At 47.1% G+C, this 88,998-nt stretch carries 87 protein-coding genes, 1 pseudogene and 1 riboswitch (1 of these 89 cut by a window edge); of the genes and pseudogenes, 21 read left to right on the top strand and 67 right to left on the bottom strand.

The window, feature by feature from the left end:
* The first annotated feature begins 132 nt into the window (after positions 1–132).
* Entirely contained in the window at positions 133–393 is a 261-nt protein-coding gene (locus tag AR337_RS11900) for a hypothetical protein (protein WP_059172209.1), read from the top strand.
* A 208-nt stretch (positions 394–601) separates the two neighbouring features.
* Here the strand turns inward: AR337_RS11900 and AR337_RS11895 are convergent, their stop codons facing one another.
* The 12 genes from AR337_RS11895 to AR337_RS11830 all read right to left on the bottom strand — a co-directional run bounded on the left by AR337_RS11895 (position 602) and on the right by AR337_RS11830 (position 11,719).
* Positions 602–1,066, bottom strand: coding sequence for a hypothetical protein (locus AR337_RS11895; protein WP_059172208.1), 465 nt, complete (start codon positions 1,064–1,066; stop codon positions 602–604).
* Positions 1,067–1,180: 114 nt separating this feature from the next.
* Entirely contained in the window at positions 1,181–2,038 is an 858-nt protein-coding gene (locus tag AR337_RS11890) for a hypothetical protein (RefSeq protein WP_059172207.1), read from the bottom strand.
* Between the two features lie 745 nt (positions 2,039–2,783).
* Positions 2,784–3,434, bottom strand: a complete 651-nt coding sequence (locus tag AR337_RS11880) for a YdcF family protein (RefSeq protein WP_059172205.1) — start codon at positions 3,432–3,434, stop codon at positions 2,784–2,786.
* 165 nt (positions 3,435–3,599) lie between these two features.
* Positions 3,600–4,163, bottom strand: coding sequence for an NUDIX hydrolase (locus tag AR337_RS11875; protein ID WP_059172204.1), 564 nt, complete (start codon positions 4,161–4,163; stop codon positions 3,600–3,602).
* 32 nt (positions 4,164–4,195) lie between these two features.
* Positions 4,196–4,729 (bottom strand): hypothetical protein, encoded by a 534-nt coding sequence (locus AR337_RS11870; RefSeq protein WP_059172203.1) that lies wholly within the window; start codon positions 4,727–4,729, stop codon positions 4,196–4,198.
* Between the two features lie 15 nt (positions 4,730–4,744).
* Positions 4,745–5,275, bottom strand: a complete 531-nt coding sequence (locus AR337_RS11865) for an AAA family ATPase (RefSeq protein WP_059172202.1) — start codon at positions 5,273–5,275, stop codon at positions 4,745–4,747.
* A gap of 115 nt (positions 5,276–5,390) precedes the next feature.
* Entirely contained in the window at positions 5,391–7,328 is a 1,938-nt protein-coding gene (gene thrS / locus AR337_RS11860) for a threonine--tRNA ligase (RefSeq protein ID WP_059172201.1), read from the bottom strand.
* Between the two features lie 724 nt (positions 7,329–8,052).
* Positions 8,053–8,373 carry a hypothetical protein gene (locus AR337_RS11850; protein ID WP_059172199.1) on the bottom strand — a complete coding sequence of 107 codons (321 nt, stop codon included), beginning with the start codon at positions 8,371–8,373 and terminating at the stop codon, positions 8,053–8,055.
* A gap of 131 nt (positions 8,374–8,504) precedes the next feature.
* Entirely contained in the window at positions 8,505–8,882 is a 378-nt protein-coding gene (locus AR337_RS11845; protein ID WP_059172198.1) for a VOC family protein, read from the bottom strand.
* Between the two features lie 256 nt (positions 8,883–9,138).
* Positions 9,139–10,461 (bottom strand): NapC/NirT family cytochrome c, encoded by a 1,323-nt coding sequence (locus tag AR337_RS11840; RefSeq protein WP_059172197.1) that lies wholly within the window; start codon positions 10,459–10,461, stop codon positions 9,139–9,141.
* 347 nt (positions 10,462–10,808) lie between these two features.
* Entirely contained in the window at positions 10,809–11,210 is a 402-nt protein-coding gene (locus AR337_RS11835; protein ID WP_059172250.1) for a VOC family protein, read from the bottom strand.
* Positions 11,211–11,263: 53 nt separating this feature from the next.
* Positions 11,264–11,719 (bottom strand): GNAT family N-acetyltransferase, encoded by a 456-nt coding sequence (locus AR337_RS11830; RefSeq protein WP_059172196.1) that lies wholly within the window; start codon positions 11,717–11,719, stop codon positions 11,264–11,266.
* A 702-nt stretch (positions 11,720–12,421) separates the two neighbouring features.
* Here AR337_RS11830 and AR337_RS22735 point away from each other — a divergent pair.
* The 4 genes from AR337_RS22735 (at position 12,422) to AR337_RS11815 (ending at position 13,814) form a co-directional block, all read left to right on the top strand.
* On the top strand, positions 12,422–12,556 hold the full coding sequence (locus AR337_RS22735; protein ID WP_082686943.1) for a YuzL family protein: 135 nt from the start codon (positions 12,422–12,424) through the stop codon (positions 12,554–12,556).
* Between the two features lie 98 nt (positions 12,557–12,654).
* Positions 12,655–12,849 carry a cysteine-rich CWC family protein gene (locus AR337_RS11825; RefSeq protein ID WP_059172195.1) on the top strand — a complete coding sequence of 65 codons (195 nt, stop codon included), beginning with the start codon at positions 12,655–12,657 and terminating at the stop codon, positions 12,847–12,849.
* A gap of 338 nt (positions 12,850–13,187) precedes the next feature.
* Complete coding sequence (locus AR337_RS11820) at positions 13,188–13,469, top strand: hypothetical protein (protein WP_059172194.1); 282 nt, start codon at positions 13,188–13,190, stop codon at positions 13,467–13,469.
* Between the two features lie 12 nt (positions 13,470–13,481).
* Entirely contained in the window at positions 13,482–13,814 is a 333-nt protein-coding gene (locus AR337_RS11815; protein WP_059172193.1) for a spore coat protein, read from the top strand.
* Between the two features lie 99 nt (positions 13,815–13,913).
* Here AR337_RS11815 and AR337_RS11810 read toward each other — a convergent pair whose 3' ends face one another.
* From AR337_RS11810 to AR337_RS11780, 7 genes are all read right to left on the bottom strand, one after another.
* The gene (locus AR337_RS11810) at positions 13,914–14,147 is read right to left on the bottom strand and encodes a hypothetical protein (RefSeq protein ID WP_059172192.1); all 234 of its coding nucleotides are present in this window, start codon (positions 14,145–14,147) and stop codon (positions 13,914–13,916) included.
* Positions 14,144–14,785 carry an alpha/beta family hydrolase gene (locus tag AR337_RS11805; RefSeq protein ID WP_059172191.1) on the bottom strand — a complete coding sequence of 214 codons (642 nt, stop codon included), beginning with the start codon at positions 14,783–14,785 and terminating at the stop codon, positions 14,144–14,146. The genes AR337_RS11810 and AR337_RS11805 overlap by 4 nt, the downstream gene beginning before the upstream one ends.
* 113 nt (positions 14,786–14,898) lie before the next feature.
* Entirely contained in the window at positions 14,899–15,156 is a 258-nt protein-coding gene (locus tag AR337_RS11800; protein WP_059172190.1) for a DUF2573 family protein, read from the bottom strand.
* Positions 15,113–15,925: an IucA/IucC family C-terminal-domain containing protein gene (locus tag AR337_RS11795; protein WP_059172189.1), complete on the bottom strand. Its 813-nt coding sequence runs from the start codon at positions 15,923–15,925 to the stop codon at positions 15,113–15,115. Before AR337_RS11795 ends, AR337_RS11800 begins: the two co-directional genes overlap by 44 nt.
* 118 nt (positions 15,926–16,043) lie before the next feature.
* Entirely contained in the window at positions 16,044–16,871 is an 828-nt protein-coding gene (locus tag AR337_RS11790) for an ABC transporter ATP-binding protein (protein ID WP_059172188.1), read from the bottom strand.
* A 278-nt stretch (positions 16,872–17,149) separates the two neighbouring features.
* The gene (locus AR337_RS11785) at positions 17,150–18,205 is read right to left on the bottom strand and encodes an iron ABC transporter permease (RefSeq protein WP_059172187.1); all 1,056 of its coding nucleotides are present in this window, start codon (positions 18,203–18,205) and stop codon (positions 17,150–17,152) included.
* Entirely contained in the window at positions 18,202–19,209 is a 1,008-nt protein-coding gene (locus AR337_RS11780; protein WP_059172186.1) for an iron ABC transporter permease, read from the bottom strand. The genes AR337_RS11785 and AR337_RS11780 overlap by 4 nt, the downstream gene beginning before the upstream one ends.
* Positions 19,210–19,455: 246 nt before the next feature.
* Between AR337_RS11780 and AR337_RS11775 the strand changes: the two genes are divergently transcribed.
* From AR337_RS11775 to AR337_RS11760, 4 genes are all read left to right on the top strand, one after another.
* Positions 19,456–20,421, top strand: a complete 966-nt coding sequence (locus tag AR337_RS11775; RefSeq protein ID WP_059172185.1) for an ABC transporter substrate-binding protein — start codon at positions 19,456–19,458, stop codon at positions 20,419–20,421.
* A 244-nt stretch (positions 20,422–20,665) separates the two neighbouring features.
* Positions 20,666–22,144 carry a spore germination protein gene (locus AR337_RS11770; protein WP_059172184.1) on the top strand — a complete coding sequence of 493 codons (1,479 nt, stop codon included), beginning with the start codon at positions 20,666–20,668 and terminating at the stop codon, positions 22,142–22,144.
* Between the two features lie 14 nt (positions 22,145–22,158).
* Complete coding sequence (locus tag AR337_RS11765) at positions 22,159–23,256, top strand: GerAB/ArcD/ProY family transporter (protein ID WP_059172183.1); 1,098 nt, start codon at positions 22,159–22,161, stop codon at positions 23,254–23,256.
* Positions 23,243–24,322: a Ger(x)C family spore germination protein gene (locus AR337_RS11760; RefSeq protein ID WP_059172182.1), complete on the top strand. Its 1,080-nt coding sequence runs from the start codon at positions 23,243–23,245 to the stop codon at positions 24,320–24,322. Before AR337_RS11765 ends, AR337_RS11760 begins: the two co-directional genes overlap by 14 nt.
* 78 nt (positions 24,323–24,400) lie before the next feature.
* On the opposite strand, the gene AR337_RS11755 is transcribed toward AR337_RS11760, so the two are convergent.
* Positions 24,401–25,561: an FtsW/RodA/SpoVE family cell cycle protein gene (locus AR337_RS11755; protein ID WP_059172181.1), complete on the bottom strand. Its 1,161-nt coding sequence runs from the start codon at positions 25,559–25,561 to the stop codon at positions 24,401–24,403.
* A 601-nt stretch (positions 25,562–26,162) separates the two neighbouring features.
* On the opposite strand from AR337_RS11755, the gene AR337_RS11745 reads away from it, so the two are divergent.
* Positions 26,163–26,945 (top strand): undecaprenyl-diphosphate phosphatase, encoded by a 783-nt coding sequence (locus AR337_RS11745; protein ID WP_059172179.1) that lies wholly within the window; start codon positions 26,163–26,165, stop codon positions 26,943–26,945.
* Positions 26,946–27,319: 374 nt separating this feature from the next.
* Here AR337_RS11745 and AR337_RS11740 read toward each other — a convergent pair whose 3' ends face one another.
* Positions 27,320–27,985: an FMN-dependent NADH-azoreductase gene (locus AR337_RS11740; protein WP_059172178.1), complete on the bottom strand. Its 666-nt coding sequence runs from the start codon at positions 27,983–27,985 to the stop codon at positions 27,320–27,322.
* Positions 27,986–28,302: 317 nt separating this feature from the next.
* Between AR337_RS11740 and AR337_RS11735 the strand changes: the two genes are divergently transcribed.
* The 4 genes from AR337_RS11735 to AR337_RS11720 all read left to right on the top strand — a co-directional run bounded on the left by AR337_RS11735 (position 28,303) and on the right by AR337_RS11720 (position 31,853).
* Entirely contained in the window at positions 28,303–29,250 is a 948-nt protein-coding gene (locus AR337_RS11735; RefSeq protein ID WP_059172177.1) for a helix-turn-helix transcriptional regulator, read from the top strand.
* Positions 29,243–30,109, top strand: coding sequence for a substrate-binding domain-containing protein (locus tag AR337_RS11730; RefSeq protein ID WP_059172176.1), 867 nt, complete (start codon positions 29,243–29,245; stop codon positions 30,107–30,109). Before AR337_RS11735 ends, AR337_RS11730 begins: the two co-directional genes overlap by 8 nt.
* A 314-nt stretch (positions 30,110–30,423) precedes the next feature.
* On the top strand, positions 30,424–31,122 hold the full coding sequence (locus AR337_RS11725) for an ABC transporter permease (protein WP_059172249.1): 699 nt from the start codon (positions 30,424–30,426) through the stop codon (positions 31,120–31,122).
* Positions 31,119–31,853: an ABC transporter ATP-binding protein gene (locus AR337_RS11720; RefSeq protein ID WP_059172175.1), complete on the top strand. Its 735-nt coding sequence runs from the start codon at positions 31,119–31,121 to the stop codon at positions 31,851–31,853. The genes AR337_RS11725 and AR337_RS11720 overlap by 4 nt, the downstream gene beginning before the upstream one ends.
* A gap of 388 nt (positions 31,854–32,241) precedes the next feature.
* On the opposite strand, the gene AR337_RS11715 is transcribed toward AR337_RS11720, so the two are convergent.
* The 9 genes from AR337_RS11715 to AR337_RS11675 form a co-directional block, all read right to left on the bottom strand.
* Positions 32,242–33,309 carry a diguanylate cyclase gene (locus tag AR337_RS11715; RefSeq protein WP_059172174.1) on the bottom strand — a complete coding sequence of 356 codons (1,068 nt, stop codon included), beginning with the start codon at positions 33,307–33,309 and terminating at the stop codon, positions 32,242–32,244.
* A 198-nt stretch (positions 33,310–33,507) separates the two neighbouring features.
* Entirely contained in the window at positions 33,508–34,881 is a 1,374-nt protein-coding gene (locus tag AR337_RS11710; RefSeq protein WP_059172173.1) for an ATP-binding protein, read from the bottom strand.
* On the bottom strand, positions 34,874–35,572 hold the full coding sequence (locus tag AR337_RS11705; protein ID WP_059172172.1) for a response regulator transcription factor: 699 nt from the start codon (positions 35,570–35,572) through the stop codon (positions 34,874–34,876). Before AR337_RS11705 ends, AR337_RS11710 begins: the two co-directional genes overlap by 8 nt.
* Before the next feature lie 488 nt (positions 35,573–36,060).
* Positions 36,061–36,768: a Crp/Fnr family transcriptional regulator gene (locus AR337_RS11700; RefSeq protein WP_059172171.1), complete on the bottom strand. Its 708-nt coding sequence runs from the start codon at positions 36,766–36,768 to the stop codon at positions 36,061–36,063.
* Between the two features lie 87 nt (positions 36,769–36,855).
* Positions 36,856–38,769: a cation-translocating P-type ATPase gene (locus AR337_RS11695; RefSeq protein WP_059172170.1), complete on the bottom strand. Its 1,914-nt coding sequence runs from the start codon at positions 38,767–38,769 to the stop codon at positions 36,856–36,858.
* A 49-nt stretch (positions 38,770–38,818) separates the two neighbouring features.
* Positions 38,819–39,040 carry a heavy-metal-associated domain-containing protein gene (locus AR337_RS11690; RefSeq protein WP_059172169.1) on the bottom strand — a complete coding sequence of 74 codons (222 nt, stop codon included), beginning with the start codon at positions 39,038–39,040 and terminating at the stop codon, positions 38,819–38,821.
* A gap of 107 nt (positions 39,041–39,147) precedes the next feature.
* Positions 39,148–39,594, bottom strand: a complete 447-nt coding sequence (locus tag AR337_RS11685) for a flavodoxin (protein ID WP_059172168.1) — start codon at positions 39,592–39,594, stop codon at positions 39,148–39,150.
* A 397-nt stretch (positions 39,595–39,991) separates the two neighbouring features.
* Positions 39,992–41,506: a flotillin family protein gene (locus AR337_RS11680; protein WP_156424387.1), complete on the bottom strand. Its 1,515-nt coding sequence runs from the start codon at positions 41,504–41,506 to the stop codon at positions 39,992–39,994.
* Positions 41,507–41,529: 23 nt separating this feature from the next.
* Positions 41,530–42,072, bottom strand: a complete 543-nt coding sequence (locus tag AR337_RS11675; protein WP_059172166.1) for a hypothetical protein — start codon at positions 42,070–42,072, stop codon at positions 41,530–41,532.
* A gap of 197 nt (positions 42,073–42,269) precedes the next feature.
* On the opposite strand from AR337_RS11675, the gene AR337_RS23925 reads away from it, so the two are divergent.
* On the top strand, positions 42,270–42,404 hold the full coding sequence (locus AR337_RS23925; protein ID WP_301335719.1) for a hypothetical protein: 135 nt from the start codon (positions 42,270–42,272) through the stop codon (positions 42,402–42,404).
* A 42-nt stretch (positions 42,405–42,446) separates the two neighbouring features.
* Here the strand turns inward: AR337_RS23925 and AR337_RS23175 are convergent, their stop codons facing one another.
* The 10 genes from AR337_RS23175 to AR337_RS11630 form a co-directional block, all read right to left on the bottom strand.
* Positions 42,447–42,611 carry a hypothetical protein gene (locus tag AR337_RS23175; RefSeq protein ID WP_156424377.1) on the bottom strand — a complete coding sequence of 55 codons (165 nt, stop codon included), beginning with the start codon at positions 42,609–42,611 and terminating at the stop codon, positions 42,447–42,449.
* Positions 42,612–42,872: 261 nt separating this feature from the next.
* Entirely contained in the window at positions 42,873–43,613 is a 741-nt protein-coding gene (locus AR337_RS11670) for an amino acid ABC transporter ATP-binding protein (protein WP_059172248.1), read from the bottom strand.
* Positions 43,614–43,700: 87 nt separating this feature from the next.
* Positions 43,701–44,399: an amino acid ABC transporter permease gene (locus AR337_RS11665; RefSeq protein ID WP_059172165.1), complete on the bottom strand. Its 699-nt coding sequence runs from the start codon at positions 44,397–44,399 to the stop codon at positions 43,701–43,703.
* On the bottom strand, positions 44,386–45,207 hold the full coding sequence (locus tag AR337_RS11660) for an amino acid ABC transporter substrate-binding protein (protein WP_172797539.1): 822 nt from the start codon (positions 45,205–45,207) through the stop codon (positions 44,386–44,388). Before AR337_RS11660 ends, AR337_RS11665 begins: the two co-directional genes overlap by 14 nt.
* Before the next feature lie 352 nt (positions 45,208–45,559).
* Positions 45,560–46,987: an amino acid permease gene (locus tag AR337_RS11655; protein WP_059172164.1), complete on the bottom strand. Its 1,428-nt coding sequence runs from the start codon at positions 46,985–46,987 to the stop codon at positions 45,560–45,562.
* A gap of 179 nt (positions 46,988–47,166) precedes the next feature.
* Positions 47,167–47,342, bottom strand: a riboswitch (Lysine riboswitch).
* Between the two features lie 188 nt (positions 47,343–47,530).
* The gene (locus tag AR337_RS11650; RefSeq protein WP_059172163.1) at positions 47,531–48,733 is read right to left on the bottom strand and encodes an MASE3 domain-containing protein; all 1,203 of its coding nucleotides are present in this window, start codon (positions 48,731–48,733) and stop codon (positions 47,531–47,533) included.
* Between the two features lie 414 nt (positions 48,734–49,147).
* Positions 49,148–49,666: a hypothetical protein gene (locus AR337_RS11645; protein WP_059172162.1), complete on the bottom strand. Its 519-nt coding sequence runs from the start codon at positions 49,664–49,666 to the stop codon at positions 49,148–49,150.
* A gap of 203 nt (positions 49,667–49,869) precedes the next feature.
* Positions 49,870–50,694: an ammonia-dependent NAD(+) synthetase gene (nadE, locus tag AR337_RS11640; protein ID WP_059172161.1), complete on the bottom strand. Its 825-nt coding sequence runs from the start codon at positions 50,692–50,694 to the stop codon at positions 49,870–49,872.
* Between the two features lie 138 nt (positions 50,695–50,832).
* A complete protein-coding gene (cls, locus tag AR337_RS11635) occupies positions 50,833–52,344 on the bottom strand; it encodes a cardiolipin synthase (protein WP_059172160.1) in 1,512 nt (503 codons plus the stop codon).
* Between the two features lie 426 nt (positions 52,345–52,770).
* Positions 52,771–53,793, bottom strand: coding sequence for a ThiF family adenylyltransferase (locus AR337_RS11630; RefSeq protein WP_059172159.1), 1,023 nt, complete (start codon positions 53,791–53,793; stop codon positions 52,771–52,773).
* A 175-nt stretch (positions 53,794–53,968) separates the two neighbouring features.
* On the opposite strand from AR337_RS11630, the gene AR337_RS11625 reads away from it, so the two are divergent.
* A complete protein-coding gene (locus AR337_RS11625) occupies positions 53,969–55,810 on the top strand; it encodes an aldehyde ferredoxin oxidoreductase family protein (protein ID WP_059172158.1) in 1,842 nt (613 codons plus the stop codon).
* 142 nt (positions 55,811–55,952) lie between these two features.
* A complete protein-coding gene (locus AR337_RS11620) occupies positions 55,953–56,666 on the top strand; it encodes a class I SAM-dependent methyltransferase (RefSeq protein ID WP_059172157.1) in 714 nt (237 codons plus the stop codon).
* Between the two features lie 239 nt (positions 56,667–56,905).
* On the opposite strand, the gene AR337_RS11615 is transcribed toward AR337_RS11620, so the two are convergent.
* The 5 genes from AR337_RS11615 to AR337_RS11595 all read right to left on the bottom strand — a co-directional run bounded on the left by AR337_RS11615 (position 56,906) and on the right by AR337_RS11595 (position 60,834).
* Positions 56,906–57,787 (bottom strand): DMT family transporter, encoded by an 882-nt coding sequence (locus tag AR337_RS11615; protein ID WP_253701649.1) that lies wholly within the window; start codon positions 57,785–57,787, stop codon positions 56,906–56,908.
* Positions 57,788–57,979: 192 nt separating this feature from the next.
* A complete protein-coding gene (locus AR337_RS11610; protein ID WP_059172155.1) occupies positions 57,980–58,912 on the bottom strand; it encodes a nucleoside hydrolase in 933 nt (310 codons plus the stop codon).
* Positions 58,909–59,871 carry a nucleoside hydrolase gene (locus tag AR337_RS11605; protein WP_059172154.1) on the bottom strand — a complete coding sequence of 321 codons (963 nt, stop codon included), beginning with the start codon at positions 59,869–59,871 and terminating at the stop codon, positions 58,909–58,911. The genes AR337_RS11610 and AR337_RS11605 overlap by 4 nt, the downstream gene beginning before the upstream one ends.
* Positions 59,872–60,284: 413 nt before the next feature.
* On the bottom strand, positions 60,285–60,560 hold the full coding sequence (locus tag AR337_RS11600; protein WP_059172153.1) for a hypothetical protein: 276 nt from the start codon (positions 60,558–60,560) through the stop codon (positions 60,285–60,287).
* A 1-nt stretch (position 60,561) separates the two neighbouring features.
* On the bottom strand, positions 60,562–60,834 hold the full coding sequence (locus AR337_RS11595; protein WP_059172152.1) for a ubiquitin-like small modifier protein 1: 273 nt from the start codon (positions 60,832–60,834) through the stop codon (positions 60,562–60,564).
* Between the two features lie 285 nt (positions 60,835–61,119).
* Here AR337_RS11595 and AR337_RS24065 point away from each other — a divergent pair, with 285 nt between their 5' ends.
* Positions 61,120–61,443, top strand: a complete 324-nt coding sequence (locus tag AR337_RS24065; protein ID WP_082686941.1) for a GNAT family N-acetyltransferase — start codon at positions 61,120–61,122, stop codon at positions 61,441–61,443.
* A 615-nt stretch (positions 61,444–62,058) separates the two neighbouring features.
* Here AR337_RS24065 and AR337_RS11585 read toward each other — a convergent pair.
* The 6 genes from AR337_RS11585 to AR337_RS11560 all read right to left on the bottom strand — a co-directional run bounded on the left by AR337_RS11585 (position 62,059) and on the right by AR337_RS11560 (position 67,995).
* Positions 62,059–62,802 carry a glycerophosphodiester phosphodiesterase gene (locus AR337_RS11585; protein WP_059172150.1) on the bottom strand — a complete coding sequence of 248 codons (744 nt, stop codon included), beginning with the start codon at positions 62,800–62,802 and terminating at the stop codon, positions 62,059–62,061.
* Positions 62,803–62,904: 102 nt separating this feature from the next.
* Positions 62,905–64,266: an ABC transporter substrate-binding protein gene (locus AR337_RS11580; RefSeq protein ID WP_253701635.1), complete on the bottom strand. Its 1,362-nt coding sequence runs from the start codon at positions 64,264–64,266 to the stop codon at positions 62,905–62,907.
* Positions 64,267–64,355: 89 nt separating this feature from the next.
* Complete coding sequence (locus AR337_RS11575) at positions 64,356–65,168, bottom strand: carbohydrate ABC transporter permease (RefSeq protein WP_059172246.1); 813 nt, start codon at positions 65,166–65,168, stop codon at positions 64,356–64,358.
* Positions 65,169–65,170: 2 nt separating this feature from the next.
* Positions 65,171–66,100, bottom strand: a complete 930-nt coding sequence (locus tag AR337_RS11570; RefSeq protein ID WP_059172148.1) for a carbohydrate ABC transporter permease — start codon at positions 66,098–66,100, stop codon at positions 65,171–65,173.
* Positions 66,097–67,230 (bottom strand): ABC transporter ATP-binding protein, encoded by a 1,134-nt coding sequence (locus tag AR337_RS11565; protein WP_059172147.1) that lies wholly within the window; start codon positions 67,228–67,230, stop codon positions 66,097–66,099. The genes AR337_RS11570 and AR337_RS11565 overlap by 4 nt, the downstream gene beginning before the upstream one ends.
* 39 nt (positions 67,231–67,269) lie before the next feature.
* A complete protein-coding gene (locus tag AR337_RS11560; protein WP_059172146.1) occupies positions 67,270–67,995 on the bottom strand; it encodes an MgtC/SapB family protein in 726 nt (241 codons plus the stop codon).
* Positions 67,996–68,260: 265 nt separating this feature from the next.
* Between AR337_RS11560 and AR337_RS11555 the strand changes: the two genes are divergently transcribed.
* A complete protein-coding gene (locus AR337_RS11555; RefSeq protein WP_059172145.1) occupies positions 68,261–69,139 on the top strand; it encodes a glycerophosphodiester phosphodiesterase in 879 nt (292 codons plus the stop codon).
* Between the two features lie 219 nt (positions 69,140–69,358).
* On the opposite strand, the gene AR337_RS11550 is transcribed toward AR337_RS11555, so the two are convergent.
* From AR337_RS11550 to AR337_RS11500, 12 genes and pseudogenes are all read right to left on the bottom strand, one after another.
* Positions 69,359–71,014, bottom strand: coding sequence for a glycerol-3-phosphate dehydrogenase/oxidase (locus tag AR337_RS11550; RefSeq protein WP_059172144.1), 1,656 nt, complete (start codon positions 71,012–71,014; stop codon positions 69,359–69,361).
* A 162-nt stretch (positions 71,015–71,176) separates the two neighbouring features.
* The gene (gene glpK / locus AR337_RS11545; RefSeq protein ID WP_059172143.1) at positions 71,177–72,667 is read right to left on the bottom strand and encodes a glycerol kinase GlpK; all 1,491 of its coding nucleotides are present in this window, start codon (positions 72,665–72,667) and stop codon (positions 71,177–71,179) included.
* Positions 72,668–72,787: 120 nt separating this feature from the next.
* Positions 72,788–73,354 carry a glycerol-3-phosphate responsive antiterminator gene (locus AR337_RS11540; RefSeq protein WP_059172142.1) on the bottom strand — a complete coding sequence of 189 codons (567 nt, stop codon included), beginning with the start codon at positions 73,352–73,354 and terminating at the stop codon, positions 72,788–72,790.
* 168 nt (positions 73,355–73,522) lie between these two features.
* Entirely contained in the window at positions 73,523–73,972 is a 450-nt protein-coding gene (msrB, locus tag AR337_RS23765) for a peptide-methionine (R)-S-oxide reductase MsrB (RefSeq protein WP_301335722.1), read from the bottom strand.
* A pseudogene (msrA, locus tag AR337_RS23760) lies at positions 73,949–74,479 on the bottom strand (peptide-methionine (S)-S-oxide reductase MsrA); the annotation flags it as partial. The pseudogene msrA and the gene msrB, both read right to left, overlap by 24 nt.
* A 27-nt stretch (positions 74,480–74,506) precedes the next feature.
* On the bottom strand, positions 74,507–75,052 hold the full coding sequence (locus tag AR337_RS11530) for a TVP38/TMEM64 family protein (RefSeq protein WP_059172140.1): 546 nt from the start codon (positions 75,050–75,052) through the stop codon (positions 74,507–74,509).
* Between the two features lie 112 nt (positions 75,053–75,164).
* Positions 75,165–76,145 (bottom strand): nuclease-related domain-containing protein, encoded by a 981-nt coding sequence (locus AR337_RS11525; protein ID WP_059172139.1) that lies wholly within the window; start codon positions 76,143–76,145, stop codon positions 75,165–75,167.
* Between the two features lie 567 nt (positions 76,146–76,712).
* Positions 76,713–78,023 carry an alkaline phosphatase gene (locus AR337_RS11515; protein ID WP_059172137.1) on the bottom strand — a complete coding sequence of 437 codons (1,311 nt, stop codon included), beginning with the start codon at positions 78,021–78,023 and terminating at the stop codon, positions 76,713–76,715.
* Between the two features lie 269 nt (positions 78,024–78,292).
* Entirely contained in the window at positions 78,293–78,439 is a 147-nt protein-coding gene (locus tag AR337_RS23170) for a hypothetical protein (protein WP_156424376.1), read from the bottom strand.
* A gap of 82 nt (positions 78,440–78,521) precedes the next feature.
* Positions 78,522–79,313: an IS200/IS605 family accessory protein TnpB-related protein gene (locus AR337_RS11510; RefSeq protein WP_253701632.1), complete on the bottom strand. Its 792-nt coding sequence runs from the start codon at positions 79,311–79,313 to the stop codon at positions 78,522–78,524.
* The gene (locus AR337_RS23755; protein ID WP_253701630.1) at positions 79,258–79,815 is read right to left on the bottom strand and encodes a hypothetical protein; all 558 of its coding nucleotides are present in this window, start codon (positions 79,813–79,815) and stop codon (positions 79,258–79,260) included. Before AR337_RS23755 ends, AR337_RS11510 begins: the two co-directional genes overlap by 56 nt.
* 166 nt (positions 79,816–79,981) lie before the next feature.
* Positions 79,982–80,215: a hypothetical protein gene (locus AR337_RS11500; protein ID WP_156424375.1), complete on the bottom strand. Its 234-nt coding sequence runs from the start codon at positions 80,213–80,215 to the stop codon at positions 79,982–79,984.
* Between the two features lie 450 nt (positions 80,216–80,665).
* Here AR337_RS11500 and AR337_RS11495 point away from each other — a divergent pair, with 450 nt between their 5' ends.
* Together AR337_RS11495 and AR337_RS11490 are read left to right on the top strand one after the other, a co-directional pair.
* Positions 80,666–82,138 (top strand): GGDEF domain-containing protein, encoded by a 1,473-nt coding sequence (locus tag AR337_RS11495; protein ID WP_059172133.1) that lies wholly within the window; start codon positions 80,666–80,668, stop codon positions 82,136–82,138.
* A 178-nt stretch (positions 82,139–82,316) separates the two neighbouring features.
* Positions 82,317–82,526 (top strand): TM2 domain-containing protein, encoded by a 210-nt coding sequence (locus tag AR337_RS11490; RefSeq protein WP_059172132.1) that lies wholly within the window; start codon positions 82,317–82,319, stop codon positions 82,524–82,526.
* Positions 82,527–82,713: 187 nt separating this feature from the next.
* Here AR337_RS11490 and AR337_RS11485 read toward each other — a convergent pair whose 3' ends face one another.
* From AR337_RS11485 to AR337_RS11470, 4 genes are all read right to left on the bottom strand, one after another.
* The gene (locus AR337_RS11485) at positions 82,714–83,871 is read right to left on the bottom strand and encodes a cation:proton antiporter (RefSeq protein WP_059172131.1); all 1,158 of its coding nucleotides are present in this window, start codon (positions 83,869–83,871) and stop codon (positions 82,714–82,716) included.
* A 206-nt stretch (positions 83,872–84,077) separates the two neighbouring features.
* Complete coding sequence (locus AR337_RS11480) at positions 84,078–87,155, bottom strand: efflux RND transporter permease subunit (protein WP_059172130.1); 3,078 nt, start codon at positions 87,153–87,155, stop codon at positions 84,078–84,080.
* 297 nt (positions 87,156–87,452) lie between these two features.
* Positions 87,453–88,118, bottom strand: coding sequence for a response regulator transcription factor (locus AR337_RS11475; protein WP_059172129.1), 666 nt, complete (start codon positions 88,116–88,118; stop codon positions 87,453–87,455).
* Positions 88,115–88,998 carry the final stretch of a sensor histidine kinase gene (locus tag AR337_RS11470; protein ID WP_059172128.1) on the bottom strand. Its footprint extends 1,453 nt past the window's final position, so the window shows 884 of its 2,337 coding nt (coding positions 1,454–2,337); its start codon lies off the right edge, out of view; it ends in the stop codon at positions 88,115–88,117. Before AR337_RS11470 ends, AR337_RS11475 begins: the two co-directional genes overlap by 4 nt.

The raw sequence follows: 88,998 nt of genomic DNA, 5'->3' as shown, positions 1-88,998 counted from the left end.
TAATACCACGCTGAAAGCTTTTTGGAACCCCGGGCCTAGCCCGGGGTTTTCGATTTACAAACAATAAAGCAACTTGGCCTAGACGTTCGGCCTGGGATTTTTCTTCGGAACCTGGGAGCCAAAGGCGATTCCATGACGGGGGAAGTAGGGTTTATTTTAACAGAGCCTTCCTACGTGTTTGCTGGTGAGGAAATGTATATTGAAAAACTGAAGCCAATGCTCTACGCAACGTTGGAATGCAACGTGTATGATCCGTTCATCTGTTTCCAGTTCTTAAGGCTGGTGCACCGGTTCGGATTTAAGGTCAATGGAGTTAAGTTGGAAAAATTCGAATCTCCAAATACGGATACATTTCAGTACATGATTCCACTTTTGGTGGAGGAGAATCCCTAATCTCCATGCTGTCATTCAACCCGGGGCTTTTTCTGACAACCCAACCGGACTTTCGCCCTTGGTTGTCACTCAAACGGGAGATATGTGACAACTGGACCGGAAATTGCCCAGTCATTGTCACTCAACTGAATCTCAGCGACGCTGGCTAACGATAAAAGCGCGCTAACCTTGTTGGATAGCGCGCCATTCTTATTTTAAACAAGCAATCTCACTTCATGCTTAACGCGGTTTTTATAAATTCCTCTTTTCCCAAGTCCTTGGTTCCTTTATAGTCGATTGTGTATTCAACTTTGCCTCTTTTCCAGCTGAACATTTGGGTGTCATTAGCGCCAAGTGTGTAATAGGCACGGGTACCATCCGGCATGGAGAGCGTTTCATCCCAATCCGATACGTTATTCCACCCGAGTTTGCTTGTTGCCCAAACAACAATTGACTCGTTTTGATTTTCATAAATTAGCTGCACCCTGTTCATACCGATGACCCTGGCATACTTTTGGTCCGCCTCGATTGGCAGATAGGCTGGCGGGTCCACCTTGAAAAATAAGCCCGCGACAGACATAGGAAACTTCATAACCGAAAGAATTAGCCAAAAAACGATATAACCAACAAAGAGAACCGTGAGGAAATTCCTGATTTTATTTGAAATAATGAATCTTCTTTCGATTGCATTCATTTTTCCGCCCCCTTTAATGAGGTTTAACATCAATTAAGAAGTACATTCCAATTAGGACTATCATTATTAATACGACTAAGGTTAGTAAACGATTCATAACTATCCCCCTATTTTTTAGATAGTTTTCACACGTATAAAGGTACGGATTTCCTCCATTTTGTTATGAATTATTTTACGGCTCGTTTCTTCATCTTCCTTATACTGTCCGGCCTTCTTCCGCAGCATTTTCAAGTAAGATGCATGGTCCCGACTGGCACAATCATTTATGGACACATTTATTAAAGGGGAAAAAGTGTTATTTTCTATATCATAAAGAAGGATATCTTGTGGTGGTATTTTCCGTGTAGGGGTAATCCAAATCTTTGATGAAGAATATACACTAGTGGACGCTTCTATTTCTAAATATCTTGGACTGACCTCAAAAGATACAATAAATGTCTTTTCAAAGTAAGCATCGTTGCAGCCTAGATTCTGATACAGGTCATCCAAAGACAGATAGACTCCGGAAAAATCGGAGAAACGGGCATGATTCACACCATAATTTTGGAGAATTTCAAAGTTGTACATCCTCGTTTCATACGGCGTTCCAAAAAAGAATGTCTGTGGTCTATATAAATCGGAAAATCGATAAACTTTTATCTTCTCCACATTTCTCAATTTCTCTTTTATCATAAGAGCCTGATTGTCCATAATTAATGCTATCGCTATCATCTCTAACTCTTTTTCGGTGACACTCTCCACTGCCAGCAGCTCTACTTTATTGTTGAAACTAATGTGGATATACATCTTAAAAGTTCGATAACACTTTTTGCAAATATAAAAATCACTGCCTTCCGAAACGCCATTATCGTCTGCAAAATACTTAATCAGGTGAAAATGATTTAGTTGTTCCCACTCGTTCCTAGGCAGAAAAACACTCTTATTATTGAGCAATGACACAATGGATGAGCAATCCTTACATAAAGAAACCAAATTATTCCCCCCTACTCGCTCAATATCCTAATTTTACCATAAAATATTGTGGCTTGGTTACCAACGCAAAAAAACCGTTTCAAATTCAGAAACGGCTTACATTCGCATAGTATTTTACCCAACAAAAAATCCCTTACAGGGATTAACTATAATTCTTTATTACAGTTCCTAAGAACAAAATGTATTCTTGTATCAGCTCTTGGTATTGGGGATCAGAGCACCTTTCAAGGTCCTGTGACAGCCTGCTGATTTCTCTTTTAAGTAATTGTTGTTCGTGTTCGTGCATGGCGCTCGCCTCACTGAAGTTACTTGCCTTCAGTTTTATGTACCCACTCTGCATTTAACCAAAACCTGTTTTCGGCATTATCAAACAAATTTTTATTAAAAAATGGTTGGGTCTTATTATTATGGGGTTTTAAACAATTTTTGCGAGATAAAATAGGCTAGTGTGGCAATAAGCAAGGTGCCGAAAAAATAGAAAGTGGATGGAGTTGCAAACATTACTTCCTGACTATGACTTTTGCCCATCAGATGTAATTTAGGTGTGTAAAATGCCGTATTGACAAAGCCCGAAACCACCTCGAAAATCATAAATAAAAGAACAAAGCTAATGATAAACGCAAGATATCTTTTAATCCTTCTCCCCTCCTGTCTATTTATCTACGTAACTAATTTGGAAAGGTTTCGTTTCACAGTCTTTTCTGCCAACTTCGAAAGATTCAAACTAAACACAAATCATGCCTCATTAATTGTTTACACTCTCTGAGATGCAATTCTCACTCCCGTCAGCTTGAATCTCAACCTCTTCATCCACCAGAACTCCAAGTTTTACATAGTGGATAAGTTTCTGTGCTTCTTTTTCAACACGTTCTCTGCCAATATCACTAAGGAACCAATTATCCTCCTTTGTATTGTTATCATTTACAGGGCACAGTGTATAGCGGATCCACGGTGGCATATAAGTTTTCAACGTAAGATGCAGCCGCCTCATGTGATAATAAGTAGTTACAACAATAAGTCTATTAATTTTGTGAAGGTAAAAAGCACGGTCCAATGTTAACAATGAGGCAAGGACATTTTCTTTTGTATGCAGCGATTGGTCTTCTACTAATATATCTTTTTCGGGAACTCCATGCGCGAGCGCCTCATTTTTCAGCATAATTGCTTCTGGAAAAGCTGTTCCCTGCCACGTAACGCCACCTGAAAACAGGATTTTGCCGGCGCGGCCCTCTTTATAAAGCTCAACTGCTTTCGGAAGCCTGTACTGGACTGCCTTGCTGCTCCCCGCCACAAAAATGCAGTCTCCAGGTTCGCCATCATCCTCAAGCCCCCTGAATAGCAGATTCGTCAACTCCATATCCGTCAGCGCCCCGGCATCCAATTTTGAAAGATACATATCTTTGTCACCTCTATGAAAGTGTAAATTATTATAGATGCTTTTAAACGGAAACAGCTGGTGAAACTGTCTTCATAACCTTCTCAAGACCGGTTCACCTGGAAAATATGATTCTAACAGTCTTTAGAACCCTGCCAAAGACCGATGCACTCCTAAAACCTGCTCCTATCCGTCTTTAGGAACCTGTCCCTCAATATGATTCTTCGCCATAAAATAAGCACTCGCTGTAAATAATTGAGTTTTTATTTCCCCGGCACCAATCAGCCCGCCAAAGTCATTAAAATCAACCAGTTTCACATCAATCTCTTCGGTGTAATCCAATGTTTGTTCAGTTTCTTTAAAGGCGTCCTGTATTAGATAAGTGATTACTTTGTTGGTTTGGGTAGCAGGATTCACCATGAATTCGCCTAATTTAACCGGCGCAGCCTTTGAGGAAAATCCTGTTTCCTCCCTGACCTCCCGAAGGATTCCTTCTTCATGCGTCTCGTTCTCTTCAATTTTACCAGCAGGTATTTCCAGGAAGAAGTCGCCCCCAGCGTGGCGATACTGTTTAACAAGGACGATTTTGCTGTCTTCGGTAATGACCACGGCATTTACCCAATCCGAATATTCATTCACATAATAATCTTTGATTACAATTCCGTTTGAAAGCTGGCATGTATCCTTCCGCAAGTTTCCGAACGGCGTTTTATACAAATACTCTGAGGCCAAGGTGTTCCATTTTTTCACGTGCTATCTCCCCCCTAGTCTCTCTAGATAACTCACTCCTCCAATACTGGCACCGAGGTCTCCTTCCGGCCCTGCACGACAACGAAATTCCTCAATTTTTCCGAAGCATCTTTTTCAATTTCAATTACAAAGGTTCTTGGTGTGGCATCGGTTGTGCAGACACCGCTTTTAGCCGCCAGCCGGATGGACAACTCTTCTCCCTCAGCACGAATTGCTGCTTCTTCAATCTTATATGGGCAGCTTCCCGATTCATAAGTGCCAATGAAGATAACGGCATTCTTTTGAAAATCGACCGCCGGGATGCCGGTAGTATCTAGTTTAAAATGTCTCCACATCTTCAGATAACCAATTTGATTGACGGCTTTTTCCACTAAATATTCATTACCGGGATGATCTTCGTTCTGAAAGGCGATCTCATCGAAATTGACGGGGAGGCTTTTCCCGGAGGCAAGCAAGTTGATGTGTTCCCCAAGCCTCACCGGGTTTGTGGGCCCATTTTTCCAAAAAGCAAAAAGAACCGCGGTAATTGCAGCTATCCCGATACCGGCTAAAAGCCATTTTTTCAAGCGGCCGCCCACCTTTCATGAGAATTTAAAGGCCGGATTCTCCCTAATTGTCCTGGCGACCTCACCTAGCTCCGCTTGCCTCAGAGCGGTTATGTCATAAAAAAAGCGAGATTCGACACCCTTGCCAACAAACTCGTCAACGAGCTCCAGGCACCTGGCCCCCATTTGATCGGCTTTCTCCCTAAGGGAATCCCTTCTCAACAATTCGTCGCGTTCGGCCCATAATACTACATAATGAATTTCAACATTCTCAACTTCCTTGTAAACCTTTTCCGAAAATCGCCGTACATCCTCCGGGAAGGCGACATAGTCAATGACAACATCCTTGCCGGCCTGCACGAAATTAATGCTCAAATCGGCGAGGTTTTCCCAGACGAGCAACTGCAATTCCTCGCTCTCCCAGGGCGGGATGTAACCGCCAATCACCATATGGTTTACCGTATCGCCTTCAATATAGGCACTGTGGTTAAATTGTTCAGCCAGCATTCTTGCCGTTGTTGATTTTCCCACGCCTGCCGGTCCGGATACTATATAGATGTTTCTCATATTCCGCGCTCTCCATTTCCCTATAATTGGATACTTTAATTATCACATCCCGTCTGGAGAATTGCCAGGTTTTATAAAAGTGCGCCAATCCCAATGGATCGACGCACCCAAAAAATTATACAAGTTCCCTCTCCGGCGCTTCATTGTGGATGGAACGTTCTTTAATTTGCCGGACAATGTTTTCATTAAAAACTTCAAACGGAATGCTTTCAGAATTTTGCACACCGTATCTCCTTACGTTCACGGCATTTTCATTCACTTCCTTATCGCCGATCACGAGTACATAGGGGATTTTCTGCATTTGCGCCTGACGTATTTTGTATCCGAGCTTTTCCCCGCTACTGTCGACTTTCACCCTGACCCCGAGCTTCTTCAATTCCGATTGGATTCGCAGGCAGGCATCGAGGTGGACATTTGAAACAGGGATTATTTCCGCCTGGACCGGCGCGAGCCAAACCGGGAAGGCACCGGCGAAATGTTCAATCAGGATACCGAAGAAACGGTCGATGGATCCGAAAATCGCGCGGTGGATGACGACTGGCCGCACCTTTTCATTTTTTTCGTTGATGTACGCCAAATCGAACTTTTCCGGCATTTGAAAATCAAGCTGGATTGTCGCACATTGATGGCTCCGTTTCAAGGCGTCTTTAATGTGAAAGTCGATTTTCGGCCCGTAAAATGCCCCGTCGCCTTCGTTCAACTGATAGGGGATTTCCATGCTATCAAGCACCCGCTTCAAAGCAGCCTCGGAAACCTCCCAGAGGGCGTCTTCGCCGAGGGAATCCTCCGGACGAGTCGACAGCTCAACCGAATACTCAAAGCCAAATGTCCGGTAGACCCGGTCAACTAGCTTGAACACTTGCTTGATTTCATCCTCGATTTGGTCCTCTCGCACGAAAATGTGGGCGTCATCCTGGCAAAAAGTCCTGACGCGCAGCATCCCATTCAGCGCGCCGCTGTACTCGTGGCGGTGCACCTGGCCAAACTCGGACAAGCGGATTGGCAAATCGCGGTATGAGTAGAGATTGTTTTTAAAAATAAGCATATGGCCCGGGCAGTTCATGGGCTTCATCGCAAATTTTGTCCCGTCAACCTCAGAAAAGTACATGTTTTCATGGTAATGGTCCCAGTGGCCCGATTGCTCCCAGAGCCGCTGATTCATCATGAACGGTGTCCGGACCTCGCTGTAATCGGCGCTGTTTTGGAGCTCACGGGAGAAATTCTCCAGTTCGTTCCGGATGATTTGCCCATTCGGCAGATAGAAAGGCATTCCCGGCGCTTCCTCGGAAAACATGAACAACTCCAGCTGCTTCCCAAGTTTGCGGTGGTCGCGCTTCGCTGCTTCCTCGAGGAAGTTCAGGTACTCCTCCAGTTCCTTTTTCTTTTTAAAAGCAACGCCGTATACCCGCTGAAGGACTTCATTCTCGCTGTCACCGCGCCAATAAGCGCCGGAAACGCGTGTCAGTTTGAAAGCTTTCACGAAGCCAGTCGACGGCAGGTGCGGCCCGCGGCATAAATCAATGAATTCTCCTTGCTCATAGAGTGTAATTTTTTCGTCGTGGGGAAGGTCCTTCAAAATCTCCAGTTTAAACGGCTCGCCTTTTTCCGAAAAAAGCCTTTCCGCTTCTTCATAGGAAATCTCTTGCCTCTTGATTTCCAGATTCTCGGCGACAATGCGTCCCATTTCATTTTCAATCGATAGCAAATTTTCCGGTGACAGGCTGCGTTCGAGCTTCATGTCGTAGTAAAAACCGTCTTCAATGACCGGCCCAATTCCTAACTTTACCTCACCAAAGAGGCGCTTCACGGCTTGCGCCAAAATGTGGGCAGATGTATGCCGCAAAATGTATAACCCTTCTTCTGAATCGAGCGTAATAATGGAAAGCTCCGTGCCGTTTTCAAGCTTGAAGCTTAGATCGACCAGTTCACCGTTCACCTTCCCGGCAACCGCCAGCTTCCCAAGGCTTGCGCTGATCGCCTGCGCTGCCTCCCCGACTGATACCCCTTTTGGAAATTCCCTCATGCTACCGTCCGCTAATTTCACGTTGATCATCGTTTTCCTCTCCTTTTTTAAAAATAAAAAACACCCGTCCCTAAGCAAGGGACGAGTGCGCATAACCCGTGGTTCCACCCAATTTCCCATAAGCAAACCTCGCCTGTGCGGAGCGATACATTCCTTGTAAAATGGCGGTTGCTTATGGCTTTGGTGCTTTAACGCAGCATTTACGGCATCGGATACTCTTGTTCACCGATGCGGCTCCAAGGCGGTAAATTGTTTTCCTGCGTTAGGAAGTTCGCAGCACCCTTCCCTCTCTGGAAACCGGAAAAACAATTCATGTCCTTATCATCGTGATTTCTTATTTTTTTAAAAAAACAAAAAACACACCCATCCCTCGGAAAGGGACGAGTGTGTTACCCGTGGTTCCACCCAATTTTCCATAAGCATACCTGGCCACGAGTTTTCGCTTTTTCAAGCGGAACATTCCCGTGTAAAGTGCCAGCTGCTTACGGCTTTGGCGCTGTAACGTAGCAAAGACGGCATTGGATACTTCGGTTCCCCAATGCAGCTCAGTAGGTGGTAAGATACTTTCCTGCGTTAGGAAGATCGCAGCTTTTCTTCCCTCTCTGGAAACCGAAAAAGTACCCCATGCCCTCATCATCGCTTTTAAAAATCGGAAGTTCCTATTGTTGTTTCCACATATTACAATATTTATACACTGCTGGCAATACCTAATTTTTCAGTTTTTTCAAAATTGGCTTGCCGGTTTGAGTTCAGACTAAGGCCGCGGATCATTGTTCTTCTTATGGAAATCTCTGATTCTGTCGTGGGTCCTGTCAAACTTGTTATTATTTACAATCCTAATGAATAGGTTCGGTTTTTTCTCGGGTCTGTTAATAACAGTTTTGCAATACTTGCAGGTCAGGGCAGTTTCGTCAATCAGCTCGATGCAATTCGTACACTGGACAAGGCGGTTTTTAATTGGCATAAAAATAGCAATGATGGAGCGGAAAGTGAGCAAAATAACGATTATCATTATAATCACTACTGGAATGGTAAGGTAGTCAGCTACCTTCATCAGCATTTCAATATGCGTCATAGTTTGCCTCCCCTCAAATCATTTCTAATTAAGTTCAGTTATCTCCCTTATTTTACTATTCGGCAAACTGCTCACCAATTCCTTCCAAGTGCCTATTTTTAAAAAAATGGCTGCCGCAGCAACCTTACCCATTATTGGCAAACGCCCAATGGATTCCCATCCGGATCAAAAAAGGTGAAAAATCTTGAGGAGCCTTCCCCGCCAATTGGATTGATCTTCACATTTTTCTCGGTTAAAAATTTGTAGGTTTCCTCAATGTCTTCAGGAATGAAGTTATAATACTTTCCGACCCCGAAATTGTTATCGGGAAATTTCATCGGCTGGTGGTTCTCGGTTTTCACAAGGCAAACGACGGTCTGTGCCTGTTCGGAAATTCTCATCACCGCAGCCTCTGCTTCTATGTAAAGAAGTGAAAATCCTAGTATCTCCTCGTACCATTTAGCAGATGCCGCCGGATCTTTTACGGGAATGAATACCCCTTCCATCCCCTTCAAAAGTGATTTGGCCATCATTTCTCCCCCAGTTTTTTAGTAGATATCCCATATAGAGGGAATATTACTGCGCTGTAATCAATTTTAACCGAATTTTTAATCTGGCGGTAATAGAATTATCATATTTGGGCAGTATGATAGGTGTGTGGAAAGGAACCAACTTTTTCATACCCCCTTTAAAAAATTCTCTTTTTTGTCCGGCCTCGTGCCGGACCTTTTTTTGTTTTCAGGTATTACCAACGAACAGGGCCGCTTAATTGCTCTCTTTATACCTTCATGCAGGTTCGCCCGGGAAGTCGCCTTCATGGCAGAATTCGCAATAGACATCTGAAGGAGCCTCTGTTTCTTTTCCGGGTTCAGGCTTTTCATTATCATGGCAAACAAAGCAGCTTTTCCTTTCCTCAGGAGAACCTGAATTTTTTCGGTGTCCATCGTATAGCCAAGTGTAGCGTTCTTTATGGTTTGCCGGACTTTCTGCATGGCAAATGCTACAGAAATAATTGCTACGTGACTCCTTTGTCGCAGTTGTAAGATTACGCTCGTAAGGGGTATCCTTTTTTGTTCCAGTTAACAATTCTCGGATGTCCTGTTTTTCTAATTTTTTCAACCAAAGCGAATCCTTATGGCAATTAAGGCACCCGGCGAGCTCATTAACAGCAAAGCTGCCATGGTTTTGTGACCAGTCCTTGTTGCCGTGGTTCTTTGGTGTATTGATTTTTTGATGGCATGTGAAGCATTGCATTGATAGCCTGCTATCGGATTTTTGCTGCCCGATTGCTTCAAGAATCACTTTTTGGGCATTTTCAGGAAGCTGTCGTTCAAGGGTACCCGCCCTCATTTCCGGAGTTTCCTCGCCGTTTTGGGGTACTTCTTCCAGTTCCTCGCTGCCAACGGCGTCAGGGAGGATATAACTACTATCCTTCCATGGCCTCTTTCCCTGATTAACTTGCGCGTGGCAATCAATACATGTGCCCATATTTGGTTTCTCGTATTTTTCACCAACCAGCTTTTCGATATTTTCCTCTGTCCAGACTTGATATGTATCAGAGTCGCTTATTCCTCGTTCAACTACTTTTGCGTGTACGACTCCGTTATGGCAGGTGATACATGGAATACGTTTTTCAATATGCCCACCGTGGTTGACAATGATGTCCCCGGTGGCTGTGACTAAACGGTTAGTCGAATGGCATTTCTCGCAATTTTCGTTACTGATTGCAACTTTTGTAACAATCCGTGTTGGCGGGTTGATGAAGTGGGTTACTACCCTCTTGGCTTCCTCAACTTTTTGTACTAGTGTATCTTTTTTACTGGGTTTGATATGGCATTGAACACACTTTATCTGATTGTGGGCACTCGCTTGAAAAGTTGCATGCTGAGGTGCTATTTCATGGCAAGAGGCACAGAAAGAAGGGGTTGAGGCATAACTGAGAGCCCCATAGCCAAAGCCCAGGACACAAATGATGGCCGTTAACGCTCCAACGAGCAGCTTCCATTTTCGGATTGGATTCCTGCTTATTGCCTGATTGTCTTCGCTAAGATTGCCAACTTCCTTTTCTGAATTGTTATTTGACCGATTTTTGATGTTCCAAAAAAGCATCGCCATCCCCCGTTTCAGTTAGTATATTACCAGAACCGGCCTTGCTGGGTAGGCATTTCAATAAATGTTCACAATTTGTATTTAAATTAGTGCAAGGCCCCCTTTGTCAGGGTGTAATCACTGAATAGAACGAGTTTATCTGCAAACAAACCACTTTCATCTGCGAGTAGGAACTTAAGGAGAATTTAGTAGGAATTTCAAAAAACCCCTTGTAAACGGGGTCCTTACCAACTATAAAAGCCTTTTCCAAATGGAGATTGAGCTGAGTATTGATTTCTGGCCCTTTCTCAAAGAAAGCATCCAACTTATGTGGTTTGTTGGGCGTGGGCTAATTTTACATGGGTGAGTTATCCTTTAAAGGCTGGGCTTAGTTCGCTCCAGACGTCGAATGCGTTGCCGTCCCGGTCACGGAAGACGAAGTTCCGGCCAGTATGGCCCCGGTCTTCAATTTCGCCAGCTGTTACGCCGTTTTCGAGGAAATCGCTGCGAATGGCTTCAAGCGCTTCAAGGCCATCGACTTCAAATGTAATGGAAAAACGCTCGTTGCCATAGGAATCCCGAAAGTTAGCGCTTTGCCCCTCTTCGGCTTTTACCAAGAAAAAGCTCTGTCCGGCGAAATTGACGATAGCCTTGTCCCCATCCTTGTAACTGATCCCTGCACCAAGCTTGCCTGCATACCACTCAGCCGAAACTTCCACATTCGATACTGGCAAGTAAATTGTTCCTACTCTTATAAGTTTGGACTCCATTTCCCCCAACCTTTCCATTTTCAAAATCATTTCAACCATTCAGAGTTTTTCTTTTAACGGTGCCCGTTCAGGCGGGCCTGGATGTACCCATAGTAGGCGCAGGTGCCGTTTCTGGCCGGGTCTTTTACCTCGAATCCGCATTTATCGTAGAACGGGAAGTTGTTTGCGGAAGTATGCGCGAACCAGTCCCCATGCGGGAGTTTTTGAAGGCAGAGAGCTACGAGTTTTTGTCCAATGCCTTTGCCACGGTAGTCGGAGCGGACGGCCAGGTCCATGATGGTGGCGGCCATAATTTGGTCGGATATAACCCTAACCATGGCGATCATGTCGTTTTTATCCCATACTGTAAAGGCCCAGGTCGAGTTTTTGAAAATCAAGGTGAATTTCTCCTTTTGCCAGTCGGGCGTGTTCCTTGCCCACCCGGCATCTTCGAAAAGAGCCTCGACTTTCTCAGCCGGAACGCCTTCTGTTCCTTCCCTGATCACGAGGCCATTAAAGTATTGGTACATTTCGGATCCCCCTTTTTGTAATGGTTCGATACGGCGGCGGGAAATCCTTTATTAATTCGTCGAAAAAACGCCACATATTCACAAACTTGCTAATGGAACTTTTGCACGGTGAACTGCTTGAAACTGTCTCCACGAAGCAAAGCGCTCTTAAAAGTGACATGTTTCTGAAGGAGAACCTGCAAGCCTCTCAAAGGTGCGTCGCTGTCATGTCAGGTTTTTGTAAAGTTTTTTCGGATGGGTATGAATCGTTTTTAAGCGATTTAAGGAAATGTTAAAGGTTTGTTCATAGTTTGTTCATCTTTGCGAGGTATGATGGATTTGTGAAAAGGACCCCCTCAGACTTTTTCATACTCCCCCCTCTTTTAATATAGAGTCTTACTTTCCGGCTTAGGCCGGATCTTTTTTTGCTCTAATTTGGATTCGGGTACTTGCATAAGCTTGCTGATCTTTAGAAATTCTTAACATTAAGTTCATGTTAAGTTCATATTGGAAGGGTAGGATGAAAGTATGAAAAGTACCCCGCTTTTCATACTTCCCCCCTACATATATAGACCACCCTTTTTTCCGGCCTCGTGCCGGGATTTTTTTTGATTAATGGTTTGCGGTTTTTGTGAGGTTTTTAACCCGCGATGCTTCTTGGCATCCTAATTGGCTTCTTTAATTATGATAAAACTGGGCATGTTAAGTGCAGGGGTGATGTTGATGGCTAGGTTGAAGAAGAATCCTTCGGAGGCTGGGGTTAGCGCGGCGAGTGTGAAGGGAAATGCGGGTCCGCATAATATTCGGCATCAGAAGAATAAGGTGAACAGCCAGAACAATCAATTTAAGAAGGATTAGGTCGGAGGCGCCCGATGCGGGTGCCTTCTTTATTTAATGTGGGACTATCCTCTAAAAAAGTTTAAAATAGAGAAAAACTGATATGGAGGGGGCTGCCGATGTCCGGGAGTATTTGCCCGCTTTGCGGGGAGGAGAACGGGTGCATGTCTGGGAAAAGCGAACCATGCTGGTGCACACATGAAGAATTCCCAAATGGCATTTTTGAATTAATCCCAAATGAGTATTTGCACAAGGTGTGCATTTGCCGGAAGTGCCTGCAGGAATTCAAAGAAAAAACGGCAGTGGACTGTTAGATAGCAGTTGTTTTCACACAGAGGGGTTTACTCTCTGTGTGTTTTTTTTTATAGGGAAAGTGTCTATTGATGCTTAAATTTTTTAAAAAAAATGTCTTAAAAATAGTCCAGTTCACTGAATAAACCGGCCTTTTTTCTTGAGCATCTTGTTAGATTGAAGGATATCGATTAATTTTTTGATTTATCGATTAATTTTCCAATTATATCGATTGATTTTTCTATTATATCGATTAATTGTGCAGGCACCCAACTAGGACAAGTGAGCCAGGCACCGCATATTCCTTCCAGGTTTGGGGATGTTAATGGATGCGGGATTATTTTGTTCAGGAGGTTTTAGTATGCAACAGCAGCAGAATCAAGGTATGCAGAATCAGCAGGGGCATATGCAGCAGCCGCCAAATGTGTTGTCGGGGAAGGACGAACTGTATTTGACGGATATGCTGACGTGGAATTTAATGGCGGCAAAGAAGGCTCATTTTTACGCGCAGCATTGCCAGATTGAAGCGATGAGGGCTGAAGCCGAGCAGGTTGGCCAGATGCACCAGCGCCATTATGAGAAAATTCTTGGCCATTTGAATGCCCACCAGAATCAAAATGCGCAGCAATACATGCAGCAGTAGGAGGAACGGACGATGAACAACAATTCGATTTCAAACCAACCGACGCAGGTTGAGAAAAATCCATCAATGAACGACCGTGATTTTATCAACGATTTGCTTGCGACAGAGAAATATATGACCCACGGCTATGATGTTTTTTTGAACGAAGCGAGCCACATGGGCTTGTACAAGGATGTGCTCGATATTTACAATGAGACGCAGAATGTACAGCGCCATTTGTACAACGTGATGTTCCAGGAAGGCTGGTACAAAGTCGAGCCGGCCCAGGCGCAATCGCTGCAGAAGAAGTCACAGCAGTTCTCCGGATATCGCGATCAGCTGCCATATGGCGGGAATGTACAGTAACTCATAGGATGCCCTTGACAAGCTCAAAGTGAATAATTCCCCCAAAAAATAAAGCCTCCGAATGGGGGCTTTATCTATTTGCTGTGGCATATTTCCGCACTACTTTAAATCAACATCATCGTTTTTCAGTAGGACTTCTTCCACAAATTCCTTTACTTTGTCACGCTTCGGTCCCAGGCTCGATACCCTGAATTCCACATCTTTTAATATAAGAAGCAGTTCGAACAACAGTGCTGAGATGATGCCGAACGCGATGATGCCTCCAATCGGGCCAAGCATCCACAGGCCGCCTCCGAGAAAACACATCATTATGATGATTAAAAAGAGTCTCATTTTGCGCTCCTTATAAAATCAGCCAGATTTCCCATAACCTGCTCCATCACGGAAAGAGACAGTGGCATGCTAATCGGTTCGATTTCAAGTGAATGATCGGCATTTGGAACCCTTTGGATTTTTACCAACGGATTGGTTTCGATTTCATCGACTCTGCTTTCGATAAAATGATGATCGTTCTTACCAATGACGATTAATGCCCTGTGGCGGCAATTTGTTAAAGTTTCTGTAATCTGGTTGTATTTAAGGAGCGGCGTCAACAGTACCATTTTCGAATTTTCATAGCGGTTGTTCCTGATAAAATCATGGATGATTGGAATAGTCCCGAGCGATTTTCCTAAAAAGAGAATGGAGTCATACTTCTTTTTGCTAAGAACTTCAGTTATGACGGGGTCAATATCCCTGCAGAGAGTATCGCTTATTTCGGATAATGAGAGTTTGAAAAGCGCCCCGTAATCATATGAATAGTGGATATGGACCACGTCGTACCTTTGCTCAAGCATAGCCATGGTGGAGTAATAAAGAAGTGGTTTATCGTATGTATAGCCGGCGCCAGAGAACATAAAGCAAACTGCCGCGCCCTGGTTGTCTACATACGTATAACTGATTTGGTTGATTGTTCTTTTTTCAATTCCCATCAGAATCCCCCCCCTTTTACGATCGATATTTACCTAATTTTACCATTCTTAAAGTGAGTTGTATACCATTATTCCACTGATTTGATTCATAAAAAAAAGCCACACCCTTTGGTTTAAGGGTGCGGCTTTTTGTTCCGATGCTCCTCATTTAGCCTCTTGATTTCGGCCATGAGATCCTTCATTTCGTCCTTCGCCTCGGGGTAAAGCGCGTTCCAGTGCTTGGCGAGAGCGGGCATGGTCCTGGCGATGTGAGTGTAGAGGGCATACATTTTCACTTTTTCGGTGATGTCCTTGTCTGAGGTGCCGACAAGGAGTTCAGCATACTTTTCAAGTAAGGCTTCGAACTGCATCGCAAACGTTTTCTGGTCCATTTGAGCACTTGCCCTCCATTTCCAGCTTCCTGCACGGGCATGTTTTGCATCGTGAGGACTTTCCGCCGGTAAGATATGAGAAGCAGCATGTTTGGCGGATCCGGACCATTTCGTCCAGATCGTCTACATACGTCTTTTCATAATAAAATTTTTTGATTGGATTGTGGTTGTAGCTTCCAAACAGGGACCCTTCCGCTTTTTTGAAAATGAAGTCCAGGTCGCCGCCGGCATTGGGCTCTTTTTCGAGCTTTGATTCATACAGCCACATGATGTAAACGGCTATATTTTCCCAGAGGATTAGTTTTGACACGCCGGTGGTTTTGGCGAGCAGACTGATAAGCGGAAACAGGTGGCCTGCGAATAGCTCGGAAACAGCTTGTCTCCTAAATGCTTGGCGGTCTGCTGTATTTACTTCTCCTGTTTGGGTGTTTGTTAGATAGAATTTTGGCAGCCATTTCGGATCCGCAGAAGGTGGTTCGAGATAGATGTTCTCCGGCCGGATATCAAGTTTTTTGTTCCAGGCAGACATCGTATAAAGAGCCAGGACAGCGAGAAAGGCATACCGCTTTATAAAGACCGATGCGGCAACCTTTTCAGAATCCGTTTGGAACGTCACCTTGAGCTGATCTATGAACGCCTTTAATTCCAGCGGATCGAGCAGCGCCTTCACGGAAATCATCCGATAAAGTCGCTCAGCCGCAAAACGGTAATCCTTCAAAGCATCCTTTTCCACCTCGTTCAACTGGCTTAAACTTAACTGAAGCACCATCCTAAACTCACCACCTTTCGTACAATAAAAACAGGTGTCTGGCACCGCACTTGGATAAAAAACGACTTCCCTATCCAGTAGAAAGAGCCATTTTTGAAGGCCATTCCTACTTATCCATTTAACTGTTGGCAGCCAGTGCTCCTTTTAGGATGCAGCGCCCTTTGCCGTATGGGATGCAAAGCGGTGTTCCGAAGAGCGGATCGATTGTTACTTCGCAGTCCATGCCAAAGACGTTTTTGACAAGCGAGCAGTTGATGACGACTTCCGGACGGCCCTGGGCATAAATTTGCTTGTCCTTGATGGCAACGATGTTATGCGCGTAGCGGCAGGCAAGGTTCAGGTCGTGGAGGACCATGACGATTGTCCGGTTTTCGCGCTCATTTAGATCGTAGAGCAAATCAAGGATTTCAATCTGATGAGTCATATCGAGATACGTTGTCGGCTCGTCAAGAAGCAGGATATCCGTGTCCTGGGCGAGTGTCATGGCAATCCATGCACGCTGGCGCTGGCCGCCCGACAACGAATCGACGGGACGGTCCTTCAGTTCTTCAAGCCCTGTTGCTTTTAGGGCATCGTTCACTTTCTGCTCATCTTCTTCGGACCATTGCTTCAGCCATGATTGATACGGATAGCGTCCTTGCTTTACGAGCTGAAGGACGGTCAAGCCTTCTGGAGCGACAGGTGTTTGGGGAAGGATAGCCATGTTTTTGGCGACTTCCCTTGTCGACAGCTTTGAAATGGCTGTCCCTTCAAGCAGGACGCTGCCTGATTTCGGCTTCAGGAGGCGCGCGATTGAGCGGAGAAGGGTCGATTTCCCGCAGCCATTCCCTCCGATGAACACAGTGATTTCACCTTTAGGAATTTTCAGGTCGAGTTCTTTGATGATTAATGTATCTCCGTAGGAAAGGGACAGCTCTTTCGTTTCAATCGCTTGCGCATGCGTCAATTCAGACAGCTCCTTTTCGCGTTTTTGCAAATCCGGTGGCGGGTTGGTAAAAGTCAACTTGCTCATATTAGAAATATTAATAGGCTCATAAACTTAACTGTTGATTTCCACTACAGGCACACGCTTTCCGCGGGGCGTCAGTGAAGCCTCCTCGGCGCTCGCGCCTGCGGGGTCTCCACCTTGCCGCTGCATCCCGCCGGAGTCGGTGCCCTCCGCTCCAATCAACGCAGTTAAAAATCAACTCTATCCTTTAACAATTTCCGCCTTCGCATAATCCCCTACTGGTTCCTTGTTTTAAATAAAAGGTAGATGAAGTAGGGTGCCCCGATGCCCGCGGTGAAGACGCCGGCGGGTACTTCAAGCGGGGAGAACATGGTTCTTCCTATTAAATCGGCAGCCATGACGAGTATTCCGCCTAAAATGGCTGATACCGGAAGGAGTGCTCCAAAGGATGACCCTACAAGCCTGCGCGCCATATGCGGCGCCATGAGGCCGACAAAGCCAATGCCGCCCGCAAAGGCAACCGATGTTCCGATTAGCCCCGTTGAAATCGCAAGCAAGGCAAAGCGCTGTTTTTGCACGCGTGAGCCAAGGCCGGTTGCAACATCATCGCCGAGTTCCTGGATGTTCAAGTTCCTTGCTGAGATAATGGCTAGTACTATTAATATGATTGTTGCCGGCAGTGCGATTGACACGTTCGCCCAGGTCGAGCCGTAAACAGTTCCAGTAATCCAAATATTTGCCTGGCTTGCCTGGAAAATTGGCCCTAGTATCATCATCATCGTTGTTAATGCCTTCATCAATGCCATTAGGCCAATCCCAATCAGGACTAGCCGGATTGGCGAGACGCCATTTTTCCAGGCAAGGATGTAAACAAGGAAGGCAGCAGCCGCGGCGCCGATGAATGCGGCTACCGGAAGCCAGGCGATGCTGACTGTCAGTGCGTTGCTTCTATCGCTGAATACTGCCAGAAAACCAACAACTGCAACCGACGCCCCGCCAGTAATACCGAGAATATCTGGCGATGCGAGCGGGTTGCGGATCATCCCCTGAAGGATGCCGCCTGCAACGGCGAGCCCCATGCCGACGGTGAGCGCGATAATGATGCGCGGCAGCCTGAACGATTTTATGATCAGCTGGTCCATCTCGGTTCCGCCGCCAAAGAAAACTTTGAGGACAGTGAGCGGGCTGATCTTCATTTCCCCCATCCCCGTGCTCACAACAAACACGGCGAATGCGGCCAAAGCAAGGCTGGTAAAGGTAATCAGTGCTTTTTTATCAAGAAGGAAAGAAATTTTTCCTTTCAAAATACGAATATTCCTGAATTGGCTCATCGGCTATTGAACCCCCTTCTCGCAATATAGATGAAAAATGGGGTGCCGATGATCGCTGTGGTGACGCCAACCGGAACTTCCTGCGGCATAAGCAGGTACCGGGAGCCGATATCCGCCGCCAGTAGGAGCATGGCTCCAAGGAGTGCGGCAAACGGGATGACCCAGCGGTGGTCGATGCCGACGATTGAGCGGGTGATATGCGGGATGACGATGCCTATGAACCCAATCGGCCCGGCAACCGCGACCGCCCCGCCGGCAAGCAGGATGACAAGGATTCCGATGCCAATTTTAACAAAAGCGGTGTTCAGCCCTAGACCTTTCGCCACGTCCTCGCCCATGGAAAGGACATTCATTTTTGATGCGATTAAGAGTGACCCGATCCAGCCGACAGCCAGGTATGGAAGTACGGCAATCAGGTTTTCAAGATCGCGGTTGGCTACGGAGCCGGCAAGCCAGAATAACACCTGCTCAAGCGCTGCTTCGTTCAATACGAGCAGGCCTTGAGTAAAACTTGCGAACATCGCTGATAGCGCGGCGCCAGCAAGGGTGAGCTTCATCGGTGTTAGCCCTTCGCGGCCGAATGAACCGATTGTGTAGACGCCGATTGCAGCCGCAGCCGCTCCAAAGAATGATAGCCAGGTGAAAGCCTGGATGCTGTCCACTTTGATAAGGGTAACGGCGATAACGACCATCATCCCCGCACCGGCATTGACGCCAAATATATCAGGCGATGCAAGCGGATTTTTTGTCAGAGTCTGGAGGAGAACCCCGGACACGCCAAGACTCGCTCCAACTGCTGCGGCGATAAGCGCGCGGGGCAGCCGGACCGACTCAATGATTATATGTTCATTCGATCCATTAAACTTGGTAAATGTGTCAATGGCCATTTTGATTGTTGTATCGGTGTAGCCAAAGACGATGCTCGCCACCATCAGGGCTAGCAGCAAAACGATGGCTCCTAAAAGGCCAAGCCATTTTAATCCTGTATTTTTAAGGAGAACCATAATGAAAACCTTTCCCACATCTACATTGTTTGACTAGTTACATATATCTAGTCTAAGGCGGTACAAGTGCAGTGTCAATGACTTTGAGAATCATTTTCATTTAACGTTTATTTCCACTGTTTTCAGTTCTGCCTGTTACTTGAGAATAATTTTCAATTAACCATTGACATGTTGATTTTATCATTTTATGATGAGGATGTCATTGAAAATGATTATCATTAACATTTATCAGGAGGCATTACAATCATGAAGAATATTCGGTACATATTCTCTCTTATGGCGATTTTCGCGGTACTGCTCTTGGCGGCTTGCGGCGGGAATGAAAAGGACAACTCGAAAGGCAGCGAAAAGCCTAAAGTAGATGAATCCCATAGTTATACCGTTGAACACGCAATGGGAACTACCACCCTTAAAAAAGCGCCTGAACGCGTCGTTATTTTAACAAATGAAGGAACCGAGGCCTTGCTAGCTCTTGGCGTTAAACCAGTCGGCGCTGTTCAATCGTGGACAGGAGACCCTTGGTACGAGCATATTAAAGACGATATGAAGGATGCTAAAGTTGTCGGCGTTGAAAGCCAGGTCAATGTGGAAGCTATTGCAGCGTTGAAACCCGATTTGATCATTGGAAACAAAATGCGCCAGGAAGAAATTTATGAGCAGTTGAGCGCAATTGCACCGACCGTTTTCGCGGAAACGCTCCGCGGCGACTGGAAGCAAAACTTCGAACTTTATGCAAAAGCTGTTAATAAAGAAGAAAAAGGCAAGGAAGTGCTTGCGAATTACGACAAGCGTATTGAGGACTTGAAAGGCACGCTTGGCGATAAGCTTAATATGAAGGTTTCCATGGTTCGTTTCATGGCAGGAGATGTCAGGATATACCATAAGGACACATTCTCCGGCGTTATCCTTAATGAACTTGGTTTTGCCCGTCCGGAAAGCCAGGACGTGGACGATTTTGCCGAAAAGAACGTAACGAAGGAACGCATCCCGGCAATGGATGGCGACGTCCTCTTCTACTTCACGTATGAAGAAGGCGACGGCAAGGCGTCCCAGGTTGAAAAACAATGGATTGAAGACCCGCTTTTCAAAAACCTTGAGGTTTCCAAAAAGGGCAATGTCCACCAAGTCAGTGATACGATTTGGAACACAGCCGGAGGCGTCATCGCGGCTAACCTGATGCTAGATGACATTGAAAAGATTTTTGCACAGTAATTTCGGTTTACTTGAAAACTCCCCTTTCTATATAAACGTTTGGCACCTGCGATTGCGGGTGCCTTTTTTTGCTCTTTAGCAACAAGAGGTTGCTCCCGCGCCTCTATTTTTACTTATCAGGGTATTTCACCCACAATACAATTTGTGGCGTGGGAGGAAGGAACGCTCCTACTCTATTTTCCTTTTCATAAAACTGCCTTTTCCGGTAAATAATAAGTTTGTTGATTTTGTGGAGGTGTAAGCGATGGGGCGGAAGACTGGAGTGGAGGTGCCGCTTCCGGAGATTATTTTGCGGTCGAATGATTTTGTACAGCAGGAATATTCGAATCGGAAGACGGGTGTGAAGTTCCACATATCATTTTTTTCAACTCTGGTAGACGAGAATATTGTGCAGAGGAATATACTTCCCTATCTGCTGGAACGGCACTTCGAGTTTATTGATGATGTGACGGCATTGGTGCCTATTACTGGAATAGAGATTTTGGACAAACCGGATAAGCTTGAGGATAAGGTGCTGAGAGGCTATCTTCTTTTGACTGTCGGGACAGACCCGGGGAAGTTCGCCCTTTTTGAAACGATAGAGGCCAATGTTCGTACGATTTCCCCGCCCGAGGTCGAATTCAGCGTCATCGGGCCAAAGGAAGCGTTTGTGGAGTCAATTGTGGTCAATACAAACCTGATCCGCAAGCGTCTGCCGATTAAGGAACTTGTTATCGAGGAAATCATTATCGGTTCGCTCACAAAAACAAGGGTTTCTGTTATTCATATTGATGGGATTACCGACCCTGACAATGTAAAAACCATTACGGACCGGATAAAAGCAATCGATTTTGATGCGATTATCGACAGTTCCTACGTCGTGCAGCTGGTTTCAGATAATACGTATTCTCCTTTCCCACAGCTTCTCGATACGGAACGGCCGGACCGGGTGGCTGCAATTCTTGCGGAAGGAAAAGTCGCCGTCCTTGTCGATGGATCGCCGCATGCGTTGATAGGGCCTACAACGCTTGGCGAGTTTTTTAGCTCATTTGATGATTATTACTTGAACTGGATACTCGCAACCTTTTTTAGGATGATCCGTTTTTTTTCAATCGTGTTTTCGGTATTAATCACTCCTGTATATGTCGCGGTCCTGACGTATCATTACGAACTGATTCCAAAGGACCTGCTTTATACGCTAGTCAGTTCGAGGAGAGTGATCCCATTTCCTCCGATCCTTGAGGCGCTTTTCCTCGAATTGACAATTGAACTGCTCCGCGAGGCCGGCGCCCGCCTCCCGACAAAGGTTGGCCAAACAATCGGTATTGTAGGAGGTATTGTCCTTGGGACAGCCTCGGTTCAAGCGGGTCTTACGAGCAACGTCCTGCTCATTTTTGTAGCACTTGCAGGGCTCGCCTCATTTACGACGCCTGTTTACAAAATGGGCAATACAATCCGGCTGTTGCGCTTTCCATTTTTGCTGTTTGCTTCGTTTTGGGGATTGCTGGGCATAGTCTTTTGCTTCTGTATATTGCTAACTCATTTAATTAGGCTTACTTCCATGAACAGGCCGTTTCTTCAGCCTTTATACCCGCCTCGGCTGGCCGATAACAAGGATGTTCTCATCCGGTTCCCGTTTCCAGCGGAGAAGACCAGGCCGCTGTTTTTACGTACGAAAAATCCATTCCGTTTCAATCCAAAAAACATGAAGAAGCTAAGGGAAATGATAGACATAGACGACTAGAAGGGGTGGATGGAATGTCTGAAATGGTTCCGGATAAGGCAAAAGTTTCCCCATTCCTCGTTTTCTTCATCATTCACGCAATGCAGTTCGGGGTTGGGGTACTCGGGTTTCAGCGAATCATTGCCAAATACGCGGGCTACGATGCCTGGATTTCCGTCTTAATCGGCGGTCTTGCGATACATCCTTTAGTGTGGATGGTTTATAAAATGGCGGGAATTGCCGGGGGGGATATTGTCTCCATTCATCAGTTTACTTTCGGCAAGTTGCTCGGAAGATTAATCAGCCTTCCGTTGATCCTTTATTTTATATTAACTTCCATTGTTTCGCTTAGGAGCTTTATTCAAATTGTCCAGGTTTGGATGTTCCCCGGCTTTAGCACCTTCTGGTTTGGACTTGCGTTTCTCCTGCTGGCCATTTACGTCATTCAAGGCGGATTCAGGACGATTACTGGGATCGCTTTTTTCGGGATTGTCTTGACTTTTTATTTGTTGTTCGTTTTCTTGTACACGATTCCTTATTCCGACTACACGGATTTGCTGCCTATTTTGGATCATTCATTTAAGGATTTAGGGCTTGCGGCGTTACACATGTCATTCACCTATCTAGGCTGGGAGACTCTGCTTGTTTTCTATCCTTTTATTAAAAATCCCCAGTCCTCGCATAAATGGGCGCAGCGTGCGATTCTGTTTACAACTATTCAATATGTTTTCATCGCTTTGGTTTCATTTGGCTATTATTCCGAAGGCCAGCTGCAACGGACGATTTGGGCAACGCTCTCCATGTTTAAAATTGTGGAAATGCCTTTCATCGAGCGGTTTGAATATATCGGAATTGCTACCTGGGCACTAAACGTCCTTCCGATTGTTTGCATCGGCCTGTGGGCTGCCTCACGAATATTAAAGCGTACCTTTCATATAAAACAGAGATACAGTGTTTATGTACTTGCTGTAGTGACCCTTATCTCTTTAACCCTTATTCAATCCCGGGAACAGGAGGCTGTATTAACTACATTCTTAGGAAAAACGGGATTCGTTCTAAATTTCGGTTATTTACCCCTCCTTTTTATCGCAGTTCTTATCGCTAGGAAGGTGAAAGGCAATGAAAAAAAATAAATGGGCCATTTTCCAGGTTTGGCTTTGCTCCTTGTTTCTTTTAGCTGGATGCGCGCAAACGGAGATTATTGACGATGTCCGGCTCGTCACCGGAATTGGCTATGATAAGGGTGAAGGGGATAAAGTCATCGGAACAGTTCTGATTCCGTTCTATATGCCCGACCAAAATGTAGAAAATAACACCCTGACTACCTCAGCTTCGCCAACACGGGATCTTTTTAACAACTTTGATCAGATGTCTTCGGACCCGGTTGTAGGGGGCTCTTTGGAGGTGGCACTGTTTGGGATGGATTTTGCAAAAAAAGGGATCTATCAAGTTCTTGACGCTCTCCAACGTGACCCGGGAGTCGGAACGAAAGCATATTTGGTAGTTGTTGACGGAAAGGCCCAGGAGATACTTGAAGGAGATTATGGAAAGAGGGGGAACTCCTCATATATTTCTGATTTACTCGACCATAATATCAAGACAAGAGACATGCCGAAAACGAATATGCATCTGTTCATGTCCGATTTTTATCAAACAGGAAAAACCGCATACCTTCCCATTATCAAAAAAAAGGACGACAAAGCCGTCCAGCTTAACGGGATCGCTCTTTTAAAAGATGGAAAGGTTGTTGATAAAATTCCCCGAAATGAAATGTTCTATTTCAAAATCATGACCGGGAATTACGCTGAGGGAACCCAAAGGGTGGTTCTTGGTAAAAATAAGGCTATGGTTGAAAGCATAAAGACGAAATTTAAAAAGAAATTAGTCCGCCGAAATCCTTATGAGATCGATGTCCATATTAAGGTGAAGGGGTACGTTCCTCAGTATACCGGCCACCAACTTAACCAAAAAATCATAAGTGAAATTGAACGCGCCTTGGAAAACGATATAGGTCAGCATTCCGGGAAACTTGTCAAACAATTTCAACAAAAGGGGGTCGATCCATTCGCCTTCGGACAATTCGTCCAATCAAAAACCCGGGGCTTCAGCTACAAAAAGTGGAAAAACACAGACTACAAAAATTTGAAAGTAAATATAAAACCGACAGTCCACATCGTAGAAAGCGGGGTCATTCAATAAACGGGATGATTTGAATACCAGGCGTCTATCCTGGGCGAGCGCCATTCATAAAAAAAGGTGCCAGGAAAGTCCAGGCACCTATTCTTTCGTGGAGAACATGTATTTTTTGTAATGGTAGCGAATGGAAAAGATGAGTGCGATGGCTAGCATATTGCCCATGAGCGAGCTGCCTCCATATGAGACGAAGGGCAGCGGGATGCCGGTGATTGGCAAAAGGCCGATGGTCATGCCGATGTTTTGGAAGACGTGGAAAGTAATCATCGAGATGACGCCAACGCAGAGATAGGTGTAATAATTGTTTTTTGTCTCCATACCTACCTTTGTAATGTGATAAATGAGTAAAAAGAACAGCGAAATTAAAATACTGGCGCCAACAAAGCCGAATTGCTCCCCGACCACGGCGAATATGAAGTCTGTATGGCTTTCGGGCAAATAGACCTGAAGCTTGCCAAACCCCTTTCCTTCCGTTTCCCCCGACCCGATTGCAAGCAGTGAGCGAGTGAGCTGGTAGCCGGTTGAACTTTGATAGTTGTACGGGTCGAGCCATGAGTATATCCGCCCAAACTGGTAGGGCTGTACACCAAGGTACTTTTCAAGCCATTCAGGCTTCCAGATGACGAAATACAGGATCGCAGCCGTAAATGAAAGTCCTCCCGCAAATATCGGGACGAGCAGTTTCCACGTGATGCCCGATATAAAGATCATCCCCACCAGGATTGCTATGAACACTAGCGATGTGCCGAGGTCGGGCTGCTGCATGACGAGAACGAGCGGCACAAATGTCGCTGCGGCTAATTTCACCAAAAGAATAACGTCGGTGCCGGTCGTTTTAACCGGATATTTCTGGTGGTGATCCCAAGTTAGCCTTGAAAGAGCAAGAATGATGAAAACCTTTACGAATTCAGAAGGCTGAAGCGACCCGAGCCCCGGGACTCTGAACCACGATTTCGCCCCATTGATTCGCGGGGCGATCGATTCGGGTGCAATCACAACGAGCACAAGCAGAATTAGCCCAAAACCGTAAGCATACCAGGTTATTTTCTTCAGCTGATCGGAATCAAGTGAAATAACGGCGGCAATAATCCCTGAGCCTACCGCGTACCAAAGAATCTGCTTGAGCAAAAAGTTCCCTTGGTACTGGCCGGAACTTTGCGCGCTGTAGATGGCAACGCAGCTGGCCATGAAGAGAAGGAGCAAGATGAGTGCAAGATTATAATCAATTTTAGTCGTATTTTTCATAGTTGGTGGCGCTCTCCTTCGCCTCGTCCCGCAGCGGGAACATCAAGGCGTTTAGTGTGCGTTTATGGTTTGGCTGCCCGCTTGGCTGATTTAACGGATGGCACAAGGCAGAACCCAAAAGCTTTCATCCTTTTTAAGCGTGGCAGTTTTTTTAAACGAACCTCTTTTTCGGAAAAAATCTAAAAGAAAAATCCCGCTTAAAACGGTTCGGCTACAATACTTCATTATATTTTTTTCAGAAGGAAATCTCAACATAAAAGCGATTCTGGCTAATATTGGCTTATGCGCCAACTTCCTTATCAACCTTCCTCCCTTTTCCTCCAATTGAGGTTCCTCAAACTCGGTATGATTGGATGGCGTTACGTACATTTTTCCTTGACGGCTATCCAGAACGGAATCTAAAATGAAATGGTGCCACTGGAAATTCTTGTTTAGTTTTCCCTATATAGGGTTTCACTCAGGGCTATCGGATTCATTTTAAACATATACATAGATGGATGGACAGGTTGCTTTCACCAAGCCGGCATGGATGGCAATTCCCGCCCAGCGTATTGCACCGTCCCTGCCTACAGACTTTATCCACGAAATTTGGAGGTACGCGATGTTAACGAAAATTGAAGCATTCATTCTGGGGCTGATTCAGGGATTGACGGAATTTTTGCCGATCAGCTCAACTGGCCACCTCTACCTGGGCCGGAACTTGTTTGGCCTCCAGGAAGCAGGGCTGTTGCTTGACACGATGCTACACGTCGGGACCCTTGTGGCGGTATTCGTTTTTTACAGACATGAGTTTCTTAAAATCATTAAAAACCCGTTCGGCAAACTCACCTGGCTGCTCGCTGTCGGAACGATTCCCGCGGTAGTTGTCGGCCTCTTGTTGAAGGATTATATTGATGAAATTTCAAAAACGGGCTCAACCATCGGGTGGGAATTCCTCATCACGGGGCTGTTTCTTTGGATGGCCGATACGATTAAAAATGGCCAAAAGAAAATGGAGGACATCACCTACAAAGACTCCTTCATTATCGGACTCTTCCAGGCAGCCGCAATCATGCCGGCGATTTCCCGCTCCGGCTTTACGATTGTTGCCGCGCTGTGGAGAAAGCTTGACCGCGAAACTGCAGCCTATTTCTCGTTCCTCCTGTCCACTCCGGCAATTGTTGGAGCGGTCATCCTCCAGTCCTTTGACCTGATGGGAGGCGGCGCTGAGACAATATCGCTTTCCGCACTTACTATCGGAATCATTTCCTCAGCGATCTTTGGCTATATCGCTGTAAAGTGGATGATTGGCTACCTAAAGAACCACTCCCTGAAACCATTCGCCATTTATGTATGGGTTTTGGGCGTTGCCGTCCTGTTCTTTCAATTTACAGGGAAATTTTAATTTCAAAGCGGAACACCCGTCCAGGGCCTGGGCGGGTGTTTTTTAAAAAGAAACAAGACAAAGCTTTTTGTTTATTGAAACCGTACAGCCATTTTAATTAACCCCCAATAATATTGATTTATTTGTTGCGCAACAATGGTCGAGGGGAATACCGGTTCAGTTTCTGTTTTTCCAAATAAAGTGCTCGACATTAAAATTGCCGTGGAACGACAAATTTCCCAGGAAATAGCGGGTATAGGATTGCAGGAAATGGTACTGAAGGCTGGGAAAACATTAATGAGAGGATTCAATAAAAAGGCTTAGGAGCGGGAAAAATCCTACTCTAAGCCTTTTATTTCAAATTAGTATGCTGTTTTTCACATAGGTGCTTTCCTTTATTCTACTGTGACCATCCCTCTTGCCATTTCACGTGCGGCTTCGGCGGCGCGTTCCTTGGCTGCGGCCATGATGGCCGGGACTTCTTTCGGGAAGTGGTCGACGCCTTCCGCATAAACGGTCGGCAGTACTTCCATCCCCAAGAATCTTAGCGCGGTTGTCAGGTACTGGTCACCGAAGTTGAAATCCTTCAATGGTCCTTCGGAATAGACGCCACCGCGCGTCTGCAGATGGATGGCCTTCCTTCCCGTCAGCAGCCCATGCCGGTTACCAGGGTCCGGATCAAACGTTTTGCCTGCGATAAACAGGTTATCCATAAATGCTTTTAAAATTGCCGGTGATCCCAAATTCCAAATCGGCGATACAAATACATAGTAATCGTTGTCAATGAAGCGGTCGGCGAGTGCATGCATATCGGTGACTTGCTTTCTCTCCCCTTCGCTCAAATCCTCCATCTTCTTGCCCATGAAGCTCAGTTTCGCTCTTGCATAGAGCATATCCATATCGATGACCGGGATATCCATATCGTAAAGGTGCATATGTGTAATTTCAACATCCGGCTGCTCCTGCTTGAAGGCATCTAGAAACGCCTCGCCAAGCTGCATCCCTTTTGAAAGTTTGCTGTCGGTCTTCGGTGTCGCGGTTACGTAAAGAAGCTTTGCCATAAACATCCCTTCCTTATATACAAAATGACTCTCTTCCATAGTACAGTAAAACTCATCTGTGAGTCGTTGAACAATCGGTGACGTTTGTGGAGATTATGTGAATGTCCTTCCAAAATTTCTTCAACAGCCATTCATTGCCGCTAGAAAAGCACGCACGACTAAACAAAACTTGATGAAACTTAATGAAACTTAATGAAACTTAACAAAATGCAACAAAACTCACTTCCACTTGCATTGGAAATCGTTTACTATGAAACTATCAGATTTTATCCTTTGGCAGAAAAGCCATTTACCTAAAATAAAGAGGAGGCTCTTTCGTGGAATTGAAAGCGTATACGCCAGATGAGGTCGCCCGGATTTTCCAGATTTCCAAACACACAGTTTACGAGATGATCAAGCGCGGCGAGCTTCACGCATTCAAAATTGGCAATAAGATGCGCATCGAGCACGATGAAATTGAGCGCTACAAGGACAGCATGAAGGCGCCGGCCCGAAAGCCAGCCTCCGAACAGCCACAGCAGGAATCAAGCAGGCAAATCCAGGCGCGCCTAGCCGGAAGCCACGATTTCCTCGTCGAGCACCTCGTTAAGGAAACTGCCACAGCGCAGGGACTTCAAATTCAGCCAACGTACATAGGCAGCCTTGAAGGCCTGATGATGCTATACCGCGGGCAGGCGGATATTGCCGCGATGCATTTGCTCGATCCGGCCTCGCAGCAATACAATCTGCCGTTCATTCACCAGCTATTCGTCTATGAAACAATCAGTGTCATGCGGCTTGCTTCCCGGGAGCAGGGCTTTATTGTCGCAAAAGGAAATCCGAAGGGCGTATGCGGCTTCAGCGACCTTGCCCGGAAGGATATCCGCTTTATTAACCGGCAAAAAGGCTCGGGAACCCGATTCCTGCTAGACTCGAAGCTCCTTGCTAACGGCATCGTTCCCACCGATATTAACGGTTATGAGAATGAGGAATGGACACATCTTTCCACCGCCTCCCACATCAGCAGGGGCACCGCGGATACCGCATTCGGGATCCGATCAGCCGCAAGCCATCTTGGCCTTGACTTCATTCCTGTCGCGAAGGAGCAATTCGACCTTGTGTTCCGATGGACGGAGGAAAACCGGGAAACACTCGGGAAACTGAGGTTATTTTTACAATCGGAAGAATTTAAACAAAGCCTTTCAAACCTTGAAGGATATGACATCAGCGAACTCGGCACAATGATTTACGAACCCACTCAATCGGAGGAATCTGTTAATGTTTAAAAATCGCTATCTTTCCGTACTAATGATCGCTTTCCTGCTTCTGTTATCCGCTTGCTCCAGCTCAGGAACAACCGCCGAAAAGAAGCCGGCTGATAAGGAAAAAGCGGCAGAACCGCCACAGGAAATCATTCTTGCCACAACGACAAGCACCCAGGACAGCGGCCTCCTCGATGTCCTCATTCCTGTTTTTGAAGAAAAGTATAACGCAGAGGTAAAAACAATTGCCGTTGGGACTGGCCAGGCGCTTGAAATGGGCACGAAAGGCGAAGCGGATGTCCTCCTCGTCCACGCCCCTGATGCCGAACAGACTGTTGTCGATGCCGGCGATGCGATCAACCGCAAACGCGTCATGTACAATGACTTCATCATCGTAGGCCCATCCAGCGACCCGGCAAGAATCAAAGGCTTGCCAACGAAGGACGCATTCAAGAAACTGGCTGAATCCAAAGCTATTTTCGTCTCCCGCGGCGACGATTCGGGCACACATAAAAAAGAACTCGGCATCTGGAAATCCATTTCAGCTACCCCGGCAGGCGACAGCTATGTTGAAAGCGGCCAGGGAATGGGGCCGACCTTGCAAATCGCCTCTGAAAAACAAGGCTATACACTGACTGACCGGGCAACCTACCTGGCCCAGGAGAAAAATTTGCACGGCTTCGAAGTTGTCGTAGAGGGCGATCCCGACTTACAGAACATTTACCACGTCATGCAGGTTAACCCTGAAAAACACGACAAGGTCAATGCGAAGGGCGGCGAGCAGTTCGTTGAGTTCATGGTTGACAGCAAAACCCAGGATATGATTGAAGAATTCGGCAAAGACAAATACGGCCAGTCGCTGTTCTTCAAGTATACAGAGTAAGTTGGCCGACAACAGGCGGATTGCAATGCAAATTTAAATGCCCATGGTTACCAGCAATCAGGGTACGGCCTTCAGCATTTTCACTCCGCCGATCAGCTTGATGCAAGAAACCGAAATTGGTAGCAAACAGGATTCCCTTCCTGTTTCTATAGAGTTCCCTTACTTAACTGGCCCCCGTTTTCGCCAAGGACGGGGGCAACCCTATTTTAATTTAAGATAGTTTTGTAGTTTAATGGAATAGAAGCTTGTTTTTGAAAAAGCACTTTACACAATGGCATCTAATTACTTCACCATACATGAAAGGCCTGGCTGCGATGGATTTGATTGTTGATGGTTTTTTAAAAGCAATAGAGATGATCCTGTCCGGGGATAGGGAGATATTCGAGATTACAATGCTCACGCTACGGGTGTGCTTCCTGTCGATTTTGGTCAGCACGCTTATCGGCATTCCGTTTGGGATGTTCGTCGGGCTCGCCAGGTTCCCGGGAAGAAGATTGTTGATGGTGTTCATCAACATTGGCATGGGGTTGCCGCCTGTCGTAGCGGGGCTAACCATCACGATCATGCTCTGGCGCTCCGGGCCGCTCGGAGACCTGTCGCTCCTCTATTCGCCGGCCGCCATCGTGATGGCGCAAATTCTCGTGTCGCTCCCAATCGTGACCGGTCTGACTGCATCCGCATTCCAGGCGCTTGACCCTAAGCTTCTTTTACAAATAAAAGCCCTTGGCGCGACGAAAGCACAATCGCTCTGGCTCCTTCTGAAAGAGGCGAAAATTGCCATCCTCGCCGCGATCATGGCTGGTTTTGGGCGCGTCATTGCCGAGGTCGGCGCCGCGATGATGGTCGGCGGAAACATTAAGGGCGACACGCGCATCCTGACCACATCGATCGTAATGGAGGTTTCGAAGGGCAACTTCGACGTCGCTATCGCCTTGTCGTTCATCCTGATGACTCTGGCATTTATGATCACTTTTTTCCTGACAACACTCCAGCAAAGGAAGCGGCCGCTATGAATCCATACCTGCACTTTCAAGGTATTAAGCATTATTTCGGTAAAAGAAAAGCTCTCGACATCCCCGAGTTTTCAATCTCCGGCGGTGATTTCCTCGGTGTGATGGGTCCGAATGGAGCCGGAAAAAGTACGTTTTTGAAAATCGCTTCCTTCCTTGAAGCGCCGGCGGCCGGGACGATTTCATATCGGGGCGAGCCTGTTCCTGCGGGAGGAGCCGCGCTTGAGCTAAGGCGGAAATTTTCAATCGCGCTGCAGCAGCCATTGCTCCTTGATACGACGGTTGCGCAAAATATCGGGGTCGGGCTGAAGCTCAGGAAAGTTCCGCGCGGGGAGATTGGGAGCCGGGTCGAGCTGTGGATGGACCGGTTCCAGATCAGCCACCTGGCCCGAAAAAACGCCCGCTTTCTGTCAGGAGGCGAGGCTCAGCGTGTATCACTGGCGCGGGCAATGATCATCGAACCGGAAATTTTGTTTTTAGACGAGCCTTTTTCCGCACTCGACTTTCCTACCAAAATCAAGCTGATGGAGGATTTCCGCGAAATCTTCGCTGGGTCAGGCACCACGGCGATGTTCGTAAGCCACGACTTGATGGAAGTGAAATTTTTGACAACCAAGCTAGCCGTCATGGCCGGCGGCGAAATAAAGCAAGCAGGCAAAACTATGGATGTACTGGCTGCGCCAAATGAAGCGGCTGCCGGATTTCTTGAGGTTTGGAAAAGGTATAGTGTGTAGAGTTGCTGGCCATTCATCCACATGTGGATATCAATAATTTTGTGGATACCACCCTTCGTAAAAGTGGTGGTTTTTGTTTTTTCTGGGGATAAGCATGTTTTGGCTGTGGAATTGTGGACAGAAAGAGTTATATATGGGGATAAAAAAACTGTATGGGGAACGGCATATTGTGGATAAGGGGGTGGGTTGGACCTCTTTTAGCCGTGTTTACACACTTTTCAACAGCTGCTGGCAGTTGTTTTCAAAAAGCATTCCTTGTGGTTTCGTGAACAACGGGCACCAATGACAGTAAAAGCCACTTCGACCGTATCGGAGTGGCTTTTTTAAAAAAGTAAGACGCTGGCGAATTTTGCGCAATTGGTGCTATTGGAAATTTCTTAATAGGAACTTACGCGCAGACCCGGTTCCTGCCCTCATTTTTGGCGCGGTATAGTGAATCATCGGCTTTTTTGAGCAGGTAGTCTATAGCAGTGGTGGTGTCCGGGTAAGTGGCTATTCCAATGGATACCGTGATGTGAATCCTTGATTCCCCCGAGATGGCAAACGGATAAGTCTCCACTTTCTTCCTGACTTCTTCGGCTATTTCTTTTGCGAAAATTTCAGAGGTATTCGGCAGAATCATTGAGAATTCCTCCCCGCCATTTCTTGCCGCAATACCCCGATTCCCTGCGGAGGCGTTTAAAATTTCACCCAACTGCTTCAGGATTTTATCTCCATCCGGATGGCCGTACCTGTCGTTGATCGATTTAAAATGATCGATATCAATGGCCAACAGGGACAACGGTTCTCCGGTTTGCTTGGCAGCAGATACTTTCCGGTTCCAAATCACGTCAAATTGCCGGACATTGCTAAGCCCGGTGAGGAAGTCAGTTGAAGCAGTCTCCTGAAGCTTACGAAAATTTTGATTGGAACGGACGATATAATCGCAAAGCCAGGCAATGATGAATCCGCCTAAAAGCGAAAAAGAGCTGTAATAAAGAATTAAGGTGTACCTAAGGTCAAAATCTTTTACTAGTAAAATGATTGCAATTGAAAATAAGACTATATTAAGCAAATTTACCGTTAGAAACTTAGTAAATGCCGACAATTTCCGGTTTCTAATATAGGAAGATATGAATACGAGCAACAGGATGACAAAACTGGCCGTGAGCGACGAGGGGTTCACACCGAAAAACGTGAGCCTGTTAAGTATGATAATGGCCGCTGCTGTCAGCCCGCTTATCCAACCGCCATAAAGCGTTGAAATGATAATTGCAAAGTTGCGGAAGTCAAGAATGAGATGATCCGTCATTTTTACAGAAAAAAACATGAGCAGCGAACCCAGGCTGCCTGCGCCTAAGCCCCCAAGCAACTTGGTTTTCATGTTGGCATCCATCGGCTTTAGCTTGAACAGCTGGCCTGAAATTGCCAGGGATGATATTACAATAGCAATATTGGATATTAGGTCTTTATACATAAATACTCCTCTCTTCGACTCTATTTTACAACATAATTTTTCCAATTCGAAGAGGTTATCGACATTTTCTATATATTTTTGACAAAATCTAGTAGGAAAATTTATATATGAATCTGCTGACAGTTTGAAACCTCATGAAAATGCAAAAAAACCACTCCCAACCATCGGAGTGGTTTGTCTATCTTTGATACGCGTCAGCTACTCTTCTTCCCGTGGAAACCATAACGTCATCGAGGTGCCTTTATTCAACCGGCTTTTCACCTGGATGCTGCCTTTGTGGGCATCCATAAGCGCCTTAACGATAGAAAGCCCGATTCCTGCGCCGCCCGTCTTTCGGTCGCGCGATTTATCGCCTCGGTAAAAACGTTCGAAAATATGCGGAATGTCATCCTCCGCAATCCCCGCTCCCTCATCCCCAACGATGAAGCCGACCGAGTATTCGTTTACCCCTGTCACAGAAAGGGTAACCTGCTTTCCTTCCGGCGTATACTTCAACGCGTTGTTAATGACATTCGAAAGGATTTGCATGACCTTGTCCTTGTCTCCATAAAACCATTCTTCCTTCTCAGGGAGGCTGCAAACAAGCTGGACTCCCTTGTTGGTGAAAGCAGGCAGGAACATGTCCCGAAGCAAGGCAACGACTGCGCCAGCTTCAAGCATTGTCATTTCAAGATGGATCTGCGGATTTTCCGCGGCAAGCAGTTTTTCCAATTCATTCACCAGCCGGACAAGCCGCATCAATTCTTCATGGCTAGCCTCAAGCCTTTGCGGGGTTGGCTCCCAAATGCCGTCCTGGAACGCTTCAATTTGGCTGCGCAGGGTGGCGAGCGGCGTCCTCAGTTCATGGGCAAGATCACCTGTAAATTGCTTGCGAAGCATTTCCTCTTTTGAGAGCGATTCGGCGAGGTTATTGAACGAAATCGCCAGCTGCTTCACCTCTTCAGGCAGCCCCCTTAGCGGAATGCGGATGCCAAGGTTATGGTTCTGGAGCTGGTTTGCCGCAAACTGGAGCTTTTTCAGGCCTGACGTCAGCGTTTTTGAAAAAATCATTGAAAAGATAATGGCTATTATGACGGTCAGGCACACAGCACCGTAAATATATAGCTGAATTGTCTGCAAGAAGGTCGATTCATCCTTGATAAAACCTCGAGGATAAATCGCGACCACTTCGCCAACTGTTTTATTGTCAACGACTAGAGGATACGACTTGGATAGCCATCCCTCCCTATTTTCAGGAACGGCGATCCCCATGTTATTCATAATATTTCGAAGCCGTGATGTATCCCAGGGAGCGTGTCCCTGCATATCTTTCACCTGAAAATAAAGCTGCTCCGTCAGCGCGTATTCATGCATCAGCCTCAAAGTCTGTTCATTTACAAAGTTTTGATTTCTCTGATACTCCGATTTTACAAGATTGACTATCCTCTCAATCTTTTGCTCGCGGTTCCGCTCCAGATAATTGTTAAAACTTTTATCAAATCCCCACTGGATAAAAATGCTGACGAGCACAATTCCCACCATGGATACAAACAGGATGTAAAAAAGCAGTTTCGCCCTCAGCGTCTTAAGCATTCGGCGCGCCCCCGAATTTGTAGCCCATCCCGAAAACCGTTACTACAAACTGCGGCTGCCTGGAATCCAGTTCGATTTTTTTGCGGAGATTTTTGATATGTGTATCTACGCTCCGTTCATAACCCTCATAAAACATGCCCTCGTCCTGAATTTTTTCCAGTAAATCCATCCGGCTATACACCCTGCCCGGATTTTCGGCCATATTTGTCAAAAGCTTATATTCAATCGGGGTCAGGCTGATCAGTTCCCCGTTTATGGTTACTTCCTTCTTCCCGGTATCAATTGATAGCCCGCCTTTGAAGTTTAGTTTGTCCGTCTTTTCAACCGGCTTCTTAGACCGGCGTAAAATCGCCTGGACCCTGACGACGACTTCGCGGGGCGAGAAAGGCTTCGTCACATAATCATCCGCTCCCATCAAAATCCCGTTGATTTTGTCATCCTCGCCCGATTTCGCTGTGAGCATCAAAATCGGCACTTCTGATTCCTTCCTTACAAGCCGGCACACTTCCTCGCCGGAAATATCCGGTAGCATCAAATCCAATATCATTAAATCGGGATTTTCCGAGCGCGCTTTCTTAAGCGCATCGACCCCGTTGTCAGCTGTAGCAATGGCGTACCCTTCCCGTTCAAGGTAGGCCTCGAGCACTTCAATAATTCTTTTTTCATCATCAACAATCAGAATTTTCACCATAAATATGCACTCCTTCCGCCACTTCCATCATACCATCTAATTCGCCTGTCAAATTTGAACAATTTTCATCTTCACAAAAACCACATAACTTCTTCATACCATCTACATTCTCTTTTTTTATGATAGGGGTGTGGTTAAGAGAGGTGAAAAGCCTCGGACGAACCAGTAACTTCAGGAAAACCATCCTGAAATGCCGGAAGGAACCAGCGGAATGCCACATGGTGGGGCCATGACAGCAGGAAACGGGAACCGGCAGGGCAAATCAGATTTCTCGAATACGCATGACTGAATGAACAACTGTTTTACCAAGTTTAAGTTTGAACTATCTAGCTTTACCCTTAATTAACCTCCCTTTAATAATACGGGTGCCTGCGACGCGGGCACCCAATTTTTTTTGCCATAAAAATTGGCCTGGCACACTCGTCGGATATTTTTTCCGACTTTGGTGCCAGGCACTCTATTTTAATAAGCTATTTCACCTTAATCTTTTAAACGAGAAGAAGGCCGTCCAAGTCGAGTATTTCAATTTTTCGGCGCGGCTTTTGTTTAATAATTCCCGCGCCTTCTAACTCAGCCAACTTGCGGGAAATCGTTTCAGGGGTGGTCCCGAGATAAGAGGCGAGGTCTTTTTTACTCATCGGCAGCACAATTTCCTGCTGCCCGCTTTCAGCCTTCAGGCACTCTGCAAGGAAGAGTGCAATCCGTGTTTCCACCTTCTCTGTTGCGAACCGGGCGCTCTGCTTTTCGGATTGCCCCAGGCGGTTCGAAAACTCAGCCAGTATTTTAAGGGAAATGGATGGGTATTTCAGCAAAAGCTCCTGAAGATCCTCGCGCCTGATCAAGCAGACTTGTGTATCCTCCATTGCTTCAGCAAACGACTCGTGGATCGATTCACTGAAAAGGGCAAGCTCCCCACTGAAGTCACCGGCGTAAAGGATACGGACAAGCTGCTCCCGTCCCGATTCCGACAGCCTAAAAATCCGGATTTTCCCTTTGCTTACGATGAAAAGAGAAGTTGAACTGCTTCCCGCCTGGTAAATGAGTTCCCCTTTTTTAAACGAAATCGAGCGAGCCACTTCCATAATTTCCTTCATTTGCTCCTCTTCCAAATGGTTGAAAATTGGCACGAGTGATACACACGCTCTGTGAATCCCCATTGCCAGATGGCCGCAATCGCCTTGCTCTCTTGCTTCCACTGTATCTCCTCCTTTCTCCGGCCTTTCAGCACTCATTGAAATTAATACTTCTATTGTATCGTGAAGAACTAATTCGGGTAACTGTCATTAACTGAGTTGGCCAGATACTTTGCTTGCTGTACTTTCCGCGATCAGCGACTTTTCTTTCCCGCTTTTACCCGACTGGAACCGTATTAATCTCATTGCGTTTAAGATGACAAAGATGACGCTTGCTTCGTGGATGAGCATGCCTGAGGCGAGATGAATATGGCCGAAAAGGACGCCGGCCATCAGCAAAGCCGCGATTCCAATTGCAAAAAAGGTATTTTGCCTCATGTTTCGGATGGTAGCTTTTGCTAGCGAGTAAGCATGAGACAGCTGCCCAAGTTTGTCAGCCATCAGCACAACCCCTGCTGTTTCCATCGAAATGTCGGTTCCGCCCTCCCCCATCGCGAGGCCAATATCGGCTGTCGCAATCGCAGGCGCATCGTTGATTCCATCACCCGCCATCGCTACAATGTAACCCTGCTCCTGTAAACTCTTTACATAGGCGACTTTCTGTTCCGGGAGCATTTCCGCTGCAAATTCATCAATTTCAAGCCTCTCCGCTACAATTGCTGCAGTGTGCCGGTTATCCCCTGTCAGCATAATAATTTTCCTAATGCCGTTTCTCCGTAATTCCGAAATTGCTGCTGCTGCGTCATCGCGTATTTCGTCAGCAACCGAAAAAATGCCCGCAAGCTCGCCGTCAACCGCTGCAAAGACGGCTGTATTTCCGGCTTTCTCACGGCAGGCCGCATAGTCGCCAATCTCTTTTAAAATAGGAATTCCCATCTTGGCCATTAAGGAGCGATTTCCAATAACCAGCTTCCTTCCTTCGATTTCAGCGAGGATTCCGTGGCCTTTTATGACATTAGCATTTTTAGGAATGGCACTGCTATCAAGCCCTTTAGTCTCTGCTTCCCTGACAATTGCTTGGCCCAGGTGATGTTCGGAAATTGTTTCCGCTGCACCTGCCAGCCGCAAAAGCTCCTCTGCTCCTATTTTCCCATAGGCCTTAATGTCCGTCACTTCGGGCTTTCCTTTCGTTAGCGTGCCGGTTTTATCGAAAACAACTGCATCTACCTTTGATAACGTATCCATAATTTCACCACCCTTAATGAGGACGCCGTGCTTCGCCCCATTTCCAATCCCGGCGACGCTTGAGACAGGGGCGCCAATGACAAGCGCGCCCGGGCAGGCGATGACGAGGAAGGTAATTGCAAGCTTCAGGTCCTTCGTTATCGCAAAAACAAGGACCGCAAGTACCATAACCCCCGGGGTGTAAAAAGCAGCAAACGTATTCAGGAACTTCTCTGTCTTTGTTTTTGTTTCTTGTGCTTCCTCAACAAGCTCAATGATTTTGGCAAAAGTGGTATCATCGCCAACCTTTTCCGCGGTAATCTCGATGAAACCGTTATCGATGACCGTTCCGCTATACACGTTATCGCCATGATACTTCCTTACTGGGACTGCCTCACCCGTAACAGCCGCTTCATTCAGATACGCCTGCCCCGACACAATCCTTCCATCGACCGGAATCTTCCCGCCCGGACGGATTATGACCCGGTCACCTACAGCCACTTCCTCAACGGGCACTGTCAGTTCATCGCCGTCGCGAACAACAGTTGCCTCCTGTGGTGCCATATCCATCAGCTTTCTAATGGATGAACGCGTTTTTTCCAAGGTCCGCGCCTCCAAAAAGTCGCCGAACAGGAACAGGAATGTGACTACAGATGATTCCGTGAACTCTTGGAGATACACTGCCCCGGTTACCGCAATGGTAACCAGGACATCAATACTGAATACACGCATCCTTATTGACTGATAAGCTTTTATAAAAATCGGCGTACCGGCCAGGACCGTCGCTACCAGCAGCGCCGCCGTCTTCACCGATGGAAAACCAAGCCAGCCGGACGCAAACCCCGCCACTATGAAGAGGAACGCGGCCGCCGTTAAGGTATTTTTATATTTTGCAATCATTTTTTCTCGCTCCTTTCTTTACTTTTAGCGTAACGGTCATCAAGGGTTGTTAAGAAACCTTCTTAGATAAAACCGGATAGCCAAGCTTTTCAAGAGTTGCTTCAATTCCGTCAGCACTGATTTGCTGCTCATTAAATTCAGTTTTCACTTTACTTAAATTGAATAATACTTTTACCACTGTCACGCCTTCCTTCTTGCTTAGTGCTGTATCAATCCGTTTGACGCACGACGGGCAGGTTAGTGTTTCGAGTTGAAAAACTGCTTTTGCCATGAATGTTCCCTCCAATTAGTAATTAGGTAGCTTACGTTTTTTTAAGATTCCGATCCATCAAGTGGCCATAAAAATTCAATTGAAAACAATAATTTGGCGTATTTTATTTATTGCCAGCAACTCGCAAGGACGACTTTCTTTGCAAACGTCCTCGATATTTCCATAATTTCATCGTCCGGCTCACCGTCTGCCTTCACGCCATCAAGCAGAATTAGGCAGCCCTGTCCTCTGAGTGTTTCTTCCAGAATATCGACCGCCCTGGCAAAATGTTCATAGGAAGAATCCCCTGCGCCAAATACAACTGCAGGCTTTCCAGCCAAATCCGTTTCGAGTAGCTCGCTGTAAAAATCGTCCATCTCATCCGGCAGGTCGCCATCTCCCCATGTGTAGCTCCCTATTAGAATCAAATCAAAGCCCGGAAGCTCGCCACCACACGCTTCAAGTACATCTTTTTGTACAACCTCAATGCCACTTTCCTCCAGTTCCTCCGCAATCGTATTTGCCATCAGCTCCGTTGTTCCGGTCATACTTGCATACACAATCGCCGCTTTCATCCCTTCATTCCTCCCCGTCTAGTAAATAATGTGCTATTTGAGCCTACGAAACTGCCAATAAGGTTTCTTCACTCTGAATACTACACCCCTTTGTGTAAAAAAAAATTGACCAGCGTCAATTTTGGAGTTTCCGATAAGGATTTAATTTTTCCGAATAAACTAGGGGATTTACGGATAAACTAGCATAATTTCCGGATAAACGAGTAAAATCGCAGGATAAACCAGTAAAACCGCAGGATAAACGAGCAAAATCGCAGGATAAACGAGCAAAACTTCAGGATAACGCTAGCAAACTGCTAGCAGCAGTCAAATATTTAATCACAAAAACCGCCCAAAAATGCAAAAAGAAAAGCCACTCCTGGACAGGAATGGCTTTTCGATTCTTTATTGTATGCAATTACATCTTAACTGGTTCCTTTTGGCTCTCTTCTTTGGCAGGGTGCTCGATTACATTTTTGCGAAGGTTCCCCTTGCCGGAATAGCTTTCAATCAGTTCCTTCAAATCAATGCCGCTGGATGCTTTCAGGGTTTCCTGAAGGCCGGCCATCAAGTTGGTTGCATAGCTGGTTACACGGTTCGCGCCGCTGTTGGCACCGCCGCCGCCAGTGTCGACGATGGAAATCTTGTCGATATTGGCAAGCGGAGCTGCGACTTGCTTCGCATATTCAGGAAGCATTTTCATGATCATGTCCATAACAGCTGCCTCGCCGAACTGCTCGAACGCTTCGGCGATCTTTTGCTTGGCTTCCGCTTCGGCAAGACCTTTCAGGCGGATGATTTCAGCGTCGGTTTCACCCTGTGCCCTGACTGCATCCGCTTTGGCAAGACCGTCGAGGCGGATGCGCTCCGCTTCCGCTTTGGCAAGTGCTTCAATCCGGTATTTGTTGGCTTCTGCTTCGGCCATTTCCTTGGCTTTTTGAGCTGCTGCCGATTGCTCGACCGAGTAGCGGTCTGCGTCTGCCTTCTTTTTAACCTCGGAGTCGTACTGACGCTCACGGCGCTGGATTTCTTTTTCCTCAAGCTCGATTTGCTTTTGGCGCTCAATGATCTTGATTTGCATTTCCTGCTCGGTAACCTGCTGCTTGGAGCGGGCTGTTTCAAGGTCGTATGCCTGGTCGGCACGTGCCTTGGCGCTTTCCTGCTCGGCGCGGAATTCCGATACTTTTAACTGGTTGGTCTTTTCTGCTTCTGCAATTTCGGTAGCACGCTCTAATTCAGCCTGTTTTGCTTGCTTGGCTGCTTCAGCCCTCTTAACGCGTGTTTCCATTTCCGCCTCAGCCGTTGCAATATCGGCGTCGCGCTTAACCTGGGCAATCCGCGGCTTACCAAGTGAATCGAGATAGCCGTTTTTGTCACGGACATCTTTTATAGTGAACGAAACGATCACTAGACCCATCTTTGCAAGATCCTGTGATGCGACCCGCTGGACTTCCTGTGAAAATTTATCGCGGTTTTTGTAAATTTCTTCAACAGTCATTGAGCCGAGGATGGAACGCAGATGTCCTTCAAGAACCTCTTTCGCTTCATTTTCGCGGTCTTCCTTCGCTTTGCCGAGAAACTGCTCGGCCGCGGTGGCGATTTCGGAAATCGAGCCGCCAATTTTGATGATTGCAACGCCATCAGCCATTACCGGCACACCCTGTTCTGTATACACCTCAGGGGTCGTTACCTCAAGCTTGCTCGACAAAAGGCTCAGAGGCTGGGACTGCTGGAATACTGGTAAAATAAACGCCCCGCCGCCGCGGATGATTTTAATTTTGTTGCCGGACTCGTCAATGTGGACATTTTTACTGCCCAGCATGCTGCCTGTAATAATCAATCCTTCATCCGGACCTGCAGTCTTGTACTTTGTAATAAAAACAGCCAGAAGCGCTATCACAACAAATACTGCTATCCCTACTGGAACCCACATCAAATCAAACATTCAATCTCCTCCTAAATCCACTCTTGTTCTAGTTTTTCTTTTACTGCTACTTGAAGCACTCCATTGGCCGTATCGACAACCAGTACATCCTTCCCGGAACCGATTTCGGCACCGTCATAGCTTGCCGCCGGCTTTGCGATCCTCCCGCTGATACTGTCAATCATCACCTCGCCAAACCCGTCCGCCGGAATAGACGTAATCACTTTTCCAATCCGGCCCCGCAAATCGGAGTCGGTGTAGGAAAGCGATGCCTCCGCCTGCGACAGTGGTACAAGGACGAACACATTCAGCAAGGTTACCAGGATTACGGAAATTCCCGCCGAAATCAAAAGAATTACCAGCGACGAAAGACCTGTCACTTTTTCTAAAACAAACCCACTGGCCGACAAAAATGTTATGAATGAAAATAAAAGGACGGGATTCATAAAATCGAGGCTGTCCAAGAGCCCTGACAAAAGATCGCTAAACAGCACGTAAAGGAACGTCAACGCACCGGCTATAATCAAACTGTACAGGTAAATCGTTTCAATTGGAACGCCATTAATCGTTTCCATTTGCCATCACCCCCGTTTGTTATCTCACCTTTTATTTTACAGTAAGGTATACGGCGATTGACAGGGAAAGTTTCAACTAATTGCAATATTTGTAAAAATGTTTTAAAAGAAGGACTGCCCGTTACCCGTTTGCCCAACCCGAAAAAGGGTAAAAAGAAATAACGGAATCAAATACAACTAGAGAGGAGAGCATTACGATGGAACCAATCGACCATCTGGCATGGGTCGTGCCAACAGTATTAGGCATCTCCTTCATCGCCTCATTAATAGCCGTTTCGAAAAAGCCGAGTTACTTAACTGACAAACTGAAAAGGCGCGACTACCATAAATAAAGCACTATAAAAAGCTTAGAATTTCTCTAAGCTTTTTTCAATTTATGGAGCAAGCCCTTCTTCAACTGTTTCAATGATTTTTCCGGTACTGGATAATCCCCGGATTTTAAAAGTGGAATCCTTGGGCTGTTCGACAAAAACGAACCAGTACACCTTATCGTTTTTCTTCACCAATTTGGCTTCTTTGATAACTTCACCATACTCCATCCCATATAATCCCATAAATAATAAGCAAGTTCTTTCGACAGAACAAATCCCAGAAGATGCCTGCTAACAACAATTTTTTGAATATTTAGATAAGGGCGAATCACAGAAAAAATGGGGAGAATACTTCAAATTCTGGGGTGAATTACTTCAAAAATGAGGAGAATACTCCAAATTATGAGGGGAATTAACGATTCAGAATCCCAAAAACACTATAAAACAGCCCAACTAAACGAGTTGGACTGTTTTTTGGCTCCCAATCCCTTATTCCGGGCGGATTAAGTTGAGGAATTGCCTAGTTCGATCGTGTTTTGGGTTCGTAAATATCGTTTCGGGATGGTCGCGTTCGACTATGATACCTTTGTCCATAAAGATAACTTCGCTGGCGGCTTCACGGGCGAAGCGCATTTCGTGTGACACGACAATCATCGTCATACCTTCGTTCGCCAAATCCTTCATAACCTTCAACACTTCGCCGACCAGTTCCGGATCCAAAGCCGATGTCGGCTCGTCGAACAGCATAACTTCAGGTTCCATCGCAAGCGCGCGGGCGATGCCGACACGCTGCTGCTGCCCGCCGGAAAGCTGGTGCGGATAAAAATCGAGCTTGTCGCCAAGACCAACCTTCTGCAGAAGCATTGCCGCTTTTTGCAGCGCGTTCTCCTTGTTTTCACCTTTAACGGTTACCGGTCCTTCCATTACATTCTCAAGCGCCGTCATGTGAGGGAAGAGATTGTAGCTTTGGAAAACCATCCCGGTAAGGCGGCGGAATGAAGCGATGTTTTTCTTCGGAACCTCACGCGAGAAATCAAGCGCCTGTCCGGAAATCGTAATGCTTCCCTTCGTGGGTGTTTCGAGAACATTGAGGCAGCGGAGAAGCGTTGTTTTACCCGAACCGGACGGGCCGATGACAACGACCACCTTTCCTTTCCCGACTTCCAGGTCAATCCCCTTCAGGACCTCCAACTCACCGAACTGTTTATATAAACCGTTAATTGAAATCATCGGCTCCCCGGCTCCACCATCTGTATCAGAACCATGAAGCCCTACCGATCCATTCACAGTACTCATCTATCAATTCCTCCTTCCCACCTATTTGACATACCGGTCAAACCTTGCTTCCAGCCTGCCCTGGAGAATGGAAAGGAAGAAGCAGACCACCCAGTAAAGCAGGGCTGCTTCCAGGTAAAGAAGCAGAAACTCGTAGTTCGTCGAAGCGATTTCCTGTGCCCGGCGGAACATTTCGGTTACAAGAATCATCGCAGCAAGCGATGTATCTTTTACAAGGCTGATGAACGAGTTTGACAATGGCGGAACCGAAACCCTTGCCGCCTGCGGTAAAATAATTCTTTTCAAAAGCTGCGGATAGGTCATACCAATCGAATAGCCCGCTTCCCACTGCCCTTTAGGAATCGACAGGATTGCGGCGCGGATGATTTCCGAAGCATAAGCTCCTACGCTAAGCGAAAAACCGATGGCCGCTGCCGGAAACGGATTGATGACAATGCCCAATGTAGGTAGCCCGTAAAACAGGATAAACAGCTGCACGAGAAGCGGCGTGCCGCGAATAGCCGACACATAAAAGCGCGCGATGCCCTGAAGCGCCTTCGTTTGAGAAATCCGCGCAAGAGCTGTCAGAACAGCCAGGACAAGCCCGATAACAAAGGAAATCAGCGTCAAAGGAATTGTATTAACAACAAGTCCTTCCAGCAGAGGCTGGAAGGAGCTTTTTGCAATCGTGACTAACCTGTCAATCCGGGCAGGGTCTGCGAAAATACTATTTAAGTACATTCTCGCCAAACCACTTCTTGGAGATTTTGTCGTACGTGCCGTCGTCAATCATTTCTTTTAGCGCATTGTTTACTTCCTCTACAAGCGATTCGCTTCCCTTGCGGAACATCAGGCCGCTCTTGGAAACATCGCTTTCTGTCGCAACGACTTTCACCTTCGCTTCCGGACGGTTCTTTTTAAAATCAAGGAAGGCAATCTTATCATTGACAGTCACATCAACACGCTTTGAATTCAGAAGCTCGACAGCCTGGTTGAAGCCTTCAACACCAACAATTTCAGCACCGTATTTCTTCGCGATGTCAGCATAGTTGCTTGTCAGTGACTGAGCGGATTTAAGGCCCTTGATATCTTCAAACTTTGTTACTTTTTTATTGTCTTCACGTGCAATCAGCACTGCTGCGGAAGAAATGTACGGCTGGGAAAACAGGTACTTTTCCTCACGGTCAGGGCGGATCCCCACCTGATTGGCAATCATGTCAAAACGCTTCGCATCAAGGCCCGCGAAAATCGCATCCCACTGGGTTTCCTGGAATTGAACATCTACCCCAAGACGCTTCCCGACCTCCTCGGCAATTTCAACGTCAAAGCCGGTCAGCTTGCCCTTATCGTCATGGAAAGTAAACGGAGGGTAAGTCCCTTCCGTACCGACAACCAGCTTGCCCTCATCCTTCACCTTTGAAAGCAGGTCCCCAGCACCAGACTTCTTCTCATTATTGTTATTAGCATTGTTATTGTCATTTGTGCCACACGCGGCAACCACCACGACAAGGCTAAGTAAAAGTGCAAATAGCATAGATAACTTCTTCAATTGTAATACCCCCTAATTCATATTGGTTTGGTCGACATTAAACATCATAGTACAGGATTACCGGCCATGTCAAAGATTAATTTCTGTATATTTTACCCTTCTTGTTTGAGATTAATCGTTTCCTTGAGGGATATGTTGGAAAGCTGGCCAAAAAGCTTCTAAAGGCACTTTTTTGAAAAGGGGTCACCCGGGCCGGGAAGGCGATTTGGCCAAGGTTTACGGTGTATCCATCTAAAAAAGGAATAGTTAATTCAGAAAAAACCGCCTGGAACCCAAGCGGTTTAAGTTATTTCCTATATTTTTTTTGCGATACAAAGATAGAGTTAATTACCTAAGCTATTGTTTATTGCTCCTAAGCCATCGATTTCTTTTTAGCAGACTGGTTCCCCGCATTCGCCTTCCAGAGCGGCCAGTAAAAGAGGATTCCGCTTGCGATGAGAAGCATCCCTTGGGTGAACGTCTCCAAATCTGAAGTTCCACCGATTATGACCCATGTCGAATAAATCGTCGATACTGTAGCGATGATTCCATCTGTCATGCGGGACTTATCACCGAGATAGGTTTCCCCAGTCACGACCAGTTTTACCTGGTATAGCGACGAGATGAGATACGGAACAAGGTACGAGAGCGTCGCAATGATGATGACTTTCTCAAACGCCTGTGAAATCGAGTTCGAAATTGTCGAGAAAATGAACAGCTGGCCAAGTCCGTTTGTGATGATCATCGAACGGACCGGAATGCCTTTTTTGTTTTCCTTTAGGAACCACGGCAGGAATAGCCCTTGCTTTGCCGCCTGGAACGGGATTTCCGCGCTCAGCATAACCCAGCCAAGTGTCGAGCCGACGAGGCTGATTAGGCCGATTGCCGCGAGCGCCTGGCCGCCTACCGGACCGAGCACCTTGGTGATTGCATCGATTAGTGGCTTATCGGAAGCGATAAGTTCCTCCTGGCCGAGCATGCCCATGACAAGGACGGAGATACCGATGTAAAGGGCGAGCGCGATGAGCAATCCCAGGATGGAAGCGCGTTTTACATCAATCTGTTTTTTCGCCCTTGAGGCAAACACAACAGCGGATTCAACGCCAATGAATGCCCAAAGTGTTGACAGGGCGGCGGAATTCACCTGCCCAAGCAGCCCGATTGTCTGCCCGCTTCCGTCGACCCTTGGCGCAGTAAACGGCAAGATGTTTGTTTTACTGAATGCGAACAAACCGACGATAATGAACAAAACGAAACCAACGACCTTCGCAGCAGTGGCGGCGAAATTCAGGCGGCCGGCATTTTCCATTCCGCGCAGGATGATCGCGTGGGTAGTCCAAAGCATCGCCGTGCAGACGAGAAACGTCAGTCCGTTTCCAACCTTAACGTTAACTCCGCCAATCGTGAACCATTCCGCCTGGCTCGTCAAAATCGGGAAGAACGTAGAAAGATAGCCTGCGAACGTTGTAATAATCGCAATGTTTCCGGCGAGGTTGCCAATCCAGTAGCCCCATGTCGCCATGAAGCCTGACAGCGTTGAAGCCTGTGTGCCCGGCCTGAACAATTCCTTCGCATAAATTTGTGGGCCGCCCTTTAGCTCCGGCTTGCGGATGGCAAGATTGCCGAACACAAGGACCGTCATCAATACCCCGAAGCCGGTCAATCCCCACGCCATCAGCACGCCTGCAGGGCTTGCCGCCTCCGAAAGCGAGCGAGGCAGCATGAAAATGCCAGACCCAACCATATTTCCAACGACTAGCGCCGTCAATATCCATAAACCAAGTTTCCCTTGCTTTTCCATCTATGATGTCTCCTCTCTCCGCTGTCGAAGGGGACGTACCTAGTGCTTCACTTTTTGTAATGAAACTGCGACGTAAACGGATTTCCAGTAATGAATGAAGCAGTAGAAACGTCCCCTGCTTCAAAAAGGGCGCAAAAAAACACACTCTGATACGGAGTGTGCTTGTGCCGCATCAGACAAAACGGGATAGTTCACCATGGTTTCCCATGACAGTCCTGCACCTGTTCGGTTACAGTCCCAGCTGCCGCAGTCAGTGACCTGCAGCGCTTCGGCGGTTATTCCTTTCATCCGGCATCACAGGGGTTCCTGCCCCTCCTCCGGATTACTCTTAATTCCCGCGACCTCTACCTCATCTCGCTGATGAGGAATTATATAAATACAGTATTATTTGTGTTTTTATCCCACCCGAAACGGACGGTAAAACCCCCACTCATGGAAGGTCCACATTATTAGCCTAACCTAGGATAAAGCCTCGCAGGGGAATTGTCAACCTTGCCCGCACCATGCACGGCCCGGGTGGCCAATTTTCCAAAAAGCCTTCAATTACAGAGTTTTCAAGGCTTTTCCCTTCCTGGCAGTTGTGGGATTGGGTCTTGCCCGGGACCCAGAATGGACAAAATTGGAAACATCAACAGCGGTTCCGGCAATTTCCGCGACCTCTCCGCTTTTCAGAATCGGTACAAGGGAAATGGCGAAATGCCTTTTGTTAAAATTGGCCAGAAATGTCTGATTGGCGCCGGTTTCCCAGCATTCGTGGCAACAGTCGAGTGCATCCCCTTCCGATGGGGGAAGCAGGTCTTCAACGTGGGTGCCGGTGATTGCGGCCGGTTGCAGTCCATTTTCGCGGAGCAGGCCGCCCTCCATATAGGTGAATATAAAGCGCCCTTCGTTTTTCGTAAAAGAGAAGACGGCCCCCGGGATTTGCTTTACAACGGCATTTTCCTCCGGCGCTGGTTCTTTTTTCTTCATGAGCAGGAAAACGCCTTTCAGGATGAAATAATAACCGAGCACTTTGAAGATGTGGCCGGAAAAATTGTCGAGGTCGAATACGCTTTGGTAGACGGTGAAAATCATCTCCGACAGGAACAGAAAAGTAAAGGCGAGCGCGAGTTTCAGGTGTGTCGTGCATTTTTCAAGATGGTATTGGTACAGGCAAACGATGAGTGACAGGAAATGAAGGAAGCTAATGAAGTACTCGAGGCCATTTTTAAGAGGAGTCGTCCCTTGCCCTTCGATAACAAGGACGGGAAGGCTCTTTTCAAAAGTGAAGACAATAGCCATGATTGCCAGTCCGAGCATAATCGCACCTGTGAGCACCAGCTTCCGCAAATCCCGCTTCACCAGCTTGTCTGGCATCAGCACCACTGCAAGCATCAGTACGGCTTGGAACATCCGGGCAAATATCCAAAAACAAGTTGCTTTCGCCACGGAACTCTTGGTCAGGAAGTAGGGCATGCCTTTAAAGGTCATCGTGTGGAGGAGATCCACCATTCCTACTGTGGTAAAAATGAAAAGAAGGAGCAACATCTTTGCCGATGGGTTCCGCTCGAGCGCCTTCCAGCTGTACAGTACAATTACGAGCGAAATGGAGATGCTGAAAAATTCAAGCAGCATGTGAAACGATACATAATTCACCGGGTTGTACACCTGGACCAGCTGCGGGTGGAAAACATGGATTCCCATCAGCGCAATAATCGCTCCTACCACCCATACAAGAAATCGCCCTTCCGTCATTGTATTCCTCACCTGACTCCCCCCATTCCATGCCGATTTTCTCCATTATAAAAGTAAAGCGGTGGCTCGAGTCGGAACGAATATAGCAGATTTATGAATATTCCTGCAACATTCTGTGGCTGGGGGCCGGTGGAAGGAGTTGGCGGTGGGTACAGGTCCTAGATCAGAGATTGGTTCTATTTTTTCAAAACGGTTCAAACCAATAAGGCAATCGTCCACACGCAGGCTTGGTTTCCGAAAAGCTGGCCGAATCATTGGCGCATTCGGACTCACGGAGGCTTGGTTTCCGAAAAGCTGGCCGAATCGTTGGCGCATTCGGACTCACGGAGGCTTAGTCTCAGAAAAAGCTGTCCGAATGATGGGGACATTTGGGGACTCACAGGATTGTTTCCGAAAAGGGCAAAATCACAGCGTCAACTCTCCAAGTTATTCCTCCAGCATCCCGCGGATTTCCTTTATGAGCTCATACTTCTGTACCTCGGTATCAATGGCGGTATGGCCGTATTTCGGCATCGCCCAGTACATGCCGTCGCGATCCTCGTTGACAGCAAACAGGTACATTTGGCCTTTTTTCAAAAGCTCGTCGTTCTCATATTTCAGCAAAAAAATCTTGCCGCTATCCTTGTAATACCCGCCATCCTGGATTACGGTAATCCCGCCAAGCAGGGCTCCCTTTATATTTTGAGTGACACGTACCTCAAAAAAGGTGGCAGGCTTTCCAGCATGGGTGCCGCGGCCTTTTTCCTCAAGGACTTCGCCAATGAAAATCCGATTGACTCCTTCAACAAGCGTTTTCGTATCTGAAAAATCTTTTCCGTACTCGAACGATTTGCTAACTGCCACCGCCGAACTTTTAAAATCGAGCAGCATAGTATACTGTTTTACATAAAAAAGGCCTGTCGCCACAACAAAAAACAACCCCATAATCCAAATACGATTTCTCATCCTGCACCTCTTCCGAACAAATTTAGCTGACTTCCATTATAAAGGTTTCATTGATTGGAAACTGTGAAAATTCAAAGACACCTGGCGCGGTCCAACCCTTGAACACCTGGTATCAAGAACGGGCTCCCGAAATACGAAAAAACACAGCCCTGATAAAAGGACTGTGTTCTAGACATCGTTGCGGCCTTCAAAGCCTCAAAAGCTTACTGCTTCCACCATTCACTATATGGATTCGCTGGTGTATGGCGCTTATGCTCCGAAATAACGAAACGCCTCTCAATTTTCGACGCGTTCTCTTCGGGAATCTGCTTGCCCTCCAGATAATCGTCGATTTCGTCATACGAAATACCAAGCTCGGTCTCGTCCGACTGAAGCGGCACATGATCCAGCAAATCGGCAGTCGGCTCCTTCAAGTACAGCCGTTCGACAGCGCCAAGTTCCTTCATTAAAGCCCTGCCTTGCCGTTTGTTCAATCCTGTCAGCGGGAACACATCCGCTCCCCCATCGCCGTGCTTTGTGAAAAACCCGGTTACCGCTTCGGCGGCGTGATCAGTTCCAATAACAAGCAATCCGTTCATGCCGGCATACGCATACTGCGCAATCATCCGCAACCGTGCCTTCACATTTCCTTTTTGGAAATCAGCGAGCACCTGGCCTTCGCCGGACCGCTCGTACTCGACCTTCACCGCGTCGACGGCATCCTTAATATTAAAGGTAAACTCCTCATCGGCCTTTATAAAATCAAGCGCTAGCTGCGCATCGTCTTCATCCTTTTGCAGCCCATACGGAAGGCGCACTGCAATGAACTTGGTAGTGTAACCTTCTTCGCGAAGCTCCTCGGCGGCAATCTGCGCCAGCCGGCCCGCAAGAGTTGAATCCTGGCCGCCGCTAATCCCGAGCACGAACCCCTTCGCCTTTGCCTTCTTGCAATACTCCTTTAAAAAACCAACACGCGACCTGATTTCCTCCTTCGGGTCGATTTCCGGCTTCACATGCAACTCCGCGATAATACGCTTCTGCATACTCATCGCAATCCCTCCTAGCCCAAATTACTCTCTATTTTACCCCTTCTCGGAAAAATGTCCAAGTGAAGCAGGGGACGGATCTCGTGCTTCATTCCTGCCCGTCCGGTGAGGCAAAGGGTACGTCCCCTGCCTCACCCACCCTTACAGCACGCCCGAAAACAGACGGGCGATAGATTCTTTCATACGGTTCCAGAGGCCGCGTTTATAAAATTCGACTGCGCCGATTTTTTCGCTTTCCTGCATATCCTCTTCAAAATGCGCCACTAGGTCGCGGATTGAGCTTGTCCCGTACAGGAACACATTCACCTCGAAGTTCAGATGGAAGCTGCGCATATCCATATTGGCTGTCCCGATTGAGGCCAGATTGCCATCGACAATGATGACCTTCTGGTGGAGGAAGCCTTTTTTGTACGAATAAATCTCGGCGCCATACCGGAGCAGCTCGGGAAAATAGGACCGGGTCGCATACTGGGTAAGGAAGCTGTCGTTGATTTCTGGCACCAAGATCCGCACCTCAAGCCCCTTTGCCGCGGCAATCCTGAGCGCCGTCCTAATCGACTCATCCGGGACGAAATAAGGGGTCGCAATCCAGATTGAGTGGGTGGCGCACGCCATCATCGCATAGTAAAAATCGCTCATGATTCCCTGCTGTGTATCAGGCCCGCTCGCGACAACCTGAATCGCCCCATCCAGCTCGGTGTCCTCAACAGGATGTTTCTCAATCGGAAATTCATTCAGCACCCTTTCGCCGCTCACATACTCCCAATCAAGCAGGAAAATCGTGTGCAGCGTGTACACCGCTTCACCCGTCAGCATCATGTGCGTATCGCGCCAATGCCCGATCGTTTCATCCTCACCAAGGTATTCCACGCCGACATTCAGTCCGCCGACAAAGCCGACTTTCCCATCAATGATTACGATTTTCCGATGGTTCCGGAAATTGAACTTCTGGTTGAAGAACCCAAATTTAAGCGGTGAAAATGGAATTGAATTGATCCCTGCTTCCTTCATCGCCCTCAGATCAGCCCCGGACAGAGTTCGGCTCCCCGCCGCATCGAAAATGAACCTCACCTCTACTCCGGCCTTTGCCTTTTCTATGAGGATATCAATGATTTCCTTCCCAAGCCGATCCGAGCGGAAAATATAATATTCAATGTGGATATAGGACTCCGCTTCCCGCAGGCGGTCCTTGATTTCCCCAAACGTTTCCTCGCCATTTTTTAAAATAACCGACCGGGAAGCCGTACTGATCGGCGTCTTGGCGGCCTTACCGGCAAACCGCGAGAAACTCTCCTGATTATCGACAAGGAAAGTCAGGTCCGGCGATACTTCCAAACGCAGCATCCGCTCCCACTGGTCCCGGTTCAGCTGGCGCTTTGATTTAAACAAATACCCCTTCAAGTAAAGCTGGCCCGAATACAAGTAAAAAATATAGCCCAGCAAAGGGATGAACAGCAGCACATATATCCATAACAGCGTGTGCTGCGGCGAGCGGTTCTCCAGCACGAGCGAAAAAATGCTCACCAGGATAATGCCAGCATACAACAAGGCGAACGCCAGCTTCCACAGCGGTTCCGCCCCTGTAAAAAACACCATATAAAACGATATCGTCAGCACAATCACAAATAAAAATTCAATTCTCCGTTTTAGCATACATTCTCCCCGAGTCAGCCGCAGCAAAATTCTTTCCTATTCTATCTATACCCTTCTCCTTTTGGAAAAAAAACATCCCCTAGCCCAGGCCCCGAGTTCAGTTCACACAAAAAAGAGAGGTGCCCCCTCTCTTTTGCAGCTTTTTTAAAGGAAATGCCTTATAGATGCGCACTAAAATTCTATTCAGTGTAAAAATCCCATTTGTTAAAGCGTAAAATTTACATTTAATGCCGAAAACTTAATCTTCAAAGCACCTATTTTCCATATAAAGTAAAATGGTTCCAGAATTCTCTTCCGGCGAGCTTTATTCTAGTAATTTTTAGGTGGATTCTAGTCATTTTTTAAATTATTCTAGCCATTATTTCGGGGATTCTACTTTATCTCAATTTTCAGAAAAATACTAAGGGTTATTTTGCCTTTACTGCGTTAAGCCCCGGCATACCTGGCAAAATAGGATTTTGCCTCGGCCAGGTCGTTTGTGCCATGCACCAATACTCGCCCATCCTTGAAAAACACCATGGTTATGCGCTCGTCCGGCTCGAACTTAAGCAAAAATGGGTTCGCTGCGGTAACAGTGCCTGCTTCGCGCAGGACGCCAGCTAATTTTTCCAGCTCAACAGGGTTCTTTTTACGAGGATTGATCTGGACAGTGTCCCGCCCGCATAAAGCGGTAAAAGCCACTTGCCGGTCGGAGGACCGGTCGAGGAAATCGAATTGCCGCTTCCCACAGCACGGGCAATCAGGGTTCCGCCCTTTGGAAATGTCCATTTGCATGTTCGAGTTGTACCAAATGTCGATTTGCTCGAGATTCGGGTTGTGCTCGGCTCCGGCTAAAATCTTAATCGCCTCCATCGCCTCGAACGAACCGATGATTTCAGTAATAGGTGACAGGACGCCAATCGTGTCACACGTTTCGCCAAGTCCTGCCTGCGCGTCCGGGAACAGGCAGCGGTAGCACGGCGTCCTCCCCGGTTTGATAACAGCGAACATGCCGCGCGAGCTGACCGCGCCGCCGTACACCCACGGAACCCCGAACTTAACGGCAATATCATTGATCAGGTACCGTGCCGAAAAGTTGTCTGTTCCATCAACGATGACATCGAACCCCGCCAGCAAATCTTCGGCGTTATCAAGGTTCAAATCGGCAATGACCGGGTCGATGGTGATTTCCGAGTTAACTGCCCTAAGCCGCTCAGCAGCGGCAACCGCCTTCGGAAGGTTTTTCCGTGCATCGTCCTCGGTATAAAGGGTCTGGCGCTGAAGATTGGACAGCTCAACCAAATCACGGTCAATGAGCCGGACGAACCCGACTCCCGAGCGGACAAGATGGTTGGCAATCACCGTTCCCAAGGCCCCCATCCCGACGATCGCCGCCCGGCTTCCGAGCAGCCGTCTTTGCCCCTCTTCCCCAATCGGCTTAAAAAGTATTTGGCGCGAATACCGTTCCATTTGCCTGCCTCCCAATCAATTCGTCTTTCTTCTATTATAAAAGAAGAAACCGAATTTACTAAAAATTATAAATTATTTTTAAAAAAGGAAGGAATATGTAAAAGTATGAAGAATATATAACAGGTACATGCTTTTTTTGCATAAAATCAAATCCATGTAAGGGGGCTCCGAATCAATGAATCTTGGCGGTTTCAAGAACAGGGAAGCAGTTGTTGATTTGACCAATGGCACAGTGGAGTACAGGAGCATTAACGAAGAAGATGCGCGGAAGTATATCGGCGGACGCGGGCTTGGCGTCAAGTATGTCCTTGACAATGGGCCTGAAGTGGAACCGCTTTCTGAGGAAAATATTCTCTGTATTATGACCGGGCCGGTGACAGGCTCCCGTTCTTCAATGAGCGGACGCCTTGCGGTTGTAACGAAGTCGCCGCTGACCGGAACAGTAACCGATTCCCATATGGGCGGCTGGACAGCCGCGCGCTTGAAATGGTCCGGTTTTGACAACATTATTTTCAAAGGAAAAAGCGACAAGCCAGTCTATCTGTACATAGAGGACGGCAAAGCGGAATTGCGCGATGCATCGGCCGAGTGGGGAACGTCCACACGGGCAACGGTCAAAGCGATGAAGGACCGGTACGGCGCGGAAGACCTGAGCGTTATGGCAATCGGCCAGGCCGGGGAAAATACCGTCCGTTACGCTTCCTTCATCAATGAGCACGACCGGGCTGCCGGCCGGGGCGGAACAGCCGCTGTCGCAGGATATAAGAAACTGAAGGCCATCGTCATCAAGGCGGTGCAAAAAGGCAATATGCCTCAGCCCGCGCTTGAAAACGAATACAAAGAGGCCAATAAAAAAGCGGTCAAAGCGATCCTTGAAGGCGGCTTGACCGCACCGAACAAGGGCGGCCTGTCCGTTTACGGCACAAACGTCCTGACCAACCTCATCAACGAAGTCGGCGCGCTGCCAACAAAGAACGCGCAGTTCACCAACTGGGACCAGGCGGAGCTGCATAGCGGCGAGTATGTAAACGAGCATCTGCTCGTTGCCAACAATACATGCCATGCATGCCCTGTCGCTTGTAAAATCGAGGTCGAAGTCAAGGACGGCAAATACAAAACCCGTGTTGAAAGCTTCGAATTCGAATCTGCATGGGCGCTTGGCGCGAACAGCGGACTGAGCAACTCGGAGGCAATCGCCTATCTGATTGACTCGTGCAACGAATACGGAATTGACACAATCGAGCTAGGAAACGCCTTCTCGGTAACAATGGAAGCGTACGAAAAAGGAATCGTCGACGAACAGCTTGACTGGGGCGATGCCGACCGGATGATCGAGATGACAAGGAAAATCGCCTTCCGCGAAGGCTTCGGAGGCATCCTTGCCGAGGGGCCAGCACGTGCAACGGCCATGTGGGAAGCACCGCAATTGTCAATGTCCGTCAAGGGCCAGTCAATCCCGGCATACGACCCGCGCGGCATCCAGGGAATCGGCCTAGGCTATGCGACAAGCAACCGCGGCGCCTGCCACCTCCGCGGCTATACCGTCGCATCGGAAATCGCCGGCATCCCGGAACCAACCGACCGTCTGCAGCCTGAAGGAAAGGGCGAGCTCCTGAAAATATTCCAGGACCTTCTCTCCTTCTCCGACTCGATGAATATTTGTAAATTCTCATCCTTCTCCGAAAACGCCGAGAACTATGCCGAGCAGTACAGCTCAATGACCGGCATCCCAATGACGGCCGAGGACGTCATGCTCGCAGGGGAACGGATTTACAATCTCGAACGCTATTACAATAATCTTGCCGGCTTCAACAAGCGCGAAGACGACTTCCTGCCGCGGCGCTTCACTGAAGAGCCAGCCACTGGAAACAGCGCCGGCTCCGTCAGCCGCATGGACATCATGCTCGACGAATACTACCAGGTCCGCGGCTGGAAAGACGGCGTCGTACCAGAAGAAAAACTTCGCGAACTCGGCATCCTCCCCGCCGCCGCCGAACCAGGCAGCCAGCTAGTTTAAGAGTGAAGCAGTGAGGCAGGGGACGTATCCATTGCCTCAAATTAAGCGCTACTTTGCACCATCTTTTGAAAAGTAAACAAGGGCTTCTGCACGATTTGTGCAGGAGCCTTTTCTTTTCCAATAGCATATTTCGAGGTGACCCATGAAAGACAAAGTAAAAGAGGTTTTCAACCAGCTTTCCAGCGCATATGAAAAATCGGTCGACACGGACAGTTTGTACAATAGTGAATATGAGCGGCCTGCCATGCTCGCGGCTCTGCCTCAGGATTTAACGGGTAAAGTGGTTCTTGATGCGGGCTGTGCTGCGGGATGGTATGCTCTAGAACTGGCCAACCGGGGTGCAAAGGTTGTCGCAATCGATTTAAGCCCCGAAATGGTTACCGCAGCGAAAAGGCGTATTGGGGACAAAGCCGAGGTCTTTTGCCACGACCTGACTGAACCCTTCCCGTTTACCGACCACTCGTTCGACTATGTTATCAGTTCGCTCACCCTCCATTATTTGAAGGAGTGGCACTTTACGTTCAGTGAATTCAAACGGATTTTGAATCCTGGAGGGAGCTTCCTATTTTCAGTCCACCACCCTTTCTCCGATATAAAGCTTCTTAAGGAACCAAGCTATTTTTCAACGGAGCTCATTATTGATCAATGGCGTAAGGAAGGGAAAGTTTTCGATGTGCCATTTTTCCGAAGGCCTCTGCATGCGATTTTGAACGATACCCTTGCCTTTTTTAAAATAAATGAAGTCATCGAGCCCCAGCCTACAGAAACATTTAAAAGGCTAAATCCCGTTTCCTATGGCAGGCTGCTGAAAACGCCGAACTTTCTTATCATTAAGGCAACAGCAGGAAAAAGGTGAAAATAGAAACGGAGTTTAATAATTTATTTATAATCTCAGAAGATTGAAGACACTTTGATTCCGGTTTGCCAGCTGAAACTGTCTTCATCGAAGTTAAGAAGAACTTCTATGTCGACCAGGTGTTCTCAAGACCGTTTCAGGGCCAAAAAAAAACGCCCCACCAGTAACCTAGCCGGCGGGGCATTGTTTTTTATGTTTCCTTTAGTACGGGACCGCGACGTCGATCTAAAGCCCGAACTCTACGCCTTCCCCGCTTCACCCGGCCGCAGCTGCGACACGACAATCCCGGTAAGGATGAGCAGCATCCCGATCCACTGGACGAGGACGACCTGTTCACCCAAAATCAGGTTCGAAGCGATGATGCCGACCGGCAGCTCGACTGAACTCAAAATGGATGTGAGCGTTCCGCCGATTTTAGGCGCGCCGTAAGTGAACAGGACCGGAGGCAGGAGCTGGGCGAGTATTCCAAGCAACAGCCCCCATTTCAGCACCGCGCCGAACGGGTTTATTTCCGCGATCGGCGTCGTCACCGCAAACCCCACAAAAAGCAATACAAGCGTTCCGGACACCATCAAGCCGTTTTTATAAAACTGCGGGATGGTTTCCGGCAGTACGGATGCCCCGATTAGGAAAACGGAATAACAAATCGCAGCTATGAATCCGTAAATCAGGCCCGGCGCGTTAATGGTTTCCGAATCGACTCCGGTTATCCGGAGCACAAGGAGCGTACCGACGAGCACAATGGCGACCGCAAGCCACTCGTTCCGGTGAATCTTTCTTTTTAAAACGAACATTTCAATCAGGAGGCCGATCCACGTGAATTGGAACAGCATCACCAATGAAACGGACGTTGGCACATAGGCAAGGCTTTTATAAAGGGCAAGGCTCGTTCCGCCGAGGCCGAATCCCCCGACTGCAAGCAGCTTTAAGTAATCCCGGAGTGTTACTTTTCCAAAAGACCGTGTCGCCAAAATAAGAATAATAAGGCCAAGCGTGCCGTATACGTACTGGCTGATTGTCAGCTCCGGAAAATCAAAGCCGTCCGCATAGGCGAGCTTCACAATCGTATTCACAAACCCGTATATGGAAGCCGCTAATAATACCGATAATATACCAAGCATTCTATTCAACTAATCAACCCTTCCGAATTCCGATTAACCTTAAGCCTTTCCATGTGTAAAAGAAAAGCCGCTCCCGGTGGAGAACGGAAACTTGTTTCCGCTTTTTTCCACGGGAACGGCTTCCCTAAAATTTTACCCTATTTACAATCTGGCAGCCAAAAACGAGTTAATAAATTTCCGCCACCAAAGTGGTCAGACCACTACGCTCAGGAAATGCTTGAGGAATCCCACGGCGTCGACTTCCAGCGCCACGTCGACATTCGGCCGGTTCGCCGGGATACTCCGCAAATCAGCAATCGTCCTGCCGACGGAGTGGATGCCTTCGCAATCGACCTGAATATGGAGTGGTTTAGTTTTTATAAAAGCAGGGTGGATGACTGCACCAATCGCGAGCGGGTCATGGAGCGCGCAGCCTTTGATGCCCGGAAGAGAGTTCTGGTAGGCATTTATGTAAAACTCCACAATATGAGCCATGAAATCGCCAAGCGGCGTTTGCTTCTTCCTCCATACCGCAAGCTGTTCCCTTGGAAGGAGCGTTTGCATTGTAACGTCAAGGCCTACCATTGTGACCGCCAGCCCAGATCGGAAAACATATTCGGCCGCTTCAGGGTCCGTATAGATATTGGCCTCCGCCGCCGCTGTCGCGTTTCCTGGCACGGTTACAGCACCGCCCATGATGACAACGCGTTCCACTTTTTCAATGATAGACGGATCTTTCATGACAGCAAGCGCAAGGTTTGTCATGCTGCCTACACAGACAAGGGTGATTTCCTTTGGGTGGTTGTGGATCATCTCAACCATGAACTCAACCCCGTGCTTTTCGGACGGCTTTGTTTTTGGCAATGGGAGCGAGTGGTTCCCCATCGCATCGTCGCCATGGATGAATGCCGCCTTTTGCTTCAAATGCGGCCTGAACAACGGCTTCGTCGCCCCCGGGCAAACCGGGATATCCTCACGCCCAAGCAATTCTAATAGCTGCAGTGTATTTCGGGTTGCTTCCTCCACCGACGTATTTCCGAAGCAGGTCGTAAGCCCGACGAGGTCTATGTCCTCGGAAAGAGCGGCATACGCAATCGCCATTGCATCATCAATACCAGTATCAACATCAAGGATGACTTTTTTCATTCTAAAACCTCCCTTTGCTTGCCGGAAACGACTTCAACGAATTCCTTGATGAACCGCTCCGCGTCGACTTCAAGGCAGACGTTCACATTCGGATGAGAGCCTTCCCGTCCACGCAGATCGGCAATCGTAGCGCCTGAGGAGAGAGAGCCTTTCGTTTCAATCGCAACAAGCATTGGTTTAGTTTTTACCATGTCAGGATGAAGGGTAACGGCTACCGCCAATGGATCGTGGAGCGGGCTGCCGTCGATCCCATCCATCTTTTTATAGGCATCGAGCCTGAAACGGACCATTTCGTCCAGCGCATCGATGAGTTCCGCATTCGTTTCATCCTTCTGGCTTACCATCCAGACCATGTCTTCGGCCGTGATTTGAGTTTGCATCGTGACATCCAGGCCGACCATTGTCAGCGGGAAGCCAGCCTCGAATACCATATTCGAGGCTTCCGGATCGCCGGCGATGTTGGCTTCGGATACTGGGGTAACATTTCCCGGCACAGTCACCGCGCCGCCCATGATGACGACCTCCTTCACCTTTTTCGGAAGAGATGGATCCTTGGCCAGCGCCTCGGCTAGATTGGTCATGCGCCCGACGGTAATCACCGAAATTTCGCCCGGCTCTTCATTCACCGCGCGGACGATGAAGTCGGATGCCCTCTCCTCCTGGGCTTTTGCTATTGGAGCTGGCAGGGAAACATTCCCGATGCCATTTTCGCCATGAACATGGACGACTGGCCCTTTCCACTCCCGTAAGAACGGCCTGGAAGCCCCGGCAAAAACCGGAACATCCGACGCCCCGGCCAGCTCGGCGATTTGAAGGGTATTGAATGTCGCCTGTTCCACACTAACATTCCCGAAGCCTGTCGTCAGGCCCTTTACCTCAACATTTGGATGTTTTAAAAGATAAAGAATGGCGAGAGCGTCATCAATGCCAGTATCAATATCCAGAATTACTTTTTTCACCACTACCTCACCTGCTTTTCACTTGTTGTAATGTATAAACGCTCTTCTAACATAAATCAGAATATCATTTTATCGTGTGTTTCGGCTACATCCATGTTCAACCCCGCTTTTTTAAAAAAATCCTTTGGGCCCATGCACCTGTCGGAAACTGCACACTCCTATTTTGGCGTCCCAAATAAATCCAAAACAACTTTACCCGCTATCGCTAAGGTAGACATTAAAAAGTGACCAACGCTGTTCACTAGGGTGGACACTTGAAAAGAATCAGCGCCCTATTAACTAGCATGCTTTTGAAAATGAAAAAGCACCCAATAAATCGGGTGCAATGCAATTTCTATTTAAGTACCCGGACGCCCTCCCAATACTGGAGGTATTCCGTTTTTCAATTCCGGCGATTTTCTGAAACCAATGGCCTACCCGCCGACCCTGGTCGTTTTATAGCGGTAGCTTTTAATAAACGCGGCAAGCTCTTCATCTGTTTCAGCCCGGAATCTGACCTGGACAGCATTGACTTTGAAGGTGGGCGTGAAGGCAATTTCTTTTTCCGAAAGGATTTCTCCAGTCCAGTTGCCTCCCCTGTACTGCCCTGGCAGTCCTGGTTCGTTCGTCCGCATGCCGCCAAGTTCCTCAAAGTACATTTCGAGATGGCGGCGATTGATGCCGCGGAATTCAAGAATGGTTTCCTTCATTTTAACCGCCCGCAACCGGAGGGAACAGCGCGAACTGGTCCGTCTCGCTGACCGCCGTTTCCAGCCCGGCCAAATGGACAATATTCTTTCCGTTTATGTAGACATGGACGAAATCCTTAAGTGTCCGATCTGAAGTGAAAATTTCCTCTTCAATATCGGGGAACATCTCGACCATTTTCTCCAAAACATCTATGACCCTGTGGCCTTCAGGCTTCACTTCAACAGTCACGCCCCCGCATATCACGCGGAGATTGGCAAACACTTTGACCTGCATGCAAACTCCCCCTTTATCTTCCATCTTAAGGGAAACACTGTTGATTGTCACCCAGAAAGCGGACAATTTGATTCCCTTTTCACGGCCGGCTGGATTACACTTATTTTAAAAAGAATGCACTGGGGGGTAACAGCATGGCGCCAACATTTAAGGTCGCTGATCGTAAAAAATGCAGTGATATCGTTGCGCTTTATGATGAAGTCACTTTGCAGGTTCAAATGAAAGGGATTCACCAATGGGACTATCCGTGGCGGGAGGATATCGTAAAAGAGGCGATTGATAGGCATGAAGTCTATACATCCGAATTGGGCGGAATCATCGTTGGGGCATTTTGGATCGGGAGGGTGGGCAATTTTTCAGGCTTGCAGGTTGGAAGAAGACAGCCTGTACCTTTCAAAGATCGCCATTCTCCCAACCTATCAGGGGCATGGGATTGGAAGAGAAATCGTTTCTTTCTCATGCTCTTTAGCGGAAACCGCCGGCAAGCCCCTTTACCTTGACTACTGGGCTGGAAACAAAAAGCTCAAGAACTTTTATACAGGGTGCGGCCTCGAATATATGGGGGACTTTCTAGAAGAAGATTATTTCATCAGTGTTTTTAAAAGCTAATAGTAACGATTTTCGCTGCGCTTGTTAGATATTCGGATTTATTCTGACAAGCCAACCCGATTTTCGCTTAAGCTTGTCACATATCATGGCTTTATCTGACAACCTAACACGATTTTCACCTACGCTTGTCACATATCATGGCTTTATCTGACAACCCAACCCGATTTTCGCTTAAGCTTGTCAGATATCATGGCTTTATCTGACAACCCAACCCGATTTTCGCTTAAGCTTGTCATATATCATGGCTTTATCTGACAACCCAACCCGATTTTCGCTTAAGCTTGTCACATATCATGGCTTTATCTGACAACCCAACCCAATTCCAGCCGGCGCTTGTCAGATAACAAGGCTTTATCTGACAACCTAACCCGATTTCAGCCTCCGCTTGTCAGATAACAAGGCTTTATCTGACAACCTAACCCGATATTCACCTACGCTTGTCACATATCTCGGCTTTATCTGACACCAAACCTCGAAAACTCTTGTTCCTTGTCCAAATGGCAGCACTATCCCACAAAAAAACAAGGCAAACCTCGATTCCAACCCGCCAACCGACCGGTATTTCCCCCCCAAAAAAAAGAAGGACCCGCCGCTCCAGGTCCCTCCCAAAACTCCCTATTCCCCTCCGCCACGCTCGCTTCGGATTTCAAGTGCGCGTTCCGGGTAATCGGTCATTATGGTCTCAATTCCCATCTCGATAAGCTCTTTCATCTTTTTCTCCTTATTTACCGTGAATACGCGGACCGGGACTCCGAGATCAGCTGCGGTCCTGGCCATTTCAGTATAGGCAACCGGAGTATGGACATGAAGCCCAAAAGCACCAATGGTTTTTGCATACTCCCACGGTTCATGGAGAACTTCCATAAAGAGGATAGCGGTCTCCACCTCCGCATCAAGTTCCCTCACCCGTTTCAGGCTGTAATGGTTAAAGGAAGAAATAATTGCATTTTCCTTATAGGAATGCCGCGCGAGGGCTTCGAGCACCTTTTTTTCAATGCCTTTGTACGGGATGACATCGCTTTTGATTTCTACATTGAGCCTGATGCCGGTCCCTTTTAGAAGCGCCAATACCTCATCCAGCGTCGGAATCGTGGCGCCCTGGAATTCCCAGCCAAACCAGGAGCCCGCATCAAGGCTTTTCAGCTCCTCAACCGTCATGTCCCTTACATTTCCCGACCCATTCGTCGTCCGGTCGACGGTTTCATCATGGATGATTACCAGCTCGCCATCCTTCGAGAGGTGGACATCAAGCTCAATACCATCAACACCTAACCTGATTGCCTCCCTGAACGCCTCGAGCGTATTTTCGGGATGGGTTCCCTTGCTTCCCCGATGTGCAAATATTTTAGTCTTCCCCATTTTGCCTCACCTCTTTTGTAAAAAAATTCAAAAGGGGAGGCGCCTATTCCCCTGCAAAACTCTTTTTGCTAGGAAAGAAGGCTGCCCCACCCTAATTAACCATTATTTCTTCTTCGTTTTATTAGCGATTTCAATCGCCCTGTTCGTACCTTCAGCGGCCTGATCTAGCGCTTCCTGCGGAGACTTGCCTTGATACATATTTTCAAGGGCCGTTACCACTTGCTGGCGCGATTCAGGGAATACGGAAATCAGCGCGCCCTGGGTCGCATAGGATGGTTTCGTTGCCTGAAGCTGGTCAACTGTTACCTTGAATTGAGGGTACTTTTCCCATTCAGTTTTAACGACATCCTGGTCATAGGCAGCCGGGTTGATGGCAAAATAGCCTGTTCCTACATGCCATTTCGCCTGGCTTTCTGGGGTAGCAAGGAACTTCATGAACTCCCATGCTGCTTCCTGCTCTTCCTTGGCAATTCCCTTTGACATCCAGAGGGAAGCGCCGCCAATGGCTACACCCTGCCTTTCGGCTTCATCCGGATATGGAATGTAGGCGACTCCCACTTCGAATGGAGAATTGTTGATTGCACCAGCAACTCCGGCAGATGAGTCCATATACATTGCCACTTTGCCCGTTTGGAACGCGGCGCGGATATCATCCCAGTTCGTTCCATAGTTTCCGAAGGTTCCCGCTTTGTTCATTTCATCGAGCCATTTGAAGACACGAAGGCCTTCCTCTCCATTAAAGACAGCCTTAGTCGCATCGTCGGAACGGCCGTTGTCATTGTCGACATAATGCCCTCCTTGTGTTGCGACAAGCTGTTCAAAGAACCAGCCATACGTTAGCATGGAGAAACCAAAACGTTCATTTTTCTTGGTCAGCGCCTTTGCGGCTTCCTTTACTTCGTTAAAGGTTTGTGGCGGATTTTCCGGATCAAGCCCAACTTCCTTGAATGCATCCTTGTTGTAGATCATAACCGGCGTGGAGGAGTTGAATGGCATGGAATACAGCTTCCCATCGACGCGGTAGTAGTTCAGGATGTTATCTTCAAGCTGGGAAAGGTCATAGTTATCCTTGTCAATGAATGTCTGCATTGGCTCGATATAGCCGCTTTCAATCATGTATTTCGTACCAACTTCAAAAACCTGGGTAATCGCCGGTGCATCCTTCGTGCCGCCGACACTGCGCAGCTTTGTGAGGGATTCTTCGTAAGTACCCTGGAATTCCGCTTTTACAACATATTTATCCTGGGAATTGTTAAAATCCGCGACAATGTTGTCAAGCGCAACCTGCCCTGGCCCGGACATCGCATGCCAGAACGAAATTTCGGTTTTGCCCTGCTTCTCTCCTGAATCCTTTCCACCTTTTTTCTTTCCGGTTCCCGAACTTGCATCGTTGGAACATGCCGACATGACGAGAATGCTGATAATCGTACTAAGTACAAATAACCATTTTAGTTTCTTTTTCAACTTTTCCTGCACCCCTTTTTTCATTTTTATAAAAAACTTCCGGCATTTCCATACGGAGCGAGACGCCAGAAGGTAAAACCATTTTGGATTTACTTAATCGCTCCTTGTGTGAGGCCTTTTTGGAGCTGTTTTTGCCCGGCGAACAATAGGATCAATGTTGGGATGATAACAACAATTACCCCGGACATAACGACGCCCCACTCTGTCGCAACTTCCTGCGACTGAAGCTGTTTCAGCCCGATTTGCACGGTCCTTACCTGGCTTGTGCTTGTGACAAGGAGTGGCCATAGATACATATTCCATGTTGTCAAAAATCCATACGCCCCCAGGGTCACAAGGCTAGTCTTCGAAATTGGCAGGATGACCCTCCAAAAGAAGGCGAATTTGCTCAACCCGGCTACCTCGGACGCTTCATGAAGCTCCTTAGGGATCGTCTTGAAATGCTGGCGGAGCAGGAATGTCCCGAACGCGAGCGCAAAGAAAGGGACGGTCAGGCCCTGGTATGTATTCATCCAATCAAGCTTCTGGATGGTAAAGAAGTTTGGAATCATCGTCGCCTCCCACGGAATCATCATCGTCGAGATAAAAAGGAAGAAGATGAAATCCCGCCCTTTAAAGGGAATGAAGACGAACGCGTATGCCGCCATGCTGCAGACGACCAGCTGGCCAAGCATGACCCCGAACGAAACAACAAAGCTATTAATCAAGTATTTCAAAAGAGGCAGCCTGTCGAATACCTTGGCATAGTTTTCAAAGCTGAAGGAACTCGGCAGGAATTTCCCCTGGAGGATTTCCCCTCCGGTCATGAAGCTGATCATGAATGCGTAAAGGACCGGAAAGAAAACGAGGAAGGCGGACAGTCCCAGCAAAACATAGAATAATAGTTTTTTAGGCGTGGACATGCTCATTGGTAATGCACCTTCTTTTCTCCAAGCTTAAATTGTAATATAGTCACAACGAGGATGCAGATGAACAGGAATACTGCCTGGGCACTCGCTGTGCCGAATTGGTAGTTGACGAATGCTTCCCGGTAAATCGAATAAACGATCAGGTTGGTCGCCTGGGAAGGGCCGCCTTTTGTTAAAATATCCACCTGGCCAAACGTCTGGAACGCATTGATCAGGGAAATCGTAATGATGAAGAATAGCGTCGGCGAAAGCATCGGAATCGTTATCCTTCTCAGCTGGTACCAATAGCCGGCTCCGTCGATTTTCGCACTTTCGTACAAGTATTCATCGATATTCTGAAGACCGCCGAGCAAGATTAAGAAGGAAAAGCCAATGTTCATCCAAATCGTTGAGATCGATATTGATACAAGCGCCCAATCCGGGTCTAGAAGCCATTGGACTCCCGGCATGCCAAGAACATGGAGTAGCCGGTTGAACATCCCGATGCTTGGATGGAACAAGAACAGCCATACGACCGAAGAAGCGGCGACGGATATTCCCATGGTGGATGAGTAAATCGTCCTGAAAAACCCGATCCCTTTCAGCTTTTCATTTGCTATCAGGGCAAGAAAAAGCGAAATGATTACCCCCGTCGGCACCGTGTAAAGGACAAACAGGACAGTCGCCTTCACACTATTCCGGAAGGCCGGCGATTCAAGGAGATACTTGTAATTTTCCAACCCGACGAAAACAGCCGCCGTCCCCTGCTGGTCGGTCAGGAAAAAACTTAAATAAATCGTCCTGAACATCGGATAAAAAACGAAAACCGAAAAAAGCAGGATCGAAGGGAACAAATACAAAAGCGCTGTCCGTGCATTAAGCGACCTTCTCCACAGGGAAAATTTCGGGGGAGTATATGTTACACGGCCGGATACTTCCGCTTTCATATAAGCACCTCTTTACCGAACACATAGTTTTCGATATCTGTAGGCGTTTTTACGATTTTCTCTGTTTCGGCATCAAAAAAGCACACAGAATCATAATTGATGACGATTGGGATGGTGTCGCCAACGTCGATGCGCCATTGTCCCGTCCATTTTGCGAGCCATTCCCGTCCGCCCATATCGAAGGAAAAGATCGTTTCATTTCCAAGAACTTCTACATTCACTACTTTTACGTCAATCCGGTTTTCCGCGCTTGCGCCTTTCGTGGCTGGCTTAAGATGCTCCGGGCGGATACCAACAATGATCCGGTCAGATTTCAGCAGTCCGTGGTCCTTGGCCGAAACGGCTATTTTAGCACCTTCGCCAACCGTTACTACGGAGTTTGCGCGGTCAACCTTGCCATCACCGATATTCATCGCCGGGGAGCCAATGAATGTAGCGACGAAAGGATTTGCCGGATTGTTATAAATATCGATCGGCTTACCGATTTGCTGGATTTTCCCGTCATGGAGAATCATGATGCGGTCACCCATCGTCATCGCCTCGACCTGGTCATGAGTAACATAAATCATCGTAATGCCAAGCCTTCTCTGTATTTGCCTTATTTCAGAACGCATATGCGCGCGCAGCTTCGCATCCAGGTTGGACAAGGGCTCGTCCATCAGGCAAATCGGCGCCTGGTTGACGATGGCCCTTGCCAACGCGACCCGCTGCCTTTGCCCGCCGGAAAGCTCGCGAGGCTTCCGGTGCAGGTACGGCATCAAGCCAAGCATCGTCGCCACATCATCACACCGTTTTTTCCTTTCATGCTTGGACACCTTTTTCACATGGAGCCCGAACACTATGTTTTCTTCAACAGTCAAATGGGGATACAACGCATAGTTCTGGAACACCATTGAAATATCCCGTTTGCTCGGCGGAAGATGGTTTGCCTCCATGCCGCCAATTCGAAGGACGCCGCCGGTTATTTCCTCAAGCCCCGCAATCATGCGCAGCATCGTACTTTTCCCGCAGCCGGACGGGCCGACAAGCACAAAAAACTCCCCAGGTTGGATCGTTACATTAATATCGGTGATTACTTCAGTCTTCTTATCATACGATTTGGAGACATTTATCAACTCGACTTTTTTCATCTTGCACCCCTTCTTGTTGTTTTCCTTAGTTAAGCGCTTTCAATTTGCTGTTTGTGAGGAAATGGCCTTATTGTTCAGCTTCACTTGCTTGATGCCATCAAGTTTCCCAAACTCCCTGTATAGTTCCATAATGTTTTTCTTCGAAGAAATTTTCACCCCGATATCCATCGACAAATACCCGTCTTCAAGAAAGAAATACTCATCGGACATAGAAATTGCCTCGATATGCGCGTCTTCATTTTTAAGGATTTTGTTAATTTTACCCAAAATTTGCGCTTCGTCCTTCATTGTCAGAGTAAACGTTATAAATTTGTAGGTTGCCAGGAACCTTTCTTCGAATCCCCTCAGCACAAAAACGGTTAACATGACAATTCCCGTCGTGGCGAGTGCGGGAAGATAAAAGCCGCTTCCGACAGCGAGGCCGATCGCGGAAACAACCCACAAGGTCGCCGCTGTCGTTATCCCCGTGACACTTCTGTTGGAGTGTTTCAGGATCGCGCCTGCCCCAAGGAAGCCAATCCCGCTTATTACGGCATGCGCCAGCCGCGCCGGATCGAAACGGGCATTTACATGGTTGATCGTCTCGTTGAACCCATAGATGGATAGGAGCATGATCGAGGCCGCCCCGACAGAAACAAGCAAGTGCGTCTTCACCCCTGCCTGCTTGTTGCGTAAATCCCGCTCCCATCCGATAAGGCCTCCCAGAAAGGCAGCCAAAAGCAGTCGTCCAATAATTGCCGTTGCCGAAATTGTAACTGGTTTCACCCCCCTGGCTATGCAAAAGGAGGCCCCAAATCATGCCTATAAAAAAATAGACAAAAAATGTGAGCCTCCTGATCTCCATCACGCTATTAACTTGTTATAATATTACAATAAATCCAAATTATCGTCAATTCTTATTCTCATTTTAATGGATTAAATAGTATCTATAGTAGTTAAAAACGTCTATGTATGGAAGAATTTGTTTTTATAAGAACTATAATTTCCGTTTCACACAGCCTTTTATTCATTTCAGATTCGGGGTGCCTGAATGTACAAAAACATATCTATTATTCTTTTTATCTTATATACCCTTGCAGGCTGCGGGAGTACCGATACAGACCCGGCCTCAGCTTTGCAGGGCGGGTTCATAATTATTGGGCACCGAGGCGCATCCGCCTACGCGCCTGAGCATACGATCGCGTCCTACGAACTTGCTCATCTTCTTGGCGCGGATTATCTGGAAATCGACTTGCAAATGACAAAGGACGGCCATTTAATCGCCATGCATGATAAAACCGTAGACCGAACAACCGATGGTACCGGCGACGTGGGATTCTATCCCCTCGAAGAAATAAAACTTCTCGATGCCGGTTCCTGGTTCAATCGCTTACATCCGGAGTACGCGCGTCCTGCGTTTGAAAACCTCAGGGTCCCTACACTCGAAGAGATTTTCAGTCACTTCGGGACTTCCGTGAATTATTATATCGAAACAAAATCCCCGGATGAATATCCCGGGATGGAGGATAAATTGATTGAACTGGCGAGGAAATATTCCATCAACCTGACCGGGGAAGGAAAGAATCCAGGCCTCATCCTCCAATCCTTCAGCAGCGAGAGCCTGAAAAGGATTCACGAGCTTGAGCCTGAAATTCCGCTTATTCAGCTTAAAAAATACAAAGAACATGCTTCTCTTACGGGAAAGGAAGCGGGGATAATCAAACAGTATGCGGCAGGGATTGGGCCGAATTTCGAAAAAATAGATCAGAACTACGTTAATAAGGCCCACGAAGCAGGGCTGGCGGTGCATCCTTATACGATTGACTCGGAGCAGGATATGAAAAAAGCATTGGAAATTAGGGTGGACGGAGCCTTTACAAATTATCCTAACCGCTTAGCTGAATTGCTCGGGCGAAAAACAGCGAATTAAATGTCTTCATCGGCAATATGAAGACACGTTCAAACAATCTTCGTCCTCGAAACTATCTTCATTGGGGGTGTTGTATGATGAACACTTCTATATTAAAAGAATTGATTTTTCATCACATATCAAACTATATAAAACTTTTTAATCGCACATTTTATTCAAAGTGAGATAAAGCTGGCCACTTAAAGTTAGTGTGCCAGCTTTTTTCTCTTTCCCGCTGTTTTAATCACTTTCAGGGGTTGTCGCATATTCGAACTCCGCATCAAGATCTTCCGCATGCTTTTCAGCCTGTTCAGGGCTCCAATTAAACAAGCTTTTCATATAAGCCAGGACCGCCTCACGGTACTGTTTGACGGAGCCTATGTCGAATAGCAGGTCGCCTGTTCTTCTCAAAAAGAAATCAAGCGGCGTTGCAATCATTTCATGCTGGATTCCATAGGCCAATTTTGCCATTAGAACGATTGGGATGCCGAATTTATCAGCGTCCTTTTGATGGGTTTTGGCTAAATCATAAACAAGGGGCGCATTTGAACCATAAAAACCCGCAATATGCCTTGCTTCCTTATCGTTCAGCCCCATACTGGTCCCCTGTGGAATTGCCGAGGTGACAAAGCTTGCGAAATTTCCCGAGCCGCCTAAGTCACCGCCGGAAATCTTGATTGATTTCGTTTGGCAAGGTCTTGGCTTTAAATGGCCAGCTGCTTGAAGCTTTTCCGCCACCAGGTCCACAATGGTTTCGGCCATTTTCCGGTACCCTGTCAATTTCCCGCCCGCAATGGTGATTAAGCCTGATGCCGACTCCCAAATTTCGTCCTTCCGCGAAATTTCGGATGGGTTTTTCCCTTCTTCATGGATGAGCGGCCGAATGCCGGCCCAGCTCGATTCAACATCCTCAGGCTTTGCGTTGACATCCGGGAACATGTAGTTGATGGCGGAGATTAAATAATCGCGGTCTGCTAGGGTCATTCTTGGATTCACTTTATCCCCGTTATAAAACGTATCAGTTGTGCCAATATAGGTTTTCCCGCCGCGGGGGATGGCAAAGATCATCCGCTTGTCTGGCGTGTCAAAATAAACCGCCTGCTTTAAAGGAAAGCGGGATTGGTCAAGGACGATATGGACCCCCTTTGATAAAATCAGCATCTTACCTTTTTTCGAACCGTCTTTTTCACGGATTGCATCGACCCACGGCCCGGTTGCGTTAATGATTTTCTTGGCAAAAACCTGATACGTCTCGCCTGTCAGCTGATCTTTTACAACAACGCCGACCACTTTGCCGCCTTCATTAATCAAGTCATCCGCCTTAGCATAGTTGATGGCCGTCGCGCCATTATCTACAGCCGCCTTCATGACTTCAATTGTCAACCTGGCATCATCGGTCCTGTATTCCACGTAATAACCGCCGCCCTTTAGGCCCTGCTTTTTGATGAGCGGCTCTTTTTGCAATGTTTCCTCCACGGATAGCATGGAGCGGCGTTCTTCCTTTTTTACACCGGCGAGAAAATCGTACATCCTAAGGCCAATCGAGGTAGAAAAGCTGCCGAACGTTCCTCCCTGGTGGAACGGAAGGAGCATCCATTCCGGGGTTGTCACATGCGGGCCATTTTCATAGACGATGGCCCTTTCCTTGCCAACCTCGGCAACGACCTTTACTTCAAGCTGCTTCAGATAGCGCAATCCGCCATGCACAAGCTTTGTCGACCGGCTTGACGTTCCAGCCGAAAAGTCCTGCATCTCGATCAGTGCCGTATCGATCCCCCTTGTTGCCGCATCGAGGGCAATGCCGGCTCCTGTAATTCCCCCGCCGATTACGAGTAAATCAAAGGTTTTCCCTTTTAGCTTTTCGATGATTTTCGCGCGGTGCAAATTCGTAAACATTCGTTTTCCTCCTAAAACAGGAAAAGAGACCGCAAAAGACATTACCACTCCGTGTGATAATGCTTCGCGGTCTCTCCAATTCTCCTGCCGTCATATTAACTTAAAAATATTGTATCAAATTCCAAAATTAATTACCATTCAAACGAAGTAGACAATTTTTGTCTACTTAAAAGCCATTGCCGCTTTGACCGCCTTTTTCCAGCCGCTGTATAATTCTTCCCTGACGCTGACCGCCATATCCGGCTCAAACGAACGATCGATTGCCCATTTCGCGGCAATCTCCTCCTGGCTATCCCAAAACCCGACGGCCAGGCCGGCAAGATATGCTGCGCCCAGCGCCGTTGTTTCATTGATCAGCGGGCGTTCAACTGGCACGTCGAGGATGTCGCTCTGGAAGTCCATCAGGAAGTTATTTTTAACTGCTCCTCCATCAACCCGCAAGGTTTTCAATTTAATTTCCGAATCGGCCTCCATCGCGGAGAGGACATCCTTTGTCTGGTAGGCGAGCGATTCAAGTGTTGCCCGAATGAAATGCTCCTTGGCCGTCCCGCGGGTCAAACCGAAAATTGCGCCCCTCACATCGCTATCCCAATACGGCGTGCCAAGCCCGACAAATGCAGGAACCACATAAACACCATCCGTTGACTCCACCCTGCTCGCATAGCTCTCGCTGTCCTTGGCATCCTTAAGCATACGCAATCCATCGCGAAGCCATTGGATAGCCGAGCCTGCCACGAAAATGCTGCCTTCAAGGGCATATTCGACTTTTCCGCCAAGGCCCCAGGCAATCGTTGTCAGCAGGCCGTGCTCCGACCGGACCGCCTTTTCGCCCGTATTCATCAGCATGAAACAGCCCGTTCCATATGTGTTTTTCGCCATGCCCTTCTCAAAACAGGCCTGACCGAACAATGCCGCTTGCTGGTCGCCGGCCGCACCGGAAATCGGCACTTCTTTTCCGAAAAAATGAAACGGTGCCGTCATCGTATACACTTCCGATGATGGTCTGACTTCCGGAAGCATTGATGAAGGAATACCCAGTATTTCAAGAATTTCTTCATCCCATTTTAGATCATGGATGTTGAACATCAGGGTGCGGGACGCATTGCTGTAGTCCGTCACGTGGGCCTTGCCGCCGGAAAGCTTCCAGATCAGCCATGTATCGATTGTGCCGAATAATAATTTCCCTTCTTCGGCCTTTTTCCTCGCACCTTCAACATTGTCGAGGATCCATTTTACCTTCGTCCCAGAAAAATAGGCATCGATCAGGAGGCCCGTCTTTTCACGAAAAACATCGTTATACCCCTTTGCCTTCAGTTCCTCGCAGATTTCGGCTGTTTGCCTCGATTGCCATACAATCGCGTTGTAAACAGGTATTCCGGTCTCATTATCCCAAACAACTGCCGTTTCCCGTTGGTTCGTAATCCCAATTCCAGCTATTTGCTCTGGCTTGATATTCGATTCCGATAAAACACCAGCGATGACGGCAAGGATCGACCCCCAAATTTCATTCGCGTTATGCTCCACCCAGCCGGGTTTAGGAAAATGCTGTGTAAATTCCTTTTGGGACGAATGGACGATTTTTCCGCCCCTATCAAAAATAATTGCCCTTGAGCTGGTCGTCCCTTGATCCAACGCTAAAATATACGTTTCCATCCCATTCCCCTCCACTGATTTTTATCGGACAAAAAAGGAGAAACAAACAGAAATACTCCTCCAATTAGGACTTGTCTGTATGATTCTCCCGAGCACTACCACTTTTAAACTTGATTTCTCTCAATTTATTAAAAAGCCATCTTTCGAAACATGCAGCCATAGCTCGCTTTTGGAGGTTGTCACCCCATGGGCGCCAGCATTAACTGCATTTTCAATATCCGCTGCTGTCCTTATAAATCCCCCGGCCAGCACCGGAATTTTCACTTTTTGCGTTACCTCTGTGATTAAATCCGGCATTGCCCCGGGCAGTACCTCAATATAATCCGGCCTGGTCTTTTCAAGAAGCTGATAGCTTTTCTCCAGCGCATGCGAGTCAATCAAAAAAATCCTTTGGATCGCAAGAACGCCCTTTTGCTTAGCCTTCAGGATGACATTCGCCTTCGTGGAAATCAGCCCGTATGGCTTATATTCCTGGCAGACGAACTCGGTCGCCGCATCATCGCTCTTAATCCCGCGAATCATATCCATGTGGTAAACCATCTTCTTCCCGCGCTCCCCCGCCATGGCACTCACATTTTTCATCTGGGCAATATGCAGCTCAAGGCAAATGCCAATCTCATAGGGGCTTTTCAAAAATGCCTCAAAATCCTTCATATTAGAGAAAGCGGGAAGAATAACCTGGTTCATCTACTTCACCCTTTAATTTCTTTTTTTAAAAAAAGGACTGCGGACGCGTTGCACGGGATTTGCCGATAAACGGACGGAAACCGCACATAAACGTGGTTCTTCCGCTGATAAGCTCTTGGGTTCCGCTGATAAACTGAAATCCAGCCTATCAGCGGATACACCCCAACATTACTCAAACAGGGACAAAAACTCCCCGTATCCTTCTTCTTCAAGTTTATCCTTCGGCACAAAGCGGAGGGCCGCAGAGTTGATGCAATAACGGGCTTGATCCGGTCCTGGCCCATCATCGAATACATGGCCAAGATGCGCATCGGCTGTCTTTGAACGGACCTCAATCCGCCTCATTCCGTATGAAGTATCAAGCTTTTCCTCGATTTCGCTCCGCCTGATCGGCCTTGTAAAGCTTGGCCAGCCACAGCCTGCATCGTATTTGTCGGTGGAACTGAACAACGGTTCACCGGAGACAATGTCGACATAAATGCCGTCCTCTTCATGGTTCCAGAACTCATTTTGGAACGGCGGCTCGGTTGCGGAGTTTTGAGTGACTTCATATTGGATTGGCGTCAATTCGCGGCGCAGTTCCTCATCGCTCTTTTTCTTTTTCCAATTTTCACGGATGAAACCGGCACGTCCGGAGCCTTCTTTGTACGCATTGTAGTGCCAGGTATTCTTTTTATAGTAATGCTGGTGGCTCTCCTCGGCGGGATAAAACGGCTTGGCCGGAAGGATGTCGGTTACGATCGGCTTGTTGAAACGGCCGCTTGCCTCCAGTTGCTGCTTTGATTCCTCCGCCAGCCTGTGCTGTTCTTCATTGTGGTAAAAAACCGCAGTCCGGTACGAGGAGCCGCGGTCACCGAACTGGCCGCCCGGATCGGTTGGATCGATTTGCTGCCAGAACAATTCAAGCAGTTTTTTATAAGGAAAAACAGCCGGGTCGAATGTAATCTGGACCGCCTCGTAATGGCCGGTCGTGTCCGAGCAAACCTCCTCATACGTTGGGTTCTCGGTATGGCCGCCCGTATAACCGGAAACGACCTCCTTAATGCCAGGCTGTTCATCAAACGGCTGCACCATGCACCAGAAACAGCCTCCTGCAAATGTAGCTGACTCAAATTTACCAGTCATGTTGGTCCCTCCTTCTATTAATAAAAATTACTTCTTTTTATTTTTCAAACCAATCAAAATGATTCCCAACGAAAAAACCACCAGGATTATTTTGCCCTGAAACGTCCATTCCGTAACCTGGTAAACGGAATAAGATTCTATCATTAGAGCTGGGATTTTGCCGATTGTACTCGCAAGGGTGAATGCCACAGCCCCCACCGATCCAATCGCCGCCGCAAACGTAACGAGGCCCGAGGGAGCGAATGGCAGGATGCGGAGCGCGAGAATCATGAGAAACGCGTCTTTCCCCCTGGCATTGAGCAGCTTGTGGATCCAGCGCTTCTCCGGCAGCCTTTTCCCGGCCCACCGTTTGAACCCTTTCCTGTACAGGGCAAACGAAACAACCGCACCCGCGGCCTCGCCGGCAATTGAAATCATTGTCCCGCCAACCGGCCCGAACACAATGATGTTCGCCGCTGTCAAAAACACACTCGGCACAACGCCAAGAATGCTAATCGCCACATTCAGCAGCACGCTGATCAATATCGCCGTTTCCCGGTAGTTTTCAAAAAGCCCAATCACCCAGTCCTGCATCACTTTACCCCATTCATGGCGTCGAACACATCCGGCAGCCGAATCGCTCCTCATTAAGGTAAGTATAACGAAAAACATGGGCGGGATGAAATAAATGGTTTGAGGCATCCATTTAAGGCAGTGGTTCTTCCCAATTAATTGTATAAGCGCGCTTTTTGTTATCTCCAACCCATGTCGGGAAGGTGGACATTAAAAGGTATTTTGATACGTTTGGGGAACTGATTTGAAGGAACTCCCTTGCCTGGCGGTTTGTAATCTTAGAGCCTAATAAAAGGGGGTAATCATAAGTAAGCGTCTTGATATGGGCAGTTGGATCATTACAATCGCACCTTGAACAAATCCATGTTTTTGAAGTTCTGATCATTGGGATTTGGCGGCACTTAGGGCACTCGACCCCTTTAATCATTTCTTCCTCCCGGACCCCGAACAACTCCATAATATTGGGAAAGTAGGATTCATGGGAAGACATTAACTGGTTTGATAAGCGTAATAAATGCACATCATCGATAATAGGTTTGGGAAATTGCTTACTTATATGAGGAATTATAAAAGGGAGCTTCGCACTATGGTGGACCCGCTCAATAACTTCCCGATTAGCCGGGCTTGAGCGGACAATCGTACTCGGAAAACTGATAACAACGAGGGGATATATTGGAATAGCGGGCCAACCATTCTTTTTTAAAAATTCCCGAAGCTGTTCCATCTGATACATAGACTGGTAGAGAGGATTGGGATACCCTTCTTGTTTGCCGCTATCCCCAGTCCGGGTAAACTGCCCATTTTCTTCAAATTCGATTAACCCATAAAAGTTTTTGATTTCAAGGGGGATGAGAAGATATTTGGAAAGAAGCAAGATATCTATTTGAAAGTAGTTTGAGGGACCTTTTATGCGGAGTCCGTGAAGAATAACGAAGTCTTGATGAGGAAGGAAACTAAGAGGGTATTCTACTGCTAATTCACCTTTGAAGCCGGTTTTTTCGTTTCTTAGACGCTTTTGGATGTCCGCTTTCTGCGGCAGATTGTCAGGGGTCCGCTGATCAAGTTCCTCTAGTTGGCATAGATAAGGCGGTTTTGTTCTTGGCTTTTTGATCATTGTATCACTCCATTTCTTTTCAGTATAAGTTTCTAAATTTAATAGGAAACCTCCTTCTTTTTTCTAGAAATGACACAAAAATTACAAATCATTTGTCAAAGCGAGCACCGGAATCAGTATTTGCGAACTGTTTATCAGCAAATAACACACGTTTATCAGCATTCGCAAGCGAGTTATCAGTAAACACAAACACTTTATCAGCAAACGAAGGCAGTTTATCAGTATTCGCGGTGTTTACCGCGAGTCGAAACGGAGTAAGCACCCCTATCCCCTGACTCCTCCGTCGCCTTGGCTGGCAGTTTGTTAGCACAAACCAGCTAGATTGAAAGTAAAAGCTTCGAAGCAACGTGTATCAGCAGTTCCGGCCAGTTTATCAGCAAATGACACACGTTTATCAGCATTCGCAGGCGGGTTATCAGTAAACGCAACCACTTTAACAGCAAACGAAGGCAGTTTATCAGTATTCGCGGTGTTTACCGCGACTCGAAACGGAGTAAGCCCCCCTATCCGCATCATTCCCCAACCAAAAAGACACCGCCCTATCCGAGCGGTGCCCTGCTTTCCAACCTATTTTTGTCCTGTAAACTTGATCTTCATCGCTTTTGCCATTAAAACAGGCAAATCAGTATTCTGGTGCAGGCCGTTAAACATGTCGGATCCGGGGCCGAATGCGTAGAGCGGTACGTCAACGCCTGTGTGCGCAGTGCTTGTCCAGCCGACTAGCGCGCGCTCCGAGATAATATCATTGATTGCCATGTCCGGCTTCGATGCATTTTTGATTTTTTCAACCTCCGCATCGGTCAAGTCGAGGGTGGTGTACTGTTTTACAACTTCCTTAATGTTGCTGCGGTTGGCATCGAGCTTGCTGACCATGTAGTCGCCGGTCGCGGTTACATTGCGGAGGATTTCAACCTTTGCATCGTAGACGCCGTAGCCGCCAACGGACATGCCGCCTGTGTCATGGTCGCCCGCGACAACGACCAGGGTTTGCTTGTCTTTTTTAGCAAAGGCAAGCGCTTTGGCCAATGCTTCTTCAAACGCCTTCACGTCGTTCATTGCCCATGCCGCGTCATGGTCGTGGCCGGCCCAGTCGATTTGGCTGCCTTCGACCATGAGGAAGAATCCGTCCTTATCCTTGTTCAAGACATTCAATGCCGCGTCGGTCATTTCCGCGAGGGATGGCTGGTTTGTTTCTTCCCTGTCGAGAGAAGGAGCAAGCGCGTCATCCGCGAACAGGCCAATCAATTTGTTCGATTTTGCCACACCTGTAAGTCCGGATTTGTTGTTGATGTATGTGTAGCCTTTCTTTTTTGCTTGATCGATCAGGGAGTCAGGAAAATACTTTTTTCCGCCGCCCAGCATGACATCAACGCCGTTTTCGAGCAATTGTGGGGCGATCGAAGCTTCATCCGCCCGGCTTGCGACATGGGATGCAAAAACAGCCGGAGTTGCGTGGGTAATCGTCGATGTTGCGACTAGCCCTGTTGCCTTGCCGCTTGCTTCGGCTGCTTCAAGTACGGTCCTAAGCTTTTTGCCATCCGGGGAGGTGCTGATCATGCCGTTGTTCGTTTTCACGCCTGTCGCCATCGCTGTCCCGGCTGCCGCGGAGTCCGTCACTTCCGTATCTGCCGAGTATGTACGGTGCATCCCGACGAGGATGGAGTCCATCTGGCTTTCCTTTCCTTTGAACCAGCGGTAGTTTGTTGCATAGGAAGCGGAGAATCCGTCAGGGATTAAAAAGATTACATTTTTCACCTTGCCGTGGTTATGCTTATATGTTCCATCAGCCCCGGCAGATGAGCCTGCGCCAAGTGCCCCAATTGCCATAGCCGATACAGCGGCAACTGCCAGTACTTTCTTCTTTAACATATTCTTCATTTAAATCCCTCCTGTTGGTTGGTTGGTTGGTACTCTATCATTATAAGAATTACACATGAAGTAATTGTTAATTGGGGGTAAATGTTCCGTAGACGGCAAAATCAGGTATTAACTCCTAACATACTTTGTGAGGACTGGTCCTTTAGGAGGAAAGCATCCCATGTACACCAGCTGAAAAAGACCCTGTTAAGAAACGCTCTCCCCTAAACGCAAAAAAGGCCTGCCGAATCACTTCAGGCAAGCCTTAGTTTGCGGATAAGCGACCCGCATTATACTAATTTGACCGTTCCGTACACATTCCCGTCCTTGCCGATCACAAGTGAGCCATTCTTGAAACGGTCGCTCGTGTTGGCGGTTATGGATATTGTTTTCGTTGTTTTTGTTCTAGGATCGTAGGCGATTGAACTACCCCCCACTTAATTTTCTATCCAAAATTTGAAGTGGAGGATTCTTGTTAAAACAAGACGCATTCCCTATATGCGACCAACACCCGTTCAACTAGGCAATGGGTTTTCTGCTTTTTAATTTCGACAAGCCCATTTGTTCCAGAGCAGTCAAGGCCCCTGGCGCAAATAGTTCATTGGTTTCATGAAACTTGTCTACGTCACAAAGCTCTGAACGATAATACGCATGTGTGCGGATTTCCTTCAGGCATTTTGTTGCATACCCCCACTGCGCCCAATGATGCCTGCAAGCCATCTTCTCCGGTAACAAGGCAAACAACACTGGTGGGAGCTTTTCTTTAAATCGCATTGCCCTCCTGCCAATCACATAGGATGCGGATTCATGAATCGAAATGCCATAGCGCTTCATGTATTTCATTTTGCCAATTTGGCTGGTATACGCTGGGTTCACTTCGAAAACCGCGACCCCCATCTTGTCGGCTCTTGATTTTATCGCAGTACCCATCTTTCTATATGCAAACAAACTCATCTTTCGATTGGCCTTCCTGTTGCCATACGCATTTGATGCTTTTGAAGTGGTTGTATTCAATTTTTCAATCGCAATCGGCTTGTTTGCCTGGCGGGCAATCTCCACCAATTCAATGGCTTTTGCTTCAATGATTTTCGTGATTTGATTGGAATATTTCCCCTCAATATCAAACTTTAAAGCGCATGACGAAACGAGCTGTCCCTTGGCATTGATGTTGGATACGGCGAAATGGTCCACGTTGGAGTCCACTCCAATGATTCCGTCAGCCTTGGAATAATTGATGGTTTCATTTTGCTTAACTTCAAACATGGATTTTACAATATAGTAAGCCCCATGATCCTCCACGGACCAGGCCATTGACTTTCCGGATTTCTTTTTTTTTACAGTTTTTCTGTTGGAGGATGGCCTGGTCGAGAAGTTCCTGGCCATATGGAAAATAGACTGTCGGGAATTCCAATGTAACGCCTGAAGGAGTTTTGAAGGTCAAATGTTGCGTGGAGGGGTCATAGTGGAAAACGAAATTCCCATTGGCGGAGTCTTTCCGGCCTGAAATTACCATGTTGTTATAGCGGGACTGCTCCCACTTCTCCAACCATTGGGAATGTTTCAACTGGAAATTTTCAACCGTGTATTGGGATTTGAATAATTTCCTTGAGCCAAAAACGCAGCTTGGCACAACCGTTTTTAAGGATCGCAGTTTCCTTTCCAAACGGTGCAGTCTGCCTGAGAGGAAACCTATTTTGACTTTCCATTTTTTGATTTCCACATCCAGGTAGCCATGCTCAAATTGATAGGCATGATAGTAAAGGTCACACCTCTTTTTGAATTCCACGACAAAGAAATTTCCTGCTTGCTTCATGTTTAAATTCGCAGGAAATTTCGGATTATTTTTCACAAAGGAGTTTTTGATTTTTCTTAGTTGTGAGAGGCGGCGTTTTTCACTTTTGAGTTTATTTTTAAGGGATTGGATCTGGGCCTCCGTATTGGAAATATGGAGTTTATTCAATTCATCCAGACTTTTATGTTTAGCGCTGGCTTCCTGGACGGTACTGTTGGCATAGTAGTCGTCCAAACCAAACCGTAAGGTGCACGGACTTGGTGCGTTTGGACAGCCCTGAACGCTTTTCTTTAACAAGTGTGCTGAAAGCAAATTGTTTTGCACGATTAAACACGAAAAGAGCATTGTCAATGGCGTTCATGTATTCAGCTGGAAGCGTAATTTTGTAGATTCTATTTGAAAATACTGCCTTCATTCCCATTGCAATACCCTCCCTAAATTGGAATATATTACTATTATACAGGAACGTGTGTTCGAAAACAACCTTTAGCATAACGAGGAAGCGCCGATTCATCACCCACCTACTTCGTTGAGGAAGGAGATGAATCGCTAATAAGATAAATTCCCATCCGCAGCCCCCAAATAACACCGTTCGGCGCCACGGCAAGGGCATGGAACTTGCGCAGCTTCGTCAGCGGGAGCGTGATGGGCTCCGAGGTCACGAAGATAATCTTGTGAAAGTTATCCTAAAGCCTTAATGGGCTATTTGTATTAATAGCGGTTGATAAGAATCTTTTCCCTTCCGAAAAACATCCGGAAGGGAATTTTTTGTAAAAAACCTAATATTGTAAATTACCTGTGCGTTTTTACTGGAAATCCTGAAAAATATGGTAAAATAATATTAGTTAGATGAATAAAAGGAACGATGCCAATGAGGCCACTGACCAATCTTTTAAAACCAGCCTTTAGTATGGATAGGAATACCATCCGCACATTCCACCTTCATGTCGATAGCCTCATTTTTGAGCGGATCAAATGGGTTTCCATTCTTTTGGTTGCCTCCTATCCACTTCTGTTTGCCGTCGACTTTTTTCTGTTAAGGGATCTTGGCAGCATTGTCTATAGAATGAATTTGTTTATTATTCATTCCACATGCTTCTTTGCTTCAGCGATTTTTTTATACTTAAGGAAACGATTAAATCGACTTAACAAGCGATTCATTAATTACGCCTATATTGCTTTTTATCTAGTTGCCGGCGCGGCTGCTTCAATCAACAGCCAAATGCTCACGGGTACGATTGCCGCCTATGTCATTGTCATGATTACGGCCGCTGCAGCTTTCCCGCTCAGGCCTTTGCACTTTTCATTCATGCTTGCAGGTGTGCATACCTTCTTCCTGGCTGGATTGCCCGCGGTAACGGAAAATTACTATACTATGCTGGCCAAGCAAATGAATTCGTCCGGCGCGGCTGCCATTTCTCTCCTGATTTGCTATAGCTTCTACTCGTTCCAAAGGCAAAATTATATAAATGAGGAAAGATTGAAGAGCAAAGAAGAGAGCTTCAAAAGGCTATTTAGCATGAACCCCTCACCGCTCCTGTTAGCGAATCTTGAGGAAAACAAAATCATCTTGATGAACAGGCAGGCAACTGAATTTTACGAAACCGGGGATGTTCCCTTGCTCCGGCTTGAAACAGATTTTATTTTTTCAAGTGCGAACGAGAAGGAATCCATACTGGAAAAGCTGCAGAGTTATGACAGCATCCAAAATTATATGATTGAATATAAGGATTCAGCCGGAACGGCCAAATGGGCAATGCTCAATTTTGAACGGGTTGAATATATGGAGGAGTCCTGTGTACTGATTGGTGTTTCCGACATTACAAGCTTTAAAAAGAAAGAAGAAGAACTTAATCGCCATGCCACCATTGACATGCTGACAGGGATTATGAATCGGCGCTGCGGGCTCGAGATTCTCGAGGGGCATGCACTTTCCCCATCCGGCCAAGAATTTACGCTTTGCTTTGTAGATATCAATGATTTGAAATCTGTGAATGACAAATATGGGCACAATGTCGGGGATGAAATGATAAAAATGATTTGTACGGTCATTTCCAGCCAAATCAGCAGCGATGACATTTTTTTCAGGCTGGGCGGAGATGAATTTGTGATTATTTTTTCTGAAAAAACGCCAGATGAGGCACAAAAAACTTGGGATATGATCACCGTCGAGTTTGAAATCCTGAATGCCACGATGCAAAAGGATTTCAAGCTGTCAGCCAGCTACGGGCTTTACCATTTTACTCCTGGAAGCCGAATGACCGCAGAGGAGATAATTGAGCTTGCTGACAAGGAAATGTATAAGGAAAAGTCGAACTTCAGAGCTGTAACGGTTGATTTATGACCGTGGCAGCTTTTTTTGTAAAATGGCCAAGCAGCGGTTTTTTCAGTATATAAGCAGGTGCTCTCCTGTTTTGTCTATTGTGGTACATCAGCTTATCGGAAATTTTCTAATCATTTTTTCCCCTTTTGGAAACGCTAGTAAAAGGACGAATTTTCTCCATCAAGGAGGTACGGCGAAAATGAATCAGAGGCGGATTATCGCATTAGTGCTCTGCTTCTTTTTAGGAGGGCTAGGAGCGCATCGTTTTTATGTTGGGAAGGTCGGAACCGGCATTCTCCAATTGGTGACTTTTGGCGGCTTTGGCATCTGGGTCCTGATTGACCTGATTATGATCCTGACTGGCAGCTTCAAGGATAAAAACGGCATTAGAATCAGTGAGGAAGTCTAATAGGAAACGCCTGCCAGCTAAGTGCCGGCAGGCGTTTTTCATGTTAGCATTTTTCCAGGCCGCGACGCAGCAGCAGTTTGATTGAAGGAGCAACAAACTTCAAGAATGCGAAGGTTTACATATTTTTCAAAATGCCAATATTCCAAAATCTCCCTCGGCAATTCATCCTTTCCTTAAAGAAAACTGCCTATTTCGATTGGACTGGCTCCACTCTCTCGGCTCCCCGGTTGAAGAACACCTTCATCATAGGAGGAGTTACGATTGTCGTGATCAGTATGACGACTACAAGCACCGCAAACAAATCCTGTGTAAGAAGCTTTGTCTCTAATCCGATGGCAGCAATGATCAATGCCACTTCTCCCCTGGATACCATCGCCGCCCCAATGCCCATGGCGCTATTCCAGCTGAAGCCTGAAAGCTTCGCGCCCAGCGCAGCTCCAACCAATTTTGTCAGGATAGCAAGAACAGTCAGGATGGCAATCAAAGCTAGGTTTTCAGAAATTCCGCTGAATTCTGCCGAGATACCAATGGAGGTAAAAAATACCGGCACGAACATTGAATAGCCGATTGTCTCAACCTTTTCAAATACTTCTTGTTTGAAGCTGGTAACGCTGATTGCTACCCCGGCTATATAGGCACCGATGATAGCCGCAACGCCTGTATATTCGGCAAAGTAAGCAAAAGTAAAACAGATGATCAGTGCCGAGGAGATAACCGTTTCAGTTACCTTCAGGGAACCAAACTTCCTCAGGAACCAAGGGACTGCCTTCCAGCCTACGAGGATTGCGCCAGCAAAGAAAGCGACTTTTTTGAGAATGACGGCAGTAAGGTTGACATCCCCTCCGGCAAAGCTCATCAGGAAGGCCAATGCGATAATGACGACAACATCATCAATGACAGCCGCTCCCATAATCGCCGTCCCTTCACGTGATTGCAGCTGGTTGAGTTCCTTCAACGCCTGGACCGAAATGCTTACGCTTGTAGCCGAAAGCAGCAAGCCCAAAAACCATGATTCCATTGTCGATAGGCCGACCATCCCTCCAACCAGATATCCTCCGACCAGCGGCAGAATGATTCCACCCAGCCCAACAAATGACGAAGCCTTGCCGGATTTCTTGAAATCGTCAATATCCGTTTCAAGGCCAGCGATGAACATAAGCAAAATTACCCCGATTTGGCTTAACTGGGCCAGCGTCACCGTATCATTTACGAGGCCAAGGACGGATGGGCCAAGGATGATGCCGATAAGGAGCTTACCAAGAACGGAAGGCTGTCCCAATCGGACACTTAGGCTTCCGGCCAATTTAGATGCAATTAAAATTATTGCCAGTTGCAGTATTAACACTCTCTCCCACCCTTTCAATTTTTTTCGTTAATATGTTTAAAAAAATACAAAAAGAGCCTGCAACCAAAGGGCAGACTTCTCCCCTTGGTGACAGGCTCCTCCAAGATACGTGTATTTTTTTATCCTTTCCCTTTATACCATACTTACTAAACTATTTCATGGAATTTGCATTGGTATTTTTAACAAATGAAAATTTCAATCTAGCTTTAAACAGGTTTTGTCGTTATGATTACTCCCTTTAAAGGCTTTTCAAGTACATCCTTTGTGCTTCCCTGGCTTGTTTCCGTCTGTACTTTCTTCTTTGGATTGAAGAGGCTATACATGACAGGAACGATGAATAGTGTTAGAAGGGTCGAAGTGGCCAGCCCTCCAATAACGACAACAGCCATTGAGGAGGAAACGATCCCGGCATGGCTTGAAACCGCCATTGGGATCAATGCGCCAACCGTTGCTATAGCAGTCATCAGAATCGGCCTAATCCGGATGACGCCCGCTTCAAGTAAAGCTTCCCTCGCTGCAAGCCCCGTTTTCTCAAATTGCTTTACTTTGTCAACTAGCACAATCGCATTCGTCACAACAATTCCGTTGAGCATCAGCAGCCCAATTAACGCAGGCATCCCAATCGGCTCGTTCACAAGGTAGAGGCCTAGCAATGCGCCTATAAGTGAAAATGGAATCGAGAACAGGATGACAAACGGCGCTTTCCCTTCACCAAAGGCAATGACCATGACAAGGTAAACAAGGAGGATGCTGACCGTAATGGCGATTGCCATATTTTTAAAGCCTTCCTCCATTGCCGCCGAAGCACCCTCCTTGTAATAATTCACACTGTCTGGCAAATTAAGGCTGGCAATGGCCTTATCGGCTTTGGCCGCGATATCACCTGTTTTGCTATCGGTTATTTGGGCGAAAACCATTACATATTCATTCTGGTTCAAGTGGGTTATGACCGTCCGGTTGGTAGCGCGTTTCAGTTCGCCAATTTCCTTCAGTTTGACTGGCATCCCTAGTACATTTGTAATTTGCTGTTCTCCTAATTCATCCAATGAGGAAATAGAATCCATTTTCAGGCCAATTCTAACATCTGTTGGGCTCTCCTCCATTGACATGGTCGTGACAACATCGCCATTAATAAGCTCGCGCAGGCTTTTTCCAACCATTGCCGGCATTAGCCCGTTTTCGGCAAGCTTTTGATCATTCAACTCAATCTGGATTTCAGGCTCATCCCCTTCAAGCGAGGATTGGACATCGGCCATGCCTTTTATTCCTTTAAGTTCTTTAACAATGTCCTTGCTGCTGGATTTGATGTCCTCAAAGTCTGAACCGCTAACAACCAGGACATATTGCGACTGGGCGCCACCCGCAAAATCGCCGACTCCAGTTACGGAAATTTCCTTCGCAACGTTCAGCTTTCCAAATTGTCCGCGCAAATCTTTAATAAAGCCGTCAGCATCCTTGACGGAATCCTTTATCTCGAAACTGATCGAAGCACTTCCGAATTGGCCGTTCACGCTTGTACTGACGAGTTTAACTTCTTCTTTTTCCAATAAAATATCTTCGACAACACTGGCAGCGCCACTCGTGTTTTCAGGAGATGTTCCTTTTTCCATCGTAAGTCTCACGTCATAATTGCTGACCCGCTCCTGAGGCAAAAACGTTGTGCCTAGTTTCGGGGCAATCAATGCGACCGTACCCGCGAGAAGCATGATGGAAACTGCCAGTGTCAGTGCGCGGTGGCCCAGTACCCATGTCAATGAAGAACGGTAGCCTTTTTGAATGAGGCCCTCTTTATGTTCCTTTGGCGACAGCTTCAGGAGGAACAATTTTGACATTAACGGCACGACTGTAATTGCGACGACAAGTGAGAACAACAAAGAAATAACAATCGTCCAGGCAAGCGGCGCGAAGAATTTCCCTGTAATCCCGGGTACGAATGCCATGGGCAAAAATACAGCCACTGTTGTAATCGTTGAAGAGGTGATGGCAGAAGCAACCTCTCTCGTTGCTTCTTCAACGAGTTTTTCGTCGCGCTCTTTTGATGCGCGGACCCGTCTGAACACATTTTCAATGACCACGATTGAATCATCGACCACCCGGCCTACCGCAACGGCGATGCCTGCGAGGGTCATAATGTTAAGTGTATAGCCAAGCATATTCAGAATGGTAAACGATGCGAGAATTGATAATGGAATTGAAATAATCGCAATTAGCGTCGAGCGGATATTCCTCAGGAAAAGGAACGTGACAACAACAGCCATCAAAGACCCAAGAAGTGCTTCGCGAAGCATGGCATATACCGACTCTTTGATTTCAACGGACTGATCCCGGAGGACATCAATTTTTACCCCGGCAGGCAAATTGGCTTTTTTCATTTCTTCCTTTGCTTTATCAACGATTGAAACCACATTGGCTCCGCCTTCCGCGATAATTCCAATGCGGACTCCTTCCTTCCCGTTGATGCGGGTAAAATCGCTCCTATTTTTGCTTTCAAAGGTAATATCGGCAATATCGTTTAACTTAATTTGCTCAAGGGCTTGCGCTCCCTGGGCAAAAAGGGTGATATCCTTTATGTCATTAAGCGAATTTAATTCCTTGCCGACGCGGACCGGCAGTGTTTGGCCGGACAGCTTGACATCGCCAGTAGGTATCGTCATGTTATTCGCTGTGATTGCTGCTTTTACCTGGTCAATCGTAATGCCGCGTTTCTTCATTTCTTCCGGCAGTAATTGGATGTTAACGCTTTTTTCCGCAATTCCGCCAACGTCTACCTTGCTGACCCCATTGATCATCTCAAGCCTTGGAACAAGTTTATCTTTTACAAACTCCTGTACTTCAGCTCCATCCTTTACGGCATAAGCCCCGATTGTAAAAACCGCGGGATCTGGATCAGGCCCCTGCAAAATGTATTCAGGATTTTTCGCTGTATCCGGAAGAGCAATTTTTCCTATGGCTGCTTTTGCCATCTGTTCGGCATCATCCATATCGATGGACATATCGAACTCCATTGTCGCATAAACGGCATTTGCAACCCCGTCTGTATATACATTCTTGACGCCTTCAATATTCATTAGCTCCCTTTCAACCGGTTCGCCAATCTCCTTCATCGCTTGCTCAGGCGAAGCACCAGGGTATGGAATGACAACCGTCAAATACGGAATATCGACATTCGGGTACTTTTCAATATTGATTTCCTTAAGGGAAAAAATACCCCCGGCCAAAATGAGCGCCATTATCAGAAATAGCGCAACTCCATTTTTCATACTGAATCGAATTATTTTTTTCATGTTTGATTATCCCACTCCTTTTAATTCCATGAAACATTTCCTGGAATATTGTCCTCTTTATGGTAATGCATTTACCTTTTTAGGTTATGAAGCCATGGGTTGATTTTTTCCTAGGACTTCAGACTGAGGGGGAATGGGACGGTTGGGTAAGAGAAATTTCCCTAAGTGTGGCTGATTAGATAGAAAAACCGCATTGAAGTGATCTGGATACAAAAAACGAAGACCACTTTAAAGGAAAAATCCCTTCAAAATGGTCTACATACATGGCCACGGCGGTATCCCGCCTGAACATTATCACTATTCACTCTTCACCGCATGGCGGGATAGCAATCCAAATTCCTTGGCTTTCATCAAGGCTTCCGTCCTTGATCCCACGCCCAGCTTATTGAAGATTTTTGTGAGGTTGTATTCAATTGTCCTTTGGCTCATCGCCAGGGTGATGGCAATGGCTTTGTTCGTCATGCCTTTTGAAATCGCTTCGAGTATTTGCTGCTCCTTTTTGGTGAGGCTGATATCGCCAAGATTTTGCTGGCCCTCGACGGTTGTTGGCGCTGCGTTCACTCTCCGGAGCTGCTTCAGCAATTGAAGCGGGATGACGGCATCCTCATTCAGCGCGCACCGGATTGATGTTATCAGCTGTTCTCCTGATGCTGTCTTGCTAATAAAGCCTGATACTCCCGCTTCAATCAGCAAATTGAAATGGGCCATTAAATCAAAGCCGGAATAAATCAGAACCTTCGCCAGGGGATTAACATGCAGGATTGCTTTCGCAAGCTCGATTCCGTTCACCTTCGGCATGTACAGGTCAATAAGGAAAATATCGTATTTGCCTTGCTGCAACTTTACCATCACTTTATCGGACTCGGTCAGGACATCGGCCTCCATATCCGACTCGGCATTAATGATTGTCCGGGTACCCTCCCCGACCGCAGGATGATCATCAACAATCAATACATGGATCATCGTTCTTCCCCCCGGGTATCGACTTCAATTTGGACGCTTAATCCGTCACCAGGGCTGGAGGTAATCATTACCCTTCCTCCCAGGCTTCTAATCCGTTCCTTTATCCCCGCTATCCCCATCGTTTTAAAGGAATCACCGAGTTTTTTCATATCCATTCCCTTCCCGTTATCACGGTATAAGAGGATGGCACAGTTTCCTATTTTTCTTAAAGAGAGCTTTACATCGGCAGCATCCGAGTGCTTCATTGCGTTATTCAACAATTCCTGGACAACGCGGTAAAGCGCCAGCTCCCTCTCCTGATCAAGGCCGCTGATTAACGGGTCCAACTCTGTGCGCAGAATAAAGTTTGAGCGGAGCTTTGTCTGGTCTATCAGATTTTGAATGGACTGGATGATTCCGAGCTCCCTTAAAAACGGCGGCCTCAATTCATTGCAGGTATCCCTCAGCATATGGATATTGTCAAGCATCCGCTCTTTCAGGACGAACAAATCATTTTTAATGTCAGGATTCGGAACTTTGCTTCTAATTAATTCAACCTCGCGCAAAAGCTGCAATAAATCCTGCAGGACGGAATCATGCAGATCGACTGAAAGATTGAGGCGTTCCTTTTCGGAGAGTGAGAACAGAAGCCTCGACAACCAATAAGGATAGGTTTCATTATTGCTTCTGGCCTGTTCCTTATAATCCTCAATCCGGCGGAACAAGTCCTCTATCAGCTGAAAATTTTCAAGCAGGATGCTGGAAAAATAGGCTATTGTCTCAAGCCAGATTTTTTCCTGGACGTTCAGGTTTGTCCGATATCGCTTTAATCCGCTGAACAACACGCTTTTCCGCTTTTTATGTTCCCCAATGATAATACAAAAGCCGTTATGGATTTCAA

It is taken from the genome of Bacillus sp. FJAT-27445 (assembly GCF_001510665.1).
GTDB lineage: Bacteria > Bacillota > Bacilli > Bacillales > Cytobacillaceae > Bacillus_D.
Note: the sequence above shows the minus strand (reverse complement) of the source record. Positions and strands in the feature narration are given on the sequence as shown.

Coding starts and splice junctions, on each gene's coding strand:
- AR337_RS11900 (WP_059172209.1), top strand. CDS start 133: ATGACGGGGGAAGTAGGGTTTATTTTAACAGAGCCTTCCTACGTGTTT.
- AR337_RS11895 (WP_059172208.1), bottom strand. CDS start 1,066: ATGAATGCAATCGAAAGAAGATTCATTATTTCAAATAAAATCAGGAAT.
- AR337_RS11880 (WP_059172205.1), bottom strand. CDS start 3,434: ATGTATCTTTCAAAATTGGATGCCGGGGCGCTGACGGATATGGAGTTG.
- AR337_RS11865 (WP_059172202.1), bottom strand. CDS start 5,275: ATGAGAAACATCTATATAGTATCCGGACCGGCAGGCGTGGGAAAATCA.
- thrS (WP_059172201.1), bottom strand. CDS start 7,328: ATGATCAACGTGAAATTAGCGGACGGTAGCATGAGGGAATTTCCAAAA.
- AR337_RS11850 (WP_059172199.1), bottom strand. CDS start 8,373: ATGACGCATATTGAAATGCTGATGAAGGTAGCTGACTACCTTACCATT.
- AR337_RS11845 (WP_059172198.1), bottom strand. CDS start 8,882: ATGGCCAAATCACTTTTGAAGGGGATGGAAGGGGTATTCATTCCCGTA.
- AR337_RS11840 (WP_059172197.1), bottom strand. CDS start 10,461: ATGCTTTTTTGGAACATCAAAAATCGGTCAAATAACAATTCAGAAAAG.
- AR337_RS11835 (WP_059172250.1), bottom strand. CDS start 11,210: ATGGAGTCCAAACTTATAAGAGTAGGAACAATTTACTTGCCAGTATCG.
- AR337_RS11830 (WP_059172196.1), bottom strand. CDS start 11,719: ATGTACCAATACTTTAATGGCCTCGTGATCAGGGAAGGAACAGAAGGC.
- AR337_RS22735 (WP_082686943.1), top strand. CDS start 12,422: ATGGCTAGGTTGAAGAAGAATCCTTCGGAGGCTGGGGTTAGCGCGGCG.
- AR337_RS11825 (WP_059172195.1), top strand. CDS start 12,655: ATGTCCGGGAGTATTTGCCCGCTTTGCGGGGAGGAGAACGGGTGCATG.
- AR337_RS11820 (WP_059172194.1), top strand. CDS start 13,188: ATGCAACAGCAGCAGAATCAAGGTATGCAGAATCAGCAGGGGCATATG.
- AR337_RS11815 (WP_059172193.1), top strand. CDS start 13,482: ATGAACAACAATTCGATTTCAAACCAACCGACGCAGGTTGAGAAAAAT.
- AR337_RS11810 (WP_059172192.1), bottom strand. CDS start 14,147: ATGAGACTCTTTTTAATCATCATAATGATGTGTTTTCTCGGAGGCGGC.
- AR337_RS11805 (WP_059172191.1), bottom strand. CDS start 14,785: ATGGGAATTGAAAAAAGAACAATCAACCAAATCAGTTATACGTATGTA.
- AR337_RS11800 (WP_059172190.1), bottom strand. CDS start 15,156: ATGGACCAGAAAACGTTTGCGATGCAGTTCGAAGCCTTACTTGAAAAG.
- AR337_RS11795 (WP_059172189.1), bottom strand. CDS start 15,925: ATGGTGCTTCAGTTAAGTTTAAGCCAGTTGAACGAGGTGGAAAAGGAT.
- AR337_RS11785 (WP_059172187.1), bottom strand. CDS start 18,205: ATGAGCCAATTCAGGAATATTCGTATTTTGAAAGGAAAAATTTCTTTC.
- AR337_RS11780 (WP_059172186.1), bottom strand. CDS start 19,209: ATGGTTCTCCTTAAAAATACAGGATTAAAATGGCTTGGCCTTTTAGGA.
- AR337_RS11775 (WP_059172185.1), top strand. CDS start 19,456: ATGAAGAATATTCGGTACATATTCTCTCTTATGGCGATTTTCGCGGTA.
- AR337_RS11770 (WP_059172184.1), top strand. CDS start 20,666: ATGGGGCGGAAGACTGGAGTGGAGGTGCCGCTTCCGGAGATTATTTTG.
- AR337_RS11765 (WP_059172183.1), top strand. CDS start 22,159: ATGTCTGAAATGGTTCCGGATAAGGCAAAAGTTTCCCCATTCCTCGTT.
- AR337_RS11760 (WP_059172182.1), top strand. CDS start 23,243: ATGAAAAAAAATAAATGGGCCATTTTCCAGGTTTGGCTTTGCTCCTTG.
- AR337_RS11755 (WP_059172181.1), bottom strand. CDS start 25,561: ATGAAAAATACGACTAAAATTGATTATAATCTTGCACTCATCTTGCTC.
- AR337_RS11745 (WP_059172179.1), top strand. CDS start 26,163: ATGTTAACGAAAATTGAAGCATTCATTCTGGGGCTGATTCAGGGATTG.
- AR337_RS11740 (WP_059172178.1), bottom strand. CDS start 27,985: ATGGCAAAGCTTCTTTACGTAACCGCGACACCGAAGACCGACAGCAAA.
- AR337_RS11730 (WP_059172176.1), top strand. CDS start 29,243: ATGTTTAAAAATCGCTATCTTTCCGTACTAATGATCGCTTTCCTGCTT.
- AR337_RS11725 (WP_059172249.1), top strand. CDS start 30,424: ATGGATTTGATTGTTGATGGTTTTTTAAAAGCAATAGAGATGATCCTG.
- AR337_RS11720 (WP_059172175.1), top strand. CDS start 31,119: ATGAATCCATACCTGCACTTTCAAGGTATTAAGCATTATTTCGGTAAA.
- AR337_RS11715 (WP_059172174.1), bottom strand. CDS start 33,309: ATGTATAAAGACCTAATATCCAATATTGCTATTGTAATATCATCCCTG.
- AR337_RS11710 (WP_059172173.1), bottom strand. CDS start 34,881: ATGCTTAAGACGCTGAGGGCGAAACTGCTTTTTTACATCCTGTTTGTA.
- AR337_RS11705 (WP_059172172.1), bottom strand. CDS start 35,572: ATGGTGAAAATTCTGATTGTTGATGATGAAAAAAGAATTATTGAAGTG.
- AR337_RS11695 (WP_059172170.1), bottom strand. CDS start 38,769: ATGATTGCAAAATATAAAAATACCTTAACGGCGGCCGCGTTCCTCTTC.
- AR337_RS11690 (WP_059172169.1), bottom strand. CDS start 39,040: ATGGCAAAAGCAGTTTTTCAACTCGAAACACTAACCTGCCCGTCGTGC.
- AR337_RS11685 (WP_059172168.1), bottom strand. CDS start 39,594: ATGAAAGCGGCGATTGTGTATGCAAGTATGACCGGAACAACGGAGCTG.
- AR337_RS11680 (WP_156424387.1), bottom strand. CDS start 41,506: ATGTGGGTTCCAGTAGGGATAGCAGTATTTGTTGTGATAGCGCTTCTG.
- AR337_RS11675 (WP_059172166.1), bottom strand. CDS start 42,072: ATGGAAACGATTAATGGCGTTCCAATTGAAACGATTTACCTGTACAGT.
- AR337_RS23925 (WP_301335719.1), top strand. CDS start 42,270: ATGGAACCAATCGACCATCTGGCATGGGTCGTGCCAACAGTATTAGGC.
- AR337_RS23175 (WP_156424377.1), bottom strand. CDS start 42,611: ATGGAGTATGGTGAAGTTATCAAAGAAGCCAAATTGGTGAAGAAAAAC.
- AR337_RS11670 (WP_059172248.1), bottom strand. CDS start 43,613: ATGATTTCAATTAACGGTTTATATAAACAGTTCGGTGAGTTGGAGGTC.
- AR337_RS11665 (WP_059172165.1), bottom strand. CDS start 44,399: ATGTACTTAAATAGTATTTTCGCAGACCCTGCCCGGATTGACAGGTTA.
- AR337_RS11655 (WP_059172164.1), bottom strand. CDS start 46,987: ATGGAAAAGCAAGGGAAACTTGGTTTATGGATATTGACGGCGCTAGTC.
- AR337_RS11645 (WP_059172162.1), bottom strand. CDS start 49,666: ATGAGAAATCGTATTTGGATTATGGGGTTGTTTTTTGTTGTGGCGACA.
- nadE (WP_059172161.1), bottom strand. CDS start 50,694: ATGAGTATGCAGAAGCGTATTATCGCGGAGTTGCATGTGAAGCCGGAA.
- cls (WP_059172160.1), bottom strand. CDS start 52,344: ATGCTAAAACGGAGAATTGAATTTTTATTTGTGATTGTGCTGACGATA.
- AR337_RS11630 (WP_059172159.1), bottom strand. CDS start 53,793: ATGGAACGGTATTCGCGCCAAATACTTTTTAAGCCGATTGGGGAAGAG.
- AR337_RS11625 (WP_059172158.1), top strand. CDS start 53,969: ATGAATCTTGGCGGTTTCAAGAACAGGGAAGCAGTTGTTGATTTGACC.
- AR337_RS11620 (WP_059172157.1), top strand. CDS start 55,953: ATGAAAGACAAAGTAAAAGAGGTTTTCAACCAGCTTTCCAGCGCATAT.
- AR337_RS11615 (WP_253701649.1), bottom strand. CDS start 57,787: ATGCTTGGTATATTATCGGTATTATTAGCGGCTTCCATATACGGGTTT.
- AR337_RS11610 (WP_059172155.1), bottom strand. CDS start 58,912: ATGAAAAAAGTCATCCTTGATGTTGATACTGGTATTGATGATGCAATG.
- AR337_RS11600 (WP_059172153.1), bottom strand. CDS start 60,560: ATGAAGGAAACCATTCTTGAATTCCGCGGCATCAATCGCCGCCATCTC.
- AR337_RS11595 (WP_059172152.1), bottom strand. CDS start 60,834: ATGCAGGTCAAAGTGTTTGCCAATCTCCGCGTGATATGCGGGGGCGTG.
- AR337_RS24065 (WP_082686941.1), top strand. CDS start 61,120: ATGAAGTCTATACATCCGAATTGGGCGGAATCATCGTTGGGGCATTTT.
- AR337_RS11585 (WP_059172150.1), bottom strand. CDS start 62,802: ATGGGGAAGACTAAAATATTTGCACATCGGGGAAGCAAGGGAACCCAT.
- AR337_RS11575 (WP_059172246.1), bottom strand. CDS start 65,168: ATGTCCACGCCTAAAAAACTATTATTCTATGTTTTGCTGGGACTGTCC.
- AR337_RS11570 (WP_059172148.1), bottom strand. CDS start 66,100: ATGAAAGCGGAAGTATCCGGCCGTGTAACATATACTCCCCCGAAATTT.
- AR337_RS11565 (WP_059172147.1), bottom strand. CDS start 67,230: ATGAAAAAAGTCGAGTTGATAAATGTCTCCAAATCGTATGATAAGAAG.
- AR337_RS11555 (WP_059172145.1), top strand. CDS start 68,261: ATGTACAAAAACATATCTATTATTCTTTTTATCTTATATACCCTTGCA.
- AR337_RS11550 (WP_059172144.1), bottom strand. CDS start 71,014: ATGTTTACGAATTTGCACCGCGCGAAAATCATCGAAAAGCTAAAAGGG.
- glpK (WP_059172143.1), bottom strand. CDS start 72,667: ATGGAAACGTATATTTTAGCGTTGGATCAAGGGACGACCAGCTCAAGG.
- AR337_RS11540 (WP_059172142.1), bottom strand. CDS start 73,354: ATGAACCAGGTTATTCTTCCCGCTTTCTCTAATATGAAGGATTTTGAG.
- AR337_RS11530 (WP_059172140.1), bottom strand. CDS start 75,052: ATGCAGGACTGGGTGATTGGGCTTTTTGAAAACTACCGGGAAACGGCG.
- AR337_RS11525 (WP_059172139.1), bottom strand. CDS start 76,145: ATGATCAAAAAGCCAAGAACAAAACCGCCTTATCTATGCCAACTAGAG.
- AR337_RS11515 (WP_059172137.1), bottom strand. CDS start 78,023: ATGAAGAATATGTTAAAGAAGAAAGTACTGGCAGTTGCCGCTGTATCG.
- AR337_RS11510 (WP_253701632.1), bottom strand. CDS start 79,313: ATGGCCTGGTCCGTGGAGGATCATGGGGCTTACTATATTGTAAAATCC.
- AR337_RS23755 (WP_253701630.1), bottom strand. CDS start 79,815: ATGAAGCAAGCAGGAAATTTCTTTGTCGTGGAATTCAAAAAGAGGTGT.
- AR337_RS11500 (WP_156424375.1), bottom strand. CDS start 80,215: ATGGGAATGAAGGCAGTATTTTCAAATAGAATCTACAAAATTACGCTT.
- AR337_RS11495 (WP_059172133.1), top strand. CDS start 80,666: ATGAGGCCACTGACCAATCTTTTAAAACCAGCCTTTAGTATGGATAGG.
- AR337_RS11490 (WP_059172132.1), top strand. CDS start 82,317: ATGAATCAGAGGCGGATTATCGCATTAGTGCTCTGCTTCTTTTTAGGA.
- AR337_RS11480 (WP_059172130.1), bottom strand. CDS start 87,155: ATGAAAAAAATAATTCGATTCAGTATGAAAAATGGAGTTGCGCTATTT.
- AR337_RS11475 (WP_059172129.1), bottom strand. CDS start 88,118: ATGATCCATGTATTGATTGTTGATGATCATCCTGCGGTCGGGGAGGGT.